The 115,343-nt window shown below is 49.8% G+C and carries 105 protein-coding genes (2 of these 105 only partly in view); 82 read left to right on the top strand and 23 right to left on the bottom strand.

Going from position 1 to position 115,343, the window contains the following annotated elements; translation table 11 throughout:
• The 4 genes from NSU18_RS07200 to NSU18_RS07185 all read right to left on the bottom strand — a co-directional run.
• Nucleotides 1-634 carry the 5' portion of a hypothetical protein gene (locus tag NSU18_RS07200; RefSeq protein ID WP_341020896.1) on the bottom strand. Its footprint begins 332 nt before the window's first position, so only the first 634 of its 966 coding nucleotides appear in the window; its start codon is at nucleotides 632-634; the stop codon falls past the left edge of the window.
• The gene (locus tag NSU18_RS07195; protein WP_036729806.1) at nucleotides 631-1,125 is read right to left on the bottom strand and encodes an RNA polymerase sigma factor; all 495 of its coding nucleotides are present in this window, start codon (nucleotides 1,123-1,125) and stop codon (nucleotides 631-633) included. The genes NSU18_RS07200 and NSU18_RS07195 overlap by 4 nt, the downstream gene beginning before the upstream one ends.
• A gap of 159 nt (nucleotides 1,126-1,284) precedes the next feature.
• On the bottom strand, nucleotides 1,285-2,259 hold the full coding sequence (locus NSU18_RS07190) for a phosphotransferase (RefSeq protein WP_341148652.1): 975 nt from the start codon (nucleotides 2,257-2,259) through the stop codon (nucleotides 1,285-1,287).
• Between the two features lie 163 nt (nucleotides 2,260-2,422).
• Nucleotides 2,423-5,536, bottom strand: a complete 3,114-nt coding sequence (locus tag NSU18_RS07185) for a glycoside hydrolase family 2 TIM barrel-domain containing protein (RefSeq protein WP_341148651.1) — start codon at nucleotides 5,534-5,536, stop codon at nucleotides 2,423-2,425.
• Between the two features lie 135 nt (nucleotides 5,537-5,671).
• Between NSU18_RS07185 and NSU18_RS07180 the strand changes: the two genes are divergently transcribed.
• The 3 genes from NSU18_RS07180 to NSU18_RS07170 all read left to right on the top strand — a co-directional run bounded on the left by NSU18_RS07180 (nucleotide 5,672) and on the right by NSU18_RS07170 (nucleotide 8,049).
• Nucleotides 5,672-6,493 (top strand): AraC family transcriptional regulator, encoded by an 822-nt coding sequence (locus NSU18_RS07180; RefSeq protein ID WP_341020904.1) that lies wholly within the window; start codon nucleotides 5,672-5,674, stop codon nucleotides 6,491-6,493.
• Between the two features lie 45 nt (nucleotides 6,494-6,538).
• Nucleotides 6,539-7,069 (top strand): GNAT family N-acetyltransferase, encoded by a 531-nt coding sequence (locus NSU18_RS07175; protein ID WP_341148650.1) that lies wholly within the window; start codon nucleotides 6,539-6,541, stop codon nucleotides 7,067-7,069.
• Between the two features lie 74 nt (nucleotides 7,070-7,143).
• Nucleotides 7,144-8,049 (top strand): hypothetical protein, encoded by a 906-nt coding sequence (locus NSU18_RS07170; protein WP_341020909.1) that lies wholly within the window; start codon nucleotides 7,144-7,146, stop codon nucleotides 8,047-8,049.
• A gap of 117 nt (nucleotides 8,050-8,166) precedes the next feature.
• Here the strand turns inward: NSU18_RS07170 and thiD are convergent, their stop codons facing one another.
• Nucleotides 8,167-8,979, bottom strand: coding sequence for a bifunctional hydroxymethylpyrimidine kinase/phosphomethylpyrimidine kinase (gene thiD / locus NSU18_RS07165; RefSeq protein WP_341148649.1), 813 nt, complete (start codon nucleotides 8,977-8,979; stop codon nucleotides 8,167-8,169).
• 185 nt (nucleotides 8,980-9,164) lie between these two features.
• On the opposite strand from thiD, the gene NSU18_RS07160 reads away from it, so the two are divergent.
• Nucleotides 9,165-10,262 carry a glycosyltransferase gene (locus NSU18_RS07160; RefSeq protein WP_341148648.1) on the top strand — a complete coding sequence of 366 codons (1,098 nt, stop codon included), beginning with the start codon at nucleotides 9,165-9,167 and terminating at the stop codon, nucleotides 10,260-10,262.
• Nucleotides 10,263-10,310: 48 nt separating this feature from the next.
• On the opposite strand, the gene NSU18_RS07155 is transcribed toward NSU18_RS07160, so the two are convergent.
• Nucleotides 10,311-11,075: an SGNH/GDSL hydrolase family protein gene (locus NSU18_RS07155; protein WP_341148647.1), complete on the bottom strand. Its 765-nt coding sequence runs from the start codon at nucleotides 11,073-11,075 to the stop codon at nucleotides 10,311-10,313.
• Between the two features lie 156 nt (nucleotides 11,076-11,231).
• On the opposite strand from NSU18_RS07155, the gene NSU18_RS07150 reads away from it, so the two are divergent.
• From NSU18_RS07150 to NSU18_RS07135, 4 genes are all read left to right on the top strand, one after another.
• Entirely contained in the window at nucleotides 11,232-11,636 is a 405-nt protein-coding gene (locus NSU18_RS07150; RefSeq protein WP_341020917.1) for a hypothetical protein, read from the top strand.
• Between the two features lie 3 nt (nucleotides 11,637-11,639).
• On the top strand, nucleotides 11,640-12,041 hold the full coding sequence (locus tag NSU18_RS07145) for a hypothetical protein (protein WP_341148646.1): 402 nt from the start codon (nucleotides 11,640-11,642) through the stop codon (nucleotides 12,039-12,041).
• A 171-nt stretch (nucleotides 12,042-12,212) separates the two neighbouring features.
• A complete protein-coding gene (locus NSU18_RS07140; RefSeq protein WP_341020922.1) occupies nucleotides 12,213-12,584 on the top strand; it encodes a hypothetical protein in 372 nt (123 codons plus the stop codon).
• A gap of 16 nt (nucleotides 12,585-12,600) precedes the next feature.
• Complete coding sequence (locus NSU18_RS07135; RefSeq protein WP_341020923.1) at nucleotides 12,601-13,833, top strand: exo-alpha-sialidase; 1,233 nt, start codon at nucleotides 12,601-12,603, stop codon at nucleotides 13,831-13,833.
• A 112-nt stretch (nucleotides 13,834-13,945) separates the two neighbouring features.
• On the opposite strand, the gene NSU18_RS07130 is transcribed toward NSU18_RS07135, so the two are convergent.
• Nucleotides 13,946-15,028 (bottom strand): glycosyltransferase family 4 protein, encoded by a 1,083-nt coding sequence (locus tag NSU18_RS07130; protein WP_341148645.1) that lies wholly within the window; start codon nucleotides 15,026-15,028, stop codon nucleotides 13,946-13,948.
• Between the two features lie 126 nt (nucleotides 15,029-15,154).
• Nucleotides 15,155-15,994, bottom strand: a complete 840-nt coding sequence (locus NSU18_RS07125; RefSeq protein WP_341148644.1) for a sugar phosphate isomerase/epimerase family protein — start codon at nucleotides 15,992-15,994, stop codon at nucleotides 15,155-15,157.
• 97 nt (nucleotides 15,995-16,091) lie between these two features.
• Between NSU18_RS07125 and NSU18_RS07120 the strand changes: the two genes are divergently transcribed.
• Nucleotides 16,092-17,054, top strand: a complete 963-nt coding sequence (locus NSU18_RS07120) for an acetylxylan esterase (protein ID WP_341148643.1) — start codon at nucleotides 16,092-16,094, stop codon at nucleotides 17,052-17,054.
• Nucleotides 17,055-17,165: 111 nt separating this feature from the next.
• Entirely contained in the window at nucleotides 17,166-17,540 is a 375-nt protein-coding gene (locus NSU18_RS07115; RefSeq protein ID WP_051493493.1) for a YkvA family protein, read from the top strand.
• A gap of 65 nt (nucleotides 17,541-17,605) precedes the next feature.
• On the opposite strand, the gene NSU18_RS07110 is transcribed toward NSU18_RS07115, so the two are convergent.
• The gene (locus NSU18_RS07110; protein ID WP_341148642.1) at nucleotides 17,606-17,992 is read right to left on the bottom strand and encodes a winged helix-turn-helix transcriptional regulator; all 387 of its coding nucleotides are present in this window, start codon (nucleotides 17,990-17,992) and stop codon (nucleotides 17,606-17,608) included.
• Between the two features lie 150 nt (nucleotides 17,993-18,142).
• Here NSU18_RS07110 and NSU18_RS07105 point away from each other — a divergent pair, with 150 nt between their 5' ends.
• The 3 genes from NSU18_RS07105 (at nucleotide 18,143) to NSU18_RS07095 (ending at nucleotide 20,195) form a co-directional block, all read left to right on the top strand.
• Entirely contained in the window at nucleotides 18,143-18,829 is a 687-nt protein-coding gene (locus tag NSU18_RS07105; protein WP_341148641.1) for an NAD(P)H-dependent oxidoreductase, read from the top strand.
• 263 nt (nucleotides 18,830-19,092) lie between these two features.
• The gene (locus tag NSU18_RS07100) at nucleotides 19,093-19,509 is read left to right on the top strand and encodes a CidA/LrgA family protein (RefSeq protein ID WP_036695124.1); all 417 of its coding nucleotides are present in this window, start codon (nucleotides 19,093-19,095) and stop codon (nucleotides 19,507-19,509) included.
• Nucleotides 19,506-20,195 (top strand): LrgB family protein, encoded by a 690-nt coding sequence (locus NSU18_RS07095; RefSeq protein ID WP_341020936.1) that lies wholly within the window; start codon nucleotides 19,506-19,508, stop codon nucleotides 20,193-20,195. Before NSU18_RS07100 ends, NSU18_RS07095 begins: the two co-directional genes overlap by 4 nt.
• 19 nt (nucleotides 20,196-20,214) lie before the next feature.
• Here the strand turns inward: NSU18_RS07095 and arfA are convergent, their stop codons facing one another.
• Nucleotides 20,215-21,723 (bottom strand): arabinosylfuranosidase ArfA, encoded by a 1,509-nt coding sequence (arfA, locus tag NSU18_RS07090; RefSeq protein ID WP_341020939.1) that lies wholly within the window; start codon nucleotides 21,721-21,723, stop codon nucleotides 20,215-20,217.
• 149 nt (nucleotides 21,724-21,872) lie between these two features.
• Here arfA and NSU18_RS07085 point away from each other — a divergent pair, with 149 nt between their 5' ends.
• The 7 genes from NSU18_RS07085 (at nucleotide 21,873) to NSU18_RS07055 (ending at nucleotide 27,044) form a co-directional block, all read left to right on the top strand.
• A complete protein-coding gene (locus NSU18_RS07085; RefSeq protein ID WP_341148640.1) occupies nucleotides 21,873-22,775 on the top strand; it encodes an ArsR/SmtB family transcription factor in 903 nt (300 codons plus the stop codon).
• 148 nt (nucleotides 22,776-22,923) lie between these two features.
• On the top strand, nucleotides 22,924-23,097 hold the full coding sequence (locus tag NSU18_RS07080) for a hypothetical protein (protein ID WP_179090391.1): 174 nt from the start codon (nucleotides 22,924-22,926) through the stop codon (nucleotides 23,095-23,097).
• 625 nt (nucleotides 23,098-23,722) lie between these two features.
• Nucleotides 23,723-24,316 carry a putative ABC transporter permease gene (locus NSU18_RS07075; protein ID WP_341148639.1) on the top strand — a complete coding sequence of 198 codons (594 nt, stop codon included), beginning with the start codon at nucleotides 23,723-23,725 and terminating at the stop codon, nucleotides 24,314-24,316.
• A 398-nt stretch (nucleotides 24,317-24,714) separates the two neighbouring features.
• Nucleotides 24,715-25,176: a hypothetical protein gene (locus NSU18_RS07070; RefSeq protein ID WP_341148638.1), complete on the top strand. Its 462-nt coding sequence runs from the start codon at nucleotides 24,715-24,717 to the stop codon at nucleotides 25,174-25,176.
• Between the two features lie 55 nt (nucleotides 25,177-25,231).
• Nucleotides 25,232-25,708 (top strand): NUDIX domain-containing protein, encoded by a 477-nt coding sequence (locus NSU18_RS07065; protein WP_341020948.1) that lies wholly within the window; start codon nucleotides 25,232-25,234, stop codon nucleotides 25,706-25,708.
• A gap of 43 nt (nucleotides 25,709-25,751) precedes the next feature.
• A complete protein-coding gene (locus NSU18_RS07060; RefSeq protein ID WP_341020950.1) occupies nucleotides 25,752-26,132 on the top strand; it encodes a ribosomal maturation YjgA family protein in 381 nt (126 codons plus the stop codon).
• A gap of 120 nt (nucleotides 26,133-26,252) precedes the next feature.
• Nucleotides 26,253-27,044 carry a lipid II flippase Amj family protein gene (locus NSU18_RS07055; RefSeq protein WP_341148637.1) on the top strand — a complete coding sequence of 264 codons (792 nt, stop codon included), beginning with the start codon at nucleotides 26,253-26,255 and terminating at the stop codon, nucleotides 27,042-27,044.
• A gap of 14 nt (nucleotides 27,045-27,058) precedes the next feature.
• Here NSU18_RS07055 and NSU18_RS07050 read toward each other — a convergent pair whose 3' ends face one another.
• The gene (locus NSU18_RS07050; RefSeq protein WP_341148636.1) at nucleotides 27,059-27,883 is read right to left on the bottom strand and encodes a hypothetical protein; all 825 of its coding nucleotides are present in this window, start codon (nucleotides 27,881-27,883) and stop codon (nucleotides 27,059-27,061) included.
• A gap of 299 nt (nucleotides 27,884-28,182) precedes the next feature.
• Here NSU18_RS07050 and NSU18_RS07045 point away from each other — a divergent pair, with 299 nt between their 5' ends.
• Genes NSU18_RS07045 through lepB form a run of 9 tightly spaced genes read left to right on the top strand, consistent with a single transcriptional unit; the run spans nucleotide 28,183 to nucleotide 36,567 of the window.
• Nucleotides 28,183-29,184 carry a beta-ketoacyl-ACP synthase III gene (locus tag NSU18_RS07045; RefSeq protein ID WP_341020956.1) on the top strand — a complete coding sequence of 334 codons (1,002 nt, stop codon included), beginning with the start codon at nucleotides 28,183-28,185 and terminating at the stop codon, nucleotides 29,182-29,184.
• Nucleotides 29,174-30,391 (top strand): ATP-grasp domain-containing protein, encoded by a 1,218-nt coding sequence (locus NSU18_RS07040; RefSeq protein WP_341020958.1) that lies wholly within the window; start codon nucleotides 29,174-29,176, stop codon nucleotides 30,389-30,391. Before NSU18_RS07045 ends, NSU18_RS07040 begins: the two co-directional genes overlap by 11 nt.
• Entirely contained in the window at nucleotides 30,388-31,380 is a 993-nt protein-coding gene (locus NSU18_RS07035) for an NAD-dependent epimerase/dehydratase family protein (protein ID WP_341020960.1), read from the top strand. Before NSU18_RS07040 ends, NSU18_RS07035 begins: the two co-directional genes overlap by 4 nt.
• Nucleotides 31,377-32,231, top strand: a complete 855-nt coding sequence (locus NSU18_RS07030) for an MBL fold metallo-hydrolase (RefSeq protein ID WP_341148635.1) — start codon at nucleotides 31,377-31,379, stop codon at nucleotides 32,229-32,231. The genes NSU18_RS07035 and NSU18_RS07030 overlap by 4 nt, the downstream gene beginning before the upstream one ends.
• On the top strand, nucleotides 32,228-33,544 hold the full coding sequence (locus NSU18_RS07025; protein WP_341148634.1) for a F390 synthetase-related protein: 1,317 nt from the start codon (nucleotides 32,228-32,230) through the stop codon (nucleotides 33,542-33,544). Before NSU18_RS07030 ends, NSU18_RS07025 begins: the two co-directional genes overlap by 4 nt.
• Nucleotides 33,541-34,686: a GNAT family N-acetyltransferase gene (locus tag NSU18_RS07020; RefSeq protein ID WP_341148633.1), complete on the top strand. Its 1,146-nt coding sequence runs from the start codon at nucleotides 33,541-33,543 to the stop codon at nucleotides 34,684-34,686. The genes NSU18_RS07025 and NSU18_RS07020 overlap by 4 nt, the downstream gene beginning before the upstream one ends.
• 50 nt (nucleotides 34,687-34,736) lie before the next feature.
• Nucleotides 34,737-35,609, top strand: a complete 873-nt coding sequence (locus tag NSU18_RS07015) for an SDR family oxidoreductase (protein WP_341148632.1) — start codon at nucleotides 34,737-34,739, stop codon at nucleotides 35,607-35,609.
• A gap of 27 nt (nucleotides 35,610-35,636) precedes the next feature.
• The gene (locus NSU18_RS07010; RefSeq protein ID WP_341150997.1) at nucleotides 35,637-36,044 is read left to right on the top strand and encodes a DUF4265 domain-containing protein; all 408 of its coding nucleotides are present in this window, start codon (nucleotides 35,637-35,639) and stop codon (nucleotides 36,042-36,044) included.
• A gap of 25 nt (nucleotides 36,045-36,069) precedes the next feature.
• Nucleotides 36,070-36,567: a signal peptidase I gene (lepB, locus tag NSU18_RS07005; protein WP_341148631.1), complete on the top strand. Its 498-nt coding sequence runs from the start codon at nucleotides 36,070-36,072 to the stop codon at nucleotides 36,565-36,567.
• Here lepB and NSU18_RS07000 read toward each other — a convergent pair.
• Entirely contained in the window at nucleotides 36,564-36,863 is a 300-nt protein-coding gene (locus NSU18_RS07000; RefSeq protein WP_341148630.1) for a Dabb family protein, read from the bottom strand. The genes lepB and NSU18_RS07000 overlap by 4 nt on opposite strands.
• Nucleotides 36,864-36,945: 82 nt before the next feature.
• Between NSU18_RS07000 and NSU18_RS06995 the strand changes: the two genes are divergently transcribed.
• The 7 genes from NSU18_RS06995 to NSU18_RS06965 all read left to right on the top strand — a co-directional run bounded on the left by NSU18_RS06995 (nucleotide 36,946) and on the right by NSU18_RS06965 (nucleotide 44,009).
• Entirely contained in the window at nucleotides 36,946-37,404 is a 459-nt protein-coding gene (locus NSU18_RS06995; RefSeq protein WP_341148629.1) for a hypothetical protein, read from the top strand.
• 155 nt (nucleotides 37,405-37,559) lie between these two features.
• On the top strand, nucleotides 37,560-38,594 hold the full coding sequence (locus NSU18_RS06990) for an HD-GYP domain-containing protein (protein WP_341148628.1): 1,035 nt from the start codon (nucleotides 37,560-37,562) through the stop codon (nucleotides 38,592-38,594).
• 335 nt (nucleotides 38,595-38,929) lie between these two features.
• Nucleotides 38,930-39,670, top strand: coding sequence for a GTP pyrophosphokinase (locus NSU18_RS06985; protein ID WP_341148627.1), 741 nt, complete (start codon nucleotides 38,930-38,932; stop codon nucleotides 39,668-39,670).
• A 58-nt stretch (nucleotides 39,671-39,728) separates the two neighbouring features.
• Nucleotides 39,729-41,354, top strand: coding sequence for a glycoside hydrolase family 9 protein (locus NSU18_RS06980; RefSeq protein ID WP_341148626.1), 1,626 nt, complete (start codon nucleotides 39,729-39,731; stop codon nucleotides 41,352-41,354).
• Nucleotides 41,355-41,374: 20 nt separating this feature from the next.
• The gene (locus tag NSU18_RS06975; RefSeq protein WP_341020981.1) at nucleotides 41,375-42,061 is read left to right on the top strand and encodes an HAD family hydrolase; all 687 of its coding nucleotides are present in this window, start codon (nucleotides 41,375-41,377) and stop codon (nucleotides 42,059-42,061) included.
• Nucleotides 42,051-42,632 carry a YfiT family bacillithiol transferase gene (locus NSU18_RS06970; protein ID WP_341020983.1) on the top strand — a complete coding sequence of 194 codons (582 nt, stop codon included), beginning with the start codon at nucleotides 42,051-42,053 and terminating at the stop codon, nucleotides 42,630-42,632. The genes NSU18_RS06975 and NSU18_RS06970 overlap by 11 nt, the downstream gene beginning before the upstream one ends.
• A 603-nt stretch (nucleotides 42,633-43,235) precedes the next feature.
• On the top strand, nucleotides 43,236-44,009 hold the full coding sequence (locus NSU18_RS06965) for a cupin domain-containing protein (protein ID WP_445321792.1): 774 nt from the start codon (nucleotides 43,236-43,238) through the stop codon (nucleotides 44,007-44,009).
• 90 nt (nucleotides 44,010-44,099) lie between these two features.
• Here the strand turns inward: NSU18_RS06965 and NSU18_RS06960 are convergent, their stop codons facing one another.
• The 3 genes from NSU18_RS06960 to NSU18_RS06950 form a co-directional block, all read right to left on the bottom strand.
• A complete protein-coding gene (locus NSU18_RS06960; protein WP_341150995.1) occupies nucleotides 44,100-44,489 on the bottom strand; it encodes a MerR family transcriptional regulator in 390 nt (129 codons plus the stop codon).
• A gap of 44 nt (nucleotides 44,490-44,533) precedes the next feature.
• Nucleotides 44,534-45,988 carry an alpha/beta hydrolase family protein gene (locus tag NSU18_RS06955; RefSeq protein WP_341148625.1) on the bottom strand — a complete coding sequence of 485 codons (1,455 nt, stop codon included), beginning with the start codon at nucleotides 45,986-45,988 and terminating at the stop codon, nucleotides 44,534-44,536.
• A gap of 80 nt (nucleotides 45,989-46,068) precedes the next feature.
• Nucleotides 46,069-47,061, bottom strand: a complete 993-nt coding sequence (locus NSU18_RS06950; protein WP_341148624.1) for an acrylyl-CoA reductase family protein — start codon at nucleotides 47,059-47,061, stop codon at nucleotides 46,069-46,071.
• Nucleotides 47,062-47,196: 135 nt separating this feature from the next.
• Here NSU18_RS06950 and NSU18_RS06945 point away from each other — a divergent pair, with 135 nt between their 5' ends.
• The 14 genes from NSU18_RS06945 to NSU18_RS06880 all read left to right on the top strand — a co-directional run bounded on the left by NSU18_RS06945 (nucleotide 47,197) and on the right by NSU18_RS06880 (nucleotide 60,772).
• A complete protein-coding gene (locus NSU18_RS06945) occupies nucleotides 47,197-47,688 on the top strand; it encodes a hypothetical protein (RefSeq protein ID WP_341148623.1) in 492 nt (163 codons plus the stop codon).
• Between the two features lie 81 nt (nucleotides 47,689-47,769).
• Nucleotides 47,770-49,176, top strand: coding sequence for an NAD-dependent malic enzyme (locus NSU18_RS06940; protein ID WP_341148622.1), 1,407 nt, complete (start codon nucleotides 47,770-47,772; stop codon nucleotides 49,174-49,176).
• Between the two features lie 83 nt (nucleotides 49,177-49,259).
• Nucleotides 49,260-49,535, top strand: a complete 276-nt coding sequence (locus tag NSU18_RS06935; protein WP_341148621.1) for a hypothetical protein — start codon at nucleotides 49,260-49,262, stop codon at nucleotides 49,533-49,535.
• A 20-nt stretch (nucleotides 49,536-49,555) separates the two neighbouring features.
• Nucleotides 49,556-50,095: an AAA family ATPase gene (locus tag NSU18_RS06930; protein ID WP_341148620.1), complete on the top strand. Its 540-nt coding sequence runs from the start codon at nucleotides 49,556-49,558 to the stop codon at nucleotides 50,093-50,095.
• 29 nt (nucleotides 50,096-50,124) lie between these two features.
• Entirely contained in the window at nucleotides 50,125-50,562 is a 438-nt protein-coding gene (locus tag NSU18_RS06925) for a hypothetical protein (RefSeq protein WP_341148619.1), read from the top strand.
• A gap of 12 nt (nucleotides 50,563-50,574) precedes the next feature.
• Entirely contained in the window at nucleotides 50,575-51,144 is a 570-nt protein-coding gene (locus tag NSU18_RS06920; protein WP_341148618.1) for a histidine phosphatase family protein, read from the top strand.
• 79 nt (nucleotides 51,145-51,223) lie between these two features.
• Nucleotides 51,224-51,625 (top strand): GNAT family N-acetyltransferase, encoded by a 402-nt coding sequence (locus tag NSU18_RS06915; RefSeq protein ID WP_341148617.1) that lies wholly within the window; start codon nucleotides 51,224-51,226, stop codon nucleotides 51,623-51,625.
• Nucleotides 51,626-52,018: 393 nt separating this feature from the next.
• Nucleotides 52,019-53,686, top strand: a complete 1,668-nt coding sequence (locus NSU18_RS06910) for a response regulator transcription factor (protein WP_341148616.1) — start codon at nucleotides 52,019-52,021, stop codon at nucleotides 53,684-53,686.
• A 5-nt stretch (nucleotides 53,687-53,691) separates the two neighbouring features.
• A complete protein-coding gene (locus NSU18_RS06905; protein ID WP_341020999.1) occupies nucleotides 53,692-55,467 on the top strand; it encodes a cache domain-containing sensor histidine kinase in 1,776 nt (591 codons plus the stop codon).
• A gap of 194 nt (nucleotides 55,468-55,661) precedes the next feature.
• Entirely contained in the window at nucleotides 55,662-56,990 is a 1,329-nt protein-coding gene (locus NSU18_RS06900; protein ID WP_341021000.1) for an ABC transporter substrate-binding protein, read from the top strand.
• Between the two features lie 118 nt (nucleotides 56,991-57,108).
• On the top strand, nucleotides 57,109-58,005 hold the full coding sequence (locus tag NSU18_RS06895; RefSeq protein ID WP_340754232.1) for a carbohydrate ABC transporter permease: 897 nt from the start codon (nucleotides 57,109-57,111) through the stop codon (nucleotides 58,003-58,005).
• Nucleotides 57,998-58,822, top strand: a complete 825-nt coding sequence (locus NSU18_RS06890) for a carbohydrate ABC transporter permease (protein ID WP_341021002.1) — start codon at nucleotides 57,998-58,000, stop codon at nucleotides 58,820-58,822. Before NSU18_RS06895 ends, NSU18_RS06890 begins: the two co-directional genes overlap by 8 nt.
• 319 nt (nucleotides 58,823-59,141) lie before the next feature.
• On the top strand, nucleotides 59,142-59,444 hold the full coding sequence (locus tag NSU18_RS06885) for an ArsR/SmtB family transcription factor (protein WP_341150994.1): 303 nt from the start codon (nucleotides 59,142-59,144) through the stop codon (nucleotides 59,442-59,444).
• A 143-nt stretch (nucleotides 59,445-59,587) separates the two neighbouring features.
• Nucleotides 59,588-60,772 carry an MFS transporter gene (locus NSU18_RS06880; protein ID WP_341021003.1) on the top strand — a complete coding sequence of 395 codons (1,185 nt, stop codon included), beginning with the start codon at nucleotides 59,588-59,590 and terminating at the stop codon, nucleotides 60,770-60,772.
• A gap of 429 nt (nucleotides 60,773-61,201) precedes the next feature.
• On the opposite strand, the gene NSU18_RS06870 is transcribed toward NSU18_RS06880, so the two are convergent.
• Nucleotides 61,202-61,606 carry a hypothetical protein gene (locus NSU18_RS06870; protein WP_341021005.1) on the bottom strand — a complete coding sequence of 135 codons (405 nt, stop codon included), beginning with the start codon at nucleotides 61,604-61,606 and terminating at the stop codon, nucleotides 61,202-61,204.
• Nucleotides 61,607-61,872: 266 nt separating this feature from the next.
• Between NSU18_RS06870 and NSU18_RS06865 the strand changes: the two genes are divergently transcribed.
• The 3 genes from NSU18_RS06865 to NSU18_RS06855 all read left to right on the top strand — a co-directional run bounded on the left by NSU18_RS06865 (nucleotide 61,873) and on the right by NSU18_RS06855 (nucleotide 64,374).
• On the top strand, nucleotides 61,873-62,703 hold the full coding sequence (locus NSU18_RS06865; RefSeq protein ID WP_341021006.1) for a copper amine oxidase N-terminal domain-containing protein: 831 nt from the start codon (nucleotides 61,873-61,875) through the stop codon (nucleotides 62,701-62,703).
• Nucleotides 62,704-62,746: 43 nt separating this feature from the next.
• On the top strand, nucleotides 62,747-63,811 hold the full coding sequence (locus tag NSU18_RS06860) for a DUF1835 domain-containing protein (protein WP_341148615.1): 1,065 nt from the start codon (nucleotides 62,747-62,749) through the stop codon (nucleotides 63,809-63,811).
• Nucleotides 63,812-63,882: 71 nt separating this feature from the next.
• Nucleotides 63,883-64,374 carry a DinB family protein gene (locus NSU18_RS06855; protein WP_341021008.1) on the top strand — a complete coding sequence of 164 codons (492 nt, stop codon included), beginning with the start codon at nucleotides 63,883-63,885 and terminating at the stop codon, nucleotides 64,372-64,374.
• A gap of 78 nt (nucleotides 64,375-64,452) precedes the next feature.
• Here NSU18_RS06855 and NSU18_RS06850 read toward each other — a convergent pair whose 3' ends face one another.
• The gene (locus NSU18_RS06850) at nucleotides 64,453-66,129 is read right to left on the bottom strand and encodes an ABC transporter substrate-binding protein (RefSeq protein WP_341021009.1); all 1,677 of its coding nucleotides are present in this window, start codon (nucleotides 66,127-66,129) and stop codon (nucleotides 64,453-64,455) included.
• Between the two features lie 123 nt (nucleotides 66,130-66,252).
• Here NSU18_RS06850 and NSU18_RS06845 point away from each other — a divergent pair, with 123 nt between their 5' ends.
• From NSU18_RS06845 to NSU18_RS06835, 3 genes are all read left to right on the top strand, one after another.
• The gene (locus tag NSU18_RS06845; protein WP_341148614.1) at nucleotides 66,253-67,791 is read left to right on the top strand and encodes a DUF4153 domain-containing protein; all 1,539 of its coding nucleotides are present in this window, start codon (nucleotides 66,253-66,255) and stop codon (nucleotides 67,789-67,791) included.
• Nucleotides 67,792-67,855: 64 nt separating this feature from the next.
• Entirely contained in the window at nucleotides 67,856-68,554 is a 699-nt protein-coding gene (locus NSU18_RS06840; RefSeq protein ID WP_341021011.1) for a Crp/Fnr family transcriptional regulator, read from the top strand.
• Between the two features lie 161 nt (nucleotides 68,555-68,715).
• Nucleotides 68,716-70,419, top strand: a complete 1,704-nt coding sequence (locus tag NSU18_RS06835) for a methyl-accepting chemotaxis protein (RefSeq protein ID WP_341021016.1) — start codon at nucleotides 68,716-68,718, stop codon at nucleotides 70,417-70,419.
• A gap of 54 nt (nucleotides 70,420-70,473) precedes the next feature.
• On the opposite strand, the gene NSU18_RS06830 is transcribed toward NSU18_RS06835, so the two are convergent.
• Nucleotides 70,474-71,556 (bottom strand): nucleotidyltransferase domain-containing protein, encoded by a 1,083-nt coding sequence (locus tag NSU18_RS06830; RefSeq protein WP_341148613.1) that lies wholly within the window; start codon nucleotides 71,554-71,556, stop codon nucleotides 70,474-70,476.
• Nucleotides 71,557-71,740: 184 nt separating this feature from the next.
• Between NSU18_RS06830 and cysK the strand changes: the two genes are divergently transcribed.
• Together cysK and NSU18_RS06820 are read left to right on the top strand one after the other, a co-directional pair.
• A complete protein-coding gene (gene cysK, locus NSU18_RS06825; protein WP_036695076.1) occupies nucleotides 71,741-72,664 on the top strand; it encodes a cysteine synthase A in 924 nt (307 codons plus the stop codon).
• Nucleotides 72,665-72,683: 19 nt separating this feature from the next.
• A complete protein-coding gene (locus NSU18_RS06820; RefSeq protein ID WP_341148612.1) occupies nucleotides 72,684-73,700 on the top strand; it encodes a hypothetical protein in 1,017 nt (338 codons plus the stop codon).
• Between the two features lie 29 nt (nucleotides 73,701-73,729).
• Here NSU18_RS06820 and NSU18_RS06815 read toward each other — a convergent pair whose 3' ends face one another.
• The 4 genes from NSU18_RS06815 to NSU18_RS06800 all read right to left on the bottom strand — a co-directional run bounded on the left by NSU18_RS06815 (nucleotide 73,730) and on the right by NSU18_RS06800 (nucleotide 77,090).
• The gene (locus NSU18_RS06815; RefSeq protein ID WP_341148611.1) at nucleotides 73,730-74,245 is read right to left on the bottom strand and encodes a VanZ family protein; all 516 of its coding nucleotides are present in this window, start codon (nucleotides 74,243-74,245) and stop codon (nucleotides 73,730-73,732) included.
• A 48-nt stretch (nucleotides 74,246-74,293) separates the two neighbouring features.
• Nucleotides 74,294-75,157, bottom strand: coding sequence for a M15 family metallopeptidase (locus NSU18_RS06810; RefSeq protein ID WP_341148610.1), 864 nt, complete (start codon nucleotides 75,155-75,157; stop codon nucleotides 74,294-74,296).
• A gap of 147 nt (nucleotides 75,158-75,304) precedes the next feature.
• On the bottom strand, nucleotides 75,305-76,402 hold the full coding sequence (locus NSU18_RS06805; RefSeq protein ID WP_341150993.1) for a HAMP domain-containing sensor histidine kinase: 1,098 nt from the start codon (nucleotides 76,400-76,402) through the stop codon (nucleotides 75,305-75,307).
• The gene (locus NSU18_RS06800) at nucleotides 76,395-77,090 is read right to left on the bottom strand and encodes a response regulator transcription factor (RefSeq protein WP_341021029.1); all 696 of its coding nucleotides are present in this window, start codon (nucleotides 77,088-77,090) and stop codon (nucleotides 76,395-76,397) included. The genes NSU18_RS06805 and NSU18_RS06800 overlap by 8 nt, the downstream gene beginning before the upstream one ends.
• Before the next feature lie 240 nt (nucleotides 77,091-77,330).
• On the opposite strand from NSU18_RS06800, the gene NSU18_RS06795 reads away from it, so the two are divergent.
• From NSU18_RS06795 to NSU18_RS06785, 3 genes are read left to right on the top strand one after another with little or no spacing between them, the layout of a single operon-like run.
• Entirely contained in the window at nucleotides 77,331-78,203 is an 873-nt protein-coding gene (locus tag NSU18_RS06795; RefSeq protein ID WP_341148609.1) for a sensor histidine kinase, read from the top strand.
• A complete protein-coding gene (locus NSU18_RS06790; RefSeq protein ID WP_340941487.1) occupies nucleotides 78,172-78,837 on the top strand; it encodes a response regulator transcription factor in 666 nt (221 codons plus the stop codon). Before NSU18_RS06795 ends, NSU18_RS06790 begins: the two co-directional genes overlap by 32 nt.
• 38 nt (nucleotides 78,838-78,875) lie before the next feature.
• Entirely contained in the window at nucleotides 78,876-79,526 is a 651-nt protein-coding gene (locus tag NSU18_RS06785) for a DUF1775 domain-containing protein (protein WP_341023272.1), read from the top strand.
• A 335-nt stretch (nucleotides 79,527-79,861) separates the two neighbouring features.
• Here the strand turns inward: NSU18_RS06785 and NSU18_RS06780 are convergent, their stop codons facing one another.
• Nucleotides 79,862-81,232, bottom strand: coding sequence for a GBS Bsp-like repeat-containing protein (locus NSU18_RS06780; protein ID WP_341148608.1), 1,371 nt, complete (start codon nucleotides 81,230-81,232; stop codon nucleotides 79,862-79,864).
• A 172-nt stretch (nucleotides 81,233-81,404) separates the two neighbouring features.
• Here NSU18_RS06780 and NSU18_RS06775 point away from each other — a divergent pair, with 172 nt between their 5' ends.
• From NSU18_RS06775 to NSU18_RS06675, 21 genes are all read left to right on the top strand, one after another.
• The gene (locus NSU18_RS06775) at nucleotides 81,405-82,829 is read left to right on the top strand and encodes an FG-GAP-like repeat-containing protein (RefSeq protein ID WP_341148607.1); all 1,425 of its coding nucleotides are present in this window, start codon (nucleotides 81,405-81,407) and stop codon (nucleotides 82,827-82,829) included.
• A 316-nt stretch (nucleotides 82,830-83,145) separates the two neighbouring features.
• Entirely contained in the window at nucleotides 83,146-83,535 is a 390-nt protein-coding gene (locus NSU18_RS06770) for a hypothetical protein (RefSeq protein WP_341148606.1), read from the top strand.
• 215 nt (nucleotides 83,536-83,750) lie between these two features.
• Entirely contained in the window at nucleotides 83,751-85,739 is a 1,989-nt protein-coding gene (locus tag NSU18_RS06765) for an RHS repeat protein (RefSeq protein WP_341148605.1), read from the top strand.
• A gap of 32 nt (nucleotides 85,740-85,771) precedes the next feature.
• Complete coding sequence (locus NSU18_RS06760) at nucleotides 85,772-87,748, top strand: PA14 domain-containing protein (RefSeq protein ID WP_341148604.1); 1,977 nt, start codon at nucleotides 85,772-85,774, stop codon at nucleotides 87,746-87,748.
• Nucleotides 87,749-87,786: 38 nt separating this feature from the next.
• Nucleotides 87,787-89,043: an NBR1-Ig-like domain-containing protein gene (locus NSU18_RS06755; RefSeq protein WP_341148603.1), complete on the top strand. Its 1,257-nt coding sequence runs from the start codon at nucleotides 87,787-87,789 to the stop codon at nucleotides 89,041-89,043.
• Nucleotides 89,044-89,353: 310 nt separating this feature from the next.
• The gene (locus NSU18_RS06750; protein WP_341148602.1) at nucleotides 89,354-94,627 is read left to right on the top strand and encodes an RHS repeat-associated core domain-containing protein; all 5,274 of its coding nucleotides are present in this window, start codon (nucleotides 89,354-89,356) and stop codon (nucleotides 94,625-94,627) included.
• A gap of 19 nt (nucleotides 94,628-94,646) precedes the next feature.
• Nucleotides 94,647-94,898 (top strand): type II toxin-antitoxin system HicB family antitoxin, encoded by a 252-nt coding sequence (locus NSU18_RS06745; protein WP_341148601.1) that lies wholly within the window; start codon nucleotides 94,647-94,649, stop codon nucleotides 94,896-94,898.
• Nucleotides 94,899-95,028: 130 nt separating this feature from the next.
• The gene (locus tag NSU18_RS06740; RefSeq protein WP_341148600.1) at nucleotides 95,029-95,400 is read left to right on the top strand and encodes a hypothetical protein; all 372 of its coding nucleotides are present in this window, start codon (nucleotides 95,029-95,031) and stop codon (nucleotides 95,398-95,400) included.
• A 416-nt stretch (nucleotides 95,401-95,816) separates the two neighbouring features.
• A complete protein-coding gene (locus NSU18_RS06735; protein ID WP_341148599.1) occupies nucleotides 95,817-97,517 on the top strand; it encodes a hypothetical protein in 1,701 nt (566 codons plus the stop codon).
• A gap of 22 nt (nucleotides 97,518-97,539) precedes the next feature.
• Nucleotides 97,540-98,946, top strand: a complete 1,407-nt coding sequence (locus tag NSU18_RS06730; protein WP_341148598.1) for a GBS Bsp-like repeat-containing protein — start codon at nucleotides 97,540-97,542, stop codon at nucleotides 98,944-98,946.
• Between the two features lie 24 nt (nucleotides 98,947-98,970).
• Nucleotides 98,971-100,986: an FG-GAP repeat domain-containing protein gene (locus NSU18_RS06725; RefSeq protein WP_341148597.1), complete on the top strand. Its 2,016-nt coding sequence runs from the start codon at nucleotides 98,971-98,973 to the stop codon at nucleotides 100,984-100,986.
• A gap of 41 nt (nucleotides 100,987-101,027) precedes the next feature.
• Nucleotides 101,028-103,229: a hypothetical protein gene (locus NSU18_RS06720; protein ID WP_341148596.1), complete on the top strand. Its 2,202-nt coding sequence runs from the start codon at nucleotides 101,028-101,030 to the stop codon at nucleotides 103,227-103,229.
• Between the two features lie 36 nt (nucleotides 103,230-103,265).
• The gene (locus tag NSU18_RS06715; protein ID WP_341148595.1) at nucleotides 103,266-104,870 is read left to right on the top strand and encodes a hypothetical protein; all 1,605 of its coding nucleotides are present in this window, start codon (nucleotides 103,266-103,268) and stop codon (nucleotides 104,868-104,870) included.
• A 138-nt stretch (nucleotides 104,871-105,008) separates the two neighbouring features.
• A complete protein-coding gene (locus tag NSU18_RS06710) occupies nucleotides 105,009-106,052 on the top strand; it encodes an RICIN domain-containing protein (protein WP_341148594.1) in 1,044 nt (347 codons plus the stop codon).
• A gap of 50 nt (nucleotides 106,053-106,102) precedes the next feature.
• Nucleotides 106,103-106,933 (top strand): hypothetical protein, encoded by an 831-nt coding sequence (locus NSU18_RS06705; RefSeq protein ID WP_341148593.1) that lies wholly within the window; start codon nucleotides 106,103-106,105, stop codon nucleotides 106,931-106,933.
• Nucleotides 106,934-106,944: 11 nt separating this feature from the next.
• A complete protein-coding gene (locus NSU18_RS06700) occupies nucleotides 106,945-107,292 on the top strand; it encodes a hypothetical protein (RefSeq protein WP_341148592.1) in 348 nt (115 codons plus the stop codon).
• 46 nt (nucleotides 107,293-107,338) lie between these two features.
• Nucleotides 107,339-112,795, top strand: coding sequence for an RHS repeat domain-containing protein (locus NSU18_RS06695; protein ID WP_341148591.1), 5,457 nt, complete (start codon nucleotides 107,339-107,341; stop codon nucleotides 112,793-112,795).
• Nucleotides 112,796-112,843: 48 nt separating this feature from the next.
• The gene (locus NSU18_RS06690; protein ID WP_341148590.1) at nucleotides 112,844-113,329 is read left to right on the top strand and encodes a hypothetical protein; all 486 of its coding nucleotides are present in this window, start codon (nucleotides 112,844-112,846) and stop codon (nucleotides 113,327-113,329) included.
• A gap of 372 nt (nucleotides 113,330-113,701) precedes the next feature.
• Nucleotides 113,702-114,328, top strand: coding sequence for an endonuclease toxin domain-containing protein (locus NSU18_RS06685; RefSeq protein ID WP_341148589.1), 627 nt, complete (start codon nucleotides 113,702-113,704; stop codon nucleotides 114,326-114,328).
• An 11-nt stretch (nucleotides 114,329-114,339) separates the two neighbouring features.
• Entirely contained in the window at nucleotides 114,340-114,789 is a 450-nt protein-coding gene (locus tag NSU18_RS06680; protein ID WP_341148588.1) for a hypothetical protein, read from the top strand.
• A 166-nt stretch (nucleotides 114,790-114,955) separates the two neighbouring features.
• Nucleotides 114,956-115,343: the 5' portion of a helix-turn-helix domain-containing protein gene (locus tag NSU18_RS06675; protein WP_341148587.1), read on the top strand. 194 nt of this gene lie beyond the right edge of the window; only the first 388 of its 582 coding nucleotides appear in the window; the start codon lies at nucleotides 114,956-114,958; its stop codon lies beyond the right edge, outside the window.

Raw genomic sequence — 115,343 nt, 5'->3', positions numbered from 1 at the left:
TCAGCTTGCCAATGAGATCGGCACCGCTATGGACCGTAATCCCGTTCGTGTGTTCGAACAGCTCTGCGAACACCTGGCCGTCCACCTCTGTATAGGACATGACCAGGAAGCCGGAATCATATCCTTTGACGGCATAGATATCCGTCTCCCCAATGTTCGAGGCCAGCTCCGTATATGCATCCTTACCGCTCCATTCATCAATCCCGCTGGTCGTGCGGCCCAGCTTCTCTCCGCGCAGTGCAGCTGCATCGGCCGCTTCCATGCGGATCGCCGCCTGGGTATAGATATTGCCTTGGTAGACAACCAGGCCGATCATATCGGCCACAGCACCGGAGCTTTTATCCGGCAGCTCGATCTTGGGAATGACGACTCCTGCGGCATTGCCCGCAGCTGGTGTACCCGGATCGACCTGGGCCACTTGATTAGGTGAACCAGTTCCGCCCAGCTGCTTCATCACGCTTGGTCCGGCCAAGCCGATTCCGGCAGCAACCAGCACGCTTGCTGCAATATAGACCATTTTACGCGGACGGCGTCTTTGTTCCATTTTACCTTCTAAGCCTTGCTTCATTTCTCTGCTTGCACTCATAGTATCCACCGCTTTCTTATATTGGGTTCGAAACTGATCTTCCTTCATTCCGCTTCTGCTCCTTCCAGTTCCAGTCTTAACAGCTGGCGCCCGCGCTGAAGTCTCATCTTCACGGCCGACTCGCTGATCTGCAGAATTCTGCTGATCTCCTGGACGGGGTAATCCTCGTAATAGTACAGATGAATCACAGTCTTATACTTCACCGGCAGGGCCAGCACTAGCTGCAAGACCGCCAGCTCTTCGGGGTTATCGGCCGTAACCGGCTCCACCCCTTCGAGCTTGACCTCGCGCTTGCGCCAGCCTCTGCCCAGCAGATTCTTGCAATGATTGGTGATGACCCGGATCAGCCAGGCCTTCTGGTGTTCGTCATCCTTGAATACGGGAGCCTTCTCCATCAGCTTGATGAAGGTGTCCTGCGTAGCCTCTTCGGCATCCTGGCGGCTGCCCAGATGAACCAGGGCAATCCGGTATAGCATATCTGCATATTGTTCGTAGCTTTTCATCACAGGATGGCCCGGCCGGGTCATGGGTTGCTGCATGAGGTTATGCCCTCCTTTATCTATAACACTCTTTAGGACGGCATCCGGTCACATTTTGTTTCCGGGAATTTATTCTGCTTGCCGTAAGCTCACCCGGATACAGCAAAAAAGGGCCATGATTAATGGCCCTATCCCAATTCTTTAGATTCTTTAGATCCCTCAGATTCCGGCGAACATATCATTCAAGCGGTCCCAGTTAGCCGCGAGCCACTGATTCTCCTGACGGAAGCGGACGAGCGGCGGGAATTCATCCTGCCCGGGCACGGCAATCCATTCGGCTTCCTTCCACCAGGTTAATTTCAGCGAACGGATGAGGGTGCTTGCAGGCAAGGGGAGATGTTCACGGTAGCCCGTCACAAAAGCCCTTACCTGTTCCAGTCCGATCCCGCCTTCTGACAGCGCGCAGGAAAGGATCGGCCGGGCTACATCGAACTCCGGGTAGACGTAATGCAGCCTGTCGAAGTCCAGGATCGCCGCCACCTGATCTGTGCTGAAGAGGATATTATCCACGAACAAATCCCGGTGTCCCCAGCCCCGTCCGCAGTCCGCGAAGATGCCGGTGTCCATCCGGTCGATGATCCTCCGCTGCAGCTCAAGCGCCGATATCGTATCCTCGCTCTGCCGGGCGGTGGCCTGAATATAGCGTGTCTCCCAATTCCTCAACATAGACGCCTGACTGCGGACCTCCCAGTACAGCGGCAAAGAAGCAGGCAGCGCATTGAGCAGCTTGTGCATCTGGCCGACTACTCTGCCCAGCGTATACATCTGCTGCACTGTGGCCGAGCCGGGGGCAACACTGTGCCCGTCACATAGGGCCATCAGCACGTACCGTTCCTGTGAAGGCGTTCTCAAGACATAATTCCCCGCGTGTGAAAATAATTTCGGAACAGGAAGGCCTTCCAGGTATAGATGGTCCTGATGACTTAAGGAGACCTCAAGTCCGCGGGTGAGCGCTTCAGGGTAACGGATCTTGCTGTATTGCTTCACGAATAGACGGCCCTGATCACTGTCCAGTCTCCACTTCAGATTCAGGAAGCCCTGATTAATCTGGACCGCTTCAGTGACATGCATCCCGAATCGTTCTGTCATAGAATCCAGGATTTCATCCCGGATTCTTGCGGCTGTGTCTGACATACCTATTTCTCCTCATCTGACCGAATAAGAGACTGATTATGACTCCATTCTCGCCGGATTTCCGGGGATTATCAAGATAAACTTTCTTTAAAAAAGAGGGCAGTCCGGCCAGCCAATTTACGGCTTGCCGGACTGCCCTCTATACAGAAAATCTTATGCTTGCTTAGACAAGTGTCAGCTTGAACTTGAAGGTATACGGACGGTTAGCCGGCAGGGTGAACTGCTCATGGGTTGGCGCACCCCAGCTGTCGTCGCCGCCCACACCCATTTGCTTATAATTGACACGCAGCACGGTCTTGTCAGAGGCTGGCAGCTTGTAGCCGTGGTCGCTGGCTTCGAGCTCGGCCGGAGACCAAGGAAGCGCATTGACTTCGAGTGGGACTGCACCTTCCACAGACAAGCCGTGTCCTTCGCGTCCTGCAGTGACAGAAGCATACCGGACATCCGTCTTGTTGCCGCATTCCTGAGGGCGGAGGTAATCCGTGAACTGCTCACTGACCTTGCCTGAGTAGAGTCCCAGCGGAGCTCCGGCTTTACGGTCCCAATAGTTCTCATGCGGCCCGCGGCCATACCAGGAGACCGTGTCCAGGCTGCTGTCCAGCTCGAAGACCATTCCGAATTCCGGGATCTCCGGCAGGGTGCTGCTGCCCGGGTTAAGCTCCTGTACGATCTCGACTGAACCATCTGTACGAATCTCGTAATGAACACGCAGGGTAGACTGCGGCTGTGTACCCAGCAGATAATCGGCGGTGACGAAGCCGAGGCCCCCTTCTACACGGCAGCTGAACCGGGCCAGCTGACGCGCGTAGGACGCTTCCTTCCAGACCGCACAGCGCTCAGGATGCTTATTGCCCAGATCATTGTCTGTAACAGCTCTCCAGAAGTTAGGTCTGGCCGGTGCGAGCAGAACTTCCTTCCCGGAGGACTTCAGCGAGACAAGCGCGCCGGTTGCTGTCTCGAAGGCAAGCGCGAATCCGCTGCCCTCGAAGGACAGGAAGCCATCCTGCTCCTTCACTTGCAGGGTGCCGCCCGAAACCTCCGGGCTCCGGGACGGAATATACGGGGTTAACACGAACTGCTCCCAGGCAATTTCATGCGCGGCCTCAGACCAGGCGGTTGCGCCCTCTTGAACGAATGACACCGTAAGCACAGCTTCCTTATCGGATTCCAGCAGCGCTGGATCCAGCGGAACCGTGAAGCTGACTGCTTCCCCAGGCGCTGCGGAGAGCGGCAATTGTCCTTCCTGGGCCGTCTTGCCGTTCAGAGCCAGCGACCATCTCAGCTGATAGTCTGCCAGATCCGTGAACAGGAAGTGGTTGCGGGCTTCGAAGCTTCCGCTCTTCAGATCAAGGGCGGTGATGGTGATATTCTGGTAGCATTTCTTCACCTCGTAGAGCTTAGGCGTCACGCTGCGGTCCGCGAACAGCAGTCCGTTGCCGCTGAAGTTGCCGTCATGCGGCTGCTCCCCGAAATCCCCGCCGTAAGCCAGATAAGACACGCCTTCAGGAGTGGTTGTGCGGATTGCCTGATCCACCCAGTCCCAGATGAATCCGCCCTGAATGCTGTCATATTTGTCGAACAGCTCGGTGTACAGATGCAGGCCGCCGCAGGAGTTGCCCATGGCATGGCTATACTCGCATAGAATATAAGGCTTCTTCGGATTACTGAGTGCGTACTCCACGACTTCATCCGGCTTGATGTACATCGTTGATTCAATATCGCTTGCCGCGTCCGAAGGTCTGTAATGATAAGTACCTTCGTAATGCACCGGACGGGTCGGGTCAGCTTGCTTCAAGTGGTCATACATGGCCAGGAAGTTATCGCCGCCGAAGGATTCATTGCCAAGCGACCAGATGATGACGGACGTGTGGTTCTTGTCGCGCTGCATCATGGAGTTACAGCGGTCAATGACGTTCGCGCGCCATTCCGGGCGGCTGCCGGGAACGTTGCCCTCATGCAGTTCCTTTTGCCCGTATTGCCATGAGCCATGTGTCTCCAGGTTCGTCTCATCGATCACATAGAGACCGTATTCATCGCACAGCTCGTACCATACCGATTGGTTCGGATAGTGGGAGGTCCGCACGGCATTGATATTGTGCAGCTTCATCAGCTTGATGTCGGTGATCATATCTTCCTTGGAGAGCGCACGGCCGGTATCGCAGGAGAATTCATGGCGGTTCGTTCCCTTGAATACGATCCGTTTGCCGTTGATCTTCATCAGGCCGTCCTGGATCTCGAAGGTCCGGAAGCCCGTCTTGCAGCTGAGCGCCTCCAGCAGCTGTCCCTGATCGTCCTTCACCGAAATCAGCAGGGTGTAGAGGTTAGGCTTCTCCGCGCTCCATTTCAACGGGTTCTTCACGGCTGCAGACAGCTTAAGCAGCTGAGTTCCCTCCCCTTCAAAAGCAAACCCGGCTGACACCGGCGCTGCCCATACCGGCTGCTGCTTGCTATCGTAGAGCTGTACTTCTACGGAGTGTGCGGAGGTGACCCGGTTATAATAGTTCTCCAGCATCAGGTCGAGTTGCAGCTCCGCATCGGTGAAGCTCTTGTCCAGCACGGTGCGGACGAAGAAGTCGGCTACCCTTACCGGAGGTGCAGTGTAGAGATAGACATCGCGGAAAATTCCGCTCAGACGCCAGAAGTCCTGATCTTCGAGCCAGCTTGCATCACACCAGCGATAGACTTCAACCGCAAGCTTGTTCTCGCCGGGAAGCAAGTAGGCAGTGATATCGAATTCTGACGGTGTGAAGGTATCCTCACTGTATCCGGCGAGTTCTCCGTTCACCCATACATAGAAGGCCGATTCCACACCTTGGAAGCTGAGGAATACAGGTTGTCCGTCCCAATCCTGCGGAACGCTGAAAGAACGGATATAGGAGCCTACCGGATTGTATACCGTTGGAGCGAAGGGAGGCTTCAGATCCGGCTCGGACACTTCCCAAGGATAGCGGACATTGGTGTACTGGGGATAATCATATCCCTGGAACTGCCAGTGGGAAGGAACGGCGATATCTGCCCAGCCGGCAGCGTCGTATCCGTTCTTATAGAAGTCCTTGATCCGTGCGTCCGGTGTTTCGGCAAAAGCGAATTTCCACGTTCCGTTCAGCGACTGGTAGCGGGAGGAGGAAGCTTTATCTCCTTGAAGGGCGTCTGCCGCTTCCGGGAAGGACATCATGGAGGCATGGGCGTCTATACGGTTCAATTGAAAAATCTCAGGATTATTGTTCCATTCGGGATATCCGTTGGCAGGCTGCTGATATGAGAGTTTGTTGCGCAAGTTAACATCTCCTTATATTGTTATATTCATATTATAGGATGGGAAATGTTCTGGGTATATATAATGATTTTCTTCAGTTATAATAAAATATGAAACAACAGATCAAAGCGAGCTTGCAGCTGGAAGGAGAACGCTATGGATAGCACGATGATCTTTTGCGAGATGGAAGATATGCTTCTGCTGCCGCTGTATGCGACGACCATCGGGTATTGGGAGCATCAGGGGGAGATGGCCCGGCCTGCGGGCTTCCCGGATTATCAGCTGCACCAGGTCCTCGGGGGGAAAGGTGAAGTCAATATCAGGGGCAAGTCCTACCTTGCGGAGGCGGGCGACCTGTTCTGTCTCTACCCCGATGTTCCCCATTCCTATACCCCGCTTAGCCGGGAGTGGGAGCTGGCCTGGATCTCGTTCAACGGAAGAGAAGCAGCCCAGATGCTGCTCTACGCCGGAATCCGCGAGTCCGGGGTTGGACGCTTGCGGGCAGAGCCCATACTTGCTCCGCTGGAAGAGATGCTAACCCTCTCCTCCGGCAATGAGCTGCAGGACAATCTGGAGCGTTCCAAGCTGCTGTATGCCCTGCTGCTGGATCTGAAGCGCAGCCTGCTTCCGGCCTCGAATGAGGACAACGAGCTTGCACGGATGAAGCCGGTGCTGCAATATATCGAGCTTCACCTGCACCGTCCGCTGCTGCTGAAGGAGCTGGCCGAGGTGGCGTCTGTCTCGCCGCAGTATCTGTGCCGGCTGTTCCAGCGGACCGTCCGTGAACGGCCGGTGGCCTATATTAACAAGCAGCGGGTCAACCGGAGCAAGCAGCTGATGTTCAGCAGCCGGGGGCAGCGGATCTATGAAATCGCGCAGCGGGCAGGCTTCGAGAATGTCAGCTATTTCTGCGCCGTCTTCAAACGCATTACCGGCATGCAGCCGGAAGAGTGGAGAGGACTGCACGGATTGGACTAGAGGCTGCTATAATTAGAAAAAAACAAAGAGAGGAGGGATGTTGTAGTGATCCTGGGACAAAGCAGAGGTTATCAGATCCGGTTAATGGATGAACCGGCGGCCAGAGAGATCGTCAACTGGAGATATGAGCCGCCATATGCCCTGTACAATATGCTGGATGCGGCTGATGCCGCAGAGGATATCGAGGAGCTGCTGGATGGCTCTTATTTCAGCGTAGCTGCTGCGGACGGAGCGTTGATCGGGTTCTTCTGTTACGGGCAGAACGCGCAGGTGGGGGAAGGGATAGAGAGCGGACTCTACCTCGATGGAACGGCCCTCGATATCGGCTTGGGGTTAAGACCGGATCTGACGGGGCAGGGCCATGGACTGGCTTTCCTGCAGGCGGGGATGAGGTTTGCAGAGCGGACGTATGACGCGGAGCGATTCAGATTGTCGGTGGCAGCCTTTAATCAGAGGGCAGTCCGCTTGTATAAGAAGGCAGGCTTCGTCTTTTTACATAGCTTCATGCATCAGCACGGAGAGAGCGAAATGGAGTTCCTGCTGATGGAGACCCCGGACCTGGCTGCCCGCCTATAGCGCGAGTGGAGAATACAGGGTGAAGTCTGTTAATATAGAATTATGGCATCATCCATATCAAAGGAGAATTCAATGTGAACGAGAACCTGAAGCAAGCGTATGTGCAGTTAGGCTTACCTGAAACCGTAACCAGAGAGGAACTGAACAAGCGGTTCGACTTGCTCCTGAAGCGAAGACGCTCCCTGACTACAGAGCAAGAGATCGCAGACTACGAAGCTGATTTCCGGGCGTACAAGCTGATTCTGGATACCTGGGACGAGCAGGAGATCCAGAAGGCCGAAGATGAGCGGCTTGCCAAGTACGGACGTTTCTCCGGTACAGCGAGCAAGTGGGAGACCTTCATGCGGCTATACAAAACACATGTGATCCTTGGCATTATCGGGCTGCTGGTGGTGATTTTTGGCGGGAAGGCTCTCTATGACAATTACCAGCATCGACAATATCTGGCTTCCCTGCCGCCTGTGGATGCGAAGATTATGTTCATCGGCAGCTTCGGTGTCACGGATACGAGCGGTAAGACCGAGGAGCTGGAGAAGGCGATCATCGCGGCTTACCCGCAGTGGAAGCGGGTGGAGACGGTGATGACTTATCTGCCCAGAACGGGCGACGGCTCTGACTCGCTGGATATGAACTATATGCAAAAGGCAGTTGTGGAGCTGGCGGCGAACCGGCCGGATATCCTCGTGCTGGATGAGGCCACCGTCAAGTGGATCGGCGGGCAGACCGGATTCCAGAATCTGGAGTCGATCACGGCGGACGGGAAGCTGGCTGCGGACGATGCCCGGATGCAGTGGGGAGTCAATGAGGACACGGGCAAGAATGAGCTGTATGGTGTAGATATTCTGAAATCCCCATTCATCTCAGAGCTGCCCATCAATTATAATGCGAAATCGATCATTATCGGTGTTCTGAATGACAAGGACAAGGATAAGATGCTGGCGTTCGTGAAGCATATTGCGGAGGAGCCGCCCGTTAAGTAAACAGGATACACAGTAAAAAGAAGGGGTGTCCCAAGAGCCATGAAATGGCTGCTTGGGACACCCCTTTGGTGTGGAGAAAAATGTACGTGTTCACTTGGGTTGAAGTTCCGCTGGGCTTTACTGCTCTAAGCGGTAGCCCCCGTGGAATACAGGACCGACATATTCATTGAACGCATATCCGTTACGGATGGCGGCGGATACGAAATCCTTCGCCTTCACCACAGCATCCTTCACCGGCAAGCCGTTAGCTAGTCCGCCGGTAATCGCTGCGGCGAAGGTGCAGCCGGCGCCATGGTTATGGGCAGGCTCGATCTTCGCAGTCTCCAGAACGAGGTATTCGCTGCCGTCGAAGAAGATATCAATCGCCTTGTCGCCGCCCAGCGCCTTGCCGCCCTTGACGACAACATTCCGGGTGCCGAGCTGATGGATCAGGCGGGCAGCTTCCTTCATCTGATCAAGCGTAGTCAGCTTGCCAAGACCGGATAGCACTCCGGCTTCGAACAGATTGGGAGTAGCCACCGTAGCCAGCGGCAGCAGCAGATCGCGGATGGCATCTGCACTCTCCGGGTTCAGTACTTCATCCTCGCCTTTGCATACCATAACCGGATCGATTACGACATTGGTCTGCTTGTTGTTCTTCAGGGCCTGTTCAGTAACCTTAACAATCTCTACACTGCCGAGCATACCGGTCTTCATGGCATCCACAGGACCGCCGGCGAAGATCGTCTTGAGCTGTTCGGCAACGATGGCAGCATCGACAGGGTATACATTATGATGCCAGCCCCGGTCAGGGTCCATCGTTACAATTGTAGTCAGGGCACTAAGGCCGTAGGTGCCGTATTCCTCAAAGGTTTTGAGGTCTGCCTGAATGCCTGCGCCTCCGCTGGAGTCACTGCCGGCAATGGTTAATGTCTTAATGATTTTTGACAAAGGTAACGTCCCCTTCTTGTATATGGATAGTATGCTGCTTATTATAACAAAAATCATCGGCTTAGTCCGCAAAAAAAGTATAAGCTCCAAAAACGCACCGCAGCCCTTGGGTGAGAGCAAGGGTTTGCCGGTTGCTGCACTGCATATCATGGTAGTCTAGTGGATTCTTTATTCAGGAGGCTGCCATGATTGAGATCAGTTTATGCATGATTGTCCGCAATGAGGAGAAGAGCCTGCCCCGCTGCCTGGCATCTGTGGAAGGGCTGGTCGATGAGATCGTTCTTGTCGATACGGGATCGGTAGACCGCACCAAGGAGATTGCCGGTGCCTTCGGAGCCGCAGTTTATGATTTTACCTGGACTCATGATTTCTCCGCTGCCCGTAATTACGCCTTCAGCAAGGCGACCCGGGATTATATCTTCTGGCTGGATGCGGACGACTATCTGAGAGAAGAGGATCAGGCGCTGTTTAGGGAGCTGAAGTCTTCGATGCCGGAACAAGTGGACAGTGTGAATATGCAGTATAATCTCGCTTTTGACGGGGAGGGGAGGGTGACGACCTCCTTGCGGCGCAACCGGCTGGTCCGCCGGGCGTGCGGGTTCCGCTGGATCGGTCCGGTGCATGAATATCTGGAGGTCTACGGCCCTTCGCTGGCAAGTGCCGTCTGTGTTACCCATGAGAAGGATAAAGCGTACACAGACCGTAATCTGCGGATCTACCGCAAAAGGGAAGCGGAAGGGGAGAGCTTCTCTGCACGCGATCAATATTATTTCGCCAATGAGCTGCGGGACCATGGAATTCACAGGGAGGCCTGCCGGTATTATGAGCAGTTCCTCAGCGGCGGGCAGGGCTGGATTGAAGACAATATTCAGGCCTGCCTGCGGCTGGCTGAATGCCTGGAAGCGCTGGGGGACAAGGAAGCGGCCTTCACTGCAGTCACCCGTGCGCTGCAATATGATGCTCCGCGTGCCGAGGGCTGCTGCCGGCTGGGGACCTGGCATCTGGAGAAGGGCCAGCTTCACCCGGCCATCTACTGGTTTGAGCTTGCGCTTCAGCTGCCAAGGCAGGCGGAATCCATGGCGATGAAGAATGAAGCCTTCTCCACCTGGATTCCGAATCTGCAGCTTGCGCTCTGCTACGACCGGCTGGGCCAGCATGAACGGGCTAACCGGTATAATGAGACTGCGCTGCTTCATTCCCCCGGCCATCCCAGCATGCTGTATAACCGGAATTACTTCCAGAAGCTTCTGGGCGACAAATATGTCTCCTTGCAGCAGCTCTGAACCAATAAGCGCTCCCCCGCCGAGGCTGGGGGAGCGCTTATTGATTGTCTAAGGATGTCCAGGCATTGCCGCAGGCTCCAGCAGCAGCTGAGGTTCGCTCGTACGGATGAATTCCAGCACCTTGTCGTAGATAATCCGGTGGCCGTCCCGGTTAGGGTGGATGCCATCCCGGCAGATGAACTTGGTGTAATCCGGCTGCTGCAGGAAGGCGCCCCGGACATCGATAATCTTGGTCCTGGTACTCTCGGCGACCTTGAGGATAGCGGAGTTGTAACGCTCCTGCCACCAGTAGATCTTGGTGACGCTGCCGAGGAATTTCATAATGTTCACTTCGGAAACGGGATTGTTGCCGCTGACCCACTTGAAGTAGTTGTCCGCATTCAGCGGAGGCAGACTCATCAGGATTGGTGTGATCCCCTGGTTCTTCAGGAAATGAATCATATCCGTCAGCATCCGCTCGAAGGCCGGAAAATCCGTCTTGGGACTATGCTCTGCCTCAGGGTTGCTCGCAATCTCTCCCCAATGGTAGTCACAGTCATTGCCGCCGTATTCAATCAGCACCACATCCGGCTTCTCCTTCAATACATCCCGCTTCAGATTGCCGAAGCCCTTCATCAGCGTATTGCCGAATCTGGCCGTATTGCGCATCGCTCCCTTGAGCTTGCCCTGAAGCATAGATACATAATTATCCTCCAGAATGACATACTTGCTTCTTGTCTCGTCATACACAACGCCCTTGGAGATAGAATCCCCGCTGACCATATATTTGAACTGAGACCCGATGGACTCTTGCAGTTCCTCATCCTTGTTCATGCTCCCGCCTCCGATAACCCTAGTGTATATACAATCAGTGTAAACCATACATGCAGCCGTGCCTATGTATAGATGTCATGGTTTCTTAGTCCAGTCAGCAGCCTGAATTCCCCATAGAATAATGGAGAAGGAATTTGTTACCAGGAGGCCATATTGATGACGCAAATCATTGATTTCAGCAAAAGTGCAATTACCAGCTTCAGCCAATCAATCACTATCCCTGTTCCTCTGTCCCCCTCCAGCTATGCGCTGACCGAATTCGGGCTTGCCACCTTACAGGGCGGGAGTGTCCTGCTAAATGCCACGGTTGGTGTTCAGACTACGCTGGGCAATCCCAATCTGCTGCTTACCATCCTGCGTTCAGGAACACCCGTGTTTACCCTGCTGACAACGGCACCCGGCGGGAGCCAATATGCTCCGCTCAGTCTCTCTTATGTGGATCTTAACTTTCCGTCAGGATATTTCGCTTATACGTTGACGATTTCACAAGTGAATTCCTCTACACTGAATTCTGCTAATCTGATCGGTCCTGTTGATTTCTCGGGCCTCTCTCTGGTGTAAGCGATGGCGGCTATCATTGATTTCGGTAAAAGTGTCCCGTCCAGCTTCAGCCAATCTGCTTCACTCCCTGTAAGAAGGGTACCTAACAGCACGATTCTGGGACAGTTCGGGGTGTCTGTAGGGACGAACGGTCTGGTTCTGCTTGAGGCGACAATCGGCCTCCAGAACAACACGCCAAGCGCCTCCAATCTGATTTTTACCATTGTACGGAATGCGGTGCAGATCTTCACGGCAAGATCCAGTCCATGGACCGTGGATAGCTATGAAGCCGTTCATTTATTCTTTACAGACAGCGGCATTCCTGCCGGTTATTACGGCTATGCCCTCGTTGTGTCCGCCATCGGTACCGGGAATCCGCCGGTGATCATCGGCCCGCTGGTATTCTCGGGCATATCCGTATCCTAATCTGACGCCGGGGAGTAACACTCCCCGGTCTTTTGGCTGCAAACCTATAGAATTATTATTCTCTCATTGGACAAATATAGCGATACATATACATGGAATTGGAGTGAGTCTGCGGCTTGGAAGGGGGAGAAGACACCGGTTAAGTAGGAAAATGGAAGGAGCACGGAATGTATGCCCTATACCACAGGAGCGGTCTATAATCCGCCTGCCGGAACGTCACATATCGACCGGATTCAGATTTCCTGCCTGAATGATTCTATTGTCGTAGCGATTAATATCAATTTGCAGATTTTTCATTTCCTCGGCAGCAATTTCACACGGGTAGCCGTAGGCGAAGCTTTGTTTCAAGTGAACCCCCAGCAGCTGGTGGTCCAGACGTATTCGGTAAACGCTGCGAACTACTATGAAGTGCAGATTAACTATTACAGTGCGGTGAACACGATTGTAAATGTATTTCTGCTAGACGCCGCAGGCAACAGTATCGGGCGGATTGTTCAACCAGAACTTACATACATTGACCGCTTGACGATCATTAACACTTGAAACGGGGTGATGTCTGTTGGCGAACGTCAACGTTACAGCAGGATTGCCGGGGAATCATATTGAGCCATCGATTGCGGTCAATGAACTGGACCCCAATATTCTGTGTGCGGTAGCGGTAGATTCTAGTACCGGAACGGCTCTCACCGGCTTCTACCGGTCAGTGGACGGCGGGGCCACGTGGTCTTCCACGATTCTGCCGCAGGCACCGGGCTTTATGAGCGCGGAAGCGCCGACCATTGACTATACCTTTCCCAATACCTTTATCGTTGCTGTCCACTTTTTCAATGAATTTGAAGACGGGACAATTGCAACGTACACCACCTTTGACAACGGATTGACGTTCAATCCTCCTGTTATCGTTCAGCGTGGCTACGGCCTATACGTCCATAATGACGAACCCTTCCTTGCTGTAGACCGTTCACCGTCCAGCCCGTACCGGGGCAATGCATACGTTGGCTATACCCCGCTGTTCTATTTGGGAACGAATGCCGCGATCTTTTTCCAGCGTTCTGTGGATCAGGGGCTTAGCTGGGAGCCGCCGCAGCGTATCTCTGATCCCCGGGGAGATCTGGAGCGGGCGGCACTCATTGTCGGACTGGCGGGCGAGGTCTATGTGGGCTATATCCAGCTTGGCCCTGGCCCTAAGTATGCTTACATCCGTGTCTCCCAGGACGGGGGAGTCAGCTTCAGTCCCCCGGTCACCCGAGGAGCTACTTTTCTGGCCAGTACTGTTCCCGTGCCCAGCCCGCTGCCTGTTCCGAATTACAACTTCCGCGTACAGACGAATCTAGCGCTTGGAGCAGACATCTCGAACGGCCCCCTTGCGGGTTTTGTCTATGCGGTGTGGAACGATTTCCGGCTGGGTTATGCCGATATCTTCTTCTCGCGTTCCCCGGACGGCTTGCTGTGGTCCCAGCCGGTAAGCATTACAGGGGCTCCGTCCGGATCGCAGAATTTCTCGCCTTCAATCACGGTATCGCCTTCCACGGGGACGGTGCGTGTAATCTACTATACGAACCGGCTGGACGGCTTCCTGCTGGATGTGTTTGTAGCGGAGTCTATCAACAGCGGCTTGTCCTTCACGAACCGGAGAGTCTCCGATGTATCCACGAATCCGAACGGCAATTCTCCGATTCCGACTGCGCTGATTGGGGACTATATTACGGCGGCTACTATTTTTCCGGATACGCTGGCAGCGGTATGGAATGATACTCGGCTGAACAAGCAGGATGTTATTTTCGGCAATTGAGCGGGGAGGGAGTGGTATCTTTTTGTAAAAAAAGGTCCGGCTGGTTCCTCCAAGCCGGGCCTGTTTTCCCTTGCTATTCTACTTGGTCTATCATCTTCGTTCTTCGGACTGCCTATCCGTTCTCTGCAAAAGGGCGTCCAATACGCGCTTTCCCCGCACCGTTCCCGCTTAAAAAGGCGGCAGCCGTCCGCTCCAGGATTTTAACACTGTTCTCCCAGGTCCATGATTTTGAATCGGTCTCACCGCGCGCGGCGAGCCGATTGCGGAGCACAGAATCTTGAATAAGCCGCATCACATCCGCCGCAAGCCGGTTCTCATACCGGTAGGACAACAGGCAGTTCTCCTCATGGCGGGCATACTCCAGATTTCCTCCCGAATAGACCGAGACTAACGCCGCCCCGCATCGCATCGCTTCAAGTCCTGGCAACGAACCGGTATCGAAAATACTAGAGCTGACAAAAATATCAGCCCCGTTATAGTGATAGCATAGCTCCTCGTCATTGAGCGGCGTGAAGAAGCGGTATTTGCCGCTGTCCATCATTCTTCTCAGGGATTCGGAACTGAAGCATTCATCCGGCGGACTGATGAAATTGATATTGACCCACGGGAAGTGCTGCTTCACGATATCCAGCTGATTCACCAGATAATCCTGCTCGCGGTGCCAGGAGAAGCCGTGCTCCACCTTGCGCAGGATCGCTGTTATGTTCAGCGGCTCCTGAAGCTCCTTGCGGATATTCATGTTTCGGAATGAAACGCTGATCCCTACCGGCACAATGCTTCCGCTGATTCCGTGGCTCAGCCTAATTAACTCCTGCTGCCATCTCGAGAGGACAATGAGCTTATCGGTAATGTGGTAGGAGGGGAAGGATATCTCGCTCTGCGGCAAAAAAAGAGGTTCATAGCACAGGGAGAGGCGGATATGCATGCCTTTGCCGTTCAGACTGGCTGCCTGTGAGGCCGGAACCGTAGTGTAGAAGTTGGAGACGATGATATCACTGACCGGAAAATCGGATTCACGGAGCAGCGTGTAGTCGGTAATCAGCAGAGTGGAACGGACGTCATAGGAAACATCCCCTCCCAGCGGCATGACAATCACAACCTGGTGGCCCCGGGCCGTAAGACCGTTCGTAAGCTCCACGAGCATGCGTTGCGCCCCGCCATGGCTTAAAGTAAGTATGGGGAAAGTGAACCGCATCTGTGATCCCTTCCTTTCTGCACAATCGCCCTGCAACAATGCGATAGGTATACTATTTTATTCAGTGAAAAGCGAAAAGTACCGCTAAGCGGTACTTTTGGAGGAAATGGGGTTATGGCCTTAGGATCACGAATTGCGCAGGTTGCGCAGCAGGTTCACGCAGTCTTGGATTTCCAGTCCAGTGACATCCTCAAGCGAGACATCGATCATCGGCTTATGCGTCTCAAGCTTGTCCAGAAACTCAGCGGTGTGGAACAGCCCGGCCCCGGGAGCGCCGTGACGAATGCGTCCGCTGTCCTCGTAGATTCCTTTAAGATGGGCGAGGATAATCCGGTCGCCGAACAGACTGAAGGATTGATCGACGATCTCATCCTGAAGATGAACCTCTTCACCGATCAGGTTGCACGGATCGAATACGACACCGATGGAGCTGGAGGGCACCTCGTCGAGGATGCGCCGCATTTTGGCCGGGGAGGACAGGGTATGGGTACTGACGCCTTCAAGCCCTAAGAATACGCCCCATTTCTCCGCCTCCTCTGCCAGTTCCTCGACCGTTGCCTTAAGGGCATCCCAGCCGAGCTCCTCATAGCGGTAAGGGTCGAGCTCCTGGAAGGTCGTAAGTGCTCCCGTCTCCGTGGCGACCATAGGGGCACCGAACAGGCGGGCATAGCGCAGATGCTCCTTGAAGCGGTCAATCTCCGCCCGGCGGACCGCAGGATCGGGATGAATCGGATTGATGTAGCAGCCAAGCACGCCGATGCGGATACCGGCCCTGTCGAATTGCTCAGCGATATAGGAAGCTAGTCCGGGACTCAGCTTGCCCGGGGAGAGGTCGATATCCTGTATGGCTTTGGACAGAGCAAGTTGTACGAAATCAATATTGTAGGTCTGAAGAGCGGCGGTTAATTCCTTAAGCGGCAGGCAGCCGGCAGTATGCGCCAACGTTCCATAACGAATAATAAACAACTCCTTTGGAATTCTATGAATTTATATCTATAATATTAATGACGCTTACATAGACATGCAAGGGTTAAAGAGTGCATGGAACACAGGAGGAATAGAGATGAATGCAATAGAAGTGCGTAAGCAAGAGCTGGAGAGCTGCCGTCCGGAGCCGACAATGGACCGGGAGACGATTGATGAATTCTGGAATGATCTGCTCGCAGAAGATGAGGAGCAGCCGCTGGAGGTGACGATCACCCCTGAAGAGACCCCATATCCGGGCATGAAGGTGAGTAAGGTCAGCTATATGAGCTATGGGGAGACTACGATCAATGCCTGGTATATCCAGCCTGCCGGTGATACAGAGGGCACGGGAGACCGGCCGTGTATTGTGACCTTTCCAGGTTACACCGGAGACCGGGGATACCCTGAGCGTTATGCACATTTCTTGCTGCTTGGCTACACTGTACTGGCCGTAGATGTACGCGGGCAGCTGGGCGAGACCGGCAATCTGCTTCCTCAGGAGCATGGTGTAGTCAAAGGCTGGATCAGCCAGGGGCTGCTGGAGAAGGAGCAATCCTATTATCTGGCGTTAGCTATAGATACAGTCCGGGCCATCGAGACGGCAGCACAGCTGCCAGGGGTAGACCCGGCCCGTATTGCGATTAATGGGGCCAGCCAGGGCGGAGGGATCGCGCTGTTGGCAGGGGCGCTCAGCCGCCGCGTAGCGGCGGTGGCCGCAGACATTCCTAATCTGTGCCGGCTGGATTTCGGAGTGCTGAACTCCACCAGCTCACTCACAGAGATTGCGGATTACCTGAAGCGCTATCCTGAGCATCTGGAGCGGGTGCTTGAGAATCTGGCCTTTTTCGACATTGTTAATCTGGCTCACCGCTTCACCGTTCCTGTTCAGATGTCCGTAGGCTGGAAGGATACAGTATGTATGCCGGAGACGATCTATGCCGCCTATAACCGGATAGAGTCGCCTAAGGAGATTAAGGATTATCCGTTCTCCGGACATGAGGTGAGCGAATTCCAGCGCAGACAGACGGCATTGTTCTTCCAGGAGCACCTGGGCTCCTGAGTGAAGCGTTATAAGCCACAGTGATTAGCAGCAAGGGAATGGTGTGAAGATATAGTAAGGGTTGGTGCGAGGCCATGGATAGGCAGTCTAATCACCGGGAGGGAACTACGGATGGACAATCAGACAGGTAAGCTGCCGGCGGGAGTACTGGTGGAGAGCTTTGAGTATGACAAGAAGAATGAGGAGCTTGTGAAAAAGAGCTTCTGGAGCAAAACCAGGAAAGCCGCCGGTAAAATCCCCTTCACCAGAGAAGCGATCGCCATGTACTACTGTGCTATGGATGCCAAAACACCGCTATGGGCGAAAGGGATTGCCTTTGGAGCACTGGCTTATTTCATTTCCCCGATCGATGCCATTCCCGATGCGCTGATCGGTCTGGGCTTCACAGACGATGCTGCCGTCATGGCGGCGGGCATCCGGGCCATTGCCGGACAGGTCAAGGAGGAGCATAAGCAGAAGGCGGAGGAGTTTTTCGAGGATTCATAATAGGCTTGGAAATAGACAGCGAAGGGATGCAGCGGGTGGCTGCATCCCTATTCTGCTATGCCCCGTTACACTCCGGTGTCTATAGCCGGACTCTCAGAAATCTGCTGCTTCGCCTGGTACTCCAGACCCCAATCTCTCATCAGCTTGATAATCGGAATCAGAGACCGGCCGAATTCGGTCAAGGAGTATTCGACCTTCGGCGGCACCTGATGATAGACCTCACGGTGAACGACGCCATCCTCCTCCAGCTCGCGGAGCTGCAGGGTCAGCATGCGCTGGGTGATGCCGGGGCAGATGCGGCGGAATTCATTGAACCGGACTGTGGAATCCATCATATGGTACAAGAGTACCCCCTTCCATTTACCGCCGATGACATCGAGGGTGAATTCTACAGGACAAGCATAAGCAGTGCCATCCGGGCAGGTGCCGAAACCGCCTTTACGGTCGCGCATCACTGAACACGCTCCTTAGTATCATTTTGTATACTACATCACAAAAATGTGCGTACTTCTAAATGTGTTGTCTATCCATTACTATAGGCATAGGAACAGGAAAACGTCAATTCCTTATCATGAACGGTACACAGAAAGGGAGTATGGAGGATGGAGAACACAAGCACAGCAACTGAAATGACGAAAGAGCAGATTTTGGCGGCCTATGAGTACAGACATGCGACCAAAGAATTCGACAGCAGCAGGAAGATCAGCGGAGAGGATTTCGGCTTCATTCTGGAGACTGGACGCCTGTCACCGAGTTCGTTCGGCTTCGAGCCCTGGAAGTTTGTAGTTGTCCAGAACCCGGAGCTCCGGCAGAAGCTGCTGCCCTACGCCTGGGGCGCCCAGAAGCAGCTGCCGACCGCAAGCCATTTCGTGCTTATTCTCGCAAGACAGCCGCGTGACCTGGCAGCCGACTCAGATTATATTCAGAGTATGATGTCGGAGGTACAGAAGCTGCCGGTTGAGATTGCAGAGGGCAAGCAGCGGGTGTATGGCGCATTTCTGAAAAACGATTTCGGCCTGGCTGGCAATGAGCGTGCGATCTTCGAGTGGGGTGCGCGCCAGACGTATCTGCCCCTTGGCAATATGATGACTGCAGCCGCGCTGATCGGCATCGATTCCTGTCCAATTGAAGGCTTTGATAAGCAGAAGATGGAACAGCTTCTGGCCGATGAGGGGATTATGGACCCTGAACATTTCGGGCTGGCCTGCATGGTAGCCTTCGGCTACCGTACCAGTGAGCCGCGTATCAAGACCCGGCGGCCCGCTTCCCGGGTGATAGAGTGGATCTAAGGGCGGCGTCGTCAACGGACAGGAGAACCTGCTGAGAATCTAAAAAGAAACGGGTGCAGCCCTCAAGGCAGCACCCGTTTCTTTTTGCAATCTGGAGAACCTGCGGCAGTTCCTGCTTCCGCGTCTACCGTAATGAAAGTACATAGAAGAGTCGAAAACATATTGAAAATTTACTGAAAATTCTGCTACTCTTAGGAGGTCAACTTGCTGCCGGAAGCGGCAGCTTAAGATCGTCATTTCAAGATTGAAGGGATTCCTGCATTATGAAAATCATCCGCATTATCGCCGAGGTCTGCTTGCTGTATGTGTTCTTCCTGGCCGGAGACTATTTGCAAGAGCTGCTTCATTTGCCGATTCCAGGCAGTATCGTGGGACTGTTGCTGCTGTTCGTTCTCCTGCTGCTGAAGATTGTGCCGGTGAAGCTGATCGAGAACGGCTCGTCCTTTATCCTGGCGTATCTGCCCATGTTCTTCATCCCGGCTACCGCAGGCATTATGAACCATCTGGATATTTTCAGCGGAAGAGGGCTGCTCCTGATCGGCATTCTTGTCATCAGCAGTGTGCTGACCATGGTGGTTACGGCACATTCCAGCCAGTGGATTGCCGCCCGCAGCGTCAAACGCTTAACACGCCGGACGTACCGTGCCCGTAATCTCCACGGGAAGGGGAAGGAAGCATGAGAATTCTGCTGGCTGCCGGCTTCGTGCTGATGAACGTAGTGATCTATCTGGTCATGTCCATGCTGTACAAACGCTACCGTCTTCCGGTTCTGCTGCCTGCACTGACCGCTACATTCACGGTGGTCGTGCTGCTGATGGGCTTCCATATCTCTTATGAGACTTATATGATTGGCGGCGACTGGATTAACCGCCTGCTGGGACCCGCGGTAGTATCGCTGGCCTATCCCTTATACAAGCAGCGGCATGTGCTGTGGAAGAATCTCCCCGCCATTCTCGGCGGAACGGTCACCGGACTTATGGTCGGAATGTTCAGCGGACTGCTGATGGCAGCCGGACTCGGCTTCTCCAAGCTGTATGTGCTGTCTATTCTGCCCAAGTCGATTACCACCGCTGTAGCGATTCAGATCTCCAGCAATCTCGGCGGAGATTCATCGCTGACCTCCGTCTTCGTGATGGTTGCCGGCTTCACCGGAGCAATCGGCGGCCCTTATATAATCAAGCTGTTCAGAATCCGCAGCGAGTCTGGGATCGGCATTGGCCTGGGCACAGCTTCCCATGCCCTCGGCACAGCCAAAGCGCTGGAATACGGCGAGGAGTCAGTATCCATGAGCTCTGTAGCCATGACCGTATGCGCTATTGTCGGCTCCATTGCCGGACCGCTAGTCGCCTGGATCATGTACCATTAAGCTTAGAGACTTTCAGTAATCAGCCGTTCACGCGCAGCCGGATCACATTCCAGGAAGCGGCCGGAAGCATTGCACTCACCCGGCCGCCGTCTGCGGCTGCCGTTCCCCGGTTGTGCGGAAGCACATTCGACGGGTTGGAGCGGGTATTGGCCGCCTGAAGATCCTCATGCTCAAGAACCGTGTGCTGAATAACCTCTACAGCGCCGAAGCTCCGCAGATCAACCGCCAGCTCCATGCCTTCGCTCAGATGGCGGTTCACTGCAAACACAGTAACCTCGCTTAGCTCCTCATTATATACACTGACCGCTTCCAGATAAGGAACGTCGGTGAAATCCTTGGAGTCATATTTCGCACTTGTAATCAGCGGGTGAAGCACCGTTCCCCGGCCGTAGATGGAGGCATGCATGTAAGGATAATAAGTGGTCTGCAGCCACAGCGGTCCGCCGTCCTCCGTCATAATCGGTGCAATGACATTAATGAGCTGTGCGATACAAGCCATTTTGACCCGGTCTGCATGCTTGAGCAGGCTGATCAGGCAGCAGCCCACCACCAGCGCATCCTCCAGGGTATAGACATCCTCGAATTCAGGCGGTGCAATCTGCCAGTGCTGCTCAGCACGGCTAGAGCCCTGCGACTTCCACACATTCCATTCATCGAGTGACAGGTAAATCTTTTTCTTGCTTTTCTTCTTAGCCTTGATATAATCACATACTGCTGCTACGCTGTCGATGAACTGATCCATATCGAGCGATTGGGCCAGGAAGTTCGCTGTATCTCCATCATTATTATTGTAGTAGGTGTGCAGTGAGAGGAAATCTACATTATCGTAGGTGAGATCCAGTACTGTAGCTTCCCATTCGGCAAAAGTACTCATGTTGCTGCCTGAGCTGCCGCAGGCGACAAGCTCCAGGGACGGGTCCACCCAGCGCATCGCTTTGGCGGTCTCATTAGCGAGCCTTCCGTATTCGACCGCAGTCTTGGCTCCGATCTGCCATGGACCGTCCATCTCATTACCAAGGCACCAGGTGCGGAAATTGTGCGGAGCCTTGTAGCCATGGGAGATCCGCAGGTCACTCCAGTAAGAGCCGGAGGGATGGTTGCAGTACTCGACCAGATTCCTTGCAGCGTCGATTCCCCGGGTGCCGAGATTTACTGCCATCATTACTTCGGAACCGGCCAGCTTGGCCCAATCGGCGAATTCATTCGTGCCTACCTGGTTAGTCTCTGTAACCCACCACGCAAGTTCAAGAGAGCGCTTCCGTTCCTCCTTGGGGCCGACGCCGTCTTCCCAGTTATAGCCGGATACGAAGTTGCCTCCCGGGTAACGGATGATTGGTACGCGTAGTGCCTTGATGGCCTCCAGCGCATCACCGCGGAATCCGTTCGCATCAGCGGTAGGATGTCCCGGCTCATAGATTCCGCCATACACGGCCCGGCCCAAATGTTCAATGAAGGAACCGTACAGCCTTGGATCAACCTCGGCCAGCTTGAAGTCTTTGTCGACAATCATCTTGGATTGAATGCTCATAGTTAGAAGCTCCTTTGTGTTAGATTAATGAAATGGTTAATCGTTCAAGCCTGTTTATGATTACATGATACGAATTACGGGGTATACTAAGCAATAACTAATTTCAGGATTAATATAATAACTAATTCAAAGAGCGCGGAGGGCCACCGATGTATTTAACCACAGATTCTGAATCGCTGAAGGTCTATGAAGCACTTGCCAGCGAAGTGCGGCTGCGGATCATCGATCTGCTCAGCAGTGAAGAGATGCATATTAAGGAGATTGCAGCCCGGTTGTATCTCAGCAGCGCCATTGTCAGCTCGCATGTAGCGAAGCTGCAGAAGGCGGGCATCGTCAGCTCCCAGATGAAGCGGATCGATGGGGGGACTTATAAATTCTGCTCACTTTCTGCGAATTTCTTGCAGATTAAATTATCCGGGGCCAAAGGAATCGCCCGCAAGGTGGTCGAGGTCTCTGTCCCTGTCGGGCATTACACCGGCCTTGAAGCCTCACCGACCTGCGGCATTGCTACCACTGAGAAGCTGATCGGGTATTATGACGACCCGCGTTATTTCCTGGACCCGCAGCGGGTGGATGCCGGCATTCTCTGGTTCGCCAAAGGATACGCGGAATATAAGGTTCCGAATTATCTGTTCATGGATCAGACGGTGCAGGAAATTGAGATCTCCATGGAGATCGGCTCGGAGGCGCCGAGTGTGAACGAGAAGTGGCCTTCGGATATCTCTTTTATGATGAACGGCATTTCGCTTGGCAAATGGACCAGTCCCGGTGACTTCGGCGTAATGAGAGGCCGGCTGACCCCTGCCTGGTGGAAATCGGATGTGAACCAGTACGGGCTGCTGAAGGTGCTTAGAATTAATGCAGGGGGAACTTATATAGACGGCCAGCAGATATCGGCAGTTACCATTGATCAGGTGGGCTGGCAGCAGGATCAGTGGAGCTTCAGATTCACCGCAGAAGACACCACCCGAAGGCGGGGCGGCTTAACGTTATTCGGGCGCGGCTTCGGGAATTACGAGCAGGATATTGTGTTTCGTGTGTATTATGAGTAAGCGGGACCTGCCCGCCGAATGGCAAGTGAACGGCCAAGATAAGGAATAAGCAGCTTTGTTCAAATGGGATGTTTGCAAAAGGGGTCCGCGGGTAACTATAACTACGTAGTTCAAATCGTGCACAACTTGCATACAAGGAGGAATTCACATGTCAGATCATTCCGGTAATGAAGCAGACATCCGCAACAAAGAGAATAAAGACGGGGATTCACTCGCAGAACGCAAAAAGATGGAGAATGGTGTGGACATTGAACCGGAAGCCGATGATTGGGAAGCCAAACCGGCTGAAACCGCCCATCCTGACCCGCTGCCTAAGAATTAGGGGATGGGGGATTAGGGTGTAAGACTAAGGCATAAGGTATAAGACATGCTGCCCCGTCTTAAGGAAGAATAAGGTATAAGAAGCAAGGCATAAGGCAAATGCAAATAGCAGACTGTTCCTCACGGAGCAGTCTTTTTTCTGATTTAGGAATCACCAGCTTTCAACGGTTCCAGACCAACGGAGTAAATAAGGAGAGGAGGTCTGGAGTGTATGCGAAAAACCGAAGACAATCGAGCAATGAGCTGGCGCGTAGCTAATGATTCAAATGTATGCGAAAAACTGAACACATTGTATTGGTGAGAAGGTTAATCGGCAAATGTATGCGAAAAAACGAACACAATTGCTGGCGTGTAGGCGAAAGGGTCCAAATGTATGCCAAAAACCGAATACAATCGTTGGGGTTTAGGCGAAAGGTCCAAATGTATTCGAAAAACCGAATACAATTTGGATTTGCCGATGAGTAGAGAACCAACATTGTTCAAGCGTTTGGTCAATGTGTTCGAGGAAGCTAAAGGCCCGCAGCCATGTGCAGACCCGCCAGATATTCCCGTCATAATGTCCGGTGCTCGGAGACATACTAGCTCCAATTGGAAAATAATTGGGACCGGAGGCTCGAATAACTACGATGACACCGTTACTTTTACAGCAAAGTTACAGTATAGTGGCTGCGGTAAGCCCCTATCTGTTCTATTTCACTGTATATTCGTTCCTGGGATGGGTCCTTGAAGGCAGCTATAACCTCTATAGCACTGGGACTTTTCGGAAAGAAGGCTTCCTCAAAGGGCCATTCAAGCCCATGTATGGCTGCGCACCGTTGCTGCTACTGGCAGCACATGAAATTAGGCTTTCCTTTCCGTTATTCCTGCTGCTTGCGCTGATTATCCCTTCGGCGGTTGAATTTGTCAGCGGCTGGCTGCTTAAGGGGATCTTTCGTAGACAGTGGTGGGATTATTCAGGGATGCCGTTTCAGCTTCAAGGGCATATCTGCCTGAAATTCTCGCTGTATTGGTGGGGACTGTCACTACTTTGCTTCTATGGCCTGCAACCGCTGGTAAACTTCCTCTACCTGTATTTGGAACGGGTATGGATACTAGTGCTGCCCATCGCCCTGCTGCTATTCACGGCGGATCTGCTGTGGACGTTCCGCACCCGCCGCCGCGGGCTGCAACTGATGCAATTGATGCAAGTGCTGGAGCCACCGGAGCTTGGTGAGGGCTAAGGAATCAGTGACGAATGTGAATACAAAAAAACAAAATAACCCGAGTAGCCTAAAATATCTCCGCCTTATGGCTGGAGATATTTTACGTTATATAACCGTTTTGTTCAATAACGGATTTATTTATCGATCCTTTAATCCTTTTAGAGTTTGACCATATTCTTGTATAACATCGGAAAGACAATCCATGAAATCCTTATCAACATCGGCCGGAACTATGACTTTAGTGGGTTTTGTGATTATCATCTCTTTGCTGGAGTGGAGTATATCATCCATTGTGACCTCTCCTTATTATAATTTGCACTTATATAACAATTGTACGCCAGAAAAGGAATATCATACAACCATGTCAAATATAGTGCTAACCCGGTTAATTCATAAACCGTGGAGCGGGAGGGCGCATGAAGAACTTTTTCAGCAAATACAGTCGGGTTATTATTATTCTTGAAACGCTACTTATTGCGGGACTCTCACTATTGCTGGTATGGGAATTCAACAAGCCGGTTCCTCTGGTCAGGGACCAGCGGGACTTGATTACGCATTTTGATCAGCTGGATTTGGACAGAATTACAGAAATGATACATAGATTTAAGGAAGGCAAGGGAGATAACCTCACTATGCTTCAATGGGGTGTTGACAGCGGGCCGTATATTCATGATTTCTACAACGATGGCAGGGTACTGCACTGGACGGTGGACAATAGCCGGGACTGGGCAGGAGACGGCGGGAAGATTGAATATGTGTGCAGGGAGATCCGGCTTGCTGAGACTGAAGAATACTATAGGGTAGAGCTGACGGATTGTGAGAATCAGCCGGATGATTTCGAGGTTTATCCGGTTTCTTTCCGCAAGGATGAGCTGTAGGCTGGAATTAAGAATGATATAGGGACTAATTGGATTCAAGTCAGGAGGAAGCTTCATGTCAATGTCTGAGTATTACCGGGAGCTGCGCGGGAAGGCCGGCAGCGGGCTGTTAATGATACCGTCTGTAGCGGCTGTGGTAAGAGATGAACAGGATCGGATTCTGCTGATCCGCAAAAAGGATGAAACGTTATGGGGTCTGCCTGCCGGAGCGGTTGAACCTGGAGAGACCCCGTCCAGGGCACTGCGCAGAGAGGTGTTCGAAGAGACCGGCTTAATGGTAACGCCTGAACAGATTATCGGCGTATTCGGCGGTGAGAAATTCAGATATGAATATAGTAATGGGGATCAGGTAGAGTACACGGTTATTGTATTTGAGTGTGTCATTGTTAAAGGACAGCTCAGGAGTCTGGACGGGGAGGCGGAGGAGCTGAGATTCTTCAAGGAAGACGAACTGCCCGGGCTAACAATCCCTTACCCCCCCAAGCTGTTCGTGCGGGATGGTGCTGCGCCCAGGAAGGTTATATGGGATTGAAGATTGTATTTCATTAATGAAGGAGTAGTTACGATTGCGGATTTTGAATTTACGATCAAGAATGATCTACTGCGGCGCAGTACTGCTAGCCATTGTGCTGGGTCTTGGGACCAGGGCATACGGGAACTCGCTGCCGCACTTTGTCAGCGAGCACTTTGGGGATGCAATTTGGGCAGGAATGATCTACCTTGCTTCCCGGGTGTTGCTGGTCCGGCATCCGCTATGGATTTCGCTTGTCCTTAGCCTGTGCTTCAGCTTCGGAATTGAGTTCAGCCAGCTCTATCAGGCAGAGTGGATTCTGCATGTGCGTGCTACAACCCTTGGCAGCCTAATTCTCGGTCACGGCTTCCTGTGGATTGATCTGGTCCGGTATACTGCCGGAATCCTGTTCTGCTGGACGGTTGACCAAATCTTACAAAATTGATTCTGGATCTTATAGGAAGAAGAATATATATTAAGTGAGGCGATCCGGTCTGTAATAATATGGAATACGAATGCCGGTCATCTGCCGAACGCTGCTTAATATGGAGATGAGTAACTGTAAATGACGAACAGTTTATTGGTGGTATGTCTGTTGACTCTGATTATTCATACGGCGGAGACCTTGTCGTATTCGGTGCGTTTTGCCGGAGTGAAGCTGAACAAGATCGCTATCGCATTATCCCTGACCGGAATTATTGTACTGGTCTCCAGAACCGCAAATATGGTACAAGGCCCCTTAACAGCGAAGTTCGTAGATTATGCCAAAGCTGACGACAGCTTCCCGCTGCTCAACTATTTGCGGATTATTATGCTGGCATCTTCACTGGGGACATTGATCGCCATTGCGTTGTTTCCGACCTTCGTAGGACTGTTCACAAGAGTGATCTCCAAGCTGGAGATCGAAGGCTCCATCCCCAAGCTTCTGACGAGTGTAACGGTCAGCCAGCTCAAGAATACGCGCAAATATATCCGCAGACCGAAGGTCAGGCTCAGCAGCTTCCGTTATCTTGGCATTCCCAAACGCTTCATCGTGATGAATGTCTTCGTGACGGCCTTCTACACGGTAGGCGTATTATCCTCGATGTATGCGGCCAAGCTGTTGCCGGCGTTCAGCACCACTGCTTCCCAGGCATCGGGCCTGATTAACGGGATAGCAACGATACTGCTGACAGTGTTCATCGATCCGCAGCTGGGAATCATTACGCACAAGGCAACGGAGAATGCGGAGTACCGGGACCGGCTTGGGAAGATCTATGTACTTCTGATGGGCTCGCGCTTCCTGGGATCTCTGCTCGGCCAAGCCTTGCTGGTACCCGGTGCCTTCATCATCACCTGGCTGGTGAAGCTGCTCTGACCTTCATAAATAAGCTACTTCGGCAGCTTCAGCTCTGCGGCACGTAGCGCCGTGCTGATCTGTTGCTCCCAGCCATATAACTGTGCGGCCATAGTACGGATCTCCTTCATCCGGTTATAAGACAGCTTCATTGCAGCCGCAGCCTGGGTGGCGTCCCCCGCCTGGACAGCGGCTTTGTAGCGCTTGTCGGCCTCGGTTCTCTCTGATTGTGCGGCTGAGAATAGCTTGTTCTGGGCGGCGATCTGCTTCTTGAGCAGGGAGATCGGAGCAAGGGCATCCTTAACCGGTTTGTTCTTCGCTGCAGTTAACGCTTTGGCTTCTGCCAAGGCTGTGGTTGCCTTCTTCACTTCAGCTCGTGCTGCGGCAGCGGCAGCCTTCAGCTTATTGCGCTTCAGCTCTAGCACAGTGGCACTCTTCAGATTGCTTGCCTTACGGGCAGCGGTGATCTGTTTGTTGAGAGCAGCGTACTGGTCCAGGAGCGGAGCATGCTTCTTCTGAACCGCTTCCGAGGCAGTCTTAAGCTTGGCGAGCTGTGCAGCATTAGTGGCTTGAAGCTGCTTGTTCACGGCGGCAAGGGCAGTGTTATTCTGCTTGCGCAATTCCTGATTCCGCTGAAGGTCAGACTTCAGCGATGCCTGTAGACCGGTATAGTCTGTGTACAGATTATGAATCTCGTCCAGCGCAGCATCCCACCCGGAATCCGCAGAGACACTAGACAAGGGATAGGCCCACAATGACAGGATGATCAACAGCACAGCCACTCTTCGTACAGTTCTCTGCGACAAAGGAGTAACAGCTCCCTCACCTTGCCAATTCGTGAAGTCCGTGAATTTAAACATTGCCTTCAGCTCCTCTGATTGTTCATTTGGCAATAGACACAAAGAAGCACCTCCAAGAAAGGCATGAACTGCCTGTCCTGCGAGGTGCTTCTCCCGCTTAATGTGTGTTACCTGTGCATTTACTATAACCCCGGTGAAGCTGCATAGTCAAGTGTTTTTAGGAACGTAGGTTCGCGAAATGGGATATTTATCTTCTTTTTGTATATGACTCTGCCGGAAAATCTAGTAGAATATATCTGTAGTTTACAATAATATATAAAGTTCGACATCTTGGTACTCACACGAATAGGAGATGCATTATGCAACTTAGACATGTGAAAATAAAAGGAACAGGCAAATATTTGCCGGAGCGTGTAGTCAGTGATGCAGAGCTTGATAAGATCCTTGGCACAACACCGGGCTGGGTGAACAAAATCACCGGCGTCGGCACCCGTCATTATGTGGGAACCGATGAAACCGCCTCCTACATGGGAGCAAGAGCCGCTGAAGCAGCCCTCGCCGACGCAGGCCTCAGCTTCAGTGAGGTCGATTGTCTGGTGTGTACGAGCGGAACCAAGGAGCAGCCGCTGCCGAGTACCGCCGTGTTCATTCAGCAGGCCATGGGTCAGGCGGATTCCGGTGTGCCGGCTTTTGATATTGATGCGACTTGTCTCAGCTTTCTTGTAGGGCTTGATGTGATGTCCTATATGGTGGAAGCGGGGAGATATAAGAATGTGCTGCTGGTGGCTACTGAGATTGCATCGGTAGGGCTGAACTGGCAGGACAAGGAGAGCTCAGCCCTGTTCGGTGACGGAGCAGCGGCAGTGGTGATCGGGCCTGCGGAGACCGGGGATTTCTCGTGTATACTCCATGCTTCGCTCAAAACCTACAGCAGCGGTGCGCGTTATTCGGAGATTGCCGGGGGCGGGACAAGGTTGCATCCCCAGAATTATACAGCAGAGGATGCACTGCCCTATCTGTTCCATATGGATGGACAGGCTATATTCCGCAAGGCGTCCAAGCTGCTTCCCGATTTCATTGCTGACATGCTGGGCGCCACAGGCAATAAGATGGACGACTTCAAGCTGGTCATTCCCCATCAGGGCAGTGCAATGGCCATGCGTCTCCTGCGTAAAAAGCTGGGCATTGCCGAGGACCGCTTCCTCGACAATACCGAAGGCCATGGCAATACGATTGCAGCATCCATCCCGATGGGGCTGCATGAAGCGATCCGTAAGGGCCGGATATCGCGCGGAGACCGGATCATGCTGATCGGCACAGCGGCAGGGCTGTCTCTGGGAGGCATGATTATTGAGTACTGAGGCCCGGCGTATTCTGATTACCGGCGGACGCGCTCCGGTTGCCCTGGAGCTGGCAAGGCTATTCAAGGCGGCGGGCCACCGGGTATACGTGGCGGAAAGTGCTGAGTATCATTTGTGCCGGGTATCCTCTGCCGTCGAGGCCAGCTTCCAGGTGCCTGCTCCAAGATATCAGCCGCAGGCCTATATCCAGCGGCTGGCTGCGTTAACGCAAGAGCTAGGCATTCACTGTTTGATTCCGACCTGTGAGGAGATTTTCTATGTCTCTGCCGGTCTTGAGCATCTAACGGGGTGCCGCGTACTTACGTCAGACCGGAGGATTCTAGCCGGGCTGCACCATAAAGGGGAGTTCATGGTCCTGCTCCGTTCACTTGGATTCAAGGTCCCGGACACGGTGCTGATCAGCAGTGGGGAAGAATGGCGGAGAGCTGTGAAGCAGGCAGCAGAGAGCGGGGAACAGCGGGTCTATAAGCCTGCATATTCCCGCTTTGCCTCGAAGGTCATTCTCCCGGATAAAAGACCCGCTCCAACTAATCCGCGTAGCCGCGTTCCGCGAGAAATAGATCCACCAGCCGGACTATCGGCCGAGGCTCCCTGGGTGTCCCAGGAGTACATTCAGGGCAGAGCGGTTTGTACGTACAGCATACTTCACGAAGGCATAGTTGTGGCGCATGCTGCGTATGACAGCAGGTACAGGACGGGGCGCAGTGGGGCCAGCGTGTATTTTGAACCGCTGGAGCATCCTGCGGCTCTGGAATGGGTCCAGCGGTTCGCCGCAGCAACCGGCTTCAGCGGCCAGATCGGATTCGATTTCATCGAACCGGAGAACGACATGTTGTATCCGATTGAATGCAATCCGCGCGCAACAAGCGGTATTCATCTGTTCACGCCGGAGGAAGGGCTGACGGAGGCGCTGCTGAATCCCGGTCTGCTCGTGCAGAGCGGAACAATTATTGTTCCACGTTCAGCCCGCACAGCTATGCTGACACTGCCTATGCTGGGCTGCGTGCTGAAGCCGGGCCACGGAGGATTCCGCAGCTGGCGGCGGGCGCTGTTTGGAGCAGCAGATGTGGTCTACCGCAAGGATGACCGCCGCCCTGCCCGCGAGCAGTTCCGCATAGTATACGCCGCCTGGAAGACAGCCAGGCGTCACCGCATCTCGATCACAGAGGCGTTAACTGAAGATATAGAATGGAATGGTGAGGCATGACCAAAGCGCTGGTAACAGGTGCAACCGGATTTCTCGGACGGCATACCGTCCGGAGGCTGGCCCGGATGGGCTGGGAGGTCTACGCGCAGGGACGCAACCCGGAGCAGGGGAAGCAGCTGGAGCAGGAAGGGGCAGTGTTCCTGGCCGGGGATCTGCGTGACCCGGAAACTGCCTATAGCTTTTGCCGGAAAATGGATATTGTCTTCCATTGTGCAGCCTTGTCCTCACCTTGGGGGAAGTACAAGGAGTTCTATACATGCAATGTGGAGGCTACAAGCCATATAGTTGAGGGGTGCAAGCGGCATGGCGTAGGAAGGCTTGTTCATATCTCCACGCCCAGTGTATATTCCAGCCAGCGGCCCCGCTTCGGCATCCGGGAGAGTGATCCGCTTCCCGGGCGGCCGGCCAATGCTTATGCCGCAACGAAGCTGATTGCCGAGCAGGTAGTCCGGCAGGCTTCGGGTGAAGGACTTACTGCCTTCATGCTCCGGCCCAGAGCCATATTCGGCCCGATGGACAACGCCTTGTTTCCCCGGCTGCTGGCAGCGAATGAGAGCAAGGGGGTGCCGCTGATGAATGGCGGCGCGGCGCGGCTTGATCTCACATGCGTAGATAATGTAGTCGATGCCATGCTGCTCTGCTGTGAAGCCCCGGTCTCTGCTTCCGGCAGCGTCTACAACATCACCAATGGTGAGCCGCTAAGGTTCGAAGAGCTGGTCACCCGGCTATTCTCACTGCTGGGGCTTCCGCTGCGCACCCGGCGTCTGCCCTACCCGGTAGCTTATACCGCAGCGGCTCTAATGGAGGGGATTTACAAGGTGCTGCCTATCCCGGGGGAGCCGCTGCTGACCCGTTATTCTGCAGCCGCACTCGGTATCTCCCAGACACTGGATATTACACTGGCCCGCAAGCAACTGGGTTATCAACCGCGTATAACAACAGACGAGGGACTTCGTGCCTTTGCAGAATGGTGGAGGGAACAGCAATGATTACAGAAATTCCAGTTGGATTATCTATATTGTCTGCGGGCTATTGCCTGCATCCCGAGCGGCTGACGCTGCGCGGAGGCACACTGAAGCCGGTTACCTTCCCGGCAGGTTATGCCCTGATCCGGCATCCGGAATACGGACCCATCCTGTTCGATACAGGCTACAGCGCGCGTTTCTTCCAAGAGACAGCGAGTCTGCCAGCCTCCCTATACCGCAAGATTACTCCGGTTGTCTACAAGGAGGAAGAGAGTGCAGTGCGGCAGTTGCAGGCAGGCGGGATCTCGCCGGAGGAGGTGCGGTATGTGGTGCTGTCGCATTTTCATGCCGACCATATCGGCGGGGTACGGGATTTTCCGCAGGCACAGTATATTTATTTGCAGAAATCTTACGATGCCGTATGCGGGCTGGGTCCTGTGCGGGCTACGAAGGCGGGATTCCTGCCCGGGCTGCTGCCGGAGGATTTCAGATTACGCTCTATCCCTGTGGACGAAACCTCGGCGAAGCGTGCGCTGCCGCAAGGCCTTCCGTTCTCGGAAGCCTATGATCTGCTTGGAGACGGCAGCCTGCTGGCGGTTGAGCTGTCGGGCCATGCCGCCGGAATGATCGGCGTATTCGTCTCTACCGGCGAGCATGATTATCTGCTCTGCGCAGATACGGTCTGGTCGAGCCGGGCGTTTCGGGAGAACCGTAAGCCGCACCCGGCAGCAGGCCTGATCATGTCCAGCCGGACAGAATACCACCGCAATTTCGAGCGGCTGCGTCAGCTGCATGAACAATTTCCCCTGCTGCGGATTGTGCCCAGCCATTGCCGCGAGGCGCTTGCGCACTGGGGAACAGGAAGTGTGACATGAAGCGCATTAGACTGGTGATCACCCATTATATTCTCACTAAGTGGGGCAGACACTGGAAGAACCGGGCAGCGCTCGAGCAGTGGCAGGAGAAGCGTATCCGGCTCCATGCAGATAAGGTGAGGCAGGGCTCGAAGTTCTACAGGGAGCTGTGGGCAGGCATTCCGTCCAAGGATTGGCGGAGCTTCCCCGTAATCGGGAAGCAGGAGATGATGGAGAATTTCGATCAGCTCAACACAGTTGGCATTACGAAGGAGCAGGCCTTTGCCGAGGCCTATGAAGCGGAGAACAGCAGGAACTTCAAGCCTACGCTGCAAGGCGTCACCGTCGGGTTATCCTCGGGAACCTCCGGCAACCGGGGTATTTTTCTTGTTGGAGAGGAAGAGCAGGCTGCCTGGACCGGTACGGTGCTCGCGAAGCTTTTGCCGGGTGGACTGTGGAAGCGGGCGAGAATTGCTTTTTTCCTGCGGGCAAACAGTAATTTGTATGAATCTGTGAAGCAAGGACGGCTGCAGTTCCGGTATTTCGATCTGCTGGAGCCGCTTCCCCGGCTCTTGAACCGAATGAAGGAGTACCAGCCAGATATCTGGATTGCACCGCCGTCCATGCTGCGACTGCTGGCTGAGGCACAGCAATCAGGTGAGCTGAAGCTGCATCCCCGCCGGATCATTGCGGTTGCGGAAGTGCTGGACCCGCTCGACCGGCAGCAGATTGAGCAGACCTTCGGGCAGAAGGTCCATCAGGCCTATCAGTGTACCGAGGGCTTCCTCGGGGCTACCTGTAGCCACGGGACGCTGCACCTCAATGAAGATATTGTACATATCGGCAAAGAAATGCTGGATGAACAATCACGCCGGTTCGTGCCCATCGTGACCGATTTCTCCAGAAGTGTGCAGCCCATCGTCCGATACCGGCTGAATGATATTCTGACCGAAGCGGCAGAGCCGTGTCCCTGTGGTTCGCTGTTCACGGCCATTGAGCGGATCGAAGGACGCTGCGACGATATTCTGTATCTGCGCCATGCGGCAGACAGCACGAACGTTACGGTATTCCCTGATTTCGTTACCCGGGCCGTGTTGGCGGCTTCCGCAGACATTGAGCATTACAGGGTCATCCAGCACAGCCTCACTGAGCTGGAAATCTCCTATCGTACACGAACCGGCACCGATCATGGCACAGAGCAGCAGATTACAACAGAGCTGACGCACTTGTTCGCGAGGCTGTCCTGTATCCCTCCGCAGCTGACTTTTACCGCCTACAATTTCGTGCCCGGAACTGTGAAGCTGCGCCGGGTGGAGAGGAGCTGGAAGCCGTGAAGAACCGGGTAACGCAGTATGACCGTGAATCTGCTCAGGAGTTGGACTGGCCGGATACGGAGTATGGGCGGTATGCCCGGGAGTATCTTACACCGCTGCTGGAGCGGGGAGCGCAACCTTTTATCGCCAATGTGAGTACAACTGTTAAGGTGCTGACCATCGATGGGCTGCCGGTTCCGATTACCGTCAATGAAGCAGACTATGACAATTCGTATGTATGCTCGCCCTATACCCACTATGTTAGCTATGCGCGTGAGGAGCTGGCCCTGCTCAATAACCGGATGCTAGAGGGCTTATTGTCGCTAATGCTCACAGGAGTGGGCTGGATGCTGCGGCAAGCACGGTTCAACCGGGTGGTTCAGGTGAATAACTGGCTGCTGTCCACCAATCTGTATCCTGCCTTAAGTGAGGAACAGATGACGGCGATACTTGATTACCTCCGCCAGACTTATCCGGGTCATACCTTAATCTATCGTTCGCTTAGCCGGGAGACCTCGGGAGAAATCATCGGCAGACTGCAGGGGTATGGCTGCAAGCTCGTTCCAAGCCGGCAGATCTACCTGCTGCACCCGGATACCGCTGACTCCAAGGCCAGGTGGCTGGTCAAACGCGACAGGAATCTGCTGGCGAAGCACGGCTATACTGAGGTAGGCCCGGAGGAGATCACGCGGGAAGATATTCCCCGCATCGTGGAGCTGTACAGACTGCTGTATATCGATAAATATTCGGCCTATAATCCGCAGTTCACCGAAGCCTATATTGCCCTAGCGCTGGAACGGCGGACCTTGCAGATCTACGGTCTGCGCAAGGAGGGAAGGCTGGATGCGGTGCTGGGCTTCTATGAGCGGGAGGGCGCGATGACTGCGCCATTGTTCGGTTATGACACAAGTCTGCCTCAGTCTTTAGGACTCTACCGTATGCTGTCCGCTGTGCTGATCGGGCTTGCGGGCAGCAGAGAATTATTACTGCACGAGAGCTCCGGCGTCGGCCAGTTCAAGCGCAACCGGGGAGCGGCTGGAGCCACTGAATATTCTGCGGTGTATGACCGGGGGACCTCGCTGCTGAACCGCTGCGGCTGGTCTATCCTGGAGCTGCTGCTCCGGCGGATCGGTATGCCGCTTATTCAGAAGCTGAAGCTGTAGGCTGGATTCGTATTCTGTATATTTTACTTAATAATAAAAGGAGGTGCCCTATGAACACTAATCCAAGCCAGCCCCATGGGCATGAGCCGGTTGCGCTGATTACCGGGACCTCCAGCGGGTTCGGCCTATTGACCGCAATTACGCTGGCCCGCAAAGGGTATCGGGTCATTGCCACCATGCGGGATCTCGGCCGCAGCAAGGAACTGGTTCAGCAGGCTGAGCAAGCGGGGGTGCGGGAGCGTATTCATCTGCTGGCACTGGATGTCACGGACGAAGCTTCGATTGCGTCGGCCGTTCAGGCTAGTCTTGAGCTTGCCGGGAGAATTGATGTGCTGGTGAACAACGCCGGCTTTGCCGTAGGCGGATTCGTGGAAGAGGTGAGTATGGAGGCATGGCGAGGGCAGCTGGAGACCAACTTTTTCGGCCTGATTGCCGTAACAAAGGCAGTGCTTCCCCTGATGCGGGTCCAGCGCAGCGGCCTGATTATTAACGTGAGCAGTGTCAGCGGCCTGAGCGGATTCCCGGGCTATGGTCCCTATGCCGCCTCCAAGTTTGCGGTGGAGGGATTCAGCGAGAGTCTGCGCCAGGAGATGCTCTCTTTTGGCGTCCGCGTTGTACTGGTTGAACCGGGCTCCTTCCGTACCCCCATCTGGGACAAAGGGATTACGGGCATGCACAGAAATGAAAGCTCCCCGTATCACACCAGGCTTGAGGAAGTACTGCGGTACTCCCGGCGGGCGTCCGAGACAGCTCCCGATCCGCAGGAGGTAGCTGACCTGATAGGACGGGTCACTGCGAAACGTGCACCGAAGCTGCGCTATCCTGTAGGCCGGGGCTCGCGGGTGCTGATGATCGCCAAGGCCCTGCTTCCCTGGAAGGTGCTGGAGAGCATCATCTCCAAATCACTGCGGTCGATGAAGTGATAGTATGACAGAACAGAATTGGGGTGGATGCTTTTGCCGGGAACGGTTGGATTACATATATGCTTTGATGAGCAAGGCCGGGAGATTGAGGTCCTGGATGTGACCCGGGTCGACAAGGACACCTACCGGATTGAGGAGACGCCGATTTTTAACCCTGGGATTGCGCTTGGCGATATTATCCGGGTCAGTGAGCGTGAGGGGATCGCGTATTACATTGAGACGGTGAAGAAGTCCGGGCTTGTCCGGTATGCCTGGCTGCTGAGCAAAGAGGCGGCGGCTTCCGGCGAGATCCGCAGCTTCACGGAGCGGGTGACAGAGCATGGGGGCAGATGGGAGCAGATCTTCGGCGGACTGCTGGTAATCTATCTGCCTAAGCACTCTGCTGTGGACGCGGAGCTGGAAATGTCACGGATTATTCAGCATTTTGAAGGCTAATTATACGAATCTGAGGTGAAGGAAATTGAAGAAATTCTTGAAGCAGTGGGTGCCGAGTATTGCCATTGGCGTTATTCTATCCTTATTTATCCGTACCTACGTAGCGGAAGCCATGCGTGTGCCTACCGGCTCGATGATTCCGACTATAGCAATTAACGACCGGCTTGTGGTGGACAAAATGCTCTGGAATACCTCGCTGAAGCATGGCGATATCGTGGTGTTCCATCCGCCGGTTGCCGAAGATGCGCAGAAAAGGTATGTAAAACGGCTGATCGGCCTGCCGGGCGACGTGATTGAGATCAAGGACGGCACCCTTTACCGTAACCATGAGGCAGTCGATGAGCCATACCTGCAGGAGAAGATGACCTATACCTTCGGGCCGGTCACCGTTCCCGCAGACCATTATTTTTTCCTGGGCGATAACCGTAACGTCAGCTATGACGCCCACCTATGGGAGACTCCGTTCGTAGACAAGGATGCGCTGATCGGCAAAGTCCTGTTCGATGTGAACCAGTTGTTCTAAATCGGGTAGTCTACCACCACAACGTTCTCCAGGATTCCGTCCAGCATGGACACGAACTTCTGATGGGCAGGATGCGGCCCGTAGGCACGCAGGGCTTCCTGATTCTCAAAGGTCACGCGGAGCCCCAGCGTATAGCCGTGGACATTCTCCTGCTCCTCTGTCACATTAACGCCTGCTGTAAGGTCAATGATGCCGGGGATTTGCTTTTTAAGCGCCAGAAGTGCTTGTAACAAGGCGTGCTCCTGACCTTTATCGAAATGCTCATTGAAGCGGAAGACGACGAGATGCTCATACATATTGGATGGATTCCCCCTTGGACAAAGTGTTGGACTGCATTAGAGATTATACTACAAATTGGACAGATGGAGGTTGAATACGTTGACCGGAGATTTCCTGGCCATAACCGACCGGATCAAAGCGCCTAACCCTTTTAGAGTCTTGATAGGTGTGCTAATTCCCATAATTATTCTAACACTGCCCCCTAACCTCGATCCGGATAGACATTTCTATTTATACAACATCAGACTGGTATGGATTGGACTAAGCATCGCAGCCTGCCTCTTCATTATTATCAACGCGCTGCGGAAAGAAGGCCTTCTTCAGTGGGAGACGGATTCGCTTATTATTCGCAAAGAACGCATATCCGCGTCAGGGATTAAGGTCATTTACATAGATGGTCCGATAGTAGGAATATTGCCTGCAGGCAAACGGATTGTCCCGGTTAATCTCTGCTTCAGGTTCACAGAAGACACGGTAGCGGTAAGGAAGAGACTAATGTACTGGGCAGAAGAGAATGAAATTAGGATAAAATACAAGAGATTTGTCAGATGGTTCTGAACAGAATTTGGAAAGGCGTCTAAAGACAGGGATTCTATAGAACTAGATTGTTTGGAGTTTGTGACTTTCACCGGATTGTTACTTTACCGTCTGTTGACTATGATCAAGTGGAGCATAACGGAATATTCCTAATCATACAAAAGGGGTGCTGGTACTTGAAAGTACATGTCACGGATCTGAAGCACGGTGATTGTCTCATGGCAGACACTTTCAATGGTGTAGGGCTGCACGTTCTCCCCAAGGGGACGCGTGTGGAGCGGGAAGAGATTAGTATCCTGATCCGGCACAAAATTGATTATGTCGATATCGAGCCGCGCAGCGGGCTGCATACGGGTGAGGAACCTGCACCCAGCCACGGGCTGCATGATGATTTTGATCTCGCTATTTTGAATTATGAAGCGATTTTTCTGGAAGCCTTGACGAAGGGCAGCTTCTCGCAGTCTGCAGTCGATGATACACTGAAGCCGCTTCTGGAGACCTTAGAAGGTCAAAAGGATGTTGTCTCCCTGCTCCTTCTGCTTGACCGGGATGACATCGATACATATCACCACTCATTACAGGTGGGCTTATTATCCTATTATATTGCTGCGTGGATGGGTTACTCCAAGGAGGAGCGTTACCAGATCAGCCGTGCGGGCTATCTGCATGACATCGGCAAAAGCCAGGTGCCCCTGTCGATCCTGAACAAGCAGGGTCTGCTGACGGACTCCGAGAAGGAGGAGCTGGCACGCCATACCTTCTATGGTTATGATCTGATCCGCGGCTCCAAAATGGACGAGGTTACCGCGCTGGTAGCTCTCCAGCATCATGAGTACGAGGATGGCTCAGGCTATCCGAATCAGCTGCTCAAAAAAGAGATTCATCCGTACGCCCAGATTGTTTCGGTAGCCAACATCTATATGTCGCTGACCACTTCTACTGCGAACCGTCCCAAGCAGGGGCTGGTTACGGTGCTGCGCAAGGTGCATGAGATGGGCTTCGGCAAGCTGAACGAGACGGTAGTGCAGGCATTGACCGGACATTTACTGCCGAGCTTTGTGGGCAAGAATGTACAGCTCAGCAACGGCGAAGTGGGCATGATCGTCATGAATAACCCGCTGGACCTCTTTAAGCCGCTGGTAAAAGTGGGCGAGGGCTTCCGCGACTTGTCGCGTGAACGCAGCCTGTCCATCGATGAAGTGGTGAACTGAATAACCGGATGAAGAGACACTGTCCGCAGCGTCCTCTTCTAATGAACGGCCGGACTGTCCTTCTGGACAGTTTGGCTTTTTTTCAAATATAAGAAGTTATATGTTGCACACGATAACTTATCCTTCTATTTCTCGCTGAAACGGTACCGTCCTTAAAAGGACGGCAATGCCGTTTCCACTTGGTATGCAGAGAGAAGAAAGGAGGTTGCGCGCAGGAACCCAGGTGACCGGAGGAAGGTTTGTATTCACGCCATAGATTGGCTATGATTAATGAGAGATGGAAGAGTTGCATAGTGATTCTAGTCATTGTACAGCAGCATAAAGGAGAAATGAAGATGCATACCGACAACCAGTTAGAGAAATTGAAGCAGCTCAAATACGAGCTTACCCGCTTTATGATGATTTACAAATTCGCTCTTGCCGAGATGGAGACCAAGATTGATATTCTGAAAGAGGAATTCCAGCTTCTTCACGACTATAGTCCGATTGAGCATACCAAGTCCCGGATCAAATCCCCGGAGAGCATTATGAAGAAAATGCTGCGCAAGAACAGTGAGCTGTCCCTCCCGCAGATCAGAGCCAGTATCAAGGATATCGCCGGGCTGCGGATCACCTGTTCGTTCATTTCAGATATTTATCAGGTTAGCGCCATGCTGCAGAAGCAGGACGATCTCAAGGTGCTTGAGGTGAAGGATTATATTAAAAACCCGAAGCCGAACGGTTATCAGAGTCTGCATCTGCTGATCGAGGTTCCCGTATTCATGTCGGACTGTCAGGAGCATGTCTGTGTTGAGGTACAGATCCGCACGATAGCTATGGATTTCTGGGCCAGTCTGGAGCATAAAATTTTCTATAAATACAGCCAGGCGGTTCCAGAGAACTTGACCCGTGAACTTAAGAATGCGGCTGACAAGGCGTATGAACTCGATCTGCAGATGGAGCGGCTGCACCGTGAAATTAAGGAAATCAAGGATTCGCAGGAGGACGAAGATCCATTCTCCGAGTTGCGGGATATGATCCTTAACAATCAGCAGTTCAGTCTGCCTGATAACTTTGTTAAGCTGTTGAAGGAATAGAGGATGCTTTGACAGAAAGACATATACATACAGGAGTTATCAAGGGAGCGACTACAGGATGAGTGACAAGCGTCTTTGTACCATTGCAGTGAACCAGGCGGGTTATTCAAGCGGAGGAGATAAGCTGGCTCTGTTCTCCGGGAACACCCTGCGTTACCATATAATTGACACAGGAAGTGGGGATGTGGTATTCACCGGACAGACGGGGGCTAATATTAAGGATAAGCCCAGCGGCTGCCGTGTGCGCAGCGGAGATTTCTCGGCGCTTACCTTACCCGGGAAGTACCGGATCGAGGGGGCGGAGGGGGAACACTCCGCTGCATTTGTTGTTGCAGACAAGCCGTATCAGGAGCTGCAGCGGGGATTGCTGAAAGCCTTCTATTACTACCGCTGCGGCCTGGAACTTGAAGGAGAGTATGCGGGAGCCTGGGGGCATAAGGCCTGCCATCTGGCAGAAGGTACAGTCATCGGCCAGCCCGGGTTGAGACTGGACAGCAGCGGAGGATGGCATGATGCAGGAGACTATGGAAAATACTCCGGGCCTGGTGCGAAGGCCGTAGCGGATCTTCTTCTGGCCTGGGAGCTGTATCCTGCGGCGTTTGCTGGTGTACATACACTTCCAGAGAGTGACGGCAGCCTGCCGGATGTCCTGCTGGAATGCACTGTTGAGCTGGACTGGCTATTCAAAATGCAAGAGTCCGGCAGCGGCGGGGTCTACCACAAGCTGACCACAGCGCATTTCCCCGGCCTTGATGTGATGCCGGAGGAGGATACGGCGGAGCTGTATTTCTCGCCGGTCTCTGCGGCTGCTACCGGGGATTTCGCCGGTGTGATGGCTATGGCGGCGCGGATCTACAAGCCGTTCGATGAAGCATATGCGGCGCGGTGCCTGGAAGCCGCGCGGGCTGCCTGGAGCTGGCTGACTGTGCATCCGCATGTGCCGGGCTTCACCAATCCGCGCGGGATTACCACGGGGGAATATGGCGATAAGGTAGACAGTGACGAGCGCTTCTGGGCAGCGGCGGAGCTATTCCGCACGACGGGAGATGAACAGTTCCATAGTGCAGCTCTTGAGCTTGCCAAGCTGCCGTTCCCCAAATACAGCTTCGGCTGGGGGGATATGGGCGGCTATGGCACACTGGCTTATCTGCTCATAGGGGAAGCAGGCACGGAGCCATCTCTCTATGCAGAGCTTAGGGAGGGCTTGCTGGCAGAAGCAGACCGCCTGCTGCGGCAGAGCCGTCATGACGGCTACAGAATCTCGCTGCTGGAGCAGGATTATATCTGGGGCAGCAATATGCTGGTCATGAACCATGCCATGCTGCTGCTGGCAGCGGAACATTTCAGCGGGGTACAGGAATATGCAGCTTGTGCTCTAGATCACCTGCATTACTTGCTGGGCCGCAATGTGCTGGGGATCAGCTATGTGAGCGGCTTCGGCGAACATGCGGTCATGCATCCCCATCACCGCCCGTCTGTAGGCGATCATGTGCTTGAGCCGGTTCCGGGCCTGGTGGTTGGCGGTCCGGACCGGGGGCTGCATGATAAATATGTGAAGAAGCATTTGCGGCGCAAACCCGCAGCCCAGTGCTACGCAGATCACGAGGACAGTTATTCCACGAATGAGGTGACGATCTACTGGAATTCACCGGCATTGTTCGTGACGGCGAGATTCAATTGCTGATCAGTTAAGGAGACGGGCCCATGCAGTCATTCAAAGTGATTAGTCTGGATATGTTCCAGACCCTGGTGAATATTGAGAGCAGGCGGGCAGAAGTCTGGAGGCCGATTCTCCAGCAGAAGTTCAGTGAAGAAAAGGCACTGCAGCTCGGTAAGCAATTGCTGAGCCGTTATTATGCCGCAGCCTGCGAAGCCCGGGAGGCGGGTACTTTTATCAGCAGCAGGGAGATCTATTACAGAGGATTTCAGGACGTATTCCAGGAGTCCGGCTTGGATTACGATTGCGAGCGGGCAGTGGATAACCTCTTTACCCAGCACAGGCTGTCGGAAATGTATGATGACACTGAGGCCTTCTTACACCGCATATGCCGGGATTATCAGGTATGTATTGTAAGTGATACAGATGATCTTATGCTCCCTGAGTTCTACCGGAATTATCCTATATCGCTGTTCACCTCGGAGACTTATCAGTCTTATAAGAATGACACGCATAACCGTATGTTCACTGAGGTGATAGCTCATTATGGGGTGGAGCCGGAGCAAATTATCCATATTGGAGACTCGGCGTCAGATATCCTCGGAGCAGCCAGAGCCGGAATCAAGTCCTGTTGGCTCAACCGGAACGGTCAGTCCTGGGAGCTTGAAGTCAAGCCTGATGTTACAGCGGGAACACTGGAAGAGGCCCATGGGCTGATATCCAATGAACAATAACAAAGGAGCTGTGAGCGAAATGAACGACAATGTGGAAGAGCAGGAACTGGAGTTGTTAAAATACCCGATTGGAAGATTCGCCGCTAAGGGGAACCGGACAGCAGAAGTGCGGGAAGCATCCGTTGCCGTCTTTAGGCAGTTGGCAGAGGAGCTGCGGGCAGCAGTAGAGCCGTTAACGGTTGAACAGCAGCAGACCCCTTACCGGCCGGGCGGCTGGACTGTGATTCAGGTCGTGCACCATCTCGCCGATACGGGGATGTATGCATACCTCCGCTTCAAGCGGGGGCTGACGGAGGAAGCGCCGCTCGTTCCAAGCTACAGACAGGATCTGTGGGCAGAACTGAGCGATTCTTCCAACGAGCCGGTGGAATCCTCACTCCAGCTCATCGGACTGCTTAACCGCAGATTCGCAGCCTTACTGGAATCCTTGCAGCCTGAGGATTATGACCGGACCTTCATAAGCGGTGGTCTTGGTGAGATGACACTGGATACTGCAGTGGAGAGGTACATCTGGCACAGCCGCCATCATATCGCGCAGATTACAGCATTGATCCGGCGAAGCGGCTGGTAAGTGATAACTTTGTTTTACCATGAACAGACGGAGAGGGTGTTTACCCGCCGTCTTTTTATTTTGTGCGGGAATGAAAAAGGGTGCGGAGGCGCGAAGAGTAAACGAGGAGTCTGGAATGTATGTGGAAAACAGCATACATTCGGGCGGAAGGGGGACTCCGGGCAAAATGTATGCCGAAAACAGCATACATTCGGGTGGATACGGGGCCTCTGGTTAAAATGTATGTGGAAAACAGTATACATTCAGGAGGAAGGGGGACTCCGGGCAAAATGTATGTGGAAAACAGTATACATTCAGGAGGAAGGGGGACTCCGGGCAAAATGTATGCTGAAAACCGCATACAATAGCATAGGGCGGCTGCGGGGGATGTGAGACGTTGCTCCTTTTACGTTTGCAGCCCCATCCAGCCCAGCTCGTCCGCTCGTCCGCCCGTCCGCCCGTCCGCCCGCCAATCCATTGTCTAATCGCCCATCCAGCTATTCATTTCCGCTTAAGCTGCAATTTTAGTGTGCGGCGGAGCTATTCATCGTCACCTGGGCATGGGCGGATACATATCCTGTAACCAGAACGATAAAAACGGCCCCGAGGAAAGGACGGATATGTGTGACCTCTTATATGGACTATACGTCGCCCAATACACAGTTTACGTTTGATATGAACGGCAACACCTTATTCAAGAAGGATGACTGCAATTATATCAATGTGCTGGGCATCAAAAATCTGAACACCCTGGAGAATACCTCGCTGCTCGATATCTATCTCAGCAGATCCAATGTGGTCGAGCCGCATTATCATCAAAATGCCGCTGAGCTGGTGTATTGTATCTCGGGCGCGGCTGTCGTGTCGCTGATTAACCCGTTTACCAATGAACTGCTGCATTTTCCGATTACTCCGGGCCAGGTTGCCAATGTGCCGCAGGGCTGGTGGCATTATGAAGTGGCCACGATGGACTGCACCCATCTGCTGGCGGTCTTCAATGCCCCTACACCGGAGGTTATCCTCTTCTCGGATCTTCTGAGCCTAACTCCGGCCAATGTGCTGGCACATACCTACTGCCTCAATGAAGCGTTGGTTAAGGAAGCACTCGCTCCGGTGAAGCCTCAGACCTTCATTGGTCCGCCTGCGGATTGCTGTCCTCCTGCGAAGTCGGCAGCCGAGAATATGAAGGGAACCCACATCGCTCCTGCCAATATGGCGCCGATGATGGCTAATGCGAACATGCCGCCTTACATGCACCAGCAGCAGGCTCCGCCATCCTTCGGCTACCAGCCGATGGCGGTGCACGGTTATTATGCTCAACCGTATGCCCAGTCCTACCGCCAGCAGCAATACGTCCAGGCTCCTCCGCAAGCTGTTCATGAGGCTGGAACCGAATAACAGAAATCCAAACAACACAAACGGCAGCGTATTCTGTGTATGCAGAATGACGCTGCCGTTTTTTGTAATCTAAGAAGGGATTGCTTGCCTTCAATGTTTCTGATCTGGAACCTTGAAGGATTGCAGATAATTCTGAATATCCTCCTGCGGGGTCTCAAGCAGACCAGCCAGCATACTTTGGATAGCATACAGGGAGGCAACCTTTTCGTCGATTTCGGTGATTTTGTCGCGGACGAGTTCCTTCAGGGTGTCTTCATCCATCTTCGAGCCGAACAGGGCAAGCGCCGCCTGGATTTCTCTCAGTGAATAACCCAGGGACTGGGCATCCTTAATGAACTTCAGCTTGACCAGAACATCAGCAGAGTAGATCCGGTATCCCTTCGCGGTCCGCTCCGGGGCTGGCAGGATGCCGCTGTCCTCATAGTAACGGATGGTTGCTGCACTCAGCCCCGACTGCCGCGCCAGCTCGCCACGGGTCATTCTCTTCACCTGGTAATCCCTCCTGTATTCAATATCTATCTCTGCTATGGTCTCTTGTGCGTGTATGCCGGGTCAAAGATTACTTCCGGGTATTCGGCCGACGGACCGTTCAGCACTGTCTGCGGCTCATCTAGCAGATACTGATCGAAGAATGACCGGACATAGGTTCTGTTTATATCTATAATATGCACCGGATCTAGACCGTTGGCGAATAAGGAAGGCGACAGCAAGGCTATATCTGTAAAACTCTGGTGAATGAAACGATCCACCGTCAGATAATAGGTATCCCTGGTGCTGTGGCTCATGACTGACTTTAGATCCGGTATAAATTCTTCATAGATCAAGGGATCTGTGTTGGCTTCGGGATGTGCAAGATGCTGCGCAGACGTTCCGGTCATCATGTACATAAAAGGCTGCGTCAGCTCTTCATGGGCAACTTGTCCCCAGAACCCGCCCTCCAGACTGACACCGGCCTTGAACCGCTTGTCCTGGGCCAAAGCTTCGGCGGTTGTCGCCCCGCCATAGGAATGGCCGAAGATCCCTGCACGGCTGAGATCAAGCCTGCCCTGGAACAATCCATTCGGGTCTTGGGCATTCCAAGCGGTCAGGATGTCCAGCACAAAGCTGGCGTCCGCTGCACGGACGGAAATTCCATTCACATTGTAGTTGTAATGCTCTGCGGAAGTATCGAACTTCGGATCAGGCATGTAGTAGACTGAATTGCCGTCCGGGTAAGTGACCTTGGCTGAGGTATAAGGATGATCCAGCCCTACGACAATATAGCCGTGGCTGACCAATTCTTCGATAATCGTCATACTCTGAAATCTGGTGGAGCGAATACCCGGCGAGAACAGCAGGACCGGATAGCTGGCTTCTTGTGCTGAGAGCTGCACATCATCTGTAACATGTGTAGGAATATGGGTGACATGGCTGAATAGCTGCTTCGGCAATCCGAATACAAGACTAATGGCTTCGCCCAGTGCGGAGGGATAATGCTCCTTAGGCTTACCCTCAGTCTGGTCAGGATCGGCTGGATACCATACGTTAATCATCAGCTTCCGTTTGCCGTCTTCCTCTGCGTTCAGCGTCTCGTTACGCTGCTCATCGGTAAGCTCGCGTACGATCGTCCCGATAGCATATTGCCCAGTAGGCTCGGGTTGGGTGAACATCGGCAGCAGTCTGGATGCATAGACGGATACTCCTGAAAGAAGGAGGACAAGTATAAGCAACAGACTCTTCCATAGCTTCGCATACCGTTCAGGCTGACCCGTCCGGGCACGCTTAATAAGTCTGAATCCCAGTATGGTTAACAACCCGAGTGCTGCGGCGTAGGCCGGAGCCATCTGGATACGGTAATTCTCCAGCACCCCATGCAGCACCACAGCCATAACGACAGCCATCAGCATAAGGGTATCCAGCCTCCGGTTTTTCTTTGGGCCAATTACTCCTGCTGTAACAGCCAGGATCACCACAATGACTGCAATCTCAAATAATCTCATTTGACCTACCTCCAACTCTATTCATCTGGAACAATTAGAGTATAAAGGTTGAAGTACACTTCAAGGTCAAGGCTCAATTTCTAGGATAAGCGAACAAGTATGCGGCCCCGGGTGCCCGACTTGAGAATATCCTGAAGCGCCGCAGGCAGCTCAGTCAGAGAAATCTCCCGGTCCACCAGCGTATCCAGCACCTCCGGTTTCATGTCACTTGCCATGCGCTGCCAGAGCTTGTCCCGTTTCTCCATGGGGCAAGCAACGGAATCGATGCCGAGCAGACTGACTCCGCGCAGGATAAACGGCAGGACGGTGGTCGGGACGGCTGTGCCTGCGGTTAAGCCGCTTGCGGCCACTGCGCCGCCGTAAGCGATTTTGCTCAGGACAGCAGCCAGCGGAGCGCCCCCGACTGAATCTACGGCGGCCTGCCATAGCTGCTTGTCCAGCGGCTTCACCACAGTGCCCGCGACCTCTTCGCGGGAGATCACCTCAGCAGCACCCAGCGCCTGCAGATACCCGGCTTCATCCGTTCTGCCGGTACTGGCTGTGACCTGATAGCCCAGCTTCGCCAGGATGGCGGTTGCCGCACCTCCGACACCGCCGGTGGCACCGGTGACGAGTACTTTTCCCTGATCAGGGGCCATGCCTTGGGCTTCCAACGCCTGAACAGACAGCGCCGCCGTGAATCCGGCTGTGCCGTAGATCATCGCTTCCCGCAGTGTCAAGCCTTCCGGCAGTTCAATAACCCAATCCGCAGGGATGCGGGCGTATTCACTGAACCCGCCGAAATGGGATACGCCGATCCCATAGCTGGTGGCAATGACAGACTGGCCTTCGCGGAAGCGGTTGTCTGTTGAAGAGACTACCGTCCCTGACAGGTCAATCCCCGGAATGAACGGATAATTTCGCACAATATTCCCATTCGGGATGCTTGCCAGCCCGTCTTTATAGTTTACACTGGAATAAGCTACCTTAATTAACACTTCACCGGCGGGCAGTTCCTCCAGGGATACCGGTCTAATTTCAACGGAGAATGGTTCTGTCTTGTCCACTACCAATGCTTGAAAAGGGTTCGTCATATCTTCTCGCTCCTAATCCGTGCTGTATTTGTTCTTAAATAAGAATTCATAGGCTTCGCGCCATTACTATTGTGCCCTGTCAACTTACGAAACACAATGATATCCTACACTAAATGGTTACAAAGGAGCGTTCGTATGAGAGTGAAATTGCATAAAACCGTGCTTACCGCAGCAATCTGTCTCGTTTTGGGCGGGGGAGCACTGTATGTATCCGCAACATCTGATTCTGGCCCGGCAGTACACCGGCTGCGTCTAAGTGAGGATGAGCCTGCACGGTATCTGCAAGGGGTGGAGGCTGTGACTCTGGATCAGCTGGAGCTGACGCTTGGCGATCAGAGCCGTCCGGGTAATTATATCAGTATTCCTAACCATACAGAGCTGCTATGGAGGAAGCCTGTGCAGACACCGGCAGGCCAAGGAGAACTGATCAAGTTCATACAGGAGGGGAGTGCGGTCTATCCAGCCCCTGAAGTTACTTATTATTGGCTCTGTTATCAGCGTCCCGGCAAGAGTGAGAGCGATGATACTGTCACCTACTATATAGAAGCGAAAGTATTGGGGCAAGATGAAGAGGCTGCGGAAGCAGAGCTGCTAGAGCTGGCTGAGAACTGGGAAATTCCCGGTTAACCCGGATTTAATTGTGAACAACAAGTGAACTGTAGTATATTGAGGGTAGAATTCATCCGTCTGATGAGGGAGGCATACTCTATGTCCATTGCAACAACGATGATTATCCGGCTTGAAATCCGTAAGGCAGAAGCTTCTTTTGGCGATGTGGCGTCCAGGCTGGCAGCAGCCGGCGGCGATATTGTAGCGATTGACGTTATACGTGGCGGCAAGGATGTGACGACCCGTGACCTGACAGTGAATGTGCAGGATGCGGCGAATGAAGAGATTATCAGCGTGCTGAAGAATATGCCTGGAATCAAAGTCATCAATGTCTCCGACCGCACCTTCCTGGCCCATCTCGGCGGCAAAATCGAGGTCACCCCGAAGATGCCGATCAAGAACCGCGAGGATCTGTCGCTGGTGTATACCCCAGGCGTGGCCCGTGTCTGTACGGCGATTGCCGAAGATCCGTCCAAGGCGTATTCCCTGACGATGAAAAGAAATACGGTAGCTGTCGTCACCGACGGCACCGCAGTGCTGGGGCTTGGCGATATCGGACCGGAGGCGGCGATGCCGGTGATGGAAGGCAAGGCCATGCTGTTCAAGCAGCTGGCGGATATTGACGGGTTCCCGCTGTGTCTGGACACCAAGGACCCGGAAGAAATTATTCAGATTGTGAAAGCGGTTGCTCCCGGCTTTGGGGGCATCAATCTGGAGGACATCAGCTCTCCGCGCTGCTTCGAGATTGAACGGCGGCTGTCGGCGGAGCTGGATATTCCGGTCTTCCATGATGACCAGCACGGAACGGCAGTAGTGGCTCTGGCCGGATTGCTGAACGCGCTCCAGGTCGTCGAGAAGAAGATTGCAGACTCCAGGATTGTGGTTGTCGGCATCGGTGCCGCTGGCGTATCGATCTGCCGTCTGCTGCTGGCGGCGGGTGCGAAGCACCTCTATGCGGTAGATAAGGAAGGGATACTGAACCGGAACGAAGCCTATACCAATGCTGAATGGAGCTGGCTGGCCGAAGCCACGAATCCTGAGAATCTGAGCGGAGGACTGGACGAGGCGGTACGCGGGGCAGATGTCTTCATCGGCGTATCCAGAGGAGGAATTCTGCAGGTTAGCCATTTGCAGAGTATGGCCCGGGACAGCATCGTGTTCGCTATGGCCAATCCGTCCCCGGAGATTGAGCCGGATCTGGCCGAGCCTTACGTCCGGGTGCTGGCAACCGGCAGAAGCGATTACCCTAACCAGATTAATAACGTGCTGTGTTTTCCGGGGATTTTCCGCGGGGCGCTGGACTGCCGGGCCAAGACGGTGAATCTGGAGATGAAGCTGGCAGCGGCGCAGGCGATTGCAGCAGTGGTCCACCCGGATGAGCGGAATGAGCAATATATTATTCCGAGCATTTTCAACGAGAAGGTTGTGGAGCAGGTACGTCTGGCTGTAATTAAGGCCGCCATCGCGACCGGCATCGCCCGGCGCATCCCGCCGGATGTGAGCTGAGGAGCGGGCTGGGCATCTGGAGGGTGAAAGGCAAACAAGCTGTGGCCTGGGGCTGCGGCTTTGTTTGCGTCTGCGGGAATTAGATGGATTTTGTACACTTGCTGCTGGCCATTGGGGGCATGGCAGGGCATCAATTGGATAAACAACACTTAATTATCGTGATTCAAGGAAAGTCTTCAAAAGTAGAGTTAACAGTTGTACTTTTTCCACTTGTCTCCTGGGAATCCCCGAAATTCGAGAAATTAAAATACGCTTATCCACTTACTTCCTGCTGGGGTGGGCAGCGCGTCCTTCAGAGACAGGCTACGCTGTTTAAATATGAGGAGCAGCATGGTAATATATACAATTGGATACAATAATTCACCATTCAGGAGGGCTTATGTACCGCAGAATTCATATTATGGGAGCTTCCGGGGCCGGGACGAGTACCCTGGGGAAAGCGCTGGCAGCGAGGCTTCCGTATGTTCAATTGGACAGTGACGATTATTTCTGGGAGCAGAAGTACAGCAGGCCAAGTGATGTAACAGAGCGTCTAAGTAGATTGCGGGCTGACATGGCGCAGCATGAACCGTGGATTCTGTCCGGTGCGGTTTGCGGCTGGGGGGATTCGCTGCGGGACACCTTCGATCTGGTGATTTTCCTGTGGATTCCTGAGCAGGTCCGTCTGGATCGGCTGCGGGCGCGGGAGTATGAACGATACGGTGATGAGGGTCTGCCGGGCGGAGATAAATATGAGGATGTACAGGAGTTCATGGCTTGGGCGGCGCAGTACGATACGGCAGGGCCTGAGGTCCGCAGCCGCACGCTGCATGAGGATTGGATGGCTGGGATAAACGGCGATCTGTTGCGGCTGGAAGGGGATTTTACAGTGGAGGAGCGGGTGGAGGCAGTACTGCAATTCCTATCCCGTTCAAGCTAATTGAATCTATGTGGAAAAGGGGGCTGACCATGAGGAAGATACTGCGTGTGCTGTTGCTTCCTGCAATTCTGCTACTGCTGCTGACGTCCTGCAATACAGAAACGACCTATTTCAACTATACGTTCAAGGGCGAGGGAGACAACTGGTCGGGTGTCTATAAGCAGGAGGCAAATGAGAAGCTGATTACCAAAAAGAATAAAGTAACCAGTGAAAGCTCCAAGCAGTATAACTTAGTACTGCGTTACAAAGGCGACCAGTCTGATCTCGAAGAGATTAAACAGATGAAATATACGTTCAAAGCTAAACATAGCAGCGGCAGCCAGACTATCGAGGGGCCTGTTGAAGTAGCTATGCTGAAAATGGGCGCTTCTGGAAATGGCTCTGTTGAGAAAAAAGACTCCGTCATTAAAGTCACTGCCGAGTGGGACGGGAAGAGTGAGGAGTTTGAGCTCAAGTATGAGAAGTAGGGGATTAGGAGATTGAAGCTGGGACTGATTAGGCATTTCAAAGTAGATATTAAACCGCAGCGGACTTGGCTGACAGGGGAACAATTCAACCAGTGGGTCCAAGAGTATGAATTAGCACCTATTCAGGCTCCTGAACATGAGATAGGCGGGCAGCGCTGGACACTTTGTCTGTGTAGTGATCAGGAGAGGGCGGTACTTACGGCAAGTTATTTTGAGGCTCGAAAATTTGTGTATACAGAGCTATTGAGGGAGATTAGTGTAACTGCACCGCGGCTCAAGACAATTAGACTTAGCGGACTGCGACTGCCGGTTAACCTATGGCTTGTGCTTGGACGTTTGTTCTGGTCGGTAGGTCATTCTTCTCAAGCGGAGAGCAAAGCAGCTGTTCTGCGGCGAGCGGATAAAGTAATTGACTCCCTACTTATTGATGATGAGGAGTCTGCGCAAGAAGGCTATGTACTAATTGTCAGTCATGGTGCGTTCATGAAAGTTCTAGACCGCAGGCTCCGGCGCAGGGGCTACAAGGCAGAACGGATGCGTTACCCACGTAATGGTCAAATATTTATGTATGAAATGAAGTAATTGCACCACAACAATATGAACGCGGAGGCGACCTGCCATATTAACCATCGAACCAATCGAAATCGCATCACTGGACGCATTGAACACACTCTACAATGAATTAACGGGCGGACGGGCGGACCCGTTGAAGCTGGAGAAAGCCTTTCGGACAATCCGGGAGGATGAGCGGTATGTGCTGCTGGGAGCTTTTGCCGACGGGGAGTTGCTAGGCTCATTGATGGGGATCGTCTGCCAGGACTTGGTGGGGGATTGCCGTCCGTTCATGGTGATTGAGAATGTGGTCGTATCTTCGCGCGCACGGCGGCAGGGGCTTGGCAAGAAGCTGATGACTGCGATCGAAGACATTGCGCATGAACGGGACTGCTACTATATCATTTTCGTGTCGGGAGAGAAGCGGAAGGAAGCGCATATTTTCTATGAGGCGATGGGGTATAGGGAGGAAAAGGTCGAGGGGTACCGCAAGCATCTCAGCTCGCATTAGGGTCTACTACTTTTCCAATTCAGCCTTTGATTGTACTTTGTACAATCAAAAGCCAAGAAACCATCGTATTTTCACGTTCTGTTGTAGTTCATGCATTAGAATATTGGAATTTGGTCTGTTATGAGCACTTTTGAGGAAATCTGTTGCACCAAATACAGCAGAATGCATTCTGGAGGACATTTCGACCTTATCTGCTGTACAAAATGCAATCAGCCAAGTGTACCTTGATTCCTGCTAAAATCAGGTTAGTATGAGCCACGCTTATACGCTACAAGAGCCGGGAAAGCTTCCCTGCTCTTATTTTTAGTTTGACCATCTCGATGATAGCGCTTTATAATCCGTTCATAGCGGCTAGGGCCAGAGGTTAAGAATAGAGAAGGTAGGGGGAGAATCATGAATCCAATATGCAAGGTGTTGATTGTGGACGATGAAATCCTGGTCCGGCAAGGGATTAAATATGTGCTGGACTGGGAACAGGAAGGATTTCAGATTGTGGGTGAAGCGGCCAACGGGCGGGAAGCGCTGAATTCGCTGCAGACCCTGCAGCCGCATATCATCATTACGGATATTGTCATGCCGGTGATGGATGGCGAGGAGTTAACCCGGCTGGTGAAGCGCGATTATCCGGCTACCGAGGTGATTGTGCTAAGCAGCTTCAGCGAGTTCCATTATGTGCGTTCGACGTTCCAGCATGGGGTGGCGGATTATATTCTAAAGCCGAAGCTGGAGGCCGGGGCCTTATTGCAGGTGTTACAAAAAACCCGGGACCGCATTCCGGGACTGAGTACCGCCGGAGGACAAACGGAGGCAGAAGCGCAGCCGCTGGATACCCTGCTCAGCCGGATGCTGTCCGGTTACCGGCTGCCGCCGGAGAGCGAAGCGTATGTGAAGCAGCAGCTTCCGCATAACAGCTACACGCTGCTGGGCTGGGAGCCGGCCCAAACAGCACAGCCAGCAGCGGGCGGCAACGCTAGCGGCCATAGTGCTATACACTCTGCCAGCAGCAACAACGCCATTAACCGTAGCGGCGATTACGCTGCCGCAAGCAGCATCGCTCTTAGCGCCCATGACACCACCATCTTCAGCTCTATCACCGGTGAACTCAACCAGCATGTTCCGGGACTGAAGCAGTGCGTCATTCCAGGCAGAGAGCCTTCGGGCTCTACATTCATGCTAATTAATCTGGAGGAAGCCCATTGGCCGCAGCTGCTGGAGGCTGTACACCAGTTAGCCGATACGCTGGCCGGGCAAGAAACGGAAATTCGGCTGACGCTCAGCCGGAGATTCAGCTCGCTCAGCGAGCTGGCGGCCGTCCAGCAGGAGAGCGTTGCGAGACTACAGCAGTGCCGGTTTTTCCGGCCGGAGCAGACCCTGCTCATCCAGCCGGTACGTCCATATCAGGAGACGTCGCTGCCCAAGTTCAATCTGACGTCCTTCACAGCACAGCTGAAGCGGCAGCAGCTGGCGGAAGCGTTCGGTGACCTGCATCAGCATGTTGATGCGCTCAGCCGCCAGAATGACGGGGATGTGTATCAGTTCAAGTCCTTCCTGGGCAATATCATCTTCAATATTACGAATCAGTTCAGCCATCTGCAGGAGCTGGAGGAGGGGAAATACGGCCTGTTCCGGGCCATCGATGAAGCGGGCACAGCGGAGCAGGCCATGCAGATCCTGGATGATTACCTGAGCCGGATCATGGAGCTGACTTCATCGGCAGTGCCTGCACCGGGCAGCAATGCCAATATGACGAAGCTGCTGCAGTACATTGAGGAGCATTATGCCGAGCCGCTGACCCTTACGGAGCTGGCCCGTCATTTTCATTTCAACCCCTCGTATCTGTCGAGCCTGTTCACGACCTACAATCACGAGGGCTTCAAGGAGCATCTCAACAAGGTCCGCACGGGCAAGGCGGCAGAGCTGCTGCGGGCCGGAGAGGCACCGATAGCGGAGATTAGCAGCATGGTTGGATATGGAGACCACAGCTATTTTTGCAAAGTGTTCAAGAAATATAGTGGGCTGTCCCCGAGCAGCTACCGGCGTCAGTATTACGGGCAGGAGTAGAGCGTATGCGCAGATACTGGGAACGGTTCAAATTCCACAGCCTGTTCATCAAAATCTTCATCGTCATGCTGATCAGCATCATCGCTGTAGCCATCGCTTCCTCCTGGACGACCGTCCGCATGTCGGAGAAGCTGTTCATGAATACGTTCAGCATTACGAATTCCAAGGTGATCAGCCAGATCAAGTCGAGCTTTGAAGCGTTTCATTATTCGGTTGTAACGGCTACCAATAATGCTCAGCTAAGCGGTACGATCCGCTCCTTCCTGTCTGAGGAGGACTCGGACTCCCTGCGGATGCTGCGGACCTATTACAATATGACCACGCAGATGAAGAAGATTCAGTCCACGCTTGATGCCTACCAGGTCGGGATCAAAATCATGGGCAAAAACGGCCGCAGCTACTCCACCAATACGAACAATCTGCTAATGAGTGACCGGGAGCTTCGGGAGCATGAACTGACACGGAATACGCTGGCGGAACCGAAACGGCTGATGTACCAGTTCTATGAGGAGACGGTACAGGATTCGCCGAAGAAGGAAGCAGTGATCGTGGGCAGCAAAGCGCTGATGGACCGGACGAGCGGCGATATTTACGGGACGCTGTATTTTACCATTCATGAAAAGGATTTCCGCTCCTTCTACGGGAGCTTTGTCAGTACCGGGAATGATGTGGTGATCCTGAATAAGCAGGGGATGATTGTGTCCAGCAACCGCAGTGATCTGATGGGCCAGCAGGCAGGGGATCTCTTGCAGGTGGCCAGCGAGATTGAGGAGCAGCAGCTTGCGTACCAGAACATTGATTTCCAGGGCACGGATTCGATTCTGATTGCGGATTACCTGCCGTCTTATGATTTCTATATTGTGAACCTGATCGATAAGCAGACGGCCCTCGGCCAGATGGTCAACGGTAAAATGGTCGTGCTGTTCTGCTCAGCCATCGTGGCCGTGGCCCTGATCGTGGTGTTTCTGATCTTCAGAAGGCTGACCCGGTCGCTTACGCTGCTTACCCGGCAGATGTCCAAGATTACCGAGCGTAACTTCCACAATTACATTACGGTTACGGGGAGCTTTGAATTTCAGGAGCTGGGCCATGCCTATAACTATATGCTTGACGAGCTGAATGAATATGTCGAGAAGCTGGTGGAGACGCAGAAGGAGCAGCGGAATGCCGAGCTTGCGGCCTTGCAGCATCAGATTAACCCGCATTTTCTGTACAATACGCTGGCTTCGGTCAATTTCCTGGTGCAGCAGGGCAGCCAAGAGAAGGCGGTGCATACGATTCATGCCCTGATCTCAATGCTGCAGAATGCGCTAAGCAATGTCAGTGAGAGCATTACGGTGACGCAGGAGCTGGAGAATCTGAAATCCTATGTGTTCATCAACCAGGTGCGGTACGGCGAACGGATCAGGGTGAATTTCTTCGTCTCCCCGGATTGTATGGACTGTCATCTGCCGAAGCTGATTATTCAGCCGTTTATTGAGAATGCCTTCTTCCATGCGTTTACGCGCAAAAGCGGCGGATTTATCCATATCCTCATCTCCCAGGATGCCGGATCTCTGCTCTGTGAGGTGGTGGATAACGGGGACGGAATGGATATGGGAGCGGCTGATCTGCCTATGTCCGGCCTTAAGGGGAAGCGCCAGCTGTTCACCGGAATCGGTATTAGGAATGTGCATGACCGGCTGGTGCTGATGTACGGCGAAGAGTATGGAGTCACGATTAAGAGTGCGCCGGGGGAGGGAACTGCCATCCGAATCCGCCTGCCGCTGATGAAGAAGTGAGATTATTACCATTTTCCAAAAAAAGAACAAACGTCAGTCAAGGTAACGCTTACAATCAGGCGATAAAATGACCAATCCCCATAAAGTAAGTTCTAACGGGTCCCCCGGAGCGGGTGATAAGATTACTTATGTAATAAATAAGCGCTTACATTCAAGCGGGATACAGTAAAGCGCATCAAAGGGGAGGCTTACCAATGAAAAAAGGCTTTGCGTTAGTCCTGATTTGCCTGCTGCTGCTTACGGCCTGCAGCTCGAACTCCGGTTCCAAGAATTCCGGCAATACGGCCGCGGACACGGGAAAGACAGAGAATACAACAGCTACAGAGCCTGCACAGGCAAAGGAAATTACGATTTGGGCTTGGGACCCTGCCTTCAACATCGCCGCACTGGAAGTGGCCAAAGCAGAATATGCCAAGACGAACCCTGACGTGAAAATTAACATTGTGGAATATGCGCAGGCGGATATCATCCAGAAGCTGAACACGGGGCTGAATTCCGGAACCACCAAGGGTCTGCCGAACATCGTGCTGATTGAGGATTACCGTTCCCAGAGCTTCCTGCAATCGTACAAGGATTCCTTCTACGATCTGAGCAGCTCGATCAAGGGCACCGACTTCGCGGATTACAAAAGCGGACCGACCAGCCTGGACGGCAAGCAGTACGGGATTCCTTTTGATTCCGGCGTTACCGGCCTCTATCTCAGAACCGACTATCTGGAGCAGGCAGGCTACAAGCTGGCCGATCTGCAGGATATCGATTGGAAGCAATATATTGAAATCGGCAAAGCGGTGAAAGAGAAAACCGGCAAAGCGCTGATTACACTCGATCCGAACGACCTCGGACTGATCCGGGTGATGATTCAATCCGCAGGCGAGTGGTACCTGAAGGAAGACGGCAAGACGCCGAATATCGCGGGAAATGCACCACTTAAGGAAGCTTTTGAGATCTATAAGGAGCTGACTGAATCGAACGTGGCCAAGGTGCATGCAGACTGGAGCCAGTTCGTTGCCGCCCTGAACAGCGGCGATGTTGCCTCCGTGCCGACAGGCAACTGGATCACACCTTCGATTACGGCTGAAGCGTCACAATCTGGAAAGTGGGGCATTGCACCGCTTCCGAAGCTGACTGTGAACAAATCCGTTCATGCCTCGAACCTGGGCGGAAGCTCCTGGTATGTCATGAATGTGGACGGTAAGGAGACGGCCGCTGACTTCATGGCGAAGACCTTCGGCTCGAATGTGGAAATGTACCAGAAGCTGCTCACCGACATCGGTGTCATTGGAACCTTCAAAGCGGCTGCGGGCGGAGAGGCATACAGCCAGGCCAATGAATTCTTCAGCGGCCAGAAGATTGTCTCGGATTTCGCCGCCTGGACGGAGCAGATTCCAAGCGTCAATTACGGAATTAACACGTATGCGATTGAAGACATCCTGATTGTAGAGATGCAGAATTATCTGAACGGCAAGGATATTGACAGCGTGCTGAGCGATGCCCAGGCCCAGGCCGAGTCACAGATCAAATAATTAGGTTGTGCACACCGTGAACCTTGGGCGTGGCCTGCAGCTTCCGGGAGTTCAGGAGGCGGGCTGTGCCCGGGGTTTATTTTATAATATTTAATAATCAGGAAGGGACTGGGCAGCTGTGCATCAAACCAATTCCAAACTAAGATTCCGCACCAAAAGCGTGTTGACCGGATGGTCCTTCGTCCTGCTTGCGGTCATTCTAATCTTCGTCTTCTATTTCTACCCGATGCTTCAGGCACTTATTTTGTCGTTCCAGACGGGAACGGGCAGCAATCTTACCTTCACCGGCTTCGATAACTATTCACGGCTTCTGTCTGACAAGACATTTATTGTATCGGTTAAGAACACCTTCATCTATCTGCTGGTTCAAGTGCCGCTGATGATCATCCTCGCGTTGTTTATCTCGGTGCTGCTGAATGACAGCAAGCTGAGATTTAAGGGGTTTTTCCGGACGGCGATCTTCCTGCCCTGTGTCACTTCACTGGTTGCGTATTCTGTAGTATTCAAGTATTTGTTCTCCGGCAATGGCCTGGTGAATACGATGCTGCTGAAGCTCCACCTGGTCAGTGCCCCGATAGAATGGATCACAGATCCGTTCTGGGCCAAAATCACCATTATCATAGCGATCACCTGGCGCTGGACGGGGTACAATATGATTTTTTACCTGTCGGCCCTGCAAAATATTGATCACTCCATCTACGAGGCCGCCAAAATTGACGGAGCATCCTCTACCCGCCAGTTCTTCGGAATTACGGTCCCGCTGCTGAAGCCGATCATCCTGTTCACCTCGATTACCTCAACCATCGGAACGCTGCAATTGTTCGACGAGGTTATGAATATTACAAAGGGCGGCCCGGGCAACGCGACCCAGACGATCTCCCAGTATATCTACAATTTGTCGTTCAAATATGCAGCAGACTTCGGCTATGCAGCCACCGTATCGTATTCGATTGTGATTATGATTGCGCTGCTGTCGGTCATCCAGTTCAAAGTGGCAGGTGATAAGAATGGCTAAAAGTAAACGCTTCTTCATGTATCTGTTTCTGAGCATCGCGGCCATTGTCTCCATCTTTCCGTTCCTGTGGATGGTGGTCAGCTCGACGAACCAGTCGGTGGATGTCACCCGCGGGCGGCTGCTGCCGGGTACCCATCTGCTGGAGAATCTGCGCAAGCTGCTGGATACCACCGACCTGCAGGTATCTCTGATGAATTCAGCGAAAATCTCTATAACCACTACGCTGCTGGCGCTGCTGATTGCCTCGCTGGCCGGCTACGGCTTCGAGGTGTTCCGCAGCCGCTCGAAGGATATCGTCTTCAACATTCTGCTGCTGTCGATGATGATTCCGTTCGCCGCGCTGATGATCCCGCTGTACCGGATGTTCGGCCAGATCTCGAACGTATTTCCGTGGATGGGTATCGATACGATGACCTCGGTCATTCTGCCTACCGTGACTACTGCGTTCCTGATTTTCTTTTTCCGGCAGAGCACCAAAATGTTCCCGAAGGAGCTACTGGAGGCCGGCCGGATGGATGGGCTTAGCGAGCTGGGCATCTTCCTGCGCATCTACCTGCCGACCATGAAGACGACTTACGCCGCCGGAGCGATCATTACGTTCATGTCGAGCTGGAACAACTATCTCTGGCCGCTGATCGTATTGCAGACCCCGCAGACCAAGACCATGCCGCTGCTCATCTCCACTCTCGGCTCTGGATATGCCCCGGACTACGGGATGATTATGATCGCGATTGTAATCGGCACGATTCCTACTGCGCTGGTGTTCTTCGTGATGCAGAAGCAGTTTGTGGCTGGGATGATCGGGTCGGTGAAGTGAACTTAGACACTCTGAGAGTTTGGGAATAGTCGCGGCTCCGGGGATTGTTTGGACTTTCGGCCGCTGTTAGATTTGGATTTCCTGATCTAAGCCGCATAGTCTGCGGTAGAAATCCAAATCTAAAGGCGGACGCTAACGCTCCTACAGTTCCAAACATCCCCTGCGCCACTCCTCCCAAATAGGGGGAAGCTCAAGTTCACTAGCTGTGGGGGTAGGCAGGTGGGAAAGCCCTCTAATTTTATCGATGCGAGATAAATATAAGGAAAACCAATATGTCTTACGTATTGACATATCGAAAATCATCGATATAATAATGATTATGAATCCAATAGATGTATTTAAGGCTTTATCGAATGAATCCAGGTTACAGATCTTACAATGGCTCAAAGAGCCGTACGTTCATTTTAAACCCCACGAAGGAGTGGATATGGAGGAGATTGGGGTTTGTGTAAGTCAAATAACCGACAAGCTGAACATGACTCAGTCAACGGCCTCTCAATATCTTACGATGTTGCAGCGGGCAGGGCTAATTACCACAAAACGTATAGGCAAATTTACGTATTACCAGAGAGACGAGGAAGCCATACGTCAGTTAGCGCAATACACAATGAGTGAGATGTAAGAGAGATGAAACTGAGTTCTTAACACAGAATTCAGCTTTAGCTTGGCACTATGATTCGACAATTCGCGATATGTATTTTTATATATCATATCGACAATTCACGAATTGTATATTCAAAATATTAAAAGGAGTTGTATTATTCAATGTCTGTAAGCTGGAAAGTGTATATTTTAGCTATTGTTAGTTTTTTGGTCGGGACGTCCGAGTATATTCTGTCAGGCATTCTAGATAAGGTATCCGTTTCGCTTGGTGTGTCAGTTGCTGCCGCCGGGCAATTAATTACGATTTTTTCGCTAGTCTACGCTATATTCACTCCAATTCTTATGGCTGTAACCGCAGGGATAGACAGACGGAAATTAATCATGATGGGTCTAGGTTTGTTTGTGATATCTAATGTTCTCGCTGTTCTTTTGCCCGGGTACGGATTGTTTGTCATTGCCCGCATCATTATGGCCATCGGCGCAGGGTTAGTGGTGGTTACCGCCTTAAACATTGCCGCGAAAATTGCCCCTGAGGGTAAACAAGCAAGCGCTATTGCAACGGTCGTAATGGGCTTTACAGCATCATTAATCATTGGCGTTCCTCTTGGGCGCATTGCAGCGGATACGCTTGGCTGGAAATCTGTGTTCGGGGGAATTGCCCTTCTGGGGATTATCGCAATGATTATACTTTCTTTCGCCATCCCGCGAGTTAAGGGAGATGAACCTATTCCATTACGGCAGCAATTACGTTTGCTGCAAAAGCCTAAGGTCGCATTGGGACTCGCGGTTACCTTCTTTTGGCTTGGCGGATATTCGGTAGCATATACGTATCTTTCACCGTATCTGCTTGAAGTATCAGGCATAAGTGATAAATATCTCAGCGGTGCTTTGCTTATATTTGGAATAGCGAGTATGATAGGCTCCAAAATCGGTGGCTTCAGCACGGACCGGTGGGGGGTTAACCGAACCTTATTCAGCGGATTGATACTCCATATTGTAATGATGATCCTATTGTCTTTAGTAACGAATACACTCATTGGTGTAATGGCCGTGTTATTATTGTGGTCGTTCTCCGCATGGTCCTCTGGTCCGACGCAGCAATATCATTTAACGACAATTGAACCCGAAGCCTCAGGTGTGATGCTTGGCCTTAATCAGTCTATGATGCAGCTGGCTATGGCAGCCGGTGCTGGTATTGGCGGGGTAGCTATAGAAGCAGTCTCGCTTGCATCTATTACATGGATTGGTGCTGCCGGGGTTGCGGTTGCTATGATCGCTATGCTCGTTTTATATAGAATGAATTCTAAATCAGAGATGAATGTTCAACATCTAGTTCAAAACCAGTGAATGTTGCTGCGTGAAGTATGTTAAAGTCACTCAAGGACGAATTAAATTCTTTAGGTTTGCTTTGGGATTAGTCGTGGCTCCAGAGATCGTTTGGACTTTCGGCCGCTGTTGTCTCCAGATTTCTTGATTTAAGCCGCTTCTAGCGGGTGAAATCGGGAGACAAAGGCGGACGCTATCGCTCCTGAGTTCCAAACATCCCTTACGCCACTCCTCCCAAAAAGGGAGACTAAGTTCACTTGTGGAGAGGGCAGCAGAGATGTCTATCAACTAATGTTTTCCAATATTCTAAGCTTCTGGTGTTCCTTGATGGAACACCATTTGCCATTTCGAATGCTCATATTTCCATAGGGAACTACGCAGAGAATGCTGCTGTTTTTCTTCATTAAATAACTCTTTTCGCCATGAACGAACTTTCTTCTTCCCTTTGTATTAACACCCAATATGTACGTCCCCGCATTCGTAATTAATTCTATTTCCTATGTTCCACTTCATGAATAAATTAATATCCTCGATAGAATCTAGAATTCTCCATTCATATTCTTTATTCTCACGAAGCTCTCTCAGGACGAGGGGTTTAACGATGTGTTTCTCTAACTGTCCTTTCGTCCGGGCGATGTATGCAAATCCCAAAACGGCATTAGCACGAATAGCAGCAGACTCATGATCCGCAAGCTGGGCACAAGTATCTTGGGCGAACTTCCAGTTCGAATGGTATTCACCGACAGAAAGAGGGAGCGTCAGAAGATCAGCGGCGTCATTTCTTTTTAGACGGTCCTTTATCTCCTCGCTGGAGGGATCATTGAGCGGTGTGTAAATTCTGGACGACTTTAGCATAATTCTCCTTCATCCCCTTGCACTTTGGCATAGCTCATAATAATAATCTCCTTTGCATTAACTTCACTCTAATTATAAATAGATAAAGTAAGTATTCAAATGGCTTTTACGTGTTCAAGCTGAGAAAAGGCATGTCACGAAAATGACACTGCATCCCTGGGCATTTTGTTAGATTTTAGTAGAGAGGCGCAACTGATGCGGGGATTTGGAGTAATAAGAAAGATGATAAAAATATATGAAGTAGAGGAAAAGAGAGGATGTTTGGGATGAAGACAGGTAAAAAATTGCTGACAGCCTTATTTGCTGCGGGATTGAGCTTCGCTATGTTCACGGGGGGGAATCCGGGGAAAGTCGAGGCGGCGGCTAAGAAATATCCTGCGCTGCTGAAAATCAACGATTATTATGTGCTCTATACGGCACCGAAGGCGCCATATGTGGATGCCAACTACCGGACGATGATTCCGCTTCGCTCCATTAGCGAGCTGATGGGGGCGAAGGTCAGCTATGATGCCAAGGCTAGGACGGCTGCCATCGAAAAGGATAGTGTAACGGTTAAGTTCACTATTGGTTCCAAAGCTGTTTCGGTTAACGGGGTTGCCGGGTCGATGGATACGGTTCCGGTAATGGAACAAAATTCGATGTTCATTCCGGTCAGTGTGCTTGCCGGACGTCTGGGTATTGTGAACAAATGGGATCAGGCAAATCAGCTCTACACGCTGACTGGTGAAACCCTGATGCAGACGGATATGATCAAGCTATCTTTGGAGGACACTGAGAAGGGCCCCTTCACTTCCCCACCGGGGACGATCATTAGCGACGATGCGTTCCGGCCAGTGTCTTACACCTTTGACCCTGCAAAAGGCAGCTTCACGGTGAAGGCGAAGAATATTACAGGTAAGGATGTTCCTGAAGGGGCGGCGGATGTGGCGGCGTATATACTTTATGATGATCAATTGATTCAGTTGCCGGCGCAGAAGCGGGAAAGACCGGCTGTCCGTAAGGATGGAACGATTGAGGTTACCGTTAAAACCGAAACACCGAGTACGCCTGCTTATTTGCTTGTAAAAGGGCGCCTGCTCGATCCCTCCGGGAATTAGTTTGAATTTCGATTTTGAATCAGAGGTGAATCCGTTGAAGGACATGCTGGCGATCAAAAAGGCAGTAAGTACGCTCAGGGATGAGGAAGTAAAGCAGTACTTGACGCGGATTTTGGCGGGAATAAGCGAGTTGAAGGAGCAGTCTGGGCAACTGGAGAGACCTCTGGAGGAGCATATGGCGGATCCGGTTGCCGCATTGATTGAACAGTACTCATCATTGATGAGTCTTCCGGCACAGCGTGCCTTCTGGGACCCTGCTCCTGACAGTACCCATGTCCACATCCTCTGCGGTGACTCTTTCGGGGGTAGTGTGAAGCAGGTGCTTAAAGAATTTGGTTGGACGGATACCCATAAGCTAATTATTCTGCGGGAGAATTATGCTATAGGTCCGCTGGATCAGTTGGATACGCCAGCGGGAAGGAAATTGCGTGGCGACTGGTTCCGCCAGCATATCCAAGAATACTTTACGGTCTCTGATGAATGTGAAAGAGAGTATACGGAGCTGCTCGACAACCTGGAGCAGATTCCTGGGCAGGCCAAGATTATAATCTGGACCGGGAGTAATGCCTCCGAGCAGGCGGGGCTGCGTCTTGCGGTTCATCTGCTGGGGAACAGACAGAATGAGATCATCGTGCTTGACGCCGGAGCTATCTGTGAGCAGTTGTTCAACCGGCCGCATGCTTTTATAAACTATTGTCATTCCGGTGAGATTCCGTCAGACAAGCTTAGGGAAGCGCTTCTACGGATCGATGAGGGCAGCAGGCTGACTGCTGCGGATAATGCACGGTTGTCTCAGGATTGGCTGACGATTTCAGGGCAGTCCGGCGTACTGCGAATCTGGCAGGAGGATGCCCTGCTGGAAGTGCCCGCTGATTACTACGACAGCTATCTGCTGGAGAAGCTGGACTCGCTTCAGCCACCGACAGGGGATGAAGGATTCCTGAAATCAGCCCGGCTGGTCGGAGAAGCGATCGGATACTGTGACCAGTATGTCGGTGAGGCTTATTTCGAGCATAGGGTGAGAGAACTGATCTACAGCGGGGTGCTGGAAATCAAGGGCGTTCCCACAGCGATGAGATTTTATAGCATCCGGCGCAGAAAAGGGTAAGGTATAAAGGTATATAAGAGGCACTAGAGAATTTAACAAAAAGCAAAAAGAAGCGGAGGTGAAGGCCAACCATGCAAACCTTGTTTCGCTATAGCTGGCTGGTCCGCGAGGAATGGTATCAATGGTGCGGGCAGCTGCCGGAGGAAGAACTGGTGAAGACACGCATTGGCGGGGTGGGTGGAATCCTGCAGACACTGGTGCATATAGTGGATGTGGAATTAAGCTGGGTCCGGGAGATGGAAGGTAAGCCGGATATCCGTTTAGACTTCATGGAGTACAATACTTTGCAGAAAATCAGAGAGGTCGACGCGCGCTTCCGGCCGGAGGTAGAGTCCTTCGTAGTGGCCTGGAATGAGGGACTGGAGCAGAGGAAGCTAAGGGATGAGCGGCCGGATGGACAGGTTGCCCAGCATACCTGGGGCGAAGTAATACGCCATATTATCGCCCATGAGATCCATCATATCGGCCAGCTCTCCATCTGGTCAAGGGAACTTGGCCGGAAGCCGGTCTCGCCTAATCTGATCGGCCGGGGGCTGGCGGAGTATCTGCCCGGCAGAGCGTAGGGTCTGTCCATCCGTATGTGCTGCCGGAAGTCTCCGCTTCCATGCAACGTATCTGATCCGCTCCCGTCCAGACCACGCTTACAGCTCCGGCGGAAACCACAGATGGCGCAGATCGACCCAGCCCTGGCTGTTGAAGGTCACTCCGCGCACGGAGGGCAGATAGGCGGTCTCGGCAGGCCGTTCGTATAGAATATGCAGCTGGTGGTCACGGGTTAGAGTCTCCTCAATCACCCGGAAGCCTTCCGCCCGGACGGCGGCGTCAGGCTCCAGCGAGATCTGGCGCAGCCTGCCCTCGATGCCCGCACGGGTGCGTGGTTCGATGTGCTGCGAGAGGGTCAGATACAGATCGTAGAGCCGGAGCTGTTCGTCCTGGTCGCGGAGAAGCGAGAAGACGATCAGGTCGGACTTCAGGCGTATCGGGCCTTTGAATTCCTCCGGCGACACGGATAACACCTTGCAGGAATATCCGTGCTGCCTTAGTCTTGCGGCGATGTATTCGGCATCCCCGGCATATTGCGGAATCGTGGCAATCTGCAAGGCTTCAGCCGGAGGCGCTGCGAAATGCCGGAAGGGCACTCTCGGAGCTTCATGCAGACAGGACAGCAGCTCGGCACGGAGAAGGGGATCGCTTAGCGGTCCCTTTTTCTTCGTGTTGCAGGTTACGAATTTACGGACATAGGACTCAGAGTGGATTCTGCTTAGAGAGTCTGCGCCCGCTGTGGACGGATTCGGAATGATATGGAAGGCAGAGCCGGTCTCTGAGGACTCCCGGTCCAGGCTCCACGGGACATAGATAATCTCCACACGGTCCAGATGGGCCCGCCCCTGGAAGTAATAAGGGAACACCTCCAGCACACAGGTGTCCTCGTTCATCTCCACGACCTTGAACGGACCGGTGCCCGCCGGCCGGCGTCCAAACAGATTCTCTCCAATGGACTCCAGATCGCGGGGCACAATCGCCGCCCGGCTGGTGCAGAGGAAGGGAAGGAAGAGTTCGTTCGGCTTCTTCAGCAGAATACGGACAGTTGAGGCATTCAAGGCCTGGACCTCCTGAATCTCCTTGACAATATAACTGTATAGCATGCGCTGCGAGGTAGACATCATCCGTTCGAACGAGTAGACAACATCCTCGGCGGTCAGTACCTTGCCATGATGGAATAAGACCTCCTTGCGCAGATGAAAAGTCCAGGCGCTCCGGCTCCCGTCTGTCTCCCAGGCATGGGCCAGGCCGGGGATCACCTTACCGCGTTCACCGCTGCGACCGACCAGTCCGTCAAAAACATGGCTCGAGACAAACGACTCCGCCAGCAAATTCATATAGAGCGGATCGAAGGTATGGAGCTGCTGGGTGACCGGCAGCCGCAGCGTATCGATCCGCTTGTCGCTGTGCACCTCGGCATGATGCCCGAAGTAAGTCAGCAGCCAGCCTTGCAGTGTGTCCTGCAGCGATGAGGTGCGGGCATGTCCGCGGATGCCCTCCAGGGCGCTGCTGATATCCTTACTGCTTATCGCCTGCTTCATGGATTCCAGGGCAATGTCCTCGGCCGCCGCGAGGAACACCAGCTTGGAGCGCCGCCCCCGGCCCCGGCTGGGAGTCCAGGTGATCCAGCCGAGATCGGCCATTTTGCGGATCACATGCAATGCATTACGGTGGGTGCAGCCAAGGGTCAGGGCTAGCTCGTCCAGGGTGACAGAGATCTCAGACGGACCTCCATGCTGCGAATGCAGCTTCAGGAATTGACTATGCAGCTTCATGTGGGACATTCTCCTCCTGCCTCATCTATAAAATAAGAAATTAATCATAATATATTTCTCTTTTTCTTCTTATTTTATCAGCTAGAATCAGGGTATGACAGTAAAAAGATGGGGGAATTTACCATGGACGAACAAACGGTATCCAAACCGGGGCTTGGGCGTGTAGCCTTATTGGCCGCATTTCTGCTTGCAGTTGTGCATCAGTACCTCTTCTACGGCAAAATGCCGGGGATCTCATACCCGATTTTTGTGGTCTTATTTTATGCCTTTATGCTCTATTTTGCCAAGGAGCGGCTGCGCAAGCAGAACTGGTTCAGCTATGTTTGGATGGTGTCCATATTTCTGTTGTCCCTGACCTATATGCTGTTCGGTAACTGGTTTTTCTTTGCGCTTAACTTCGTTGTTATTCCGGCGCTCATTCTATTACATATGACGTATATGCTTAGTTACCGTAAGCCCGCCTGGAGCGGACTCGCACTGATCGGCGCGGCCCTTGAGCATCTGTTCCCGCAAAGTCTGCGCAACTGGGCTACGGCACTGAGGCTGCTGCGCCGGGGTAAAGGCGGGATGGCGAATGAACGCAAGCAGGTATTGATGCGGGTGCTGATCGGCCTGCTGATTTCGGTGCCGCTGCTGCTGATCGTGATCTCGCTGCTCTCTACGGCGGACGGAGTATTCAGTAAGCTGCTGGCCGCACTCCCGGGGATTTTTGACAATATATCGCTGGGGGACTGGGTCTTCCGGGGCCTGTGGGTTCTGCTGCTCGGGCTGGGCATGTTCGGCTTCGTCTGGGGGTTCGTGCAGAGTAAATCCTATATCCGCACTCCTCTGGCCAGTGAGTTTGATGCGATGGGGCAGAAGCTGGAAGCGGCTGAAGCAGGGGACGAGGGGATCGGTCTTGATGATCCCGTCATTATCACTACCGTGCTGACCGCAATCAATGCGGTGTACATGCTGTTTGTGAGTGTCCAGTTCTCTTATCTGTTCGGGGCCTGGGACGGGATTCTGCCGGAGAACAGTACGTATGCGGACTATGCGCGGAGCGGTTTTCTGGAGCTGATCCTGGTCACATCCATTAACTTCGCAATCTTGCTGCTGTCCTTGCTGGCCGTGCGCAAAGCTGGAGGAATCCTGAAGCGGGTAATCCAGCTCCTGCTGTATATTCTGGTGTTGTGCTCCATGGTCATGCTGTATTCTGCCTACTCGCGGCTAACCTTATATGAAGAGGCATACGGTTACACCTACATCCGCTTCCTGGTGCATGCCTTCATGATCTTCCTCGGATTGCTGCTGGTGCTGGCGGCCGTTCGGATCAGCCGGGACCCCTTCCCGCTTCTAAAATGCTACATCGTACTTGGCCTGCTCTCCTATGTGCTGATGAACTATGTAGGGATGGATCTTATCATTGCGAAGCAGAATATCCAGCGTTATGCAGCAAGCGGCACACTGGATGCCGGTCACCTGGCCGGACTCTCCGCAGATGTGGTTCCAGAGCTGATCGAGTTCAGCAAGCAGGAGAAGGGGATTCTGGACGAGGCGCTGCGCAGCAGACTGTCTGACCGTACTCAGCCTAAGCAGAGCTGGCCATCGTTCAATCTGGCGAATCACCGGGAGCGTAAGGCGCTGGAGGATTATTTTGCGGGAGAGCTAATGCAGAAATAGCATCCTGCCTTTGACTTGTGATACAGTAATTTCAGCAGAAATGACACAAGGAGAGAATAAGCTCATGCAATCGATTATAAATCCGGAGGCGGTTCGGAGCCTTACCGGGCAGAATGGCCTTACAGCCATGTTCAGCAGTAGCGCCATTGCCCAGATGGAGCTTCGGCGTTACGGCGGAGGGGAGGCGGTCTGCTCAGTAGGAGACCGGCTGGAGCATATGTTTTTCCTGATGCAGGGCAAGCTGAAGATTCATACGCTGCTGCCTAACGGCAAATCAATGCTGGTCCGATTCGCCCGGCCGATGTCGGTGATCGGGGATGTGGAGCTGCTGCGCCAGTATCCGGTCAAGAATGAGGTCGTCTCTGTAGGGGACAGCCTGCTGCTTGTCGCCGGAAGGAAGCTGCTGCTCCGGGAGATTGAAGACAATACAGCGCTGCTGCGCTTCCTGGTAGGAGAGCTGAGCCACAAAATGTACACGCTCGGCCAGACGTCAGCTATGAATGTGCTTTATCCGGTAGAGAACCGGTTCGCCAGCTACCTGATGTCGCTCTTCGCAGACAACACCGGCGCTCAGCGTGTAGAAGAGATTCGCACCTCTACGCTGACAGAGACCGCCGATCTGCTAGGCACCAGTTACCGGCATCTGAACCGGGTGGTGCGCCGCCTGATTGAAGACGGAATTATTGAACGCAGGAACGGCCGCCTGATTGTGCGGGACGAGGAGCGGCTGGCAATGCTTGCGAACGGGAATTTGTACGATTGAACCGGATGATAGGAGTCATTGTGAGAACCTCCATTTCTGCCTTGGCAGGGATAGAGGTTTTTTTACCTTTGGCAGCGTATTTCAGATTTATTTAAGAATTGTGAAGTACGATACATAGAGAATACATAGTAGAGCTTACATATCGAGTGGAGGTAGTTATCATGTTGAACAGACTTAGAGGAATCCGGGCCAAAATCATGTTTGGTTTCGCCGCTGTTATTATCGTGTTCATTCTCGCAATTACCGGCAGTACTATATTTCAGGGTAAAGTGACTAGGCTTACAGAGCAGATCAACCGGAATTACAGCAAGCTCTCAATGGTACAGAAATTAACCGATGAGATCCGGACAGCGGACGGTCTGGCTGCAAGGTATGTGATGAGTAATACCACTGAGGAGAGAACAGCCAATCTGACGGCCTATGAAGCCAAAATCCCAGAGATTACAGCCGCTGTCGAGGAGCTTAAGGGAGCTGGCCTGAATGAAGCAGAGCTTGCGGGAATTCAGAAGCTGGAGGGGGAGTGGGACAATTATCTGACGGTGCTGAAGCAGGCTTTTGCCTTGGCTAAGGAAGGGAACTTCCCGCAAGCGCAAAAGTCGTTCACAAGCCTCTCCCTTACGACTATCATCGATTCACAGCTGGTGTTCGAGACGATGCTGCATGATGAAATTATGAAGGAACAGAGCCAGGCGGCAACCCACCGCAGTTCGGCTATGATTACCAGCATGGGGGTTACGGGCTTATCCGTGGTACTGGCTCTGTTGATTGCATTCGTATTGTCCGCACGGATTCTGAAGCCGGTCAAGGATGTGAACAGGCAGCTTCAGGAGATTGCAGACGGCGATGCCGATCTGACCCGTAAGCTTAGTGTGCAGACCAAGGATGAGATCGGTGAGCTGGCCCGGAATTTCAATACAATGACCGATAATCTAGGATCGATGATTACCCAGGTGAAGCTGTCTGCGAACGGTCTGGCGGCTTCTTCAGTGAAGCTGACCTCGGATAGCGGAATGACCGCCGAAACAACCGAGAAGATCGCCGGAATTATGGGTGAGGTCGCAAGCGGCGCGGGCATGCAGATGAATGACCTGCAGACGAACATGAACACCATTATTGAAATGTCGGACGGGATTCAGCAGATTGCTGCCAGTGTACAGGATATCTCGGAAGCTTCTATGCATTCTGCAGATTATGCGGTGGCCGGGGATCTGTCTCTGCAATCTGCCGTTAAGCAGATGGAATCGATTAATGAATCCATTCAGTCATTATCGCAAAAGGTTATGGGCTTCGTGAATCGTTCACAGGATATAAGCAGTATTGTAGGGGTGATCAAGGGGATTGCCTCGGAGACGAATATGCTGGCACTGAATGCAACCATTGAAGCGGCCCGGGCCGGAGAGCACGGCAGAGGATTTGCTGTCGTAGCCGATCAAGTGCGCAGACTGGCCGAACAGTCCGCAGATTCCGCCAATCAGATTGCCGAAATGGCGACTGGAATCCAGGCTGATGCTGATCATGCAGTGAAGGTGATGAAGAACAGCATGAACGAAGTAATGGGCGGAACCAAGATCATAGAAGAGGCAGGGCAGTCTTTCAATGCCATCCGCCATTCGATTGATTCACTGGCGGGACAGGTCCAGGAGGTATCCGGTGCGGTAGAAGAAATCACGGCAGCGACGGAGGAGATTGTAGATTCCATCCGCACCGTTACGCATATCTCGGAGACCACCGCGGCAAGTACACAGCAAGTATCCGCCGCATCTCAAGAGCAGATGGCTTCAGTGGAACAGATCGCCTCTTCTGCCAGTGCACTTAGCATGCTGGCGCAAGGGCTGCAAGGTTTGGTAGCACGTTTTAATGTATAATTAGACGAAGCCCCTACCCTGAACGAGAAGGAGGGGCTTCGTCTTGCTTTTTCGCTACTTTTTCATATATTCCCGGTACAGCTCTTCAAAAGTATCGTAACGCTGAAGCTGCCGTCCGGTCCGGTGATATTCCTCCAGATAGTCGTCCATTGCCAGGAGGAACCGGTCCTTGAACAGGTCCAGATAGTCCACATCAAAATACTGCATAAGATTGAACTTCCGCGTTCCCCGCGACTCGGTCATCTCATCCAGCAGACCCTGCGCTCCCATAGCGGCGTAAAAGGCGTAAGAGGCATCCTTACTTTCAACGCTGGAAATCACCTTGTTACGGTAGTTGCACCATAATTCCTCATAGGTGCCCTTCAGATTATCATAGGTGGGCACAGGCTGTTCCACATATTGCTGATGCAGCGCTTTGTGAAGCTCAAGGATGCTATTCAGCAGGAAACGGGAAGTGTTTCTGATCTCATCCACATTTTTTGCTCGGATCACATTCCAGTAGTTCGTCTCGAAATCCCCCGGAAGATGCCGGAAGGACTTCACCTCCTCCAGATAACGCTTCAGCCCTCTCTGAAAATACGTATTATTCATTTGAGACAAAGCGTTCACCAGATTATACACCATTTCGGCTGATGCCAGCCTGACTGCCCCGATCTCCTCATAAAGATATGCATTCGCATACTCCTGCTTCGCCAGATCAATCCACTTCTTGGCCCGCTCCAGGCATTCGCTTCCAATGGGCTTCGCCAGTGTATCCTGCGCCCGCTGCTGATAGGCTCTCAGCTTGTCCATATATTCCGGCTTCGCGCAGTAGAGCACCAGCAGATCGGTCAGACTGGAGATCATCGGACTCTCAAGCGCCGCCTGATCTTCAATCCGGGTCTCCCAAGGCGTGCAGTAGATATCATATCCGACATCCCCGAGAATGAAGCAGGATGAGATGTCCCACCCTTCATTGTTGTTATTGATGATGATCAGATCGAGATCGCTTTTGTCATGGAAATCCCCGGTTCTGAAAGAGCCTGTAAGTCCGATCACCGCAATATCCTCCGGAAAATCCCGTTTGGCCCGCTCGATCACCATGCTGATCAATTTTTCATTTTTGGATAATAGTTCTTGCCTGGTACTTTCGTTCATAGCTGATTCCTCCTGCGTTGTGGCTTGTTGTTGTATTCATTGTAAAAGGATCTGGAGTCCCCGGGTATACCGACTTCGGTTAGGATCATTCTCTCCCTGATGCAAAATCGACAAGCAATACAGGTTAGCGATACAATAGAAGCTAAATCATGAAGACCGAGGCAGAAATAAAGGAGGCATACCCATGACGAATCGGGTAGTAAGCAATATTACAGAGCTGATCGGCGGCACGCCGGTTGTGCGCTTGAACCGGGTAACGGGATCTGCGGATGCGGAGCTGTATGTGAAGCTGGAGATGTTCAATCCCAGCGGCAGCGTCAAGGACCGGGCGGCCTATAATCTGATTCTCCAGGCGGAGCTGGACGGGCGACTGCAGCCGGGCGGGACGATTATTGAGCCGACCAGCGGAAATACCGGAATTGGACTGGCGATGAACGCGGCAGCGAAGGGATATAAGGCTATCCTGATCATGCCGGATAATATGACGAAGGAACGGATCAATATCCTGAAGGCTTATGGGGCGGAAGTGGTGCTGACTCCGGCGGCGGAGCGGATGCCCGGCGCGATTGCTAAGGCGGTGGAGCTGGGACGGGAGATCCCCGGCAGCTTCATTCCGCAGCAGTTCGAGAATCAGGCGAACCCCGATATTCACCGCACCACCACCGCGCCGGAAATTCTGGAGCAGATGGAAGGGCGGCTGGATGTCTTCGTTGCCACTTCCGGGACGGGCGGCACTATTACCGGAACCGGAGAGGCGCTGCGCGCACGACTGCCGGAGCTGCGCGTGGTTGTCGTGGAGCCGCAGGGTTCGCCGGTGCTGTCCGGCGGCCAGCCCGGGCCGCATAAGCTGGTGGGGACCAGCCCCGGCTTCGTGCCGGCGATTCTGAATACCGGCATCTACGATGAGATTGTGCAGGTATCCGATGAGGATGCCTTGGAGATGGTAAGAGAACTGGCCCGTACTGAGGGGATTCTGATCGGACCTTCCGGCGGGGCCGCAGTCTGGACTGCCTTGCAGGAGGCACGGCGCCTGGGACGGGGCAAGCGGGTGTTATGTATCGCGCCGGATACCGGGGAACGTTACCTCAGCATGGGGATTTTCGACTAAATCATATTGGAGGACCGCTATGAATCAAGCGAAGGACAGTTTCCGGCATGGGGTAAGAGCGGCCGGAAGTCTTATTCTTACAGCAGCCATAGTCATTAGCCTGACCGGGTGTGCCCGGACGAACAGCAAGGACGCTGCCAGCAGTGCAGCAGCTTCGGCCGGGCCGTCTGCCGGCAGCCCATCGCCAGCCGCTCAGCCGACGGATAGCCCGCCAAGCGCGGTACCGTCAGCATCACCGTCAGCTACAGCCTCTCCGGCCCCGGCAGCCTTCCTCGACCCTGCCAAGCTGCAGCCGGTCTTCGGATTCGCGAGTGAGACCGGGAGTCATATTATCGTCACCAGGGAAGAGGAGGGGGCCGGGGAGCAGATGAAGTCCCTGAATACTGCCATCGGGAACGGAGGCCAGGTGCTGGCTGTGAAGCTGGAGAAATGGCAGACGGGCAACGAGAATAACAACGGCCGGGAGCTGGCGAATAATATCCCGAATATGTCCGGTTATCTGTTCAAGGTAGAGGGTGACGCAGCGAAGCGGGATGAGACCTATGTTCTGGTTGATTCTGCGGTCTTTCCGCAGGCAGCCTTGCTGGAGCTTCAGCCCGCTGATCTGGCAGGCCCGCAGCTTGCAGCGGATGATCCGCTTCGCAAGAGTATAGCAGCCGCCAAAGGACGGAAGATCAAGGCAGCCTGGAAGCTGGCCGGGCTGGGCCCGGACAGACAGCTCTATCTGGTGCAGTTCGTAAGACAAGATAAGGATATGCTGTTTAGCCTTGTGCTGGAGGAGGATGGGAAGCTCAGCTTCAAGGACTATCCTGCTAAGATTACGGATAATGAATATTCAGTCTGGCGTGTCGATGATGGCGGTGAGGTGAGCCCGCAGATGTTCTCCCTGCTATTCGCGGCCCAAGCAGCAGAGGGAATGCTGCTTGGGCTGAACTGGTGGGGAGCGGAAGGTGTGAACAGCTTTTTCCTGAAGCAGGAAGGCAATGGCTTCACAGAGCTTACGATCGAATATGGCCGCTATACCTCTCCCATGTAAGAAGAGGGAACGGACAGTAAGGCTCCCCGTCACTTTTGAGTGACGGAGGAGCCTTGTCTGCCTGTCATATAGATCGTCAGGATCGGACGGATCAGCATATAACCCAGCATCCCGCCGAATGTATTCAGAAGAAGGTCATCCACATCAAACGTTCCGATATAGAAGACGGCTTGCGAGCATTCCAGCACCGCGCTTAACGCGAAGGACCACAGCAGGACACCGCTGAAGGAGCCGCCGCCTTTTCCATTCGGGTTGAGCAGCACCAGGAAGATGCCATAAGGAATGAATAAGGCGATATTCCCCAGGAAATTAACGACGGTGCTTGTGCTGATATGGTGATAGGTATTGGTTAAGGTGGCCAGCGGGACCAAATTTCCTCTTTGCAGACTGGCGGCAATATGGCCCGGGCTGTTCTGGAGCTGCTGCCATAGAAACGGGAGATCGACCGAACCGAATTTGAACAAAATGATTTTGAACAGAGTATACACGTAGACGGTAAACAGTACCTGCAAACCGTACTTTGTCTGCTTGTGTGCCTTATTCATTTTTACATCACCGCTTTCTCTAGATTCTACTGTTATATGGGTTAGTCATTAAGGATAGACCGTCATAATCACACCGTTCATATTGTCCCCGGAGAACTCAATATGCTGAGCGGCAGGGGTGGGAACAGGAGTGTTTCCGGTAACTTCGATATAGGAAATTTGATATTCAATCCCGTTAACGGTAGTGGCAATCGACTTCTGCTCTTTCAGGAATTCAAGATATTCTTCCAGCGTGAAGTTCTTGTCGTGCATAATCACACTGTGCGGAAGCCCTACATACCGGAAATGCCAGGGCTCATACTTGATGCCTGTGATATCTGTTTTATTCTCAGGATAGCGCAGAATGAAGCCGTAATCCCATGCATGCTCCCGCAGCCATTGTCCTTCAGGGGCATGGCTCATGGCCATTTGGGAGGAGCCGATGTCAAGCGACAAGCCCAGGTTATGCTCGCTGTATCCGGGCGGAAGAGCGTAATCTGCTCCTTTTTCCTCATATAACTGCTTCTGCTTCTCATTGTCCCGGTAACCGCTGCTGATCATGAAGCTGTTGATGTCATCTCCGGCTGCGGCATGTACCATCTTGGTGAATTTCTCTGCCACTTGCTTGGAGAGCAGCGTTTTGTGATCCAGCAGCAGGTAGCCGGAGGTCAGCTCCTCATAATCGTTTAGTCTTACAATATCCGCGCTGACCCCCGTGGGCTGAACGGGGTATTCCTTGTTGACCAGCAGCAGGTTCCCCTGATAGATCTGGCCCTTCGGGATCACGGTCAGAGTCTTCGAGCCATTATCATTATCTGCCGAGACTCGTATTGTCTTAATATTCAGGTCTGCCGTGGCATCCTCTTTGTCCCTGGACATCCACTCATAACCGATCAGCAGGGCAATCACAATTACCACTAACCATTTCTTCATGTTCTCGTCCTCCTTGTTTCAATGACTTAAGCATAGAGGAGCGTGTTTAAATAGAAGTGGGGGAAAGATAAAGTTTTTCTTAAAATGTAAATGCAAAAAACCGTCCTTCTAAAAGGACGGCCACACTGCGGCTATAGCCGGAACAGACTATTGGCTTACTCCCGGCAGACGGACCTCGAAGAGCGTGCGGATGGTGTCGCTCTGCACGGAGATCGTCCCCTGATGCTGCTCGACGATATTTTTGGCAATGAACAGGCCCAGACCGGTGCTGCTCTCCTGATGGGTCCGCGCCTGGTCGCCCGTATAGAACATATCGAACAGAAAAGGCAGATCCTCCGCCGGGATCATATCCCCGTAATTCGTAACCTGGACAACGATCGTCTCTCCCTCCGGGTAGCAGCGGATATCGACATAACGGCCGTCTTTGCCGTAACGCACTGCATTGGTCAGCAGGTTCTCGAACACCCGGGCCAGCAGCTCCCCGTCTCCGGTGATTCTGAGCTGTGGAGTGACCTCTATGCGGGCTGTCAGCCCGTTGTTCTCCAGCAGAGGATACAATTCCTCGTTCAGCTGGACAAGCAGCTCGCTCAGATCAAGGGGGCGCTGCTCCACGGTAAGCATGCCGTAGTTCATCCGGGTAATCTCGAACAGCTCGTCGATCAGCTTTTCCAGCCGCTGTGATTTGGTGTAGGCAATCGTGGTGTAATGCTTCACTTGTTCGGCCGTTAACTCCCCGTCCTTCAGCACCAGATCCAGGTAGCCGAGTACAGAGGTCAGCGGAGTCCGCAGATCATGAGCCAGATTGAGCACCAGCTTGTCCTTGCTGTTCTCCGCGAAGTCCCCGCGCTCCACCGCTTCTTCGAGTTTGTCTTTGGCCTGGTTAAGATCAGCGGCGATATCCTCGAATTCATCGTTAGAATGGATCTGAATCCGGCTTTTGAAATCCCCGTTAGCCAGCAGGCGGATATGATGCGAGATTTCTTTGAAATAGCGGGCATACGGCTTGGTGAACAGGAAAAAGAACAGCAGCGCCAGCGGGATGAAGAAGATCAGGAAGAAATTCAGGTCGCCGAAATCGGCAATCAGGTAACGGAAGCGGGTAAGCTTGTCTTCATACTTCACCTGAGAGGTATAATACATTTGCAGGCTTTTGTAGAGTACAAAGGTAATAACGCCGGAGCAGAGCATGCTGAGTACCAGCAGGGATATCATTTTGAAGCGGAAGCTGCGGACCAGATTAGCCATTGAACGTGTACCCAACTCCCCAGATCGTTTTGATCCATGTATTTTTACTCTGGTCATCGCCCAGCTTTTTGCGCAGGGTGCGGATATGGACCATCACGGTATTCCCGCCTTCATAATAAGCCTCACCCCAGATTTGCTGAAAAAGCTGCTCAGCGCTGAATACTTTCTTCGGGTAGCTGGCGAGTAAATACAGGATATCGAATTCCTTCGGCGTCAGCTCCACGGGTTGTCCGTACAAGGTCACGGAACGGCGGTCCGGATCGACGATCAGCCCACCCGCTTCCACTACGGCCTTTTGCTCGGTAACCGGCTGGTTCAGCTTCATCGAACGTCTGAGCTGCGCATTCACTCTGGCGACCAGCTCCATGGGATTGAAGGGCTTGGTCATATAATCGTCGGCGCCGATGACAAGCCCGGTGATTTTATCCAGATCCGAAGTCTTCGCGCTCACAAAAATAATCGGCAGCCCATGCTGCTCCCGGATCTGCCGGGTCACCTCATACCCGTCCAGCCCGGGCATCATAATATCCAGAACCGCCAGGTCGATATGCCTGGACTGGATGACCTGTACCGCCGCCGGGCCGTTTGTAACCTTTATGGGATGATAGCCTTCTTTTTCCAAATGCAGTCCGATCAGATCGGCAATCTCGGGATCATCGTCGGCGATGAGAATCGTAATCCGTTTCATTTCATTATCTCTCCTATAGTGTCAGCATGATTGTTTACTTAATTGGATATCACTCCTAGTGTAACCTATCGGATTTGGTTTCGCTAACTGTTATGATAGGAAGATGGGAGCTATGGAGGGAAAGATTTAACTTTTAAATACTTAATTCTGTAACATATATGGACGGGCATAGCCCTAAAGAGTCATGCCGGGGATCACCCGCAGATGGTAAAATAACGAACAGAAATTAGGGAGGGAACCGTGACGTATACCCGAATTAAAGTGCTTATTCTGCTGATTCCCACGGTTATGGTCGGGATCTGGGAGTGGGTGAGACATCAGTTCCTGATGTCATACATCTCTATGGACACAGGCAACTTCTTAACACCTGTATTGGTATTTCTCTTCAGTATTATTCTGCTGCTGCCGCTCTTTCGCCTCATGGAGCGTAATCAGCGGGAGCTGGAGCAGGAGCGGGCGGCCACCGGAGCGATGGAAGCACGGGAGGCGCTGGCCAAAGAGCTGCATGACGGCATGGCCCAGTCCCTGTTCCTGCTCTCTGTACGGATCGACCGGCTGGAGCATAGCCGCAAGGACGGCGGAATCAGCGCGGACAGTGTGGATCAGATCAAGAAGACCGTTCACGAGGTTAACCGTTACGTACGTCAGGCTATTGCGAATCTGAAGGTGCCGGTGAGCGGTGCGGAGAGCTTCACGCTGGAGCGTTCTATCCATGAGCAGCTGGCGGCCATAGCCGGAGAAGTCATGATCGAGGTGTCGCTGGATTGGCATCTGGAAGAGCAGGCGCTGACACCGGCCGAACAGGCAGAGCTGTTGTCCTGCATTCGTGAAGCGATTATCAACGTGCGCAAGCACACACGCGCGGGCAAGGTATCCGTATCGGGGCAAGGCAATGAGCATGGCTGGCGTGTAACCGTTGCAGATGACGGCGCTGGGATTGAGCATGATGATCCTTTTGCGGTGAAAGGCAGCTATGGCCTGCAGATTATGAGGGAACGGTCCCGCAGCATGGGCTGGAGGTTGGACGTACAATCGGGGGCAGCCGGAACCACTGTAGAAATTGTGAAGGGGGCGGTGCAGGATGGAACGCTGCCGGGTGCTTATCGTCGATGACCATGCACATGCCCGCGAGGCAATGAGCGAAATACTGGCGCTGGATGAAAGGTTTGAAGTGATCGGTGCGGTGGCCAGCGGAGCAGAAGCCATTGTCTGGACCGGGCAATGGATGCCCGACCTGATCCTGATCGACATCGAGATGCCGGGAATGGATGGTCTGGAGACGACGCGGCGCATTAAGCTGGAATATCCGTATGTCCGGATTGTCATCGTCACCGTGTCGGATGAGATCTCTTATCTGTTCGAAGCGCTTAAGCAGGGAGCACAGGGGTACCTCCTGAAGAACCTGGCCCCGTCCACCTGGATCGAATATCTGCTGGCGATTGTAAGCGAAGAGGTGCCGCTGAGCCGGGAGCTGGCGTTCCAGATTCTGAAGGAGTTCGCCGTTACCTCTGTCAAGGAGGAGCGGGAGGCATTAACGGCGCGGGAGAAGGAGATACTGGGCTGTGTATCCTCCGGTTCCACCAATAAGGAGATTGCCGCAACCCTCGGAATCTCCGAGCATACCGTTAAGAATCACCTGAAGAACATCCTGCAGAAGCTTCAGCTTCAGAACCGCACGCAGCTCACCAGGTATGCCCTGGAGCAGGGGCTGGCTTCGAGGGAGCGGGATTTTCCGGGGAAGAGATAGACCTACACAAGAGAGAAGGGGAGATTTCATTGAATAGAATGTTTCGCAAAATAGCAGCACTGGCCGCACCGGCAGCCGCCGCATTATTGTTGTTCGCAGCCGTGGCGAGCGCCCACGTAACCGTAAGTCCAGCGGAGTCCAGCACGGGGGCCTGGGAGACGTATACCCTGAAGGTGCCGTCTGAGAAAGAAAGCGCCACCGTCCAGGTGGATCTGCGGATTCCGGCAGGCGCGGAATTTAAGCAATACGAAGCCACTCCCGGCTGGGAGGTAACGGTGGAGGGGAACAAAGTGAGCTGGATCGCTAAGGACGGCGGCATACAGGCCGGACAGTTCCAGCGCTTCTACTTCACAGCCAAGAACCCGGACTCCGCAGGCGATATCGCCTGGGATGCCTATCAGCACTATGCCGACGGCAGCCTCGTGCAATGGTCCGGCGAACCCGGCTCCGACTCGCCGCATTCCATCACCGCCATCGCTGAAGCCTCCGGCAGCGCCGATGGCGGTCACGGCCACGGTGCCGCAGACATGTCGGGCAGCGGCACCATGACCATGGACGAGCACCAGGCCATTGTGGAGAAGGAAGGCGCCAGCACCGGCACCTCGCCGATGCTCTACATTACCCTCGGCATCTCGCTGGTCTCCTTCCTGCTGGCAGCGATAGCTTTGCTTCGGGGCAAGCAGGAGTAGGCTGGAGTGACTTGTATGGAGAGAACCCCGCAGCAGATGTGATTTCTGCTGCGGGGTTGTTTGTGGTGGGAATAACAGTATGCTGACGTGTGCTTCTGAAGCCGCAGCCCCTTATCCGTTAAGCAACATGAGGCTAAGTGGAAAAACAACATTTATTTTCTCTTAAATTCCTACAAACAGGCCAACAGTTGGAAAAACGGTACCTAATTTAGCCGAAAGTGAATATTGTGCGAAGTAAGCCCCAATTAAGTGCCGTTTATCCAATTGTTATCGGTGACGGCGCGGAGAGAGCGGGAATAAGTGTTGAAAATACAATTGTTGTTGGGGTGAAACAATTATTTGGTTACTATGGTTTTAACGCCTATTCCAGAACTATTTCCAAATAGGTCAGTGGTATAGATGTGCGTTATATAAGTGCCAGTCTCGTAGTTGTGTTCACTGAGAGGAATGGTGATTTTCCATGTTCCTGTTGATACTTTTTGGCCGCCGCTTTGCTTTATATCATCCTGACCCTGTAACTCGGTCCAAGTATAGAAGGTAAGTTTAGAAATATCTTCACGTACGTTTTCTATTGTTATTTCGTATGAACCAGCCCTTGAGCTAACTGTATCTGGAATGATAATCATGTTGGTTTTAACAATAGTGGTAATCCCTCCAAAATATACACCATCAACCCAGACATCGTTATAGTACAATCCAGACTCATTATTATGCTTATTTAAAGGAACGACAGCTTTCCAGATACCATCGGAGACTTTCTCACCGGCTACCCAAGGATAGGCTAAATCATCCTGATTATTGTAGGCTGTCCAAGTGGGGAAAGTAACATTTTTGGCGTCCTTTTTGACACCATAGGCGTAGACTTCATACGAACTATCCAGCAGATAAACCTCAGAAGGAGCAAATACAGAAGATTGGACTTTAGTCTGAACACCGATTCCGGTGCTGTTCCCAAAGGAATCTATTGTATAAATATGGGTAGTATATGTACCGGTCTCGAAGGAGTGCTCACTTAACGGAACCGTAATTTTCCACACTCCTGGTGATACTTTCTGCCCTGTTTGTTGCTTCAAATCGTCCTGACCATTGGCCTCAGTCCAAGTGTAAAAGGTCATCTTAGTTATAGCCTCACTTCCCCCATGAACGATAATATCATACGAGCCATCTTTAAAATTCACCTTTTCTGGAATTTGAACAACATTTCTTTTAACAACGGTAGTAGTCCCTCCGAAATACATACCATCAACCCAGACGTCATTGTAGTACAACCCAGACTCCTGATTATGTTTGCTAAAAGGAACGACAGCTTTCCAGATACCGTCCGAAACTTTTTCACCGGCTAGCCAGGGAGAAGCTAAGTCATCATTACCATGAAAATCCGTCCAAGTAGGAAAGGTAACGTTTTTGGCTTCTTTTTTAACCCCATAGGCGTATACCTCATAGGAGCTATCTAATAAAGTAGCTTCTGCTGGTGCTTGAACTACAGGTGTTTTAAGGCTGCTTTTAGAGGTCAGGTTACCGTTAAAGTCATATTTATAGATAATAAACGTTCCATCATCATAATCCACACTGCTGAGCTGTCCCGTAGAACCTTTGTAATTATACTGAACTGCCAAAGAAACACCATTATCCCATATCAAAAAAAGAAGCATTCCCAACACGAATATAATGAATTTCGGATAATATTTTTCTATTAATACACTCATTTTCTCTGTATCCCCCTAAATAAATTCTTAGAGGATTATAGCCTTTTCGGAAATCTCTGTAAATTATATAATTCTTCATTTTGATAATGTGACTAAAATAATGCGAAATCGACAATATAAGTTGTATTTCGACAAAATACAACCGTTTAAATGTGCGAGGCGGTAAATTATGATGAGTGAGGAAGTCATTCAATTAAAGAGAGGGCTTAAAACTAACATGAACTTCAAAAAATACAAAACTCTATTTCTCGTCATTACAATACTTTGTTCAATTAGTATCAGTACAAATACCTCCGCAGCTGGAGCCTCCAATCTGAATAAGCATATCGGCTACGTCCCATGGAGCTGGAGCACAACTAGCCGTATGGTCGATGACAATAGTCAGATGTGGTTTGAGGATGTTAACGGGGACGGGAAGAAGGATCTAATCTCCAAGGGCGAAGCAGGAGCCTGGAATGCTGGAGTTATCTATGTTGCCTTAAGCACCGGAAGGGGGTTTCAGCCTTGGACGTGGAATTCCGGTTCCCGCATGATAGACGACAATAGTCCGATGTGGTTCGCTGACGTTAATGGGGATGGCATGTCAGATCTTATCACAAAAGGTGAACCAGGAGCCTGGAATGCCGGGGTCATCTACGTTTCTTTAAGCACGGGGAATGGCTACCAGCCTTGGACCTGGAACTCTGGTGTACGTATGCTTGATGATCGCAGTCCATTGTGGCTTGAGGATGTGAACGGGGATGGCAGAGCGGATTTAATTTCAGTTGGGCAGGCAGGAGCCTGGAATGAGGGACGTTTATACGTGTCATTAAGCACGGGTTCTGGATATCAGCCTTGGACCTGGACGTCCTCAATCAAATTGCTCAATCCTCTAGATACAGCATGGTTTGCAGATGTGAATGGCGATGGTAAAGCTGATTTAATCGCAAAAGGGCAGCCGGGCGCAACCAATGCTGGTCAGATGTATGTCTCTTTAAGCACTGGCAGTGGTTATAATCCATGGACCTGGACATCTGGATCACGGATGGTTAATGACAACGATGTTCAGTGGTTTGCTGATGTGAATGGAGATGGCAAAGCCGACATGATATCCAAAGGTCAGCCCGGAACAGCCAATGCTGGATATGTGTTCGTCTCATTGAGTAATGGAGCAGGCTATGCATACTGGACCTGGAACAGCGGCAAACGAATGATCGACGACAGCGGAACCATGTGGTTTACAGATATTAATGGAGATGGTAAGGCCGATATGATATCGGTAGGGAAAAATGTGGGTTATAACGATGGCTGGTTGTACGCCTCCCTGAGTACTGGAAGTGGCTATCCCTACTGGACCTGGAACTCTGGGAGTAGAATGATTGATAATAATGATGTATGGTTCAGTGATGTAAGCGGAGACGGAAGAGGGGACTTGATCATTAAGGGAAGCGGCCAGGAAGCAGGGTTTGTGCGCGTTGCAGTCAGTACGGATCTTAACCAACTTCAGCATGAGTATAATGCAGCAGGCCAGCTTCTGCGTACTACTCTGCCAGACGGATCAACAATCCAATATACATATGATAAGAACGGGAATTTGCTGAAAGTGGAAAAGAAATAATCTTATTAAACAGAAGAGAATCGAGGAGTCGAAAATCTTTATCTGCAAATCCATTTGTTTTCACAATCGTTCTCTTAATGCTGCCTTTCACTATTTTGAATTCTGCGTCTGCCGCTACCTTTTTCTATTATGATGCGAATGGGTGATTGGCACAAAAAAGCGAATTGACCGGAGAAACGGAACGCTACTTCTACGATAACAACGGGAATCTAGTATCTAAGAATTCTGGAGAACCGTATTTTGAATTGCCTTTGGTTCCAAACAAGGAGAGGGCAACTGGTACTACCAGCTATGGGACGGAGTTCAATACAAGGATATGACATGGGACCCGGTTGAATCAAGGTGGAGAGGGGAGCAAGTATGGAACATTGTCAGCAAAGAATGGATGCATCCGGATGGTAGTGACGCCGTTCTTAAATGGGTTGCGCCCCAAACGGGTTCCATACGTATCACAGGAAGGGTAGCCAAACACCCGGTTAACCTGGAAGGGGACGGGGTTCGCGTAAAGATTATGAAGAACAACACCCAAGTCTGGCCTTCGAATGGTTGGCAAAGCATTCAAGGGGATGATCCAATTGGAGTAACTGCGAACTTGAATATTAATGTGACAAAGGGAGACTTCATCTATTTTATCGTCAACCAAAATGGTAATCAGGGCTATGATGCTACCAAATGGAATCCATCCATAAATTATATTTTGCAATAGTTTAATACCGAATCACATGTGAGCATCTACTCCATGTGGTTTTTTTAATGCAAGTATAGGACCCTTCTCCCCAAAAAGATTGCTCTAAAACTAAATGTGACTGAAATATTACTCAATCGACAAAACAAGTTATGATTCGACAAAATACAACCATTCTCAACGTTGGTTAACTCCCTTATGATGGGTGAGGAAGTTATTGGGGGAGCGTGGAAGTCTTGAAAAACGTCAAAAGTTCAGTGTATGGGTTACTTATTTGCTGTTTAGTCTTCACATTGTTAGCTGGTCAGAGCAAGGTTTCGGCGGCGGAAAATATTATAGCGGCCAACGAATCCTTTGAGAATGGAACATATGCGGGGACGAACTATCTGCCCATTCAGGGAACGATTACAAGTGATCCGCTAAAAGTGGTGAACGGGAAATACTCAGCCCTGCTGAGTTCGCTTCAGTCGGACGTCTGGAAGGAGTTTAACTATACCGATTCAAATCAAGTTAAATTCGAGAAAAATACTACATATAACGTTACTTTTACATACAAGTCTATAGATATGCAGCCGCTAGATTCCAACCGTTTTTTCTATTTTCTTGCCCGGAGTACGGATGGTCAGGAGGATAAGAGCTTTACTTCCTGGAATGATGCCAGCGGAAATACAGGGATCAGGACGATGACGTTTACTACCGGAAACAAGGAGAACTATTACTTGATTTGGGGAATTCATGCTGGCGGCAGCTTGGCAATTGATGATATTCAGATTGTTAAAGCAGTCTCAACCCAAAGTGAAACCTTTGAAAAGGGGACCTACAATCAAACGGATTTTTTGCCGGGGTCCGGTCATATTACTAGTGATCCAAACCACATTGTGAGTGGACAATACTCGGCTTTTCTGAGCTCAGCTCAGAGCGAAGACTGGAAAGAATTTTCCTACACGGATAGCCAAAAAGTAAAGTTTGAGAAAAACACAACATATCAAGTAACTTTTTCATATCGATCTGTTGATATGGGGCCTGTAGAGAGCAATCGGTACTTCTATTTCTTGGCAAGGAGTACTGATAATACTCAAGACAAAGGATGGACCACCTGGAATGACGCGAATGGGAGCAGGGGAAGCCGTACGGTGACTTTTACCACTGCTAACAAAGAAAACTATTATCTGATTTGGGGAATCCATTCAGGCGGAGCACTTTCAATTGATGACATTGAGATTACAAAGGTTAGTGAATCTTTTGAGAACGGTACATTTAAAGATACCCAGTTTACAGCAGGTTCAGGTGTAATTTCAAAGGACCCGGCAAAAGTGATAAGCGGGCAGTACTCGGCCTATCTCGTGTCTCAATTAAATGAAGTCTGGAAAGCATTCGCTCTTTCAGATCTGAGTAAAATTAAATTTGAGGGGAATACGACGTACACCGTGAGCTTTTCCTATAAATCACTAGATATGAACCCGCTTCATAATACCCGTAGTTTTTATTTTTTGGCTAGAAGCACAGATGATCAAGAGGATAAGGGGTGGACCACCTGGAATGAAGGTAACGGGAGTATGGGGAGGAAGACTATAACTTTTACGACCGGGAGTAAAGAAAATTACTATCTGATATGGGGTATCCACAATGGAGGTGCTATTTCCATCGATGACATTACTGTCCATAAAGACAGTGAATCGTTTGAGAGAGGAACCTATAGCGGCACGGATTATACATCTGCATCTGGCATTCTCACCAATGATCCAGCCAAAATAGTGAACGGAAGGTATTCGGCATACCTGAATTCTCCACAGAACATAGAATGGGCAAATTTGATGGTGAGTGATGCCAGCCGGTTGAAGTTCCAGAAGAATACCACGTATACCGTGAGTTTTGCATATAAATCAATGGACATGCAGCCTGAAAATCCTAACCGCCATTTTTATTTTATAGTTCGGGGAATAGACAATGTGGAAGTTCTGAACTGGACAAGCTGGAATGAAGGTAGCGGATCACGCGGAGTGAAGACGGTTACTTTTACTACTGGAGAGCAGGATAATTATTACTTGACCTGGGGTGTCCGAAATGGTGGAGCACTTTCCATAGACGATATTATTGTCCGGCAGTTAACAACCTATCGCTATGATAGCGGCGGAAGATTAACGCAGGTCAGAACTCAGGATAATAGAGTGGTACGGTATTCGTATGACAAGAACGGGAACTTGGTGAAGACTACTGTGGAGTGAAGGTGCAAATTGATTACACATGGAGAGGAGATATGGCCAGATTGAAAATGCTAAAACGATTTCTAGTACCTTTCATCGTATTCACGCTGATTTATTATACAGGAGGAAGCTTAGTGTATTCCCCAGACAAAAGTAATTCTGTTGCAGCAGCGGCTGGTACCAGCGGGCTACAAGGGGAGTATTACGACAATATCAACTTTACTGGTCATAAAATGACGCGGACAGATGCCACTGTGAATTTCAATTGGGGAGTTGGGTCACCCGATGCCTCTATTGAACCGGACACGTTCTCGGTAAGATGGACAGGCTCTATTAAACCCAAATATAGCGAATCCTATACATTTCAAGTAATAGCGGATGATGGTGTGCGGCTATGGGTGGATGGCCTATTGTTGATAGATAAGTGGGTACCCCAAGCCAGAGAACTGACCAGTCTGCCTATTACACTAAGCGCCGGGCACAACTATGATATCCGTCTGGAGTATTTCGAGAATGACGGGGGAGCAACAGCGATACTACAATGGTCAAGTGCCAGCCAAGTGAAACAGGTTGTGCCGCAGGCACAATTCACTCCACCTGTAGAATCGTCACTAGCGGGTCTCAAAGGGGAGTATTACGACAATATCAACCTTACCGGCCTTAAGCTGACACGGACGGATGCAAACGTGAATTTTGGCTGGGGATTAGGCTCGCCCGATGCCTCCATCGGACCGGATACGTTCTCAGTAAGGTGGACAGGCTCTATTAAACCCAAATATAGCGAGAGCTATACGTTCCAGGTAATTGCGGATGATGGGGTCCGATTATGGGTCGATGGCCGCCTGATCTTAGATAAGTGGATAACTCAAGCGGGTGAACTGACAAGCCAGCCCATTACTTTAAATGCGGGGCACAACTATGACATCCGTCTGGAGTATTTTGAGAATGGCGGGGGAGCATCAGCAATATTGCAGTGGTCAAGTGCCAGCCAGGTGAAACAGGTAGTGCCGCAAAGTCAATTGCATCATCTGCCGGATGTCCAAGGGGTAGGGTTAAAAGGTGAATATTACGATAATCTGGAGATGCAAGAGCTAAAACTGACCCGTACCGATGCAAACGTTAACTTCAATTGGATAGAGGGTTCGCCAGATAGCCAGATCGGGCCTGATACCTTCTCTGCCAGATGGACAGGAACCATTAAACCAAGGTACAGCGAGAACTATACCTTTTATCTTAATGCTGACGATGGGGTGCGATTATGGATAGACGGCAAACTTGTGCTCAATCGATGGGTTAACCAGTCAGGTCAATTCCGCAGCAATTCTGTCCCACTGGTAGCGGGTAATCAGTATGACATTCAGATTGAGTATTTCGAGAACCTGGGCGGAGCATTGATTGGGCTTTTATGGGAAAGTCCTACCCAGGCGAAGGAGTTCGTTCCGCAAACTCAGTTAAATCCGCCAATTGAGAATTCGGGCGTTGGCTTGAAAGGTGACTATTATGGCAACATGGAATTATTGACTAATCTGAAGCTGACGCGCACTGATGCGGTTGTCAGTTTCGGATGGGGAAATGAGTCACCAGATCCGAGCATCCCGGCAGACAAATTCTCAGTCAGATGGCAGGGGTTAATCCGCCCTGCATCTGGCGGGACTTACACATTCTATGCAAATTCAGATGATGGTGTCCGCTTATGGGTAAACGGTCAGTTACTTATTGATAAATGGATTCCCCAAGCCAGTGAATTAACAAGTCTTCCAATCGTCCTTACGGAAGGACAGAATTATGAGATTCGAATCGAATATTTTGAGAATGAAGGCGGGGCGTCGTTTGGCTTGTCATGGTCCAGTGAGCGCCAAATGAAGGAGACTGTCCCACAGTCGCAGTTGTATCTGCCATACCCTACGTATTCTCCGGTGGAGTATCTCTATGACACCAATGGCCGGCTAAATTCTATGCGTCTCTCAGACGGTAGTATGGTGCGTTATGAATATGATGGCAACGGTAATCTGAACAAAGTCTCGAAATAATTTGAGTAAGGCCTATAAGACAATTCTCTGGAGGCAATATGCAAAAGTATTGGAATAAAATCAGTCTATTGTTCATCTTGCTGCTTAGCTTCCCGGCGGTGTTGGTTCCTTCGACCACTCATGCTTCGGGCAGAGGGGCGACAATCCTGTCCCATACGATCCCCTCAATGATGCAAGCGGGAGTTACTTACCCGGTGAGTGTGACAGTCCGTAATGATAGCTCAGAAGTCTGGTCAGAGCAGAATCTATTTCGGCTGGGAGAAGTGGGGGACAGCGATCCATTTTCTTATGGAAGAAAGCTCATCCCTAATGGACAGGCTGTCAACCCTGGACAATCTTTCACTTTTTACTTCAATATGACCGCTCCGGCCACAACTGGAAGCTACATCACGGATTGGAGAATGGTAAAAGAGTACGTCGAGTGGTTTGGAGATACGGTGACCGTGAATGTCTCTGTTGTCTCATCGATACTCTCCAGTTCAGCTACGCTGATGTATGAGAATATCCCGTCTGTCATGGCCAAAGGGCATAAATATCCTGTCACTCTGGCTTTTCGTAACGATGGTGGAGACACGTGGTCACCTGAAGAGTGGTACCGTTTAGGCGGTGCGGGGGACCAGGACCCGTTTGCCGATACCCGGCAAATCATTCCCGATGGAAGAAAAGTGAAACCAGGAGAGATGCAAAGCTTTTCTTTTATCATGCAGGCGCCGGCTGAGACCGGAAACTATATGACCGATTGGGGGATGGTTCATGACGGGGTCACCTGGTTCGGTCAGACCTTTACGAAAAATGTCCAAGTTGTGGAGGGGACACGGAACGCCAGGGTAATCACACATACGATTCCTTCTACTATGGAAGTAGGACAAACCTATAATGTGTCTGTGACCATGCACAACGAAGGAGAGACCTCCTGGTATGAGGAGGGGACTGCTCCAGGAGTGTACCGATTAGGGGCGTTAGGGAACAATGATCCGTTTGCGCAAGGACGTTATTATTTGCCTCCCGGCACCATTATTAAACCGGGTGAAGAGTATACTTTTGCTTTTACAATGACAGCACCTGTTGTGCCAGGGACGTACATAACTGATTGGGGGATGCTGCAGGAATATGTTACCTGGTTTGGCGAGACGCTGGTGAAGTCGGTTACGGTTATTGATCCTTCTAAAACCAATACATATACTTATGACTCTTCTGGAAGACTTCAATCGGTAAAGCTTACTTCAGGGCAGACCGTTTACTATGAATATGATGCGAATGGGAATTTGATTCAAAAGCGGGTTCGAACAAATTGATTTTACGATAATTTTTACCATTATAATTAACACAAGACAGGGGAGTTTTAGAGTGAGGTCTAATCAGAAAACAAAATCATTATTCATTTATGTCCTATCCTTGGCTATACTATTTAGCGGATTTCCTAACCTTATGGGGAAGGCGTCAGCTAACCCTGCTATGACAACTGCATCCAGAAGCACAGCGGAATTGGTTAAAAGCAGTCCTTTTCCCTCTCCAGTACCCTCAGGACCTTCCGATCTATTCCTGCCCCAAAGTCCTGAGCCGACAATAACACCAGGAGCCCAAAGGAATGCACCCTCCCAGCCCTTGATTGCAGACGAGGTTGTTTCTGTAACTCAAGATGCTTATGATATCAACCTGCTGCCTGTAACTCAATTGAAGAAGAAGATTCTTCAGAAGAAAGAACGGTTGCAACCGGCCCTGACAGGTATGAAGGCTAAGGGGATCTTGTCGAGTGTACCTGATAATGAGGATCTAGACTTGAAACAAGCAGATATTGAACAACTTGTTCAAGCGGGAGCCTCCAAGATTGATGTGTACTGGCTGAACTTGCTGGTGATGGGGCAGACGAAGTGGACGGCTATCGAACTGTTGAGATGGAAGCAGGATAAACAAGCATCCTGGGAAGACATTCAAGCCACACTTGATCAGGAAATGCAGACGCTCCATGTTCCTACAGTTGGAGAAGATGTATACGACCCAAATCTACTGCAGCAGGAAGCGATTGGAAGATTCACAGTGCGTTCCTCAGTCTATGAGCCATCAAAGACGGAGATGAATTTCAGTGCAGATCCGTTATCGGTGATGTCGATTACCGCATTTGATGCAGCAGTCTCGGGTGTGATTGATAGAGGAGCCATAGAGGCGCAAATCAATCAGGTCCAAAAACCACAATTCAGTGATCGTAATACCTCCAGTGAAACCATTGATCCTGTGGCGGGAAGTGTGACGAGGAAAGAAAGTCTGCTGCATTTGCCAGGCGTGGATGGACTGGATTTGAATGTGGGACTGATGTACAACTCTAATCAGGGGACTCCTTTTGTCTATAGAAGTTACTATAGTAATTACTGGCAGATGTGGGAATCCGTTTATGAATACGCGACTCCCGAGTTAGGGAATGGGTGGTCCTTCCAGTTCCCATACGTTCAAATGGGAGAGAATCAAAGCTTCTATCATGACGGAAATGGCAGTGTCTATGCCATCGGGCAACAGGGCGATGAACTCTCCAATTACAGCAATTTGATTAACTACAAAGGAAAAGATAGACGGATTATCTTTGAATCCAGGTACTCCGGCCAGTTCAATAACGGGCAAGACGAATCAAGGTATTACATGGAATATTCGGATATGAAACGGGAGTATTTCTCTTCTAGAGGCGAGTTGCTTGGCATTAAAGACAGGTTCGGCAACACGATCACTTTCAAGTATTCGGATGCTGATAATGGTCGCTTGTCTTCGATTACCGATACGCTGGGTCGCATGGTTCTCTTCAGCTATGAGTATAATCTTCACGAAGAACCCTTTAACGGTGAACGGATTACCCTCCGGGTGATGAACGGGACGAAAGAAGTTCAGAAGGTCATTCTCACCAAAGGCAGAGTAGCTGTGGATGTCCCGAAAAATTTTGCGCCAGCGATTAAAGTGTATCAGCCGGTTCTCTCTAGCATTACAAATTCAATAGGAGAAAGCACGTATTTCAACTATGATAATCAACTGACGCTAATCCCGTATAACGGATTTAACTTTGAGGCCCTACTAAGTGAAGTCAACTACCCGCATTCCAGCACGAAGTATAATTATGAATATGTAAGCCGGCATATGAGTAATTCTGATTCGTTTGGAGAATTCCGGGCGACGTCTAGAAGTGACTATATGGGAGGAAAGGCCTATCAGCAACTCCGGTATACCTACACTGGAGACTATACGGGGAATACCCCAGAGCAGTATCCAGGTCATTTGCCGGATGATTTCCGTTACAGTACCACATCCGCGGTGATGAGTAGTACACCAAGTAACGGGCTAAGTACCACCCACACGTTTGACAAAGAAGGCAGGGTCCTTCGTTCAGAGACGGTTGCCGGTAACGGAGAGAGGCAAATAACCGAAAATACAGCATTCCACGGGTTGTTTACCCAGTCTCCTACACGGACAACGATTTCGGAATATGCCGCGCAGGACAGTGACGCTACCGCGAAACATCTGTATACCGAGACAACCTATACCAATTGGGGCCAGGTTCAGAGCCAAACGGAGCCGCTAACGGCCGAGCAATGGAATAACCCGAATCTGAAACAGCACTACACCACTAGCTACCAGTATGAACCTACCTATCGTTTTCCGGCTTCTGTATCCAAATACCAGAACGAAAGCGATGCAAATCCGTTGGTAGAGTCCTACACGTATACTGCGGAGGGACGCCCGGCAACGGTGATTAATGCTAAGAATGAGCAGACATCTTATACTTACGGATATATCGACGGACAAGGGAAGATTGAACATGCAACAGCTGACATTTGGGCGGACGCTCGTTTGGTGTCTAAATCGGTGGTGCGGTATGGTAGTGAGAACAACTATGCGTATCCTACAGAGCAACAGCAGTGGTTCAATATCGGGACCGCTGACGAAAAAGCTGTCACCACCAAAATGCTCTACAATAAAGACAATGGCCAGGTCATTCAGAAAACCGAGGCCAACAACCAGACTGTTGCCTATGAATACGATGCTGCAGGGCGGTTGAAAAAAGAAACGTATCCGATAAAGATTAACGCCAAGGGTGAACAGATTCAGGAATTAGTAGACTACAACTACTATAACCAGAGCTCTCCTAATTTCGATGCGACAAATGCAGGCACACAGGTCTTAAAGGTGGATTCTATTACCACGGTCAACAACATCACCCGTGGCATGAGCATGAAAACCTATGCGAATGTGTTGTATAACGGATTAGGTCTTGCCTTACTGGAAGAGCATTATGACGAGAACGTGAGCAATTGGGTGTTTACCCAATATCATTATGACGACCAGGGACGTCCAGTGTACTCCATAGATCCCGCAGGAAATACACTGACCGCCAGCTACGATGCTTGGGGCCGGCAGAATCGGGCGACGACACCGAGCGGGGATGTAATGGTCAGCGACTATGATCTCAAATCACGCACGGCGACCAGCTATATTCAGGACCATACCACCGGCCAGACTCTGAACTATATTCAGGAGAGCTATGACTCCTGGGGGAAGAAGTTGTCTGTGTCCACCTTTAAAGACTGGCCGACGAAGCAACAGTCCATCAGCGAATCCTATCGCTACAACATTGCCGGGCAGGTGACGGGATACACCGATCCGAATCGTAATCTGAATGAGGATGGGGTGACCACCAGTTATCAATACGATGCCCTAGGCCGGTTAATTGCCTTGAAGGATGCATTGAATCAGACGACCCGCTATAGCTATGACGGTCATGGGCAATTGTCACTGGTGACAATCCAAGCTAAAAATGGGACTCCTCAAGTGCTGAACAGCAAAACGTATAACGAACTGGGCTTGCTCAGCGTGAAGCAGGATGCAGCATCCCAAAACGAGAGCTACACCTATAACAGCTCGGGGCAGTTGGCCGCTAAAACCGACCGCAATGGCAGCAGCTTTGCGTATGCTTATGATGAAGCGGGTCAACTGAAGAAGAACACGATACAAGGGAAGATTAACAATGTAGACCAAAAGCTGGAGACGGTCATGATCACAGGGGATGGAAGTCCGCGAAAGCAGACGATCCAAACACTGCTCAATCAGGAGGAGACGGCTTACCAGACGATAACGAGGGATATCTTGGGACAAGTTCGTTCGATCTATGGGCGCTCAGGAAGCCACTACGTATCGATTGGCAATCAGGTGGATGTGCTTGGGAGAATGACGCAGATCAGCGACCAGTATATGAGCTTTTTCACCAACTATACGTATCAGCAGTCACGGGTGACCCAGGTACAGACCAACGGAAGTGCAGCAGTGACTGGGGCAGCATCGGCTAATGCGCAGTACACCTATTTCGGCAATGATCAGGTGAAGTCGATCACCTATCCGACCCTGACGGATGGCAGCACATTGAAGACAGAATATACCTACAACCCGTCACTGGGCTGGACGGAGCGGATGACCAACACCAAAGGAAACTTCGTGCTCACTGCCTACAGCTACAGCTATGACAACAACGGAAACCGGGTCGCTGTCAGTGAATCGCGTAACGGAGGCGGTGCCCAAACAACGAATTATGGCTACGATGCGCTAAACCGGCTGGTCTCGATCAGCCGCCCAGACGGTGGTCAAACAACCTATACGTACGATGTACGAGGCAATCGTCAAACGTTGTCTGACACGAACAACTTAAGCCAGGATTTTGGAGATATCAGCTATACCTATGATCTGCAGAATACTTTAACGAGTGTTACCAAAGGCGGAGCCAGCACCAGTTTCCAGTACTATGCCGACGGAATGCGGTCCATGAAAACCAAGGGCAGTACCCAGACTCAGGTCAATTACAACTTCCAGGGCCAAGTGATTTCGGAAGAAAAGTCCATAGGCGGTAACAATGTCGAGCGGGCGAACTATGTCCGCGGTGACCGGGTGTTAGTGAAGAAGGATAAAAAAGCGGCTAAAGATTATTACTACTTGTACAACGGCCATGGTGACGTGGTGCAGATTGTCGATACCAGCGGAACAGTAGTGAACAACTACGCCTATGACGAGTGGGGGAATATTACTAGCCAGGTGGAGGGAACGTCTAACTCCTTTAAGTACACCGGAGAGGTGTATGATGAGGAGACCGGACTGTATTACCTGCGTGCCCGTTACTATGACCCGAGTATGGGACGGTTTTTAAATGAGGATACGGTTGAGGGGCAGATTGATAATCCGCTGACGCAGAATTTGTATACGTATGTGCATAATAATCCGTTGATTTACAATGATCCTACAGGGCATATGTATAATGAAATAGGGAATGCATACTCTGCTGGGGACCGTGCTGCTTTACAGAACTATCAATCAATATTTCTCACAGGGCAGAAAGAAAATGACTTGCTTATGATGCAAGCAGCTCATGATGCAGCAAATTATATTCGGTTGAAGTATGAGCCTACAGTGGAAAGAACTAACTATTTGCAAAATGGAACCGTATATAAATCGCTAACAGTAAATATGTATAACGAAGTTTTGTATGGGAACGCCAAGGCAGTACCTTTACTTGATGATCCAATGTTTTATGTGCTAGATGGGACATTTGCCGCAGTATTTAAAGGGCTTAGCACTATGGCTATAAAAACATTGGGTAAAGAAGTAGTAGAAGATACTAGTCAAAGACTTTTGAAACTAGATTTACAACTTTTTGCAAGTAAATTCCCTACTGGTTCAGTTAGTGGAAAAGATGTAGTGAAATTCTTGAAAAAGGATGGCTTTGATGTTATAAGTCAAAGTGGTAGTCATGTTAAATTGAAAGGACCTAATGGGGAAGTTGTAATCATACCAGTTCATGGTAACAAAGACTTACCTATTGGGACACTAAAAAGCATAAAGAAGCAAGCAGGTCTTTAGTAGAGGAGTGAGTGTTAAAATGGGAAACAAAACATATAAATATTACGCTAAGTTCGGATATGCTGAAGATGGAATAACAGTAACTTTTCCTGACCTGCCGGGTTGCATTACTTGTGGATATTCTACTGAAGAAGCAATTCAAATGGCAAAAGAAGCACTTGCCTTATATCTTGAAGATATGATAGAGGAAGATATACCAAAATCAACAAACATTAATACTGATCTTATGGAACAATCAGAGCAAGTATTTCTAATTGAAGTTGATTTGTGACAGTAGGTAAGAATTTGGGAATTGAAAAATGTCGAGATTACTCAATCTGTTAGTTGAGCAAATTGGGGAAGGATGTTTTAACCAACACTGAAATAGATTTAAAACATCAGAAGTAATAAAAAAGGAAAGAGTGGGGATAGTTATTCCATTTAATCATGTTATTGTTGAAGTGCATTGTTTGTATGGTTTAGTTGAGGGTCAGGAAGATGGGACTATTCCAGAGTACTGCAGATACGGAGTTAAAAATCCAGGCTTTCATTGTTTGAAAAACAATTGTCCTTATGTTGGGCATGCTCCTGCTTCGCATGAAATAGCTTTTTCAGGTGACAATGGAGAAGTAGAGAATGAAGATTGGATTGGATTTGGTGGGGACATGGAGCCGGAAATTTATTCTGAAATTAAAGATGTGGAGTTAAAGGAACTCTGGAAAGAGATTTGCAAAGAAAAGATACAAGAAGCATACGCGGAATATATGCTTCGAAGCAAGCTAAAAGAAGAATAGTCTTAGTGGCCTTGGGGATGCCATCCTCAAGGTTTTATTTTCCCCCTACTAGTGGTTAACTGTCAGGGAATTGAAAGACGGCTTCTATTTAAAGAGGAACTGGATCTTGTTAAATTACTTGCAATAGTCGCACTGTGATGTGTGAAGAACTGGTGAGTCGTTCTCTATTAAACAATTGGAAGTATGAGTGTATTTTAATACCAAACCACATGTGAGTACATCCTCCGTGTGGTTTTTTAATGTGGATAAATGTCCCCTTTTCTAAAAATCTAATTTTAAAATCTAAATGTGACTAAAATATTACTAAATCGACAAAACGAGTTGAAATTCGACAAATTACAACCGTTCTCAACGTTGGTTAACTCCCTTATGATGGGTGAGGAAGTTCTTGGAGAAAAGAGAGTGAGGGAATTACAATGCTGAGCAGAAAGCCTAAGATAACATTCTATCTAACACTATTGATTATTTCGACACTTTTCATGAACGAGTCTGTGGCTATGGGTGCGGGAGGAAAAACGTACTATTATGATACCAATGGGAGAGTAGTAAATGAGGCATCGCGCTCTAATGAGATCATGGAATATCAATATGATCTAAACGGAAATGTGAAGCGGAAGTTTAGAAGTAATAATATGCTCGTCAATCCGAATTTGGAGTTAAATGCCAGTAGAGCCACGGACATAGCCAGTGGTTGGGATAAATGGAGCGATACCGGAACTGCTTTGTTTCAAGTAATTCCGGCGTCAGTAGTGTCTAAGAGTGTGGCACAGAAAGTTTCTGCTTCGGGGATGAGGCTTGGTACTGCAGCGTGGCTATTTCAGGATGTTACCGTAAAGGGGAATTTACCTGTTCTATTTAATGGAGATGTTAGTATCGAGAGCATTAACAAAGCTAAAGTATCATTATGTATCCAATATTTCGATGCAGCCAATAAGCTGCTGTCCCAAAAAACTGTTGATTACCCCTCAGGAGCTTTAAATAGTTACATGACTTTATCCCTGACGGATATCACACCACCTGAAACGGTTCGTGCGAGGGTCCATGTGGGGATTAGAACGGAAGAAGGGGGAGGAAGTGGTGCTTTTTATGTGGACAACATGGCATTCAGATATGATACCGCAGGCAATATATTAAACAATCCTAGCTTTGAAAACAATTTATTCAGCCAAAAGGAAACCGCTGAAAGCTGGTCGCGATGGTCAGACTCAGGCGGAAGTGTATTACAAATAGTCTCTTCTCCTGTGACTTCAGGTGTAAGCGCTCAGAAATTGACAACGCCAACTATGAAGTCAGGAGGTGCGAGTTGGTTATTTCAAGATGTAATCATCCAACCTAATGTCCCCATCTCAGCAAGCGGAAATATAGCTGTGGATCAGCTTAAGTCTGCGAAAGTCAGTATCATTATCCAATTTTTTGACGAAAAGAATAAGTTCTTAAGCCAGCAATCGGTGGACTATCCTACAGGCGTGCTTCAAAAGTATATGACGTTATCTCTAAACACAATTACCCCGGCAGACTCGGTAAGAGCCAGACTGCACGTGGGGATTCAGGCAATCGCTGAAGGAGGTAACGGATCAATCTATATTGATCATATGGCTTTAAATCGTGATCCGCAAAGGAACATGTTATCTAACCCAAGCTTTGATACTATTTCAACTGCAAATGCTGGTATCGCAGACAGCTGGCAGACGTGGTCTGACACCGGGAGTCATACTTTTCAAGTTTTGTCCCCTTTTCAAACAGTAACCACCTACGGGCAGAAATTCTCTAGCGTGAATATGAAGAAGGAGAAGTATGGTGCAGTATGGCTACTGCAAGATGTAGTGGTAAGCGGAAATAAGTTAGTCGAGTTCAAAGGTAATATTTTAGTTGAGAGTGCGGTGCAGACAAAAGTGTCTTTATGCATACAGTTCTTCAATCGAAATGGAGCTTTACTCTCGGAGAAGTATCTCGACTACCCTGTGGGAGTTCTGCAGAAGTTCTCTATGTTGTCATTAACGGATATAACTCCCTTCAACGCGGTTAGTGCGAGGGTCCATGTGGGATTACAAGCAACCATAGCGGGCGGGAGCGGTACTATTTATGTGAAGCAAATGTTATTGAAATATAGTGAATAATGGAGCGTGGAATATTGTGAGTATGAAAATAGTAAAGCTTCTTAAATATATCTGCCTTCTCTTTATTCTGTTGTTAGGATATGCTGCTTCAGCTACTCATGCTGGGGCCTCCAGTACAAACCATATCGTTATTGATGTCATTGGTTCATCTCCACAGCGTATTTATACCTATAATCAAGGGCGGCTGGATACGGAGATTCTACCGGACCGCACAATTAATCAATATACATATGATGCTAACGGGAATCTGATCAAGCGCAGCCGCGCGAATTCATCCGCTCCACCCTACCTATTCTATCTATCTTCAGTATCCTATGATATTTATATCCGCGGGGTTCAGCCTAATGTTCAGCAAGTGCACTTTCCAACTTGGACTGCCTGGAATGACCAGGATGATGTGGAGTGGATTGCAGGAGAAAAGCTTGCTGATGGGGTATGGAAAGGAACAGTCGTTTTCAACAAACATGGTGGTGAGATTGGTAGCTATATTACTCATATTTACGCGGATGGAAAAATTGTGAGTGATCTGGTTGCAGACGTCCAGAATAATGGAGTAACGGTTACAGCACCTGTGCAAGCATCGCTGGCTGACGGTTTCTATACTGTACAGGCTAGTGGTATACCGGAGAGTATCAAAGAGGTGCGCTTTCCTACGTGGACAGAACATATGGGACAAGACGACTTGGTCAATCCCTGGATAACAGGTGAAAGACTTGCAGACGGATCTTGGAGAATTAAGATACCATTCAGTAACCACAACTTTGAAATGGGAAATTATATTACACACATTTATACGTTTGATCGGTATGGAAACAAGATGGGCGTAGGCGGCAAGGTAGTCAATGTGACAGGTGGATCTGGAGGCTCTAAGGAGACTGATCTGTCCGGTGTTTCGTATGATGTATTCATCTATGGGGTAGACCCGTCTATTCAGAGTGTACAATTTCCGACATGGACGGCTAATAATAATCAGGATGATATTGAGTGGATTGAAGGTGTTAAAGTCGGGAACGGGGTGTGGAAGGCAACGGTTGTGTACGCGAGACACAATTCGGAGACAGGTAGGTATATAACTCATATCTATTCAAGTGGCAACTTCCTTGGAGATTGGGAATTTGATGTGACCAATTCACAAATAGTGAAAGCACCAGCAACTGCTAAGCTCGGTGAGGGCTACTATGAAGTCTCTATTGATGGAATTCCCGCTAACGTAACCCGCATGGAATTCCCAACATGGACGAATCAGAATGGCCAAGATGATCTCATTTGGTATCAAGGAGAACGGGAGAGTTCGTCCAAATGGAAAATCAAAATCCCTTTTGCTAACCATGGGAATGAAGCTGGAGTCTATAACACCCATCTCTATGCAAGTGACGGATACGGGAATAAACGGCCTGTTGGAGGAGTTACAGTAAATGTTAATCGCTAGTGACATGATAAAGGATTGGGGGAAATGGATAAAATGAAGTTTGGAATGAATTTGAAAAGTCTAATTGGTATTTTTATAGTCTTCTCTCTAATAGTAAAGCCTTCACAGGGTTCGGCTGCTTCTGTAGATGAAGTGTTCAGGATCGTTGATAAAGGCGGAACCATATACAACTACGACCCCTCTGGTAGATTAACGGAGAGTCAAACTCGTAGTGCAATTGTCAAAAACAAATACGACTTGAATGGTAACATGGTAACCCGAAAATCGGTAGCGAGAAGTCTGACACAGTGGCAGTTGGGAAACGGACTTGGCTCCAATACTCAATTCGTCAATGATGTGAATGGTGATGGGAAGGCGGATGTGGTTCTCTTTTTCAAGGATACGGGAACGTGGTATGTCGCTCTGTCGAATGGTCAAGGAATTAAAGGTTACCAGAGATGGATTGCAGGCCACGGAGTGGGATCGGATGCCCAGTTTCTGGCCGATGTGAATGGAGATGGTAAAGCCGATGCTGTTATTGTGAATTACGGAAATTGGTATGTGGCACTGTCCAATGGCAGTGGGTTTGAAGGTTATAAATTATGGGTGGCTGGGCATGGAGTGGGGGCTAGTGGTTTGTTCCTGTCAGATGTGAATGGGGACGGTAAAGCAGATGCAGTTATCGAAAATAGCGGAAGCTGGTATGTATCTCTTTCTACAGGTCAAGGATTCCAGGTCTATAGTAAATGGATTGAAGGATATGGTGTAGGAGCTTTTAAAGAATTCTTAGCTGATGTAAATGGGGATGGTAAAGCAGATGCCGTTGTATTTTACGAACAGGAAGGTTCTTGGTACATAGCATTATCTAATGGAAGGGGATTCGAAGGGTACAAAAAATGGATAGAAGGCCACGGCGTTGGTTCAGCGGATCAGCTAGTGGCAGATGTAAACGGGGATGGTAAAGCAGATACCGTGATCGTTAATAATGGGAATTGGTATGTAGCTTTGTCAGGAGGTAGTTTCTTTAAAGCGTATGATAAATGGTCGACAGAAGGTGCCGTGGGAAGAAATGTGTATTGGTTAGCTGATATTAATGGGGATCGCAAAGCAGATATTGTTCACTACAATGAAGAGAGCGGAGAATGGAGCACATCATTATCAAGTGGTCAGAGCTTCCAAAATTATAAGGAGTGGTCACTGGAGGGTGGATCAGAGGTTTTCTCTCAGTTTGTATCTGATGTGAATGGTGATGGGAAGGCGGATGCGGTTCTCTTTTTCAAGGATACGGGAACGTGGTATGTCGCTCTGTCGAATGGTCAAGGAATTAAAGGTTACCAGAGATGGGTTACCGGCCACGGAGTGGGATCAGATGCCCAATTTTTGGCCGACGTGAATGGAGATGGTAAAGCCGATGCGGTTATCGTAAATTACGGAAGTTGGTATGTAGCGTTATCAAATGGCAATGGGTTTGAAGGTTATAAATTATGGGTGGCTGGGCATGGAGTGGGGGCTAGTGGTTTGTTCCTGTCAGATGTGAATGGGGACGGTAAAGCAGATGCAGTTATCGAAAATAGCGGAAGCTGGTATGTATCTCTTTCTACAGGTCAAGGATTCCAGGCCTATAGTAAATGGATTGAAGGGTATGGCGTAGGAGCTTTTAAAGAATTCTTAGCTGATGTAAATGGAGACGGGAAAGCTGATGCTGCTGTTTTCTATGAACAGGAAGGTTCTTGGCACATAGCATTATCTAATGGAAAGGGATTCGAAGGATACAAAAAGTGGATAGAGGGCCATGGCGTTGGTTCAGCGGATCAGATAGTGGCAGATGTAAACGGGGATGGCAAAGCGGATGCCGTGATCGTTAATAACGGGAATTGGTATGTTGCATTATCAAACGGAAGTAGCTTTACAGGCTATGAACCTTGGATTACGGGGTTTGGTGGTGTCGGGTCAAAATTATATAGGTTAGCAGACATTGACGGAGATCGCCGATTAGAAGCGATAGTGATAACCATCGATGACTCTTGGTATGTGTGGGATTATTTATCTGGCTCTAATTGATTAGAAAGAAAATGGGTGTGAATAAGGAGTGAGAGATTTCAATGACCTTCAGTATAAAAAAGAAAATAATATTTCTTCTTGCCTTATGTCTAGTCTTCAATTTAGTTGGTTTGTTCAGTTCCGATTATATGGAGGCGGATGCAAGTACCAGTACAGACAATTTAGTTGAAAACTCTGGTTTTGAAGTAACCACTAATGGCAGTAGTATAGCCGATAGCTGGGTCTCACATGGGATTGGGAGTTTCGAAGTTATCAGCTCAAAGGTCTCTGGAGGAAGCAAAGCACAGAAGGTTTCCATGAGTAACTTGCCGACGAATCATTTTGCCGGAGTAAGCCAAACCTTATCGGTGAAACCTGGGCAACCGTATAATATGAACGGGCGATTTTATATTGAGAGCATATCCAATGCTAAAGTGCAATTATACGCAGACTTCTTTAATGCAGGGGCTTTTGTGGATAGTAAGATTTTTGAAATGCCAAGTCAGGCGACAGGACAATTCGTTACTTTAGGCGGAACTGGCAGTGTGCCGGAAGGAGCTACAACGGTTGTGATTTATGCTTTGATTCGTTCTAGCTCTGATGTCAATTCCGGTGCTTTTATTACGGACAATATTTCTTTTCAATATACTAATGATACTAATCTAATTGTTAATTCAGACTATGAGAACTTTTCAAACACGCTTGCCAACTCAGACGATTGGGATTATACGACCTCTTATAACCCGACATTTAGTTCTGTGGCCTATCCATCCTTAAGTGGAGCCAGAGCTCAGAAAATGAAAGTTTCGTCTCTGCCGGTTAATGGATATGCGGGCATCTTGCAAAAAATCAAGGTCGATCCGGGTAAGTCATTCCAAGCAAGTGGCGCATTGTTAATAGAAAGTCTATCGAATGCGAAGGCTCAAATTTATATTGATTTTATGAGCTCTTCTGGCAACTATACGGGGACCACTATTCTAGAATATGCTAAACCGACTAATGGCATATACATGACTTTATCTGATACAGGTCAAATTCCTAAGGATACCACTTATGCCGTTATATACGTAATCATTCGAGGGACAGGGAACAATGGCTCAGGAACCCTGTATGTAGACTCCTTGAATTTTCATTATATAAATGAAGCGAACCTATTTAATAATGGGAATTTTGAAGCACTTGGTTCTAACAGCTTGGGGAGCGGATGGCTGCCCAGTTACGGGAATGATAACCACACCTATAAATTAGTTTCGGAAAGCTACGGGAATACCGTTCAGCAAATCGATGCATCGAATATAAAAGCTAATGAGTATGTTGGAATCAGTCAGATGTTAAAAGTTGTACCTGCTAAAAAGTATGCGATGAGCGGCAGATTAAAGGTGGATCGTATCAGCAATGCCAAAGTACAACTGTATGCGGATTTTTTTACAGGCTCAGGTGCGTTTATTGATGCGAATATTGTAGAATTGCCAGCTACCACTCAAGGTGGATATATCACAATATCTATTACTGGAACAGTACCTTCTAATGCGGATTATGCCCGTGTCTACGCTATCATACGTGCTACCAGTGGGGGCGGGGCGGCCAGTATTTATGTAGATGATATGAGATTTAGTTATAGTTCCAACTTAATAGATAACTCTGACTTTGAAGTAAGTAATTACGGGGCGGAAACACCGCTGAACTGGACGATTCATAAGCCTTCAGGAGTAGACGATACAATTCGGCTAATTGAGAATAGTCCGCCTAAGGATGTAATTACAAATTCATATTCGGCAGCGGGACGTTTGCTTAACCAGACGCTTATAAAAGGAAACCAGACATATAACACTTCCTACAATTATGATCTGAACGGAAACTTAAAGAAGAAGTCAACGGTAATAGGGACGCTTGAGGCATTTCATGATCAAAAGTCAGTGGAAGTCAGGGGGTTCGGAATTCCTGCTAATCAATTTGTTGGCGTTTCTCAGACTCTGCGTGTAATTCCTGATAAGTCTTATATGGTTTCAGGCAATATCAATATTAGCATGTTGTATCAATCCAGGGTGCAGATGTATATTGACTTTTATGCTATGGATGGGTCATTCGTCTCCAGCAACATTAAAGATATAACTGAAGCAAATGGAAAGTATACGTTACTGACGAACCAGGGAATAACTCCAAATAAAGCTGTATTCGCAACTGTATACTTTCTGATCAGATCTGCTGGAGATTCTGGAGCGGGGACATTCTATCTTGATTCGGCTAGTTTTGATTATAGATGAAATGATTTTTTATAGGAATATAGGAGAGTATAAATTGTGTTGAAAAATTTAAATCAGAGAATGGGGAAAAGAATGAGTTATAGGAAGAGTTCACTTGGGGGAATTGTTGTATTTGTAATTTTTCTTGTTGGCTATTTCTCAAATGGTAATTTGATTTTTGCTGATAATGGTAAGAATCAAGAACTTCAATACTTTTATAATCAGAATCGATTGGACTTTATTTATTCAGAAGACAATTCATATTTAGATTTCTACTATGATCGGAACGGAAACTTGATAAATAAAATACATAGGGAGTTTGAAGGGTTTGAAAAGGGTAACATCTCGGCAACCAGCTTCATGCCTTTAATAGGTACGCTGTCGATGACCCAAGAGCCAAGTAAAGTTGTAAATGGTGCGTATTCAGCGTACGGGGTCGGGGAAAAGAATGTGGAATGGACCGTGTTTATGATTTCAAATTTCAATAAGTTCAAACTTGAACCGAATACGCCGTATAGTGTGACGTTTAACTACAAAATAGTAGATAAACCAGCCAATGGAGGGTATTTTGACTTCTTTGTAAGGAGCTTAACCGGTAATGGAAAGGATGATGTGGGTTGGCTGACTTGGAATGAGGCCATCGGAACTAAGGGAAGTAAAAAGGTAGAGTTTGTGACTGGAGCGAACAGTGATTATTTTCTGAACTTCGGGATGCGTTATGGTGGGGCTATTTCTATTGATGATATTAAAGTTACGAAGGAAGCGGAATCGTTTGAAAAAGGAGACATTACAGCGACCCAGTATATGCCTCTAATAGGTACATTGTCGATGACCCAAGAGCCAAACAAGGTTGTAAGTGGAGCATATTCAGCATATGGGGTCGGGGAAAAGAATGTGGAATGGACAGTGTTTATGATTTCAGATTTCAATAAGTTTAAACTCGAACCGAATACGCCGTATAGTGTGACGTTCAACTATAAAGTAATAGATAAGCCAGCCAATGGAGGGTATTTTGACTTTTTTGTAAGGAGCTTAACCGGTAATGGAAAGGATGATGTGGGTTGGCTGACTTGGAATGAGGCCATCGGAACTAAGGGAAGTAAGCGAGTAGAGTTTGTGACTGGAGCGAACAGTGATTATTTTTTGAACTTCGGGATGCGTTACGGTGGAGCTATTTCTATTGATGATATTAAAGTTACGAAAGAAGCGGAATCATTTGAAAAAGGGGATATTACAGCCACCCAGTATATGCCTCTAATAGGTACGCTATCGATGTCCCAAGAGCCAAGCAAGGTTGTAAGTGGAGCGTATTCAGCATATGGGGTCGGGGAAAAGAATGTGGAATGGACAGTGTTTATGATTTCAAATTTCAATAAGTTCAAACTTGAACCGAATACGCCATATAGCGTGACGTTCAACTATAAAGTAATAGATAAACCAGCCAGTGGAGGGTATTTTGACTTTTTTGTAAGGAGCTTAACCGGTAATGGAAAGGATGATGTGGGTTGGCTGACTTGGAATGAGGCCATCGGAACTAAGGGAAGTAAGCGAGTAGAGTTTGTGACTGGAGCGAACAGTGATTATTTTTTGAACTTCGGGATGCATTATGGTGGGGCTATTTCTATTGATGATATTAAAGTTACTAAAAGGTCGCTACAGTAGACAGCAATTTTACACCATGGATTCGTCTTGTTTCTTATTCGAACCAACTACACAATGACTGCTTCAGTCTTGTTCTTTAGTCAATTGAACAGGCGCTAACGATATTTTTTGACAATGGAATATTCAATAGACGGGGGTATGACTTATAAAAAAATATGTATTAATTTATTAGCATTTGCTTTATTTATTAGCTCTCAGACTGCCACAGCAATGAAATACACTTATTCAAGAACAGGTGGTTTAAGTCTAATACGAATATCAGAAGAGAAGTATATGAATTTTCAGTATGATAACAACGGTAACTTAATTGGAAAGAAAAACTTAAACTGCAAACCATCAGAATACAAACTATTGAATGTGAATAGCAATAAGGCACTTGATGTATACGCAGGAAATAGTGTGAACGGAACCAAAGTTCAAATAGAAACAGATAACGGAACAGATGCACAGCGGTGGTTGCTCTGTACAACCGGAAATAGCCTTTTTAAGCTGATTAATATTAATAGTGGGAAGGCACTTGATGTAGCTGGTGGAGAAACATCCAACGGAACCAGGGTTCAGATATGGAATGATAACGGAACCGACGCTGAGGTATGGCGCGTAGTTGAACAAGGGGACGGTTCATATGAACTAATAAATATCCATAGCAATAAAGCTCTGGATGTTGCAAATGGTGACACAGCGAATGGAAGCCCTGTACAGATATGGGCCTCTAACGGAACATCCGCACAGAAGTGGAGACTCATTAAAGCGATAAGTAATGGAACAGAATACAAAATATTAAATGCTGGTAATGGAAAAGCCTTGGATGTCACAGGAGGAAATACCGCCGACGGTACTCCTATTCAGATATGGACCCATAATGACACCGCATCCCAAAGATGGAGAGTCTATGATACTGGGGGCAATAACTATAAGTTAATTAATGTGAATAGCGGCAAGGTACTGGATGTGGATGGTGGAGGTACAACTAATGGTTCTGCTATTCAAATTTGGACGGATAACGGTACAACCGCTCAACAGTGGGAATTTAGAGAGAATGCAGATGGATCCATTAGTTTCATCAATGTGAACAGTAATAAATTGCTGGATATAACAAATGGAGAAAATGATGATGGTACCCGTTTGCAGATATATGAGGATAACGGAACAAGTTCGCAAAAGTGGAGATTGATTAGATAGCTAAGAACTTAGAATATCTAAAACATAGTTCAAGACAGGGTGTGTTTTATTTGAGAAGAATTTTCTTGATATTTGTTTTTTTATTAACTTTAGGTGCAAGTCATGCTTATGCTTATCCCATTAATGAGAATATCAATGGAGGATTTGAGCAGGATCAAAACAACAATAACCTTCCTGATTTTTGGGAAACCGTTTGGAGAAACGGAACCAGTGCTCTCTCAAGTGCTTCATTAGAAAGTTTCGAGCCAGCTGAAGGGAAGTATCATTTTAGACTGTTCAATGGTAGGGGAGATAAAAATTCATATATGTACGCTTTGTCGAATCCGGTTACTATCGAAAAAGACCATTTGTACAAAATTAATGCTTTTATGAGATATACACTGCCTGTTGGAAGAGCAAGCATAACGATCATTGAAACTGACCGAAATAGGAATATTGTATATGAATCCAATCGTTCTTTCTCTAACGGCGCATGGCAATGGCACGATAATTTCTTATATCTAGCCCCCCAGGCCAATACAGAATACATACAAATCCGCTTTGAAGTAGGGGGAGAAGAAAATGCCTATTTAGATATCGATAAGGTCAATATTGATTCTATTGAAATGAATGAGAGTTTTGAAAATGATTTTAATCATAATAATCTACCTGATTACTGGGAAACAGCATGGAGAAATGGAACGAGCAATAATTCGAGTGTCTCCAAACCAGGTTATGGTCCCATTGAAGGATCCTATCATTTAAGAATGTACAATGGAACAGGAGATCCGCAATCCTTTGTTTATTCACTATCGGACCCCGTCCCTGTTAGTGCTGGATCTTCATATGACTTGAGTGCTTTTATGAGATATATACCTTACCAGAAGGCTGGGCGGAAATAACCATTATTGAAGTGGATAGCAATGATCGTGTTGTTACCGAGTATGGAAGAAGTATGAATAACGGTGGGTGGAAATGGCATTATCATTCAGTTTTAATTACTCCTAACTATCAGACCAGTTACATACGAATACGTTTTGCTGTAGGGGGAGAAGAGAAAGCTTATTTGGATGTTGATCAACTTTCTTTGAAAAGAGTTGCAAATCCGGCGGCATGGAAAGTAGATATACCGAGTCAAAATCAAATACGCTACTTCTATGATGCTAACGGCAGGCTTCAATATGTGCTGCTGGCTAATGGTAAGATTCTCGCATTAAAATATGATAAAAATGGATCGCTGATTAAGAAAGAAGTATTATGATCCTATTTTTGTGAAATTAATCAACATAAGACAGGGGAGTTTTAGAGTGAAGTCTAATCAAAAAACAAAATCATTATTCATTTATGTCCTATCCTTGGCTATACTATTTAGCGGATTTCCTAACCTCATGGGGAAAGCATCAGCTAACCCTGCTACGACAACTGCATCCAGAAGCACAGCAGAACTAGCCAAAAGCAGTCCTTCTCCCTCCCCTTCAGCGCTGCCTGTCTCAAGCCTAGGAGCACTGGAACCTGAACCTACCACAATGCCCATGTTGAGTCCAAGTGTAACTTCTGCGCCGGATAGCTTGGAGCCTTCTAACGCAATTGAGCCCCAAGCGTCGATTGCTTCTCAAAGAAGCATGCAAGCGACGGAAATTAAGGCGTCCGAGGGTTATGATATTCTGAACGACCCCGAACTGAGGGCAATATTTCAAAAGTATCTCGAGCACTATGGTGATCAGGAGGTGCAATTCGATCCGAAGTTTATTCAACCCTTAGTAGATGAAGGAGCCTCCGCTCAGGATATCTATATTATCGCGTTGTTATATCAAATGTATGCTCAAGATCCGGGGGAACTCTGGAAACAAAAACAAAGCGTGCAAGAATCCTGGATTGAACTGGAACAAAAGTTAGAGAAGAATCGTCAAGCTCTCGTTCCCGGTAATGTCACCGCAGACGTGTATGTGCAGCGTGAGGGCCGGATCAGAGTTGAAAAGCAAACAGTAAAAGCTGTGGTTTACGAAGAAAATCCGCTGATCTCATCCGAGCAGTTCCGTATCGAATCTAAGGTTTTGAGTGCACTTAGTAGATCGATCAATGATGCTTTGAGTCAGCTGGGACTTAAGGATAAATATCAAACGTTTAATCAACAATTCTCCAACCAGAATCATTCTACGGAAAGCATTGATCCCATTACCGGAATGCTGACCTGGAGAAATACACAGATTAGCCTGCCCGGAAAGGATGGTATGGATCTTAATCTAGGTGTTATTTTTCAATCCAATGCTATGAGTCAGTTTTACCCCGCAATAACGTATGACTATGATGAAGGGAGAAGAGTCAATACCGGAGCTTTGGATAATACCCAATTCCATAACTATCTTGGGCTCGGCTGGACGTTCAACGTCCCCACAATAAAGAATCCTGGTTACTATAGTGACGGGCAGGGAAGTCAATATGAGATCATGTATGTCAGTCCCCAAGACGGCTCTACGCCCTATTATACTTTAAAAGACTATCCTACCGGTGGCGTCAAAATCGAATACGGGATGAATGGTAGTACGACTATTCATTTTCCAGATAATTCTGAACAATATTTCACTTCTGATCTGACGATCTTATACGACCGGTTTGGCAATGCCATCAGCTATAATTATAATTCTGAAGGGAACATTTCCTATATTAAAGATACTATAGGAAGAAGAATACAGTTTGAGTATCAAGCAAAGATTGATGCTAAAACACCTAACATTATTGTGAAAGTGCTGGATGATAATCAGGCAGTCGTCAAGGAAGTTAAATATTTCGAGCAAGGGTTGGGTTACAATGGCGCTAGAGGACTTCGGCGTATTGAACAGACCGCAAATGAAAGCATCCAATTTGAGTTTTACCAGTATACGCAAGAATTTGATTACATGAGTAAGACTATTCCGAACAGACAGTCTCTTGAGATTAGTGAGTACATGTTGAAGCGGGTTCAATACAATGAATCTTCGGAGACCGTCTACAATTACGAATATGGACTTCATAATTTATCTGTAGATGGGGTGATTCAAAAATCGAGAGTCAGCGGCCGAAGTGACCGGATTCTCCGGAAATCACAATCTCCTTATGAAGTGAATCGACAATCCATTCATTATAGCGGAGACTACAGTGCCTATGGAACGGGTAGTGATCCGGAAAATGTGCCGGCAGGATACCAGTTTTCAACAGCTGTCTCATCACTGGATACCCAGGGGAATGTCCAAAAAATTACGACGACAACATTCAACCATCTGAAACAGCGAATCAGCGAAGAGAGCAAAATTGTGGCCGGGAATCAAGCGGGACAACGGGTAGTGACATCATATGCCAACTTTTCGGATACGTACAAGTTCAAGCCAGCCGTAATCGAAGAGCGGACCTATGAAGGCGAGGGAGACAGCAATCCGAATGTTATGTATACCGACTTGACCTATGATGCCATGGGTTATGTATTGACCCAAACCTTGCCTTTACCTCCTGAGAAGCGTAACGATAATAGTATTAAGCTCAAATACACTCGCAGTTATCAGTATGATCCAGTCTTTCATTTTGTCAGTTCAACGAATGGGTACGCCAATGAAAGCGACGCGGCCCCTTTATCCGAGACCACAACCTATACTTCGGAAGGAAGAATCGAACAAAGTGTAAATGCAAAGGGGGAAATCACAAAGTACTTTTATGCTAAAGATAACAGCGCTTTTACCGTTACGGCAGAACGATGGTCCGAAGGGCGATTGGTCTCGAAAGTAATGACAGTGTATGGAGAAGCTAATTATAAATATGCCTATCCTACAGAAACGAAGCAATGGTTCAACATAGGGCAACCCAATGAACAAATCATACAATCCCAAATGAGTTATTATAAAGATAGCGGTCTGCTCAAAAGCGAGACGAACAGTGCCAATCAGACAACGGAATACTTCTATGACGAACTTGGGCGAGTAGTCACTGTGAATAAGCCGAATTTCAGGAATGCATCCGGCGAGCTCTTCTCGGAGAAAGATGAATATACGTATAAATATAATCAAGTCTCCACTCATTTTGACGAGGTTAATGCAGATACAAACAGTTTTGTAGTCGATACCTTCCATACGCTTAAGAAGGTCGTGGATGGAAGTACACTAACGGACCACCGTATTCAATTCTATAATGGTCTGGGACAGACGCTCTTAGATGAACGCTATGATCCCAGCGCAGAAAGATTTACGCAAACCCAATATCACTACGATGAGTGGATGCGTCCTGTCTATGTGAAAGATGCTGCGGGGAATACGCTGTCGATGCGCTATGACGGATGGGGCAGACAGAATAAAGTGACGAACGCTGATGGGAATCAGGTCGTAAGCGATTATTCACCAAAGGCAAGAAGGAGTACTAGTTATATTCAAGACATCACGACAACCGAAAAGTTCAACTATGCCGAAACAAGTTTTGATGCATGGGGAAATCAGATATCAGCTTCGACCTACAAAGATTGGCCCAACCAGCAACAGAAAATTACTGAAACATATCGTTACAACCTGATGGGAAAGGTCACGGGGTATACTGACCCAAATCATAATCTGAATGAAGACGGGGTAACCACCTCCTTTACCTATGATGCCTTAGGCCGGTTAACCAACCTGAAAGATGCCTTGAACCAGACAACGAACTACAGCTATGACGGGAACGGTCAAGTAACCAAGGTTACGATTCAAGCCAAAGGCGGTACTCCGCAAACTCTAAATACAAAGAGCTATAACGAACTGGGTCTGCCTAGCATCAAGCAGGACGGTGCTTCGCAGAGTGAGAGCTACACGTATAATAATCTGGGGCAATTGGCCGCCAAAACCGACCGTAATGGCAGTTCATTCGGGTATGTATACGATGAGAGTGGTCAGTTGAAAACCAGCACAATTCGTGGGAACATTAATAATGTAGTACAAACCCAGGAAACCAAAATGATTTTCGGTGATGGCAGTCTGGATAAACAAACGGTCCTCACCTCGATGAATGGAGTACAGACCGCTTCACATACCCAAATCCAGAATAGTCTGGGGCAAGTACGCAGTGTATATTCGGAGTCGGGTGCGCATACCGCCTGGATGGGTAACGAACTCGATGTTTTAGGGCGAATGAAACGGATTACAGACAACTATATGGGCTTCTCTGCAAATTACCAATACCAGAAGGAACGGCTGGACAAAGTTCAGACGAATGGAAGCTCGACCTTAAATAGCGATCCTTCTGTAAATGCCCAGTACAGTTATTATGCGAATAACCAGATTCAGCGGATTGTCTATCCGACACTGACGGATGGCAGCCAGTTGATTACGACCTATACGTATAATAAAGCACTCGGCTGGACGGAATCGATGAGAAATACAAAGGGAAGCGGAAGCCTGTCCAGTTACAACTACAGCTATGACAACAACGGGAACCGGATCTCCGTCAGCGAATCACGCAACGGAGCGGCTGCTCAAACAACGAATTACGCCTACGATGCGCTGAACCGGTTGATTTCGACCACCCGTCCGGATGGCGGTCAAACCACGTATACGTATGATGTGCGGGGCAACCGCCTAACCTTGTCTGATATGAGCACCGTAAGCCTGGATTCTGCTGATACCAGCTACACCTATGACTTGCAGAATACATTAACAAGCGTCACCAAAGGCGGAACCAACATTATCTTCAAATACTACGCTGATGGAATGCGTTCGATGAAAATTAAAGATAACATCCAGACCCAAGTGAACTACAATTTCCAGGGTCAAGTGATCTCGGAAGAGAAACTCGTCAATGGTGGTTTTGTAGAGCAAGCGAATTTTGTGCGCGGCGACCGGGTGTTGGTGAAGAAGGATAAAAAAGCGGCTAAGGATTATTACTACCTGTACAACGGCCATGGTGATGTGGTGCAGATCGTCGATACTAACGGAACAGTAGTGAACAACTACGCCTATGACGAGTGGGGGAATATTACTAGCCAGTTGGAGGGGACGTCTAATTCCTTTAAGTATACCGGAGAGATGTATGACGATGAGACCGGACTGTATTACCTGCGGGCACGATACTATGACCCGAGTATGGGACGGTTTTTAAATGAGGATACATATGAAGGGCAGATTGATAATCCGCTGAGTCAGAACCTTTATACGTATGTGCATAATAATCCGTTGATTTATAATGATCCTACTGGTCATGTTAGTTCAAAAATAAGATCCTACTGGTTTGCAGTAAAACATCCAAAAATAGCAAAAGCAATAGGTGAAGTAACAACTGGAAAAAGAAGTACGAATATCTCAACCGTCGCAGTAAGATTTGCCACAAATGATCTAGGTTTGAAAGAAAATGCAGAACATGCAGGTTCTCAAGTTAATGCTTACAGACATGCTTTTTGGCAAGCGATGATTTCAGCTGAATATGGTAAATCAATTGCAGAAGAGGTAGGAAATGCACACGAAGAAAAACCAGATGCAAATTTGAATAGAACCACATTTGATAAATTGCTAGATGCCGATCAGTCAATAGATTTACTGAATAACATTGCTGGAAGGGCAATAGGTTCTACTTTTAGTAAAGGTGCTTCGAGAAAAGACATAGCATTAGCGACTTTAGAATATTATCATGTCTCTGGACTCTACGTGGCCGTTCCGCAAACCTTTGGTACAACAATTGTATACTCAATTACTTTACAAAAACTATCAGATCAAGAATATGAAGTGGCAAAAAAAAGGATAACTAAGCTCGATAACGATGGATTTGCTGCAGACCAATAAATTTTTGAAAAGGGTTAGCTTGTATTTGAAGGGAGAAATATGATATTAATGTATAATTATTCTATAAAGAAATTTGTATTTGGAATATTGATTCTGGCTTTTTTTACTTTAATACTATCAAGTTGTCAAAAGGAGAAATCATTAAGTGATCAAATTATGCGCACTATAGATGATGAATGCGGTTTGGGTAAGGTTTGTGATATTTCACTTGAAGAGATTACTACATTTAAGTGGGACAAGGTGGTTATTTTTCAGGTAGGAAGTTCAAGTAAGGAAATTAGTGATGCTTTAGGTTTTAAATATGAAGGTTCAACTGATTTAATGAGTGGACTTATTTTTGCATTAGATAACAAAATAGTTTATGAAGAGATGATCCCATATCAAACTGAACGTCCTAATAACTTACAAGTATTTATAGACAAAAAAGCTAATGAGCCCAACAATGTAGTTCTGAACTTCAATGATGCTAAAATGAAAGGAAATAAGGATCAGGTGGACGATATTACTTATTATTCTATTAGTGTGAATAAATAATGAGTAATAAAACCACTTTGATGATTTATGGGATTGCTCCCCAAATGTGAGACAAATCAAAATACCTGCGAAGGAAAACTCTGACCTGTGGTATAGAGAAATCCTTGCAGGTTTTTTTATTGACAACTAGAGAGATATATTCAATATGAGATGTAAGCCATTGGGTACAGCATGATAAAGTAAACAGGAGGAGGTATGAAGGCGGGTTATGTCTAAACTTAGATAATGACTCGTTAAGATATAAATGCTTTAGAAACAGTAGGGGCTATAGAACTACCGCTTATCTAAAAGAATGGCATTTGATTGCTTTATTTGGTTACAAGTATGAGTATGTAAAATAAATATAATAAAGGAAAAGATCTGTATACTTATGTGGGTAACAATCCACTGATACATGTTGACCCGACAGGGCATTTCGTGGAAACTATAGTTGATGTAGCGAGTATGGGTTATAGTGCTTATGAATTTTACAAACATCCTTCTTGGAAAAATGCTGGATTTTTTCTATGGGATTTAGGCTCTGTGTTTCTTCCATTTGTTCCCGGTTCATATGTAGGAAAGACACTATCGACTATAGAAAAGTTCAGAGAAGCAAAAACTGGTGTATGGGCACTTGGTTTTTCTAAGAGAGGGTATGAAATTGAAAGAGCATTAGGTGGGATGGTAAATAATTTCCCGACTATAGATAAATTCATTCAAGGGAAAAATGGGATAGCAAAGAGTGTCACCAGTATTAAATCCCTAGACATCACTGGTAAGACATATGCTAAAGAAAACAAATTATACAGTACATTAATGAATTATGTTAACAAACTGGAGGATTTCGGCACCACTACTTATGGGGGGTTAACAGTAAGGGTGAATTCCCAAACTAATAAAATCTTAGAGCTTGCTTTACCACCGGTACAGCTTACTAAAAGTCAATCTAAAGAATTAGATAAGGCAATTGCTGACGCTAGTAAGCAAGGCATACAAATAATCGTTAAAATAGTTGAATAGGAGTGAGTCAATTGAATTTTGATTTCAAAGATGTGACAGTTTATGTAGATAAGAGTAATGACCTGTTCTTTGTGCCGCATGGAATATGGGTAGTTCATAATGTTACTGCTGAAATTAACAGTATTGTAGAGCTAAAACATCCTTATGGTACTGAAGAACTTCAATCTGTCATAGAAGAAAGTTTTAAACGATGCTATTCACAGGAAGTCGATAGTGATTTTCCAAAGATTACTGCAATAGAGAAGCACTTAAAAATAAAGGGTTACAAGAAAGCAATTAAAAACAAGAAAGTTGTTAATTTACATTGGGATGAGGAAGGTTATCAAGTTACACCCACTACGTATTCAGATAAGAAGGGATATGTTCATCAAGAGGAAAACACCTTTTTCTTGGGTAAAGAATTAAATGAGTTTTCTCTAGCGGAGACATTGCTAAAGGCAATAAGTCTTTCGGAAATCTAATTTTAATATCCATTCTTGCCACATGTGAGATTGCTACATGTGGTTTTTCTTTTGACTTAATGTTTGACATTCTGAGTATGGCGATATATAATCAATCTCGTAAGGCATACTTAGTATGGCGGTGATTAAGATGATAGGATTACAATTTATAGCTGATACGTTTCACATGGAGTACAAATCGGTAGCAGAAGCCATCGGGGTTTCCAAACAAACATTTCAGGACTGGATCAAGGAAAGACGGAAGATACCCGAACCACGTCTTGAGCAATTGTCTGAGTTATTTGGGATCGAGGATAAGACCCTATTCCAGAAGGAGTTGCTTCCATCTGAAAAGTCGGAAATTCTTATGGTTTACTTAACCAAAACAGATGAACATGAGGAAATCGAAATTACCAACTTTGATGATGACGGAAACGAGTACACTACAACACAGCACTATTCGCAGCATTTTAGCCTTCTTGAGTATGTTCAAGCAGGACAAAAAAGAGAAAGATTGATCGAACAGGTAAGTTCCTTGCTGAATACTGATCCAATCAACGAAGGCGCAAATTTCA

The sequence above is a fragment of the Paenibacillus sp. FSL H8-0048 genome (genome assembly GCF_038002825.1).
Lineage (GTDB): Bacteria > Bacillota > Bacilli > Paenibacillales > Paenibacillaceae > Paenibacillus_AQ.
This window is presented reverse-complemented; position numbering and strand designations above follow the sequence as displayed.

What these genes read in the sequence shown, in the direction of transcription:
- NSU18_RS06755 (WP_341148603.1), top strand. Translation starts at nt 87,787, where the DNA reads ATGCAAAAGTATTGGAATAAAATCAGTCTATTGTTCATCTTGCTGCTT.
- NSU18_RS07115 (WP_051493493.1), top strand. Translation starts at nt 17,166, where the DNA reads ATGGACAATCAGACAGGTAAGCTGCCGGCGGGAGTACTGGTGGAGAGC.
- NSU18_RS06925 (WP_341148619.1), top strand. Translation starts at nt 50,125, where the DNA reads ATGAGGAAGATACTGCGTGTGCTGTTGCTTCCTGCAATTCTGCTACTG.
- NSU18_RS06985 (WP_341148627.1), top strand. Translation starts at nt 38,930, where the DNA reads ATGCATACCGACAACCAGTTAGAGAAATTGAAGCAGCTCAAATACGAG.
- NSU18_RS06890 (WP_341021002.1), top strand. Translation starts at nt 57,998, where the DNA reads ATGGCTAAAAGTAAACGCTTCTTCATGTATCTGTTTCTGAGCATCGCG.
- NSU18_RS07065 (WP_341020948.1), top strand. Translation starts at nt 25,232, where the DNA reads ATGTCAATGTCTGAGTATTACCGGGAGCTGCGCGGGAAGGCCGGCAGC.
- NSU18_RS07155 (WP_341148647.1), bottom strand. Translation starts at nt 11,075, where the DNA reads ATGAACAAGGATGAGGAACTGCAAGAGTCCATCGGGTCTCAGTTCAAA.
- NSU18_RS06830 (WP_341148613.1), bottom strand. Translation starts at nt 71,556, where the DNA reads ATGAACGAAAGTACCAGGCAAGAACTATTATCCAAAAATGAAAAATTG.
- NSU18_RS06730 (WP_341148598.1), top strand. Translation starts at nt 97,540, where the DNA reads ATGAAAATAGTAAAGCTTCTTAAATATATCTGCCTTCTCTTTATTCTG.
- NSU18_RS07195 (WP_036729806.1), bottom strand. Translation starts at nt 1,125, where the DNA reads ATGCAGCAACCCATGACCCGGCCGGGCCATCCTGTGATGAAAAGCTAC.
- NSU18_RS06865 (WP_341021006.1), top strand. Translation starts at nt 61,873, where the DNA reads ATGAAGACAGGTAAAAAATTGCTGACAGCCTTATTTGCTGCGGGATTG.
- NSU18_RS07145 (WP_341148646.1), top strand. Translation starts at nt 11,640, where the DNA reads ATGGCGGCTATCATTGATTTCGGTAAAAGTGTCCCGTCCAGCTTCAGC.
- NSU18_RS06960 (WP_341150995.1), bottom strand. Translation starts at nt 44,489, where the DNA reads ATGACCCGTGGCGAGCTGGCGCGGCAGTCGGGGCTGAGTGCAGCAACC.
- NSU18_RS06880 (WP_341021003.1), top strand. Translation starts at nt 59,588, where the DNA reads ATGTCTGTAAGCTGGAAAGTGTATATTTTAGCTATTGTTAGTTTTTTG.
- NSU18_RS07100 (WP_036695124.1), top strand. Translation starts at nt 19,093, where the DNA reads ATGAAAATCATCCGCATTATCGCCGAGGTCTGCTTGCTGTATGTGTTC.
- NSU18_RS07130 (WP_341148645.1), bottom strand. Translation starts at nt 15,028, where the DNA reads ATGCGGTTCACTTTCCCCATACTTACTTTAAGCCATGGCGGGGCGCAA.
- NSU18_RS06780 (WP_341148608.1), bottom strand. Translation starts at nt 81,232, where the DNA reads ATGAGTGTATTAATAGAAAAATATTATCCGAAATTCATTATATTCGTG.
- NSU18_RS07105 (WP_341148641.1), top strand. Translation starts at nt 18,143, where the DNA reads ATGGAGAACACAAGCACAGCAACTGAAATGACGAAAGAGCAGATTTTG.
- NSU18_RS06710 (WP_341148594.1), top strand. Translation starts at nt 105,009, where the DNA reads ATGACTTATAAAAAAATATGTATTAATTTATTAGCATTTGCTTTATTT.
- NSU18_RS07030 (WP_341148635.1), top strand. Translation starts at nt 31,377, where the DNA reads ATGATTACAGAAATTCCAGTTGGATTATCTATATTGTCTGCGGGCTAT.
- NSU18_RS06930 (WP_341148620.1), top strand. Translation starts at nt 49,556, where the DNA reads ATGTACCGCAGAATTCATATTATGGGAGCTTCCGGGGCCGGGACGAGT.
- NSU18_RS07010 (WP_341150997.1), top strand. Translation starts at nt 35,637, where the DNA reads ATGCTTTTGCCGGGAACGGTTGGATTACATATATGCTTTGATGAGCAA.
- NSU18_RS06855 (WP_341021008.1), top strand. Translation starts at nt 63,883, where the DNA reads ATGCAAACCTTGTTTCGCTATAGCTGGCTGGTCCGCGAGGAATGGTAT.
- NSU18_RS06970 (WP_341020983.1), top strand. Translation starts at nt 42,051, where the DNA reads ATGAACAATAACAAAGGAGCTGTGAGCGAAATGAACGACAATGTGGAA.
- NSU18_RS07075 (WP_341148639.1), top strand. Translation starts at nt 23,723, where the DNA reads ATGACACCGTTACTTTTACAGCAAAGTTACAGTATAGTGGCTGCGGTA.
- NSU18_RS07080 (WP_179090391.1), top strand. Translation starts at nt 22,924, where the DNA reads ATGTCAGATCATTCCGGTAATGAAGCAGACATCCGCAACAAAGAGAAT.
- NSU18_RS06735 (WP_341148599.1), top strand. Translation starts at nt 95,817, where the DNA reads ATGCTGAGCAGAAAGCCTAAGATAACATTCTATCTAACACTATTGATT.
- NSU18_RS06910 (WP_341148616.1), top strand. Translation starts at nt 52,019, where the DNA reads ATGAATCCAATATGCAAGGTGTTGATTGTGGACGATGAAATCCTGGTC.
- NSU18_RS06860 (WP_341148615.1), top strand. Translation starts at nt 62,747, where the DNA reads ATGCTGGCGATCAAAAAGGCAGTAAGTACGCTCAGGGATGAGGAAGTA.
- NSU18_RS06940 (WP_341148622.1), top strand. Translation starts at nt 47,770, where the DNA reads ATGTCCATTGCAACAACGATGATTATCCGGCTTGAAATCCGTAAGGCA.
- NSU18_RS06725 (WP_341148597.1), top strand. Translation starts at nt 98,971, where the DNA reads ATGGATAAAATGAAGTTTGGAATGAATTTGAAAAGTCTAATTGGTATT.
- NSU18_RS06900 (WP_341021000.1), top strand. Translation starts at nt 55,662, where the DNA reads ATGAAAAAAGGCTTTGCGTTAGTCCTGATTTGCCTGCTGCTGCTTACG.
- NSU18_RS07160 (WP_341148648.1), top strand. Translation starts at nt 9,165, where the DNA reads ATGATTGAGATCAGTTTATGCATGATTGTCCGCAATGAGGAGAAGAGC.
- NSU18_RS07070 (WP_341148638.1), top strand. Translation starts at nt 24,715, where the DNA reads ATGAAGAACTTTTTCAGCAAATACAGTCGGGTTATTATTATTCTTGAA.
- NSU18_RS06745 (WP_341148601.1), top strand. Translation starts at nt 94,647, where the DNA reads ATGGGAAACAAAACATATAAATATTACGCTAAGTTCGGATATGCTGAA.
- NSU18_RS07085 (WP_341148640.1), top strand. Translation starts at nt 21,873, where the DNA reads ATGTATTTAACCACAGATTCTGAATCGCTGAAGGTCTATGAAGCACTT.
- NSU18_RS07035 (WP_341020960.1), top strand. Translation starts at nt 30,388, where the DNA reads ATGACCAAAGCGCTGGTAACAGGTGCAACCGGATTTCTCGGACGGCAT.
- NSU18_RS06785 (WP_341023272.1), top strand. Translation starts at nt 78,876, where the DNA reads ATGTTTCGCAAAATAGCAGCACTGGCCGCACCGGCAGCCGCCGCATTA.
- NSU18_RS06835 (WP_341021016.1), top strand. Translation starts at nt 68,716, where the DNA reads ATGTTGAACAGACTTAGAGGAATCCGGGCCAAAATCATGTTTGGTTTC.
- NSU18_RS07025 (WP_341148634.1), top strand. Translation starts at nt 32,228, where the DNA reads ATGAAGCGCATTAGACTGGTGATCACCCATTATATTCTCACTAAGTGG.
- NSU18_RS06905 (WP_341020999.1), top strand. Translation starts at nt 53,692, where the DNA reads ATGCGCAGATACTGGGAACGGTTCAAATTCCACAGCCTGTTCATCAAA.
- NSU18_RS06805 (WP_341150993.1), bottom strand. Translation starts at nt 76,402, where the DNA reads ATGGCTAATCTGGTCCGCAGCTTCCGCTTCAAAATGATATCCCTGCTG.
- NSU18_RS06980 (WP_341148626.1), top strand. Translation starts at nt 39,729, where the DNA reads ATGAGTGACAAGCGTCTTTGTACCATTGCAGTGAACCAGGCGGGTTAT.
- NSU18_RS07150 (WP_341020917.1), top strand. Translation starts at nt 11,232, where the DNA reads ATGACGCAAATCATTGATTTCAGCAAAAGTGCAATTACCAGCTTCAGC.
- NSU18_RS07180 (WP_341020904.1), top strand. Translation starts at nt 5,672, where the DNA reads ATGGATAGCACGATGATCTTTTGCGAGATGGAAGATATGCTTCTGCTG.
- NSU18_RS07190 (WP_341148652.1), bottom strand. Translation starts at nt 2,259, where the DNA reads ATGTCAGACACAGCCGCAAGAATCCGGGATGAAATCCTGGATTCTATG.
- NSU18_RS06950 (WP_341148624.1), bottom strand. Translation starts at nt 47,061, where the DNA reads ATGACGAACCCTTTTCAAGCATTGGTAGTGGACAAGACAGAACCATTC.
- NSU18_RS06845 (WP_341148614.1), top strand. Translation starts at nt 66,253, where the DNA reads ATGGACGAACAAACGGTATCCAAACCGGGGCTTGGGCGTGTAGCCTTA.
- arfA (WP_341020939.1), bottom strand. Translation starts at nt 21,723, where the DNA reads ATGAGCATTCAATCCAAGATGATTGTCGACAAAGACTTCAAGCTGGCC.
- NSU18_RS06945 (WP_341148623.1), top strand. Translation starts at nt 47,197, where the DNA reads ATGAGAGTGAAATTGCATAAAACCGTGCTTACCGCAGCAATCTGTCTC.
- NSU18_RS06800 (WP_341021029.1), bottom strand. Translation starts at nt 77,090, where the DNA reads ATGAAACGGATTACGATTCTCATCGCCGACGATGATCCCGAGATTGCC.
- NSU18_RS07120 (WP_341148643.1), top strand. Translation starts at nt 16,092, where the DNA reads ATGAATGCAATAGAAGTGCGTAAGCAAGAGCTGGAGAGCTGCCGTCCG.
- NSU18_RS07110 (WP_341148642.1), bottom strand. Translation starts at nt 17,992, where the DNA reads ATGCGCGACCGTAAAGGCGGTTTCGGCACCTGCCCGGATGGCACTGCT.
- NSU18_RS06810 (WP_341148610.1), bottom strand. Translation starts at nt 75,157, where the DNA reads ATGAAGAAATGGTTAGTGGTAATTGTGATTGCCCTGCTGATCGGTTAT.
- NSU18_RS07000 (WP_341148630.1), bottom strand. Translation starts at nt 36,863, where the DNA reads ATGTATGAGCATCTCGTCGTCTTCCGCTTCAATGAGCATTTCGATAAA.
- NSU18_RS06840 (WP_341021011.1), top strand. Translation starts at nt 67,856, where the DNA reads ATGCAATCGATTATAAATCCGGAGGCGGTTCGGAGCCTTACCGGGCAG.
- NSU18_RS06690 (WP_341148590.1), top strand. Translation starts at nt 112,844, where the DNA reads ATGTATAATTATTCTATAAAGAAATTTGTATTTGGAATATTGATTCTG.
- NSU18_RS06935 (WP_341148621.1), top strand. Translation starts at nt 49,260, where the DNA reads ATGGATTTTGTACACTTGCTGCTGGCCATTGGGGGCATGGCAGGGCAT.
- NSU18_RS06870 (WP_341021005.1), bottom strand. Translation starts at nt 61,606, where the DNA reads ATGCTAAAGTCGTCCAGAATTTACACACCGCTCAATGATCCCTCCAGC.
- cysK (WP_036695076.1), top strand. Translation starts at nt 71,741, where the DNA reads ATGACGAATCGGGTAGTAAGCAATATTACAGAGCTGATCGGCGGCACG.
- NSU18_RS07050 (WP_341148636.1), bottom strand. Translation starts at nt 27,883, where the DNA reads ATGTTTAAATTCACGGACTTCACGAATTGGCAAGGTGAGGGAGCTGTT.
- NSU18_RS07015 (WP_341148632.1), top strand. Translation starts at nt 34,737, where the DNA reads ATGAACACTAATCCAAGCCAGCCCCATGGGCATGAGCCGGTTGCGCTG.
- NSU18_RS06850 (WP_341021009.1), bottom strand. Translation starts at nt 66,129, where the DNA reads ATGAAGCTGCATAGTCAATTCCTGAAGCTGCATTCGCAGCATGGAGGT.
- NSU18_RS06770 (WP_341148606.1), top strand. Translation starts at nt 83,146, where the DNA reads ATGACATGGGACCCGGTTGAATCAAGGTGGAGAGGGGAGCAAGTATGG.
- NSU18_RS06820 (WP_341148612.1), top strand. Translation starts at nt 72,684, where the DNA reads ATGAATCAAGCGAAGGACAGTTTCCGGCATGGGGTAAGAGCGGCCGGA.
- NSU18_RS07045 (WP_341020956.1), top strand. Translation starts at nt 28,183, where the DNA reads ATGCAACTTAGACATGTGAAAATAAAAGGAACAGGCAAATATTTGCCG.
- NSU18_RS06815 (WP_341148611.1), bottom strand. Translation starts at nt 74,245, where the DNA reads ATGAATAAGGCACACAAGCAGACAAAGTACGGTTTGCAGGTACTGTTT.
- NSU18_RS07140 (WP_341020922.1), top strand. Translation starts at nt 12,213, where the DNA reads ATGCCCTATACCACAGGAGCGGTCTATAATCCGCCTGCCGGAACGTCA.
- NSU18_RS06775 (WP_341148607.1), top strand. Translation starts at nt 81,405, where the DNA reads ATGAGTGAGGAAGTCATTCAATTAAAGAGAGGGCTTAAAACTAACATG.
- NSU18_RS06720 (WP_341148596.1), top strand. Translation starts at nt 101,028, where the DNA reads ATGACCTTCAGTATAAAAAAGAAAATAATATTTCTTCTTGCCTTATGT.
- NSU18_RS07095 (WP_341020936.1), top strand. Translation starts at nt 19,506, where the DNA reads ATGAGAATTCTGCTGGCTGCCGGCTTCGTGCTGATGAACGTAGTGATC.
- NSU18_RS06885 (WP_341150994.1), top strand. Translation starts at nt 59,142, where the DNA reads ATGAATCCAATAGATGTATTTAAGGCTTTATCGAATGAATCCAGGTTA.
- NSU18_RS06790 (WP_340941487.1), top strand. Translation starts at nt 78,172, where the DNA reads ATGGAACGCTGCCGGGTGCTTATCGTCGATGACCATGCACATGCCCGC.
- NSU18_RS07055 (WP_341148637.1), top strand. Translation starts at nt 26,253, where the DNA reads ATGACGAACAGTTTATTGGTGGTATGTCTGTTGACTCTGATTATTCAT.
- NSU18_RS06975 (WP_341020981.1), top strand. Translation starts at nt 41,375, where the DNA reads ATGCAGTCATTCAAAGTGATTAGTCTGGATATGTTCCAGACCCTGGTG.
- NSU18_RS06955 (WP_341148625.1), bottom strand. Translation starts at nt 45,988, where the DNA reads ATGAGATTATTTGAGATTGCAGTCATTGTGGTGATCCTGGCTGTTACA.
- NSU18_RS06760 (WP_341148604.1), top strand. Translation starts at nt 85,772, where the DNA reads ATGGCCAGATTGAAAATGCTAAAACGATTTCTAGTACCTTTCATCGTA.